Source organism: Mesorhizobium mediterraneum (genome assembly GCF_002284565.1).
GTDB lineage: Bacteria > Pseudomonadota > Alphaproteobacteria > Rhizobiales > Rhizobiaceae > Mesorhizobium > Mesorhizobium mediterraneum.
In genome coordinates, this window is sequence record NZ_NPKI01000012.1 from 1 (window position 1) to 115343 (window position 115343).

A 115343-nucleotide genomic window follows, 5' to 3' on the forward strand; every position below is an offset into this window, starting at 1 on the left:
TTGAAGCTTACCGGTACTAATAGTTCGATCGGCTTGATCGTTCTCATTCCTTATGCCCATCACCAGCGCAATCCTTTGGATCGCGCTGAGATGTGAGAGCACAACAAAGACCAGCGAACAGCTCAGAGAGAGCAGAAAATAGGATTCCCTATTCGCTACTCACTATTGGCTATTCGCTCAAAAAGCTTCTCGAGCAACGTGCGCTTTGCCGACCTGGTGGTTATGGCGGAGCGGCTGCACCCGATCCCATTCCGAACTCGGCCGTGAAACGCTCCAGCGCTGATGGTACTTCGTCTCAAGACGCGGGAGAGTAGGTCGCTGCCAGGTCTGCAAAACGCACGTTGAAAAAATCTTCTCCTTACAAAACAGGCCCGCCATACGGGAGCCCGGGCCGCGCAAGCGGCCCTTTCAGTTGGCGGAACCAACTAAGCGCTGACTTGTTTCAAAAGTTGACGCGGGGTGGAGCAGCCCGGTAGCTCGTCAGGCTCATAACCTGAAGGTCACAGGTTCAAATCCTGTCCCCGCAACCAAATCAAAAACGGCCCGCATCGCGCGGGCCGTTTTGCGTTTGGGTCCCGGCACGGGGTCGCCTTGTAACCGCGGTTCTCAGCCCAGGGCCTGCTTTCAGCCGATGGCGTAGGCTCACGGCAGGAGTTCGTCGATCTGGCCGTTGGCATGGCCGTTGACGATCCGGGTGAGAATGTCGGCGAGGTTCAGGCCGCGTCGCCCTACCGCAGGCTTTCCAGCTCGCGTATGCGTTTGGCGCCGTCGGCCTCGAGCTGCCGGGTGACGGCGCCGATCAGCGTTTCGGCCACGACGAAAAGGGCCGCCGAGGAGTCCCAGGCCGAGGGCACGGCGGTGCGCCCGGCGATGACATGGCGGGCGAAGCGGGCGATCGGCGACAGCCACTGGTCGGTGAACAGCACGATCTGCACGCCGCGCTGATGCGCGGTTTCGGCAAAGCGGATCAGGCTGTCCTGGTAGCGCCTGATGTCGAAGATCACCAGCACGTCGCGCTTGCCCATGTCGATCAGCCGATCGCGCCAGACGCTTTCCTGTCCGGCGAGATGAAAGACGTTGGGCTGGACGATGGCGAGGTGGGCAGCCATGTAGCGCGCCAGCGGATCGGTGAAGCGGCCGCCGATCAGGAACGTCTTGCCGCGCCGGTCGGCAAGCTTTGCGACGATGTCGGCAAGCTGTTTGTCGGACAGATGTCGGAACGTCTCGCGCATGTTGTCGAGCGTTGCCTCCAGCATCGGCGACACCGCGCCGCCGCCCAGCGCCGGCGGATTGAGCGTCCGCGATGCCGGCGATTGCAATTGCGCCGCCAGCTCGTCCTGCAGCGCCGACTGGAATTCCGGGTAGTTCTGGAAGCCGAGCCGGGCGACGAAACGCAGGATCGTCGGCGAGGAGACGCCGGCGACAGCTGAGAACTCGGCGACCGTCTTCAGGCCGATCAGCGGATAGTTGGCGATCAGCGTTTGCGCTGCGCGGCGCTCGCCCGCCGGCATCATGCCGATGCGGTCCGAGATCAGTTCGGCGATGCTCGAAATCATCTTTTCCCCACCCTGGCCGCTTCGCCGAAATCGCGTTTGACAAAGCCCGACAAACTGTATGAAATCATCCACAGGGACGCAATGAGGTAAAATACGTAACATACGATACAGCGCTCCCCGGGGACGACAGGACAATGGAGACAGCACGGCCCGCCAGCCTTGCATTGCCTGAAACCGTGAGGGTGACAAACCCCGGCGGTTCGAGCCCATTCGTGCTGACCTGCGACCACGCCTCCAACTTCCTGCCGCCGGAATTCGGAACGCTCGGCCTTGCTGCCGAGCAGCTTTCCCGCCACATCGCCTGGGACCCCGGCGCGCTGCCAGTCGCCCACCGCATGGCCGAGGCGCTCGACGCGACGCTGGTCGAGACCCGCATTTCGCGCCTTGTCATCGACTGCAACCGGCCACTGGATGCGCCCGACCTGGTGCCGCCGGTCAGCGAGACCACCGCCATTCCGGGCAATGCTGGCCTGTCGGAAAAGCAGCGCGCCGCGCGCATCGCTCTGTCCTGGCAACCCTTCCATGACACGCTCGCGAGCATCATCGACAAAAGGCTGGCGCGCGGGCTCGAGACGCGGCTGGTTTCAATCCATTCCTTCACCCCGGTCTACAAGGGTATGAACCGGCCTTGGCATATCGGCATCATCCACGACGAGGACCGCCGGCTCGCGGCGCCGCTTATCGCTGCGCTGCGGCGGCTCGCCGGCGTCACAGTCGGCGTCAACGAACCCTATTCGCCGGCCGACCGCGTTTATTTCACGCTGGAACGCCACGCGCGCCCGCGGGGGCTACCCTGCGCGATGATCGAAATCCGCAACGACGAGATCTCCGGCGAGGCCGGGCAGCGAAAATGGGCGGACCTGCTCACAGGCATTTTTCTAGATCTGGAGCCCGAGGCGGCCAGGGGCTCCCGAGCAAGCGCAGTGGGAAAGTCAGCACAATCGGCCAACTAAGAACCAGAAGGGGACAAAAATGTCAGCGCAAGACTATTCGGACGTCGACAAGAAGGAGGATCTGAAGGTCCTTCACGGAATGGGCTATGCCCAGGAACTCTCGAGAAGCATGAGCCGCTTCTCGAATTTCGCCATCTCGTTTTCGATCATCTGCATCCTGTCGGGTGGCATCAATTCCTTCGCGCAAGCCACGTCGTCGATCGGCGGCGCAGGCGCCGGCATCGGCTGGATCGTCGGCTGCGCCGTTTCCGGATTTTTTGCACTCGCCATGGCGCAGATCGCCTCGGCGTTTCCGACCGCCGGCGGCCTTTATCACTGGGCGTCAATCCTCGGCAACCGCTTCACCGGCTGGCTCACCGCCTGGCTCAACCTGCTTGGCCTGATCACCGTGCTCGGCGCGATCAATATCGGCACCGCCTTCTTCTTCGTCGGCACTTTCGGCGGAGGCTTCGGCATGACTGGCACGCCTAGCGAGATCGTCGGGTTTGTCGCCTTCATCACCGTGTTGCAGGCGCTGCTCAACCATTTCGGCATCAAGTTGACGGCTATGCTGACGGACGCCTCCGGCTTCCTGATCCTGGCAACGACAGCCGTGCTGATCGTCGCTTGCCTGATGTTTGCTCCAGCGATCGACATCACACGGTTGTGGACGTTCACGAACTATTCGGGTGATGCAGGCGGCGGTGTTTTCCCGCAGTCCGATTCCATGGGGTATCTCTTCCTGCTCTGCCTGCTACTGCCGGTTTACACCATCACTGGCTATGACGCGTCGGCGCATACTTCGGAAGAGACGTTGAAGGCAGCGCACTCGGTTCCGCGGGCGATCGTTTCGTCCGTGCTCTGGTCATCGCTGATCGGCTGGGTGATGCTATGCGCGATCGTATTGGCGATCCCCGATCTGGCGGCCGGCGCCAAGCAGGGCTGGGGCGTGTTCTTCGCGACGATGGACGCGATCTTGCCGTCGTGGCTTAAGACGCTGCTCTATCTGGCCATCCTGATCGCGCAGTTCCTCTGCGGTCTCGCAACGGTCACCTCTGCCTCGCGCATGCTTTTCGCCTTCTCGCGTGACGGTGGCATGCCGGTCGGCTCGGCCTCGCTAGCCAAGGTTAGCCCGGCCTGGCGCACGCCGGTCAATGCGATTTGGACGGCTGCGGTCCTCGAGATCATCTATGTCTTTCTTGCCCAGTTCATTTCGATCGGTGGCACGAACATCTATACCATCGTCGTCAATTCGACATTGGTGTTCCTGTTCCTGTCCTTCATCATTCCGATCGTGCTCGGCATGATGGCTTTCGGAACGGAGAAATGGCCGAATCCCGGCCCGTGGAATCTCGGCGCCGGCCTGTTCAAGTTGTTTTGCATCCTGTCGGTCATCGGCATGGTGATCATCTTCTACATCGCCATCCAGCCGCCAAACGACAAGGTGCTCTATATCACCCTGGGCTTCATCGTGCTGACCGCCGTGCTTTGGTTCGGCTTTGAGAACCGCCGCTTCAAGGGCCCGCCGATCGGCGACCAGATTGCCAAGCGTCAGGCAGCGATCAAGGCTGCCGAGGTAGCCATAGGCGAAGCCGGCGCCTGACACCTCTCCATCGCCATGGCCGGCGCCTGCCGGCCATGGCTTTCCACATATTCAAGGCGACAAGCCCTAAACGACAAGCACTGGAGTGCCAAAGGAATGGCCGGAAATTTCTCGTTCGATCAGTTGAAGAAGGCGGTCTCCAGCGGCGAGATCGACACGGTGCTGGCCTGCATTGTCGACATGCAGGGCCGGCTGGCGGGAAAGCGGTTCCTGGCACAGTATTTCGTCGAGTCCGCCCATGACGAGACGCATGGCTGCAACTATCTCTTGGCCGCCGACATCGATATGGAACCGGTGCCAGGCTACAAGGCGGCGAGCTGGTCGAAGGGTTACGGCGACTTCGTCATGAAGCCGGACCTGGCGACGCTGCGGCGCATTCCATGGCTGGAAAAGACGGCGCTGGTGATCTGCGACGTGCTCGACCACCACACCCATGACGACCTGCCGCATTCGCCGCGCGCCATCCTGAAGAAGCAGGTCAAGCGGCTGAGCGAGCGTGGCTATATCGGCTATTTCGCCTCCGAGCTCGAATTCTATCTGTTCAGCGAAACTTACGATTCCGCCCGCAAGAAGCACTGGCAGAGCCTCGACACCGCCTCCCCCTATATCGGCGACTACCAGATCGGCATCACCACCAAGGAAGAAGGCGTCATGCGCCGGCTGCGCAACGAGATGGAAGCAGCCGGCATTCCGATCGAGAACTCCAAGGGCGAGTGGGGTCCGGGCCAGGAAGAAATCAATGTGCGCTATGCCGAGGCGATCGACATGGCCGACCGCCACGTCATCCTGAAGAACGGCGCCAAGGAAATCGCAGAGTCCGAAGGCAAGGCGATTTCGTTCATGGCCAAGTATAATTATGGGCTGGCCGGCAATTCCAGCCACATCCACAATTCGCTGTGGAGCGCCGACGGCAAGACGCCGCTTTTCTACGACAGACAAGCCGAATGGACGCTGTCGACGCTCGGTCAGCGATGGGCGGCCGGCCAGCTCAAATACGCCAAGGAATTCACCTGGTTCCTGGCACCCTACATCAATTCCTACAAGCGTTTCCAGGCCGGCACCTTCGCGCCGACCAAGATCATGTGGAGCGAGGACAACCGCACCGCCGGTTTCCGCCTGTGCGGCGAGGGCACCAAGGGCATCCGCATGGAATGCCGTATCGGTGGCGCCGACCTCAACCCCTATCTCGCCTTCGCCGCGCTGATCGCGGCCGGCCTTGCCGGCATCGACGAAAAGCTCGAATTGCAAAAACCCTTCGTCGGCGATGCCTATCAGGCCTCGCAGCTGCCGGAAATTCCCAAAACCCTGCGCGATGCCACCGAGACGCTGGCGAATTCGGAGATGCTGAAGCAGGCGTTCGGTGACGGCGTGCTCGAACATTATGTCCATACGGCACGCTGGGAGCAGTTCGAATACGACCGCCGCATTACGGACTGGGAACTGCACAGGGGGTTTGAGCGGTACTAAACTACGCCAGCGCTGCCGTTCAGCCTTTGGTGCGGAGGCGGGTAGCTCAAAACCGAGATTGTCATAAGCTGCGAGGACTCAAGGAATGACCGAAACGGTCAAGATAAAATCCCCTGTCGATGGCTCGGTCTATGCCGAGCGACCGATCGCCACGGATCAGGCGATCAATGCCGCGGTCGAGCGTGCCAAGGCAGCGCAAGAGAAATGGGCTGAGACGCCGGTCGTCGAGCGCGGCAAATTTATGCTGGCCATGCTGGAAGCGCTGGTCGCCATGACCGATGAGATCGTGCCGGAAATCGCCTGGCAGATGGGCCGTCCGGTGCGTTATGGCGGCGAGTTCGGCGGCGTCAGGGAACGCACCAACTACATGGTCGAGATCGCCGAAGCGGCACTGAAGCCGGTGATGGCCTCCAATCCCAAGGACGGGTTTCGCCGCTATGTGAAGAAGGTGCCGCTCGGCGTGGTCATGGTGATCGCGCCGTGGAACTATCCCTATCTCACCGCCGTCAACACCATCGTGCCGGCGCTGATGGCCGGCAGCGCCGTCATCCTCAAGCACGCGGCGCAGACGCTGTTGGTCGGCGAACGCTTTCAGCAGGCTTTCGACAAGGCCGGCCTGCCAAAGGGCCTGTTCCAGAACCTCGTCATGAACCACGCCCAGACTGAAAGACTGCTCGGCTCGGGCAAGATCGACCATGTCAATTTCACCGGCTCGGTTGCTGGTGGCCGCGCCATCGAAAAGGCTGCGGCAGGCACCTTCATGACGCTCGGCCTTGAGCTCGGCGGCAAGGACCCGGCCTATGTCCTGGCCGATGCCAAGATGGATCATGCCGTCGCCAACCTGGTCGACGGCGCCTTCTACAATTCCGGCCAGTGCTGCTGCGGCATCGAGCGCGTCTATGTTCACGAGAAGGTCTATGACGAGTTCGTCGAAGGCTTCATCGCCGAAACCAAGAACTACGTCGTCGGCAACCCCCTAGACCAGGCGACGACGATGGGGCCGATGGCACAGGCGCGCTTTGCCGACCTGATCCGCGAGCAGAAGGCAGAGGCGCTGCGCAAGGGTGCCAAGGCGCTCATCAACATGAAGGTTGCCGACGACAAGGCTGGCTCGCCCTATCTGGCGCCGGAGGTGCTGACCGGGGTCGACCACCAGATGAGCGTCATGCGCGAGGAGAGCTTTGGGCCGATCGTCGGCATCATGAAGGTGCGCAACGATGAGGAGGCGATCGCGCTGATGAACGACAGCCCCTACGGGTTGACGGCCTCGATCTGGACGCGCGACACCGACCATGCGGCGGCCATCGGCGATCGGGTCGAGACCGGCACGGTGTTCATGAACCGCTGCGACTATCTCGATCCGGCGCTGGTCTGGACCGGCGTCAAGGACACCGGCAAGGGCGCGGCCCTGTCGGCCATCGGCTACGACAATCTGACCAGGCCGAAATCATATCACCTACGTGAAGCCATCTGATTTTCTGAAAGTCAAAAATGACAAAACTCATTTCCAAATGGAATTACCCGACAACCGTTCGGTTCGGTGCGGGGCGCATCAAGGAATTGCCTGATGTGCTTGATGCGACCGGCATCAGGCGGCCGCTTTTCGTCACCGATCCGGGGCTGGCCAAGCTTCCGGTCGTCGCTTCGACATTGAAGATCCTCGACGACGCCAAGGTTCCCTATGGCGTGTTTTCCGAGGTCAAGCCGAACCCGGTGGACTCCAACCTGACCGCCGGCATTGCCGTGTTCAAGAAAGGCAAGCATGACGGCGTCATCGCCTTCGGCGGCGGCTCGGCGCTCGATCTCGGCAAGCTGATCGCCTTTCAGGCCGGCCAGACGCGGCCGTTATGGGATTTCGAGGATATCGGCGACTGGTGGACGCGCGCTAATTCCGACGCGATCGCACCGATCATCGCCGTGCCAACGACGGCCGGCACCGGCTCGGAAGTCGGCCGCGCCGGCGTCATCACCAATGAGGCGACCCACACCAAGAAGGTCATCTTCCATCCGAAACTTTTGCCGGCGATCGTTATCGCCGATCCGGAACTGTCGGTCGGCATGCCGGGCTTCATCACCGCCGGCACCGGCATGGACGCGCTCGCCCACTGCCTCGAGGCCTATTGCGCGCCGGGCTATCATCCGATGGCCGACGGCATCGCTGTCGAAGGCGCGCGGCTGGTCTTCGAGAACCTGCCGAAGGCCTATGCCAACGGCAAGGATCTCGTCGCCCGCGCCCATATGATGAGCGCGGCCGCCATGGGTGCAGCCGCCTTCCAGAAGGGGCTGGGCGCCATACACTCGCTGTCGCATCCGATCGGCGCGCTCTACGACACCCATCACGGCATGACCAACGCCGTGTTCATGCCTTATGTGCTGGCCTTCAACCGCGACGCCATCGAGGTGCGCATCGCCCGGCTCGCCGCCTATTGCGGCATCAAGGGTGGCTTCGACGGTTTCGCCAAGGCGGTCATCAAGCTGCGCAAGGAGCTGAAGGTGCCGCACGCGCTGCCGGGCCTGATCAAGGGGCTCGACATGGACAAGAAGCGCAAGGGCCTGATCGCCGACATGGCAGTGGTCGATCCGACCGCCGGCGGCAACCCGGTCAAGCTGACCAGGAAGGCGGCGCTGACGCTGCTCGAAAACGCCATCGCCGGCACAGTGTGAGACGGCTTTCACGCCGAAAATTGATCTGGGAATTGAGGGCAAAGAAAAGGGGAGAAGGATGAAAGGAAAGACCAAAATTAATTAGCCGGAAAAATAATCGCGGGGCGATTGCTACAGCCGGTTAAAAAGAGTTTACTTTTTCGTACTGCGGGGCATCGCTTTCACAAAGCTTTCATCTGGCTGTCACACGAAAACGATACCGCATCGCAGGCGTCCAACGGCGTCAGTTCAACGGAGAGAACACATGTTCAAATTCACGGGAAAAGTGCTTTCCCTTACGGCCGTCGCCCTGATGGCGACCTCTGCCATTTCGTCGGCCCAGTCCATGGATGAACTGGTTGCCGCTGCCAAGGCGGAAGGCCAGCTCACCACAATCGCCCTGCCGCATGACTGGTGCGGCTATGGCGCCGTCATCGCCGGCTTCAAGGCGAAATATCCCGAAATCACCGTCAACGAGCTTAACCCCGATGCCGGCTCCGGCGACGAGATCGAGGCGATCAAGGCCAACAAGGACAATAAGGGCCCGCAGGCGCCCGACGTCATCGACGTCGGCCTGTCCTTCGGCCCCACCGCCAAAGCCGACGGCCTGCTGATGCCCTACAAGGTGTCGACCTGGGACTCGATCCCCGACAGCGCCAAGGATGCCGAAGGCTACTGGACCGGCGACTATTACGGCGTGCTGGCGATGATGGTGAACAAGGATCTGGTCAAGGAAGTGCCGGCCGATTGGGCCGATCTCCTGAAGCCGGAATATGCCAACGCCGTCGCGCTCGCCGGCGATCCACGCGCCTCGAACCAAGCCATCCAGGCGGTCTACGCCGCCGGCCTTTCGAGCGGCGCCGCGGCCGGTGAAGCCGCAGGTACTGCCGGCCTCGAGTTCTTCAAGAAGCTCAACGCCGCCGGCAATTTCGTGCCGGTCATCGGCAAGCCGGCGACGCTTGCACAGGGTCAGACACCGATCCTGATCAACTGGGACTACAATGCGCTTGCCGGCCGCGACACGCTGAAAGGCAATCCGCCGGTCGACGTCGTCGTGCCGAAGACCGGTGTCGTCGCCGGTGTCTACGTGCAGGCGATCAGCGCCTACGCGCCGCATCCGAACGCTGCCAAGCTCTGGCTGGAATATCTCTATTCCGACGAAGGCCAGATTGGCTGGCTGAAGGGCTACTGCCACCCGATCCGCTTCAACGATCTCGCTAAGAACGGCAAGATCCCGGAGGACGTGCTGGCCAAGCTGCCGCCGGCCGCATCTTATGAGGCCGCGGTGTTCCCGACGCTCGACGAGCAGGGCAAGGCCAAGGAAGCCATCACCAAGAACTGGGACGCCGTCGTCGGCGCCAACGTTCAGTAAGGTTGAAAACCGCCGGGCGGCTTCACTGCCGCCCGGCATTCCACTAGAGCGACGTGCGTCCACTTGGACGCACAAAGTACGCTCTAGAACTCAAATTTTCGCATCGTGCTTTCCGAAAATCGAGTTCGATTTTCGGGCCGATGCGATAAGACGGTAGCCGGCGCATGACCGATCTCTCGCTTTCCGATCACGCGATTGCCGGGAAGACGGCGCCGCCCAGCGAGGCGCGCGCGTTTCGGCTGCCGACGCAATGGCTGGGCGTGGCGCCGTTCTTCATCTTCGCCATCATGTTCCTGGTCCTGCCCACGCTCTATCTGGTGCTGGGCGCGTTCCAGAACGATGCCGGCGCATTCACCTTCGACAACATCGTCGGTATCTTCGACCCACCCAATTTGTCGAACTACATGCAGTGCCAATATGATTCCTGGATTTCCTGGGTCGACGGAAACTGCAAGCTGCCCAGCATCCTTGCCGCCTACTGGATCTCGATCAAGATCAGCCTTGCTTCGTCGCTCATCGGCGCATTTGCCGGTCTGGCCATTGCCATTGCCATCGTGCGCGGCGGCCTGCCGAACTGGATACGCTCGGCGACGCTGACCTTTTCCGGCGTGGCTTCGAATTTCGCCGGCGTGCCGCTGGCCTTTGCCTTCCTCGCCACGCTCGGCCGGCTCGGCCTCGCGACGGTGATCCTGAACACCGTGTTCGGCTTCAACATCTACGCCCACGGCTTCAACATCCTGTCGTTCTGGGGCCTGACGTTGACCTATGTCTATTTCCAGATCCCGCTGATGGTGGTCATCATCACACCGGCGATCGACGGACTGAAGAAGGAATGGGGCGAGGCGGCCGCGACGCTTGGCGCCACCACCGCGCAATACTGGCGCATGGTCGTCATCCCGGTGATCTGGCCGAGTTTTCTCGGCACCGTCATCCTGCTGTTTGCCAATGCCTTCGGCGCCATCGCCACCGCCTATGCGCTGACCGGCTCGTCGCTCAACATCATTCCCATCGTGCTCTACGCGCAGATCCGCGGCGACGTGCTGCACAACCCGCATCTCGGCTATGCCATTGCCTTTGGCATGATCGTCATCACCGGCCTCGCCAACGTCTTCTACATCTGGTTCCGGACGCGCAGCGAAAGGTGGCTCAAATGAAGAGCGGACGTTTCTGGGCCTGGGTCGTCTTCGCGCTGGGCGCGGCCTATTTCTTCATTCCGCTGATTGCAACCGTGGAATTCTCGATGCGCATGCGGCGCGGCGTCTATTCCTTCGATGCCTACGAGGTCGTGCTTGGCGACCCCCGCTTCCAGGCGACTTTCGGCTATTCGGTGCTTGCCGCCGTCTTCACCATCATCCTCGGCGTGCTGATCGTCGTGCCCACCGCCTACTGGATCCGGCTGCGGCTGCCGCAACTGAGGCCGGTCGTCGAGTTCATCACGCTGCTGCCGCTGGTCATCCCGGCGATCGTCATCGTCTTCGGCTACATCAGAATGTACGGATCGAACTCGCCGCTGCCGTTCCTGGCGAGCGATACGGGCACCAACGCCTTGCTGGTCATCGGCTATGCGACGCTGGCGCTGCCCTATATGTACCGCGCCGTCGACACCGGGCTTCGCACCATCGACGTGCGCACGCTGACGGAGGCGGCGCAGATCCTCGGCGCCGGCTGGGGCACGATCATCACCCGCGTCATTCTGCCCAATGTGCTGATCGCGGTATTGTCGGGCGCCTTCCTTACCTTCGCCATCGTCCTCGGCGAATTCACCATGGCCAGCCTGCTCAATCGGCCGGCCTTCGGTCCCTACCTGCAGAACATCGGCGCCAATCGCGCCTATGAGCCGGCGGCACTTGCCATCATTGCCTTCGCCATTACCTGGGCGTGCATGTCGCTGATCCAGATCCTGTCGCGTTTTGCGCCGCGATCGGCGAACCGGCCAAACTGATCGAAAAGTACTGACCGAAAGAAAAAAACCATGGCCGAGCCATTCCTCTCCATCCAGCATGTGCGAAAATCCTTCGGCCCCACCACCGTGGTCCAGGATTTTAACCTCGACGTCGAGCCGGGCGAATTCGTCTCCTTCCTCGGGCCATCGGGCTGCGGCAAGACGACGGTGCTGCGCATGGTCGCCGGCTTCGAGGAGCCGAGCGCCGGCAAGATCGTCGTGGCCGGCAAGGATATCACCCGGCTCAAGCCCAACCAGCGCAATGTCGGCATGGTGTTCCAGGCCTATGCGCTGTTTCCGAACCTGACGGTGGCGCAGAACATCGGCTTCGGACTGAAGGTCGCGGGCATGCCAAAGGCCGATGCTGACAGGCGCGTTGCCGAGATGCTCGACCTCATCAAGCTGCCGCAGATGGGCGATCGCTATCCCTATCAGCTCTCCGGTGGCCAGCAGCAGCGTATCGCGCTGGCGCGGGCGATCGCGCCGAAGCCGAAGCTCCTGCTGCTCGACGAGCCGTTGTCGGCGCTCGACGCCAAGGTGCGCGTGTCGCTGCGCGAGGAAATCCGCTCGATCCAGAAGAGGTTAGGCATCACCACGATCTTCGTCACGCACGACCAGGAAGAGGCGCTGTCGATCTCCGATCGCATCGCAGTCATGTATAGCGGCAAGGCCGAGCAGGTCGGCACGCCGTTCGAGATCTACAACCGGCCGGCGACCAAGTTCGTCGCCAATTTCGTCGGCACGCTGAACGTGCTCGAAGGCACCGTCACCGATGCCGCTTCGGGCAAGGTGCGCGTCAACACGCAGGAGGTCGCGCTCAAGGGCAAGCTCAACGGTTCGAAGACCGGCGACAAGCTATCCCTGGCGCTGAGGCCCGAGGCAATTTCGCTCGGCCGCCATCCCGGCCGCGATTCCAGCCTTTCGGGCGAGATCGCCGAAGTCCATTTCCTCGGCTCGGTCATCCGGGTTCGCGTCGGCATCGGCGGCAGCACGGTGTCGCTCGACACGTTCAACAGCCCGGCCGCCCCGCCGCCCGCCGTCGGTGAGAAGGCCGAGATTTCCTTCTCGTCGGGCGACATGCTGGTGCTGCACTAGAGCGCTTTGGTGGAACCAAAACCGCGCTCCAGGTCTTGTTTGACGCATTTTGTCGGACGCCAAACGAAGACGTTTGGCTGCAAATGCTCTAAAGCGCGTCGCGTTGAAACGGATTCAATCGACGCGCTTTAAGCCTTTGTTTTTATGCATGTCGTTATCCCAAAACCGCTGCGCACTTTTGGGCGACATGCACTAACAGCGGCAGTATCCCGGAAGTCGAAGCCAGGCCGGCGGGATGAACGGCTGGCTCACCGTCCTGAAGACCGGCAGCGCTTCCAGCCGCGCGGCATGGGCGGCGAGCGCCGGAAACGCGGTGAGCGAAGCCAGGCCGGGATGTGCCTCGCCAAGGAAGCGGAGCGCGGCGGCAACCGCGATGTCGGCATGGCCGATCCGATCGCCGAACCAGTAGGTTTCAGGCCTTGTGCTGCGATCGGCTTCCAGTACAGCCATCACGCCTTCTATCTGCTTGCGGCAGCGCTCAACCCAGAGGTCGGAGATCGGCTCGTGCAGCAGCCTCTCGTAGAACAGGCTAACCGCCTTGTCGCCCAGCCCGGTTGCCAAAGCGGCTATCTTCAGCGCTTGGCGGCGCGCCGGCTCCTCGGTCGGAAACATCCTGTGCTCGGCCCGCTACGAGACCATCCAGATGGTCCAGCATGGCGTGGCTCTCGATCAGCACCTCGCCATTGTCCAGCACCAGGGTTGGCACGCGCGTCAGCGGATTGTAGGGCCTGAACTTGTCCGCATCGCCGAAGGTCGACCAGGGACGATGTTCAAACGGCAGGTTGTACAGGGTCAGCGCAATGCCGACGCGACGGACGAAGGGCGAGTCATATTGGCCGATGAGGATCATGACCCAAGCTTATACGCAGACAACCGCCTCAACGCATACTGCCAAGTCAGAGCACAACGGCCAATCATAGCAGCTTATGGTTTTACTACTGCCAATAATTCCGCTTCGCCGCTACGATGAGGCATGGCGCTTTTCGAGTTGACCCTTGTTCTCCTGCTGATCGCCGTCGCGCTGACAGCGTTGTCGCGGCGTCTCCAGGTCCCCTATCCCTCTTTGCTGGCATTGGCAGGCGTAGGCATCGCCTTCCTGCCGTTTGCGCCGACCATCGAGATCGATCCCGAACTGGCGCTCGCCTTGTTCATCGCGCCGGTGCTCCTCGACGCTGCCTACGACACGTCGCTGCGCGATCTCAATCGCTACAGACTGCCGCTGGTCTTGCTGGCGCTTGGCGCCGTTGTTTTCACGACTGCGGCCGTGGCGCTCGCCGGATGGACAATGGCAGGCCTGCCGATCGCTGCGGCCATTGCCCTCGGCGCGATCGTGGCGCCGCCCGATGCCGTCGCGGCGTCGGCCGTGCTTGGACAGTTCAAGGTGCCGCACCGCGTCACCGCGATCCTGCAAGGCGAAAGCCTGCTCAACGACGCCACGGCACTTCTGATCTACCGCATGGCGGTTTCCGCAGCTGCCGGCTCTATCCTGCTGAGCAGCGCGGTTCCGATGATCTTGCTGTCGACGGTCGGCAGCCTTGCCGCTGGTTATGTGCTCGGCCGATTGTTTCTCGGCACCCTCAGTCGCATCAGCGATCCGGCAAGTGGCACGGTGGTGCAATTTGCCGGAACATTCGGCGTCTGGATCCTGGCCGATAGGGTCGGGCTCTCCGCTATCATTACGATCGTCGTCTATGCCATGACCATCGCGCGCACCGCGCCGCGCCGCATGCCGGCCAGGAATCGCGTCAGCTCCTACTCGGTCTGGGAGACGGCGGTCTTCGTGCTCAACGTGCTGGCCTTCGTCCTGATGGGACTTCAGGCGCGATCGATCGTCGGCCGGCTTGCCGAGCAGGGGCAGGTCGAAGCGTTCGTCTTCGCCGCGGCCGTGCTGGCAGTCGTCATCGTCTCGCGTCTCGTCTGGGTGCTGGGATGCGGCGCGATCATGAGGTGGCTTGCCAGCTTCGGTGACGCGGATCGGCAGGCCGAAGCCCCGTCGTTTCGCGGCGGCGTGCTGATCGGCTGGTGCGGCATGCGTGGTCTGGTCACCCTTGCGGCAGCGTTTGCCTTGCCGGCCGACTTTCCGGGCCGCGACCCGATCGTGCTCGCCGCCTTCTCGGTCGTTCTCGGCACATTGGTGCTGCAAGGCATGAGCCTGAAGCCGCTGCTGCGCTTGCTTCGTCTCGATCCGGACGAAACTGTCGACCGCGAGGTCGCGCAGGCACGCGTCGCCATCATGCAGGCTGCGCTGGACGTGTTGAGCGGCAAGACATCGAATGCCGCGGCCGCGGTCCGCGAGCAATTTACCGCGCAGCGCGTGATCGCCGAAAATCCTGACGATGCCCAGGCTGCAACCGAGTACGACAGGTTGCGCCTCTATGCCATCAAGAGCCAGCGTGACGCGTTGGAACAGCTGCGTATCGATGGGACGATCGGCGACGAAGCCTATCATCGCCTGGAGGAGGAAATCGACTGGTCGGAACTGGCCGCTTCTCCGCCAGGACGTTTCCAGCCGCTGACGACTTAGCCGTGCGCTATCTGGCCCAAGCTCTCTCCATCCGGCTGCACATTGCAACCAATCCGCCAAACCGCTACTGCCATCACGAAATTGAGCCGGTTAAGCAATGAAGCTGGTCAGCTATAACATCCAGTACGGTTTCGGCAGCGACGGCCGCTACGATCTCGCGCGCTGCGCCAAGGTTGTCGCTGGCGCCGACATCATCGCCTTGCAGGAAGTGGAACGGCACTGGCTGCGCAGCAACGGGGACGACCAGCCGGAAATCCTTTCTCGGCTGCTGCCCGAATACCATTGGGTCTATGGCCCGGGCTTCGACATGGACGCCAGCGAACGGCGTGAAGGCCGCATCGTCCACCGGCGGCGGCAATTCGGCACCATGGTGCTGTCGAGGCTGCCGATCGTCTGGTCGCGCCTGCACACGTTGCCGCTGCGCCGCACCGTGCGTCCGCTCAACACCCGCAACGCGGCGCTCGAATGCATGATCCGCACCCCTGCCGGACCGGTGCGGGTGCTGTCGCTGCATCTCGCGCATATCGCGACCGAGGAGCGGCTGGAGCAGATCGACTATCTGCTCGCCGAGCATCGCCGGGCGCCGTCCGACGGCGGCCCGTGGAGTGGCGCCGACGACGAACCCGTGCGCAACTGGAGCAATGGCGAGCCGCAGCCGGAAAACCCGCTGGCAGCGATCTGGATGGGCGATTTCAACATGGAGCCGGGCAGCGCCGAGTACCGGCGCATCGTCGGCAGCACGCCGTATCATCGCGGTGCCGCCTATCTCGACGGTTTTGTCGATGCCGCCGCCGTCGCCAGCGAACCTGCGGAGGACTTCCACACCCATGTGAAGACCATCGATGGCGGGCTGACAAAGCGACGGCTCGACCATTGTTTCGTCGGCGGCATGTTTGCCGGCCGCGTGCGCTCGGTCAGCGCCGATATCGGCGAAATCGCCTCCGACCATTTTCCGCTGCGGGTCGACATCGACCTGGAAACGCCTTTCGCGACAGCGACCGGAGGCGGATGAGCCGCCGATGACCTTGTTCGTCTTCTTCGCGGTGCTTGCTGCCGCCGCCATGCACGCGATATGGAACGCGCTGGTCAAGGTCCATCTCGACCGCTTTCTGTCGATCACGCTGATGACGCTCGGCATGGGCGCCGTGGCGCTTCTGGCGCTGCCTTTCGTCGAGGTGCCGAAATCGGAAGTGTGGCCGTACATCATCGCCTCGGTGATCTTCCACATGGGCTACAGGACGTTCCTGATTGGCGCCTACAAGGCCGGCGATTTCGCCCAGACCTATCCGCTGGCGCGTGGCACGGCGCCGCTGCTGGCCGCACTTGGCGGCATGGTGGTCGTCGCCGAGGTGCCGGCGCCGCTCGCCATTCTCGGGATCCTTCTTTTGTCGGCGGGCACGCTGGTGCTGTCGTTTCGCGGTGGCGCGCATCTAGAGAGGCTGAACCTGCGCGCGGTCGGCTTTGCGCTGGGCACCTCGATCTTCATCGCCAGCTACACGCTGTCCGACGGCAGCGGCGCGCGGCTCGCCGCCACCGCCTCGAGCTATGCGGCATGGCTGTTCGTCTGCGATGCGCTTTGGGCGCTGGTGCTGTGCCTGATCTTCCGCGGGCCAAAGGCGCTGCCGGTGCTGGCGCGCGACTGGAAGGCGGGCGTGTACACCGGCGTGCTCAGCGGCGCCGCCTACTGGATCGTGATGTGGGCGATGACCAAGGCGCCGATCGCCTCGGTCGCGGCGTTGCGCGAAACGTCGATCCTGTTCGCCATGATGATCTCGGTGTTCGCGCTCGGCGAGAAGATGACGGGCTGGCGGGGAGCCGCCGTGCTCAGCATTGTTGCCGGCGTCGTCGCGCTGAGGCTCGGGTAGCTAAGCGCTTATTTCCAGGTCGAACACCATCAGCCCGTCGGTTCCGCCTTCGAGTGCAGCAACCAGCCGGGCGCCGGCCCGCTGATGCGCTTCATGCACTAGATAGGCATCGCGCGCGGCGGCATCGCGAAAATCGATGGTGAAGCCGTGCGTGAAGCCGCGTGCGAACGGTTCTGGGCTGACATTGGCGCTGAATTCGACCTTGCCCATGCCTTCGATCACCCGCCGCAGCGCTTCGAGATCGGCATGGATTGCCGCGCGCTCGGTGGCGTCGGCGTTGTTGCGGAATCGAGCGAAAACACAGTGTCTGATCATTCCTGGGATCTCATGCCGCTTGGTTGGTCGAAAACACGGCCGGCGGCAGCGGCTCGCGGCCAAGGATCAGATCGGCGCCTTTTTCGCCGACCATGATGGTCGGGGCATTGGTGTTGGAGGAGGGGATGCGCGGCATCACCGAGGCATCGCAGACACGCAAGCCCTCAATGCCGCGCAGCTTGAGATCGGGCGTCACCACGCTCATCGCGTCGTGGCCCATGCGGCAGGTCCCCACGGGGTGGTGGTCGGTCTTGGAACTGCGGCAGGCATAGTCGAACAGCTCGTCGTCGCTGGTGAGCGTCGGTCCCGGCAGCACCTCGCGCAGCACGTAGGAAGCAAGCGCCTTCTGCCGCATGATCTCGCGCGCCAGCCTGAGTCCCTTGATTGACATGTCGCGGTCGTAAGGGTCGGACCAGTAATTCGGATCGATCAGCGGGTGGTCAGCCGGGTCGGCGCTGTTCAGTCGTACCGTGCCGCGCGAATGTGGGCGCAGGAAAGCCGAATTCAGCGTCACCCCTGGATTCCTGAGTTTCTCGACGCCGGCCTCGATGCCGGAGCCGAGGCCGAGATGGAGCTGGATGTCGGGCGAGGCGGCGGTCGGGTCGGCGTACCAGAAGCCACCGGTCTCGAACAGGCTGGAGGCAACCGGGCCCTTTTTGAGCAGCAGATATTGCAGGCCGGCCCACACCGTTCGGTGCAGCTTGGCGTAGTTATCATAGGTGTGGTCGCCGGTGCATTCGGCAATGACGAACAGGTCGAGATGGTCCTGCAGGTTGGAGCCGACGCCGGGCAGGTCATGCACCGGCGTCACGCCGACCGACTTCAGATGGTCTGCCGGGCCGATGCCCGACTGCATCAAAAGCTTCGGCGAGCCGATGGCGCCGGACGAGACGATCACTTCGCGCTCGGCATGCAGAATCTTCGGCTGGCCGCCCGGCCTGTCGACGATCTCGACGCCGACGGCGCGGCCTTTGTCGATGACGATGCGCGTCACCAGCACATCGGTCCTGACGGTCAGATTCTTGCGTTCGCGGATCGGCCGGAGATAGGCGACCGAGGCAGAGGAGCGTCTCGCGTTTTTCTGCGTCAATTGGTAATAGCCGACGCCCTCCTGGGTTATCCCGTTGAAGTCCGGATTGAAGGGAATGCCCATCTCCTGTCCGGCGCGGAAATAAGCCTCGCAGATCGGCAGCGGCGCAATCGGGTTCGAGACGCCGAGCGGGCCTTGGTCGCCGTGAAAATCGTTGGCGTAGCGCTGGTTGTTCTCGGCCCGCTTGAAATAGGGCAGCACGTCGCGGTAGCCCCAACCGGCAAGGCCCTCTTCGCTCTCCCAGGCGTCGTAATCGCGGGCGTTGCCGCGCGTGTAGATCTGGGCGTTGATGGAGGAGCCGCCGCCGATCACCTTGGCCTGCGTGTACCGGAAGATGCGGTCCTTCATGTGCTTTTGCGGCACGGTCGACCAGCCCCAGGCGGCGATGCCCTTGGTCATCTTGGCGAAACCTGCCGGCATGTGGATCAGCGGATGCCAGTCCTTGCCGCCGGCTTCGAGCAGCAGCACTGAATTCGATGGCTCTTCGCTCAGCCGGTTGGCGAGGACGCAGCCGGCCGGGCCGGCGCCGACGATGATGTAGTCGGTCATGGCGTCACCTGCTCACAGCCTCGGCACCGACAGCGCGCCGTCGACATTGACGATCGAGCCGGTCGAAAAGCCGAGCTTGCCGCCGGCGAGTGCCGCCACCGCGGCGCCGACATCGGCGGCTTCGCCCCAGCGCTTTGCCGGCACCAGCCCGCTATCGATCAGCGCGTCGTATTTGGCCGTCACGCCTGCGGTCATGTCGGTGCGGATGATGCCCGGCCGCACCTCGAACACGCCGACATTTTCGGCGGCGAGCCGCAGTGCCAGGGTCTTCACCCACATCGAAAGCCCAGCTTTGGAGATGCAGTAGTCGCCGCGCTCGGGCGAGCCCATTTCGGCGCTGACCGAGGTGATGGTGATGATCGATTTTGGGTGATCACCCGGCGCCGCAAGCATCGCCTTGGCAACGGCTTGGCTGAGGAAGACGGTGCCGCGCAGATTAATGCTGAGGATCCGGTCGAAATTCTCCGGTTTCAATTCCAGCAGGTCGCCGCGTTCGACCGCGCCGATGCCGGCATTGTTGACCAGGCAGTCGATGCGGCCGAAGGCGCTTATCGCGGCATCGACCAGCGCCGCATGGTTTTCGAGATCGGCGATGTCGCCACAATGGTAGGCGAATTTCGCACCGCGGGCAGCGATGTTGGCGGCAAGTCCGTCAGCGGCATTGTCGGCAAGGTCCACGACAAGGATGTCGAAGCCGGCATCGGCCAGCGCCTCGGCGCAGGCCAGCCCAATGCCGCGCGCGCCGCCGGTGACGATGGCCGCCGGGCGGGTCATGCGACAAGCTCCGTCTTGCGGATATGGTCGGCGACACGCAGCGCTTGTGCTGCGATCGACAGCGCCGGATTGACCGCGGCCGAGTTCGGCAGGAAGCTAGCGTCGACGACAAACAGGTTCCGGTGGTCGAACGAGCGGCAGAACGGGTCGAGCGGCGAGGTCGCCGGATCGTCGCCCATCTTGACCGTGCCGCACTGGTGCGACGGCGTGCGCTTGTCGAAAGGCCGCGACAGGACGATCGGATAGCCGCAGGCGCGGAAGTTCTCGCGCATCACCTTGGTCAGCCCGTCGAGCGACTGCATGTTGGAGCGCCGCCACTGCATGACGATGTCCTTGCCGTCGACCATGATGCGGCTTTCGGGATCGGGCAGGTCCTCGCACATCAGATACCAGTCGACGGCGTGGCCGGCCATGAAGTCCAGCGCGAATTTGGGTGCAAGCTTGACGTTGGCCCTCAGGATATTGCCGTCGATCTTGCCGAGAAGCTGGACATTGCCGAGCGGCTTGCCGCCCTTGCCATCGGACAGATAGTAGTCGTTGAGCATCAGCGTCTTCTGGTAGACGGCATCGTTCCTGCGGCGCGGATCGATCGCCAGCATGGCGCTCGAATTGTGGTTCATGAAATTGCGGCCGACTTGGTCGGAATGGTTGGCGAGGCCCTTGCCGCCTCCCTTGCCATTGTTGGGAGAGGGCGAGCGCAGCAGGATGACCGCTGAATTGACGGCGCCGGCCGAGAGGATGACCAGTTTCGGCGTCACTTTCTTCAGCGTGCCATTCTGGCGATAGTGAACGGCGGCGATCGTCCTGGCATCCGATGACGCTTCGAGATATTCGACGTGGGCACTGGTCTCTAGCCTGATGTTCCGGTCGGCCAGTGCTGCCGCCAGCGGCCCTGTTTGGGCGTCGACCTTGCCGGTCCCGGTGTTGGGAAAGGCATCCCAGCCTGTCTTGCCGTCCTTCAGCCAGGCATCGATGTCGACGCCGAGCGGCAGCGATGCGGGGTGCAGGCCGAGACCCTTGAGCTCGGCGCGGGCGCGGGCGATGGGCGGCTCGTCCGGCACCGGCCCGAAGGCATAGGGGATCGAGTGGAACGGTTCGGTCGGGTCTTCGCCGAGTGCGCCGCGCACGCGAAAAAGCTGCTCGGCCCTGGAGTACCATGGCTCGAACGCCTCGTAGGAGAACGGCCAGGCCGGCGAGACGCCGCCATAGTGCTCCATGGCGGAAAAGTCTTGCCTGCGGTAGCGGATCAGCACCGCGCCATAGAATTTCGAATTGCCGCCCACATAGTAGTAGTTGCCGGGGTTGAACGCAGCACCCCCGACCTCGCGCCACATCTCCTTCGGCCGGTAATGGCCGTCGACGAAGATAGCGCGTGTGTCGCGCGTGTGCGTCGTCGTCGGCAGCTTCTCGCCGCGCTCCAGCATCAGGATCGAGGCGCCACTGCCGGCAAGGCCGGAGGCGATCGTGGCGCCGCCGATGCCGGAGCCGATGATGACGATGTCCGGGTTTGTCATGGCTGTCAGAGGATACGGTTCTCGGTCGCCGGATCGAAGAACACCGCCTTGGTCAGGTTGAAGGCGAGCGGCGTGCTGGTACCCGGCTGGATGTTGGCGTCGGCGCGCAGACGCGCCACCACCGCCTTGCCGCCCAGATTGGTGACCGCGAAAGTGTCGGAGCCGGCCGGTTCCACGACTTCGATATGGCAGTCGGCGGTGGCGATGTTCGATGCGTTGCGTTCGGCCCCTTCCGGATCGGTCAGGGCTTCGGGGCGGACGCCGAAGATGATCGGCTTGTCGTGGAATGCCGACAGGCCCGACGGCGCATCGGCCAGCGGCAGCGAGATCGGCTCGCGCGCCTCTCGCTGCAGCACCACGGAAAGTGCATTGCCATTGCCGCCGATCGTCGCCGGGATCAGGTTCATGGCCGGTGAACCCATGAAGTCGGCAACGAACAAATTGGTCGGGTTGTTATAGATTTCGGCCGGCGTGCCGAACTGCTGCACCTCGCCGTCGCGCATCACCGCGATCTTGGTGGCCAGCGTCATCGCCTCGATCTGATCGTGGGTAACGTAGACTATCGTTGTGCCGGTGGTCGCGTGCAGGCGCTTGATCTCGATACGCATGTCGACACGCAGCTTGGCGTCGAGATTGGAGAGCGGCTCGTCGAAGAGAAAGAGCTTGGGGTCGCGCACCAGCGCGCGGCCCATGGCAACGCGCTGGCGCTGGCCGCCGGAAAGCTGGCTCGGCTTGCGCTGCAGGAGGTGGCCGATCTGCAGCACCTTCGCCACCTTGTCGATCGCCTTCTGGCGCTCCTGAGCCGGCACGCCGCGCATTTCCATGCCGAAGGCAATGTTTCCGGCGACAGTCATGTTCGGATAGAGCGCATAGCTCTGGAACACCATGGCGATGTCGCGCTTCGAGGGATGGAGATCGTTGATCGTCCGGCCGTCGACGCGGATTTCGCCTTCGGTGATGGTTTCCAGGCCGGCGATGGTGTTGAGCAATGTCGACTTGCCGCAGCCGGACGGGCCGACCAGCACGAGGAAGCCGCCCTTTTCGAGATCGACGTCGATGCCCTTCAGGATTTCGACCGATCCGAACCGCTTCCTCAGCCCATTGATTTCGAGAAAAGCCATTCGATTATCCTTTGACGGCGCCGGCCATCAGGCCGCGCACAAAATAGCGGCCAGCGACCACGTAGACGAGAAGGGTCGGCAGTGCGGCGATCATCGCCGCCGCCATGTTGACGTTGTATTCGACGACGCCGGTCGAGGTGTTGACGACGTTGTTCAGCGCCACGGTCATCGGCATCGCGTCACCGGTGCCGGCATAGGCGGAGGCGAACAGGAAGTCGTTCCAGATGTTGGTGAACTGGTAGATGACGGTGACGACGAAGATCGGCATCGAATTCGGCAGCATGATGCGCCGGAAAATCTGGAAGAAGCTGGCCCCGTCGACCTGCGCCGCCTTGACCAGTTCGGTCGGGAACGCCTCGTAATAGTTGCGGAAGAACAAAGTGGTGAAGCCAAGCCCGTAGACGACGTGGACAAAGACCAGGTTGACCGTCGGGTTGCCCAAGCCGAATGACAGCCCCGTTGCGTTCCGCAACGTCACGCCGAAACGGCCGAGGCTGCCGAGGATCGTCGCCATCGGCAACAGCACCGACTGGAACGGAATGAAGCAGGCAAACAGCATCAGCCCGAACACCAGCGTGTGGCCGCGGAAGCGCCATTTGGTCAGGACATAGCCGTTGAGCGCGCCGAGCAGCGTCGAGATCAGCACCGCCGGAACCACCATCTTGATGGAATTCCAGAAATAGCCCTTGATGCCGGCGCAGGTGAGGCCGACGCAGGTCTCGCCCCAGGCCTTCAGCCATGGCTCGAAGGTCGGCGCCTGCGGCAGCGCCAGCATGTTGCCGTTCTGGATCTCGTCCATGGTCTTGAACGAGGTCACCAGCATGACGAATAGCGGCATCAGGTAGAACAGCGCGAACAGCGCCAGCAGGCCGTAGATGACAACGCGGTTGACGGTCCTGGCGCTGATGCCGCCAGTGCTCTGGCGAGCGGGAGTGGCAATGACGCTCATCGCGGCTTCTCCCTGAGCTCGGAGTAGAGATAGGGCACGATGATCGCGGTGATGGTCATCAGCATGATCACAGCACTGGCTGAGCCGACAGCCATTTCGTTGCGCTTGAAGGTGTACTCATACATGAAGTTCGACGGCAGCCAGGCCGAGCCGCCCGGTCCGCCACTGGTCAGCGCGACGACCAAATCGTAGGACTTGATGGCGAGGTGGGCGAGCACGATGAAGGCCGACAGGAACACCGGCCGCAGCAGCGGGATGACGATCCGGCGATAGAGCTGGAACGTGGTGGCGCCGTCGATCTGCGCCGCCTTCATGATCTCGCCGTCGATGCCACGCAGGCCGGCGAGGAACATCGCCATGATGAACCCCGAGGCCTGCCAGACGCCGGCGATCACCACGGTGTAGATGACGAAATCCTTGTTCTTGATCCAGTCGAAATGGAAGCTCGTCCAGCCCCATTGATGCAGCGTCTGCTCGAGGCCGAGCCCGGGATCGAGGAACCATTTCCAGGCGACGCCGGTGACGATGAAGGACAGCGCCATCGGGTAGAGATAGATCGGGCGCAACATGCCTTCGCCGCGGATCTTTTGGTCCAGCAGGATCGCCAGGAACAAGCCGAGCGCCAGGCAGATGAAGATGTAGAGAAAACCGAAGATGCCCATATTGGTGATCGACGTGTACCAGCTCGATGGCGGGTCGCTCTCGAAGGTCCAGCGCCACAGCCGCTGATAGGCGCGTGACCCTGTAATGGCATAGGACGGGAAGGTCTTGGAGTTGGTGAAGGACAGATAGACCGTCCACAGGATGAAGCCGTAGACGAAGACAACAGTGATCGCAAAGCTTGGCGCCAGCACGAGCTTCGGCAGCGCGTCCTGCAGGCGCGAACGCATGGAGGCACCCGGGCGAGCGTTATGCTCCGGCGTCAGCTTGATCTGGGTCGCGACCGTAGTCATGGGCTCCTCCCGTTTCGGGTCCCTTCACCGCCAGGCGGAAAGGATGACCCCGTCCAGACGGGTGTGATTGGTGAATCGCCGGCGCCAATCGCTTGGCATATCCCGGCGAGATGCCGACCATTTTCGCATGTTGGAGTCTTCCCCGCCGGAGCGGGGAAGGCCTTCCATGCCTGGTTTTACTTGGCGTCTTCGATCGCGTTGACCAGCTGGGTCACGGCCTCGTCCGAGGTCTTGATCTGGCCGTGGACGAATTTCGAGACGACGTCCTTATAGGCATTGGCGACCGCCGGAGGCGCGCCATAGCCTTGCGCGAGCGAACCAAACAGCGTGCCGCCCTCATTGGCGGCCTTCAGGTCGGCCATGCCCTTCTTACCGCAAGCGTCGAAGTCGGTGTCAGGCACGTCGGTGCGGGCCGGGACCGAGCCCTTGACGACGTTGAAGGCCGACTGGAAGCTCTTCGACAAAGTGGCGGTGGCCAAGGCGGCCTGGGCGGCCTTGCGGTCGTCCGGAACATCGAACATGCCGAACATGTCGGAGTTGTAGACCACGCTGCCATCGGTGCCCGGGAAGCGGTAGCACAGGAAGTCGGTGCCCGGGGTCTTCTTGGCGGCGTTGAATTCGCCCTTGGCCCAATCGCCCATGACCTGCACCAAGGCATCGCCCTTGATGACCATGGCGGTGGCGAGGTTCCAATCGCGGCCCGAGAAGTTCGGGTCGACATAGGTGACAAGCTTGGCGAGGTTGTCGAACGACTTCTTCATCGTGTCGGACTTCAGCTGCTCTTCGTCGAGGTCGTTGAAGGCCTTTTTGTAGAACTCAGGTCCGCCGGTCGACAGCACGACCGAATCGAACATGGTGGCCTCCTGCCAGTTCTGGCCGCCGAGCGCAAGCGGGATGACGCCCGCCGCCTTGGCCTTGTCGAGCAGCGCGATGAAGTCGTCGAAGGTCTTGGGCTCGGTGCCGCCGATCTTGTCCATCACGGCCTTGTTGATCCACAGCCAGTTGACCGAGTGGACGTTGACCGGAGCCGCGACCCACTTGCCGTCATAGACCGAGAATTTCTGCAGGGCGGCCGGAACGGACTTGTCCCAGCCTTCCTTTACCGCCGTCTCGGTCAGGTCGCCCATCACGCCGGCTGCGGCATAATCGAGCACGGTATATCCGAGCATCTGCGAGGCGGTCGGGTAATTGCCGGCCGCCACCATCGCCTTCAGCGCGGTCATGGCGGCGTCGCCGCCGCCGCCAGCCACGGGCACGTCCTTCCAGGCAAAGCCTTGCTTGGACAGATCTTCCTTGAGCACGTTCAAAGCAGCCGCTTCGCCGCCCGACGTCCACCAATGCAGCATCTCAACTTCCTTGACGTCTTGGGCGTGGGCCGCGAACGCAAGGCCCGACCCGAGAGCCGTTCCGATAAGCAGTTTGCGCAACATGTACTTCCTCCCTTGTTACATCTACACGACCGGCGGTTGCCCGCCGGGTTCTTCCCAACTCAGCCGACCCACCATCCGGTGCGCTGGCCACGATGAAACTGGATTGTCTTTTCCTCGGTATAATCCTCGACGGCGCGCTTGCCGAGTTCGCGTCCGAGACCGGACTGCTTGTAGCCTCCGAAAGGCAGCTCGGGATAACCTTCCATGAACGTGTTCACCCAAACGGTTCCCGAACGCACATTCCGCGCCACCGACATGCAGGTGTCGATGCTGGCGCTCCACACGCCCGCCGATAAACCATAGGGCGTGTTGTTGGCGATGCGCAACGCCTTTTCAATCGATTCAAAGGTCAGCACTGAGAGCACCGGGCCGAACACTTCCTCGCGTGCAATGGCCATGTCTTCGGTTACGCCGCGAAGAATGGTCGGGTCGAGATATTGACCGGCACTGGAGGCGATCTGCTTGCCGCCGCTATAGACGCTGCTGCCGTCGTTTGCCGCCGCCGTCACGTATCCGGTGACCTTGGCCAGGTGCTCGGAAGAGATCATCGCGCCGACCTTGGTGCCGTCATCGAGTGGATCGCCGACGGTGACCCGGGCGGTGAGCGCCTTCACTGCGCCAAGGAAGTCGTCGGCGATCGCCTCGTGGACGATCAGCCGGCTGCCGGCGTTGCAGCATTCGCCGGCGTTGAAAAAGCCGCCGAACACCGCTGCGTCGGCGGCGGCTTCGAGGTCGGCGTCGGGAAAGACGATCTGGCCGTTCTTGCCGCCGAGCTCCATCGAAACCTTCTTCAGCGTGCTCGCAGCCGATCCCATGGTCATCTTGCCGACCCGAGTGGAGCCGGTGAACGACACCATCTCGACCAGCGGATGGCTGACCATCGCCGCGCCGACATCGGCGCCCAGGCCAGCGAGGATGTTGACGACGCCATCCGGCAAGCCGGCCTGCATCAGGATGTCGCCGAGCACGAAGGTCGAGGCCGAGGTCATCTCGCTCGGCTTGACCACCGCCGTGCAGCCGGCGGCGAGCGCAAACGGCAGTTTCTGGCTGACGATGAGGAACGGAAAATTCCATGGCGTGATGATCGAGACGACGCCGATCGGTTCGCGCAGCACGACGCCCAGCATGGCGTCGCCGAGATTGGCGTAGGTTTCGCCATGCAGCGTGCGGGCAAGGGATGCCGCATAACGCCAGATATCGACGGCGCCGCCGATCTCGCCGCGCGCCTGGGCGATCGGCTTGCCGGATTCCAGCGCGTCGAGCCGGGCGATCTCCTCAAGCCGCGCCTCGATCAGGTCTGCCGCCTTGAGCAGGATCGCGGCGCGCTCGCCGGCCTTCATGCGCGGCCAGGGGCCGGCCTCGAACGCCTTGTGCGCGGCGGTCACCGCCGCCTCGACTTCCGCCGCGCCGGCTTGCGCATAGCGTGAAACCGTGAAGCCATGGCCGGGGCTCTCGCGCTCCAGCGTACGGCCGTCGCGGGCATCGACAAACTTGCCATCGATCAGCAGCCGATAGGTCTTCGGTGCTGCGGATGCCTCGGCGGGCATGGCGATGTCGAGAGGCAAGTTCATGTGAGGTTCCACTTGCATTCTAGGATCTTGAAAACGCTGGTTTCTGCTTGGCCTTGAAAGCGTCGACACCGGCGTTGAGATCGCCGGTTAGAGCGATGAAGCCGCTGGCCAGCGCCTCTGTGGCGGCAGCACTTTCCTCGCCCTCGGCGACCGCGATCATCAGTTTGGCGGCTTCGGTTGCCAACGGGCCGCGCTCGGCGATCTTGCCGGCCCAGGCCTTGGCCTCAGTGAATGCCTTGCCCGTGTCGACCAGCCGATCGATGATGCCTAGAGCGAGTGCTTCGGCCGCCACGAACAGCTCGCCGCCGATTGCCATGCGCCGCACCGTTTGCGCGCCGAAGCGGCGCACCGCGCGCTGCGTGCCGGACCAGCCGGGCACCACGCCGATCGAGGTTTCCGGGAAGCCCAATTTCACCTGCGCCTCGGCGACGCGGAAGTCACAGGCGACCGCCAGTTCCAGCCCGCCGCCCAGCGCATGGCCTGACAGCACGGCGATAGTCGGCTGCCGCAACCGCGCCAGCCGGTCGAAGACGCGATGGCCGTAGCGCACCCATTGCACTTGGAAGTCGGCGGCACTCATTTGCGACCAGGCTTCGACATCTCCACCCGAGCAAAAACCCTTGCCTTCGCCACACAGCAGCACGGCGCGGACGCCATCCGCAGCTTCCGCCGTGTCAAGCGCGGCTTCCAGCGCGCGCAGCATCGGGATGTCGAGCGCGTTGAACTTCTCCGGCCGGCGCAGTGTGACGATGCCGAGGGTGCCATCGGTGTCAAAGGTGACGAGACGTTCAGCCATGTGCGCCTCCGAGCGATGCCCCGCCATTGAGCGACAGGCCGATCGGCCGCTCCCGGTAGAGTGCGTCCGGTGTCACTTTCAGATCGTTGGCGATACCGAGCGGAATCTCGGCCTGCGCCAGTATATCGCGCTGAAGGTCGATGCCCGGTGCCAACTCCGTCACCATCAGCCCAGCGGGCGTCAGCTTCATAACGCAGCGCTCGGTGACATAGGTGATGTCCTGTCCTTGCGCGACCGCGCGCTTGCCCGAAAACGAGATGTGCTCGACCTCGCCGACCACCTTCTTCACCTTGCCTTCGTGATCGATGCGGATGCCGCCATCGGCCAGCGACAGCTTGGCGCCGGCATTGAAGAACCCGGAAAAGACGATCTTCTTCGCCCGCGCGGTGATGTCGACAAAACCGCCCGCGCCGGCGGTGACATGTGGCCTCGCCGAAAGCTTCGACACGTTGACCGAGCCATGGCGGTCGATCTGCAGGAAGGACAGCAATGACGCATCGAAACCGCCGCCCTGGAAGTAGATGAACTGGTGTGGCGAAGGCATGAATGCGTCGGCGTTCGACGAGCAGCCGAACTTGAAGTCGAGCAGCGGCACGCCACCGACCGCGCCCTGTTCGATCACCCAGGTGACCTTGCCGTGCTGGCCTTCCTCGATAAGGATGCGCGGCACGTTGGCCGAGATGCCGAAGCCGATGTTGACGGCCATGCCGTCGGCAAGCTCCATGGCGACGCGCCGCGCGATGACCTTCTGGACACTCATCTCGGCGTTGCGGAACGTCGACAGCGGCCGGAAGATCTCGCCCGAGATCGCCGGGTCGTAGGGTGTCAGCGTCGTCTGCAACTGGTCGGGCGCCACCACGATGTGGTCGACCAGCACACCGGGCACGCGCACGTCATGCGGCTTCAGCGTGCCGTTCTCGACGACGCGCTTGACCTGCGCGATGACGATGCCGCCATTGTTGCGGGCGGCGAGCGCCTGTTCCAGCCCGCCGAGATAGGCGCCCTCATGCTCATAGGTGAGGTTGCCGCGCTCGTCGGCGGTCGTGGCGCGGATGATCGACACATTGGGCACGATCGAGCGGAAATAAAGCCATTCCTCACCGTCGAACTGCTGCACCGAAACGATCGGCTCGCTGGCCGCCGCATTCATGGCGCAGCCCTGATGGCGCGGGTCGGCGAACGTATCGAGGCCGACCTTTGTCAGCACGCCGGGGCGCTTGGCAGCAGCCTCCCGGTGCATGTCGAACAGGATGCCTGAAGGCACATTGTAGGCGGCGACCGAATTGTCGCCGATCATCTTCCAGATCTGCGGCGGCTCCGAGGATGACGGGCCCGAGGGATAGGAGCCGCACAGCGTGCGCTTCAACAGGCCGGGCTTTGCCAGATGGTCGATGCCCTTGATACCGTACATGTCGCCGGCGGCAATCGGGTGCAGCGTCGTGATACCCTTCGGATGGCCTTCCGCCTCGAAGCGCTCACCGATGGCGGCGAGCACCGCATCCGGGCAGCCGAGACCGCTCGACGACGACACGGAAACGACCATGCCGTCCCTGATCAGGCTGGCGGCTTGCGCTGCGGAGACGAGCTTGCTCACCCTGCGCCCCCGAGTTTTGGATCGATCGCGACTGATTTGCCGGACTTTGCGGATTGCAACGCCGCTTCGGCCGATGTCAGCGACCAGACGCCGTCCTCGCCGGTGGCCGACGGCTGGCCTTCGCCACCCATCGCCGCATGGAACTGGCGCAAAGACGTGACATAGAGATCTTCGCGGTCGAAGCCCAATTCCTCCTCGCCGTTTGCCGTGCGCAGCAGCACAGAGCCGATCGGCTTCTGCGTCATCACATCTTTCGCGATCAGGGAGCCTTCGCTGCCATGCACCTCGAAGCCGGTGCCGGCGAATTTGGTGGTGAAGCCTTCATGCGACTGGGCGATGATGCCCGATCTGAAGCGCCAGATGCACATGGCGCCATCTTCCAGGCCGCCGCTGGCCATGCCTGCGGCCTGCGTGAATGCCGAAACCTCGAGCGGATCGTCGCCGAGCACGAAGCGCAGCGTGTCGGCATCGTGCACGGTGATGTCGAGCACTGCGCCGCCACCCGCTTCCGGCCTGGTGATACGCCAGCCCTGCAGGTTTTCCGGCAGATAGACGGAGTGGAAGACGCGCGCGGCAATCGGCTTGCCGATGCGGCGGGCGGCGATGGCTTCACGCATCGCCCGGTGCGAGCCGGCATTGCGCAGATGATGGTTGGTGCCGAGCACGATGCCGGCTGCCTTGGCTGCGGCGACCATCTTTCGCGCATCGGCGCTGGTCAGCGCGAGCGGCTTTTCGCACAACACATGTTTTCCCGCCTTGATGGCGGCTAATGCCTGTTCGAGATGCAATTCGTTGGTGGTCGAGATGTAGACGGCGTCGATGTCGGGGCCGAGCAATTCATCGAGCGTCGAGACGGCAAGCGGAATGCCGTTCTCCTTGGCATAGGAAGTGGCGCGATCCGGGCTGGAGCTCATCACCGCCGCGATTTCCCCGTCGGCCTGAGCGCGGATGGCGTTGATCACGAATTGCCTGGCGATCGTGCTTGCGCCGATCAGCCCCCATTTCACGGTCATGCCGCGTCCCCCATTCCCGCACGGCGATCAGGACCGCAACTGTCCCTGACGACGAGGTTGACGGCGCCGATATGATCCTCGGCGCGCGTGGTGCGCGACTGGATCATCTTCAGCATGACATGGGCGGCGCGCTCGCCGAGGCCTGCCGAATCCACCGCGACGCTGGTCAGCGCCGGCATGTAATGCTGGGCTTCGATCACGTCGTCGAAGCCGACGACGGCGAAATCCGCACCGGGCTCGAGCCCGCGCTTGCGCAGCGCCAGCATGACGCCGAAGGCGACCGCATCGTTGAAGCACAGTGCCGCGGTCGGCGGCTCGGCCATCGCGAGGGCCGTCTCCAGACAGGCAATGCCGCCCTTGCGGCTGGTTTCGCCTTCGACGACGAGTGTATCGCGTTTGGCGATGCCGAGCGCCTCGCAGGCCTCGCGAAAACCGCCCAGCCGCTCGTGATAGACCACCAGGTCCGATGAGCCGCCGAAGAAGACCAGCCGGCGATGCCCTTTGCCGATCAGATGGGCGGTGGCGAGCCAGGCGCCGCGATGATTGTCGGGCGCGATCACTGGGATGCGGCTTTCGGGAAGGCGGCGCATGGTGAAGACGATCGGAAGGCCCGCCATCTCGATGCGGCGGAAAGCACCTGAGGTCGTGCCGCGCGCCGGCGACACGATCAGCCCGGCGACACCTTGTTCCATCAGCGATTTCAGCACTTCTTCCTGGCGCACCGGGTTCTCCGCCGTGTTGGCGATGAAAGGCACGATGCCCGCCGACTGGAAGACCCGCTCCATGCCGACCGCCATTTCGGCGAAAAAGGGGTTGGTGAGATCGTTGATGACCATGCCGATGACGTTGGAATGAGCCTTGCGCAGATTGGCGGCGCCGCGGTTGTAGACATAGCCGACATCCTCGATCGCCTTGCGAACCCTCAGCGCGGTCTCAGGCCGGATCAGTCCGCTGCCTTGCAGCACGAGCGACACCGTCGACTTGGACACGCCCGCCTCGCGGGCAATGTCGAGTATCGTCGCCTTGGGCCTGCTGGCCATCCAGATCCGTCCTCCCGGTATTTTCTGGTCGAATTATTGGAACGTTCTAATCCCTGTGTTGGATTTGAGTCAATCGGGATTTTTTCCGAGCTAGAAAAACGGGAGCTTAGCGGGTGCAGCCGGTGCTCTTCAAGGGTTTGTCGCTGCGATGCAGCATTCGGCGAGACCGAGATCGGGGACATAAAGGTTCTTGATTTATTGGAACGTTCCATTTATAGGCGCGAGCAAGGGAGAGATCTATGGACATTGCCTTGCCCGAAGAGGGCGGTCGCAGCACTCGCTACCGCCTTGTCGGCCAGCCGGCACAGCCGGTGATCGGCGCACGGTTTTCGCGCATCGCCTATGCCGCCGCCCATGTCGTTGCCGATCCCCTCGCGATGACCGATCCGTGGTCCCATCCCGCGGTCGACTGGGAGTGCACGATGGCATTCCGCCATCATCTGTGGCGTCTAGGCTTCCGCATCGCCGAGGCGATGGACACCTCGCAGCGCGGCATGGGTTTCGACTGGGCAAACGCTAGGGAATTGATCCGCCGCTCGATCGCCGAGGCGCGAACCGTCGAGGGCGCCGATCTCGCCTCAGGTGCCGGAACAGACCATCTGGCGCCAGGCGCCGCCAGGACGCTCGACGATGTCATCGCGGCCTATGAGGAGCAGTTCGGTTTCATCGAAGGCCTGGGCGGCAAGGCGATCATGACGGCCAGCCGCGCGCTGGCGACTGTCGCCAAGGGTCCCGACGATTATATCAGCATCTATGACCGCATTCTGTCTCAGGCATCCGGCAAGGTCATCCTGCACTGGCTGGGCGACATGTTCGATCCGGCTCTGAAGGGTTATTGGGGCAGCCATGATTTCGAGACCGCGCTCGACACGGTGGTCGCCATCATCGAACGCCACGCCGGCAAGGTCGAGGGGATCAAGATATCACTGCTCGATGCCGACAAGGAAATCGCGCTCAGGAACCGGCTGCCGGAAGGGGTGATCATGTTCACCGGCGACGATTTCAATTATCCCGAATTGATCGCGGGCGATGGCGAAAGGCACTCGCACGCGCTGCTCGGCATTTTCGACGCCATCGCGCCGGTCGCCAATGCCGCGCTGGCGAAACTGGCCGACGGCGACCGCGCCGGCTATGACGCGATGATGGCGCCGACGGTACCTCTGTCGCGGAAAATCTTCGAGGCGCCGACCGAGTATTACAAGGCCGGTATCGTCCTCATGGCATGGCTGAACGGCCACCAGGAGCATTTTTCGATGGTCGGCGGCATGCAATCGGCGCGCGGCATTTGCCACTATGCCGATGTGTTCCGTCTTGCCGACCAGGCCGGATTGCTGGCCGACCCGGAGCTTGCCATCGCAAGAATGAAGAGCCTGTGTGCCGTGGCGGGCGTCTGATCGCCATCCCACTAGAAGAGTTCGCCCAAATCTCCGATTTGCCTTGTCTGGGCAAATCTGTATGCGGTATGCGTCCGACGCAGGCCCATCCGGCGCGCCGCCGCCAGATGGTCATAGCGGCCGTTTTCTGCATAGGGATACGCCAATGAGTTTCGACCTTCAGGGCAAGCGCGTTTTCGTGGCCGGGCATCGCGGCATGGTCGGCTCCGCCATATTGCGCAGGCTGGCGGGCGAGGACTGCGAGGTCCTGACCGCATCCCGCGATGAACTCGATCTTATGGACCAGGCCGGCGTGCGACGCTGGATGGCTGACCACAGGCCGGATGCGGTGGTGATGGCGGCGGCCAAGGTCGGCGGTATCCTGGCAAACGACAGGTTGCCGGTCGATTTTCTGCAGGACAATCTCATCATGCAGACCAATGTCATCGAGAGCGCCTTTCGCAACGAGGTGCAGAAACTGCTATTTCTCGGTTCGTCCTGCATCTACCCGAAGTTTGCGGCACAGCCGATCTCCGAGGATGCTTTGCTCACCGGTCCGCTCGAGCCCACCAACGAATGGTATGCGATCGCCAAGATCGCTGGACTGAAACTTTGCCAAGCCTATCGGCGCCAATATGGTGTCGAGTACATCTCGGCGATGCCGACCAACCTCTATGGCCCCGGCGACAATTTCGACCTCTCCACCAGCCATGTCGTACCGGCCCTTATGCGGAAGGCGCACCAGGCCAAGCGCGCCGGCGACAAAACCCTCGAGGTCTGGGGATCGGGCACGCCGATGCGCGAATTCCTGCATGTCGACGACGCCGCCGACGCTCTGGTCTGGCTGCTGACAAACTATTCCGGCGACAGCCATGTCAATGTTGGCTCGGGCGAAGACATCACCATTGCCGAGCTGGCCCGCACCATGCTCTCCGTTGTCGGCGCCGATGCCGTGCTCACATTCGATGCGACCAAGCCGGACGGCACGCCGCGCAAGCTGATGGACGTGTCGCGTCTGTTTGCGACGGGCTGGCGCCCACAGTACTCGCTTCAGAGTGGATTGGAGCAGACCTATGCTTGGTTTCTCCGGCATATCGAGAAGGGCGATCTCCGCCTCGGCGCGGCCTGACCCTCAATCGACGCTGATTGCCACCGCAGACGAGGGCCCTGGGCGGCCCTGAAGCGCGTCGCGAGGCTCATGCGGCGGCCTGAAAGCGAACGACGTTCGCGGACGTTCCGGCATGTCCTCCAATTTTTCTTGTGAAGAAATACGGCCTGAGAAGCGACCAAGCACTGCGTTTGCAAAGCGCGGTCAATCATGGAGACTTCTCATGTCTATTGCGATACAAAATATCTTTCTTGCTGCCGTTTCAGCTTCGGTGCTGGCAGGTTGTCAAACAACGGTGACGAGAGAGTGCGACAAGTTAAATTCGAAAACGGTCTACAGCGGCAAATGCTGCGGTGCAGGCGACGTGCCGTGCCGGGAAGGCAAGGGGGGAGGCAGGCCGGGAAATACGCCGGATCCAACACCATAATGATCCGATCCGATATCGCCCGTCCTGGTTCGAGCCGGGGCGGCGTCCCAAGCTTCGGGGGCGCGCTCTCGGACCCGTTCATGGCTTCTCGCCGGCACTAAAGCGCGTCGCGTTTGAACGGATTCATGCGACGCGCTTTAAGTTCTTGTTTTTATGCATGTCGTTATCGCAAAACCGCTGCGCACTTTTGCGCGACATGCATTAGCCGGACGCGACGATCGGATTTGAGCCCGAGGCGAAAGCGAAGCAGCTATGAGAGATGGACTGTAGTTCGGATGGTGGGCGTGACAGGGATTGAACCTGTGACCCCTGCAATGTCAATGCAGTGCTCTCCCGCTGAGCTACACGCCCATCCGAAGCCGCGCATACACCATTTTTGCTCCGGCGCGTCAATAGGAGGAGAAGGGAAAGAAAGGCACGCCTTGTCGCGCCGTTGAAGACACGCCGAAGCCTTGCCAAAATTGGCTCAGGCCGCCTGCAGCATCTTTTCGACCTCGTTGACGAGGTCGCGTAGATGGAACGGCTTCGAAAGCACCTTGGCGTCTTTCGGCGCCTTGGAATCCGGATTGAGCGCAACGGCGGCGAAGCCGGTGATGAACATGACCTTGAGGTCGGGATCGATCTCGGTGGCGCGGCGGGCGAGTTCTATGCCGTCCATCTCCGGCATGACGATATCGGTCAGGAGCAGTGAGAAGGGCTCTTCGCGCAGCCGCTCATAGGCGCTGGCGCCATTGTCGAAATCGCTGACTTGGTAGCCGGCACGCTCCAGCGCCTTGACGAGGAACCGGCGCATGTCGTCGTCGTCTTCCGCCAGTAGAATGCGTGCCATCTTATCCCGTCCGAATCACCCGCCCGAGACTGCCGTGGGGCAGCCCGTTAACCATCCTGTATATGAGGAGGTGACGGTAAACATCAAGTGAACGATGAAGAGCCCAATCCGCATTTAACAAAGCGGTTCAGCCGCCGAAATGCTGGACATGCGGCCGGCGAGGTGGCACTTTCCAATCATGATGCATTGGTTTTTTTGGGTTCGTTCAAATTGAAAACGGCAGCCGAAGATTTTTCGGTCGTTCCAGCCTTCGAAATCCGGTCGGGCGCCGAACAGCGCGTCCCCTTCCTCTTCAACTCGCCGCATAGCGGCCGCCACTATCCGGACCGGTTCCTGGCCATGGCAAGGCTGGACCGAAACGCCATCCGCCGGTCCGAGGATTGCTACGTCGACGAATTGTTCGGTGGCGCCGTTGCGCTCGGCGCGCCGATGCTGGCGGCAAACTTCCCGCGCGCCTATCTCGACGTCAACCGGGAGCCTTGGGAACTCGACCCGCGCATGTTCGCCGAGCCCGTGCCGTCCTTCTGCAACATCCGCTCGGCGCGCGTGGCCGGCGGGCTTGGCACCGTGCCCAAGTTGGTGGGAGAGGGGCTCGACATCTATGCCGGCCGCTTGCCGCTGGCGGAAGCCGTCGCGCGTATCGAGGCTGTCTACAAGCCTTATCACGAGACGCTGAAACGGCTTCTGACCAGGACCCATGCACGGTTCGGCTTTGCCGTGCTGATCGATTGCCACTCGATGCCGGCGAGCATCAGGGTCGGTGACAGCGGTCTCAGGCCGGATTTTATCGTTGGCGATCGTTTCGGCATGTCCGCCTCGGCAGCGTTGACCGAGACGGCGATCGGCCTGCTCATCGGCATGGGCTATACCGTGGCCCATAACAAGCCTTACGCCGGAGGCTTCATCACCGAGCATTACGGCCGCCCCGTGCGCCATCTCCATGCACTGCAAATCGAGGTCAATCGCGGACTCTACATGAACGAGCGGACGTTCCAGAAATCCGCCGGCTTCGATGCGCTCGCCGACGATCTGGCGCAATTCTCGGCCGACCTGATGGCGATGCCCGATCACGATTTTATCGATCTGCCGCTTGCCGCCGAATGATGCCAAAAATCGGAATCGATTTTTGCAAAGGATTCTGCGCCAAATAAAGAGATCTTGTGCCAGATAAAGGCGTCAGCGTGCGGGTCGGGAAAGGCGCGTGTGCGCTGGATGCCGCGCTGAAAAAAAGACCGCATCGTTTGCACGACACGGTCGAAGTCTAGGGAGGAAACGCCCAAGGAGGGCATGGACAGGAAAACCTGTCCGAGAACAAATCTATTGTGCGCTGCACAAATGTCAAGCCGCCGAAAGGCGTTTTTAATTCACTGTGATGTGGAAATCGTATTTCGAGGGCGCCAGCGTTGCATTCGAGCAACAGTCGTCGATGCGCAAAAATCTTCGCACGCCCTTGTTTTGGCGGAAAACCACAGGCAAACGACGGTTCCAGCACGCTGCAACGCGGGAGAATCAGTTGGACATCAGCATCGATTTCATGCGGCGCATTGCGCTTGCCGCCGCAGCCGAAACCTTGCCGCGCTTCCGCAGCCAGGGCGCGGTCGCCAACAAGGAGCAAGGCAGCTTCGACCCGGTCACCGAGGCCGACCGCGAGGCTGAGCGAGTCATCCGGGCGCTGATATCAGCGGAATATCCCGATCATGGCATCCTCGGCGAGGAGCATGGCAGCGAGAACATTTCCAGCAGGCATATCTGGGTGATCGATCCGATCGACGGGACGCGCGCCTTCATTTCCGGCCTGCCGGTGTGGGGAACGCTGGTCGGGCTGACGGTCGATGGCGATGCCGTCGCCGGCATGATGTCGCAACCATTCACCGGCGAGCTTTTCTACGCCAACGCTTCCGGTGCTCATTATGAAGGTCCGGGCGGGCCGCGGAGGCTGACGACACGCAAGACGACAAGCCTTGCCGAGGCGACGCTGTTCACCACCACGCCGGCACTATTCAAGGGAGACGCGCGCCTGCGCTACGACCTGTTCGAAAAACAGGTCCAGCTCGCCCGCTACGGCACCGACTGCTATGCTTTCGCCATGGTCGCGGCGGGAAGCGTCGACATCGTCGCCGACCCCGGATTGAAACCCTACGATATCGTCGCGCTGATCCCGATCATCGAGAAGGCTGGTGGCGTCGTCACCACCTTCGAAGGCGGACCGGCGGAAGGTGGCGGCGACATCCTGGCTGCGGCAACGCCGGAGCTTCACACCGCCGCGATGGCCGCGCTGCGTGGCTGAACCGGCTGGGCAGCTGGCCATTGCGGCCCAAAGCGCCCAGGGCGATGATAGTCCACGCTCCTGACAGGAGGATGTCAGTAGCCCTCTGCTATGGAGATAATGTCACGGGAGGGGTTCACATGCCGACGCTATCAACAACCAGCCGTTCCGAAGATGCTCCGGCAGACGGCTGGGCCGACTTCGATTTCTTCTTCGGACGCTGGAACGTCAGCCATCGAAGGTTGCAGAAGCGCCTGCAAAGTGACACGAACTGGGACGTGTTTGGCGGGACATGTGAAGTGCACTCGATCCTTGGCGGCCTCGGCAATTTCGACGACAATGTCATTGAATTGCCCGGCGGCGCCTATCGCGCCGCCACGCTGCGGACGTTCGATCCTGCGGCGAGACAATGGTCGATCTGGTGGATCGACGGCCGCAATCCGGCGACCATCGATATCCCGATGCGCGGCACCTTCGAGGCAGGCGTCGGCACATTCCTGTGCGAAGACGTATTCGACGGCCGCCCGATCCAGGTTCGCTTCCTCTGGTCGCGGATCACTGAAAACTCGGCGCGCTGGGAGCAGGCTTTTTCACCGGATGGCGGTAAGAGCTGGGAGATCAACTGGATCATGGATTTCGCTCGCCAGGCGTAAAGCCAAGAGACGCGGCGTTCCAATCAGGCCGCGTCGTCGCTTCCCGGGATGAAGGCATCGAAGGCGGCAAGGAACTGCTCGCGATAGAAGTCGGCTTCCTGCAATATTTCATGGCGCGCGCCATCGATCACCAGCAGCGAACCGAGGCGCAGACGTCGGGTGTAGGTTTCCACCGCCTTGGTCGAGACGACTTGGTCGGCGCCAGCGGCGATCACCAGCAAGGGAACCTGGATCCTGGCGATGAAGTCGGGATCGCTGATGGCCTCGGACGCCTCCGCCGCCGCTTTCAGCCAGCGGATCGTCGGGCCGCCGAGCGCCAGTTGCGGGTAGGTCTCGTAGATAAGCGTGTTGCGCCGATACCGCTCCGGATCTGATGTCACCATGTTGGCGGCAAAGGGTATGGTTTTCCTGGGCCGCGGACCCCAGGCGGCATAAAGCTTGCCAAGGCCCAGCAGACAGAACAGCGAGCAGACGCGGCGAACGGTGGTTATCGAAACCGGCAGGTCGGGCACGGTTAGGAATGGGGCGATCAGCACCATGCGCCGTACGCGATTCACCATTGACGGCGCAGCAAGCAGCGTGATCACCGCCCCAGCTGAATGGGCCAATATGTAGTACGGCCCCCGGCAGTCGGGCAGCACGATCTCCTCGAAGAACTGTTCCAGGTCGCTGGTATAGTCGAAGAAGCTGCGGACATAGCCGCGCTCGCGGTCGCCGATCAGCCGGTCGGACCCGCCCTGGCCGCGCCAGTCGAGGGTGGCAACGCCGAAGCCGCGGTCGGCAAGATTGCGGATGGTCTCGAAATATTTTTCGATGCACTCGTTGCGGCCGGTCAGGACGACCACGGTGCCCTTCATGGGGCGCGCAACGGCGGGAAAGAGGCCGTAGCGGATATTCTTGCCGTCGCGCGTTGTGAAGAAACCACCTACCGCATTTTCCGGCAGCGGATTGCCCGGAATTTCGTGGAAGAGGGGAATTTCGTTGAAGAGGTCCATTCGGCGCTGCGTTTGTGTGTCGCTGCCTGCATGCCGCAAGCTTTGGTAGGCATAGACGCCCATACACCAAAAGCAAAGGAATTCTGGACGCGTTGGAAGGGCTGAACGGGGCAGCCAGCGAGTGAGGCCGGAAGCAGCTTGCGGCGTGCTTCCGGCCTCTGTCGATCCGGGAGGAAGGGACGTTACACCCGGTCGGCCTCGTTGCGGCACCTCGCGCACCACCCCGAAAATCGGACCCGATTTTCGCTGGGGATCATGCGCAATCAAAGTGTTACAGCGTGCTTTGCGTGTCCGAGAGGACGCGCGGCGCCGTAACCGCCGCCTGTTCCTTGATCCTGGAAGCAGTCTAGCGCCGCCTAGCTGAACGTCCGCCGAAGCCCCGGTTCATCTGCCGTTCATCGAGAAATCTTGAAATGCTTTCACGTGTTCCCCAAATGTCTGTTGCGGCCGCCAATGTCGGGGCCGCTGGCCTATCCGGAACGCCGTTACGGGTTTCGCACCGGCCATACGCAAACCTTGTTGCTCAACAGGAGAACACACTATGCGTCACGTTGATTTTTCCCCGCTCTATCGCTCGACCGTCGGTTTCGACCGGCTGTTCACGATGCTCGATTCGCTTGCGCAGCCTGAAAGCGCGCAGACCTACCCGCCCTACAATATCGAGCGCACGGCTGAGGATTCCTACCGCATCTCGATGGCCGTCGCCGGGTTCTCGGACGACGAGCTCTCGATCGAAGCTCACCGCAATGTGCTGACCGTCAAGGGTGAGCGCAAGGAAGAGGGCAATGGCGAAGGCTCCGAACTGCTCTATCGCGGTATCGCCAGCCGGGCCTTTGAGCGCCGCTTCCAGCTTGCCGACCATGTTGAAGTCGTCGGCGCCTCGCTGAAGAACGGCCTGCTTTTCGTCGACCTCAAGCGAAACATTCCCGAGGAGCTGAAGCCCCGCAAGATCGCGATCACCGCGTCTTCGGCCAAGGCCAAGCAGATCGAAGCCAAGACCGCCGCGTAAGCTGCGTCACACAGACGATCCCAGGGACGGAGGGCGGCGCTTGGCGCCGCCCTTTTTCGTTGGTGAATGAGGTCCCCGTTATCCAGCAATTAGCCGGCCAAAGCGGTCGACCTCTTCGGCCGTGGTCGCAAAGCTGGTGACGAAACGGTAGAGCGCCTCGTCCTCGCCGATATGACCGTCGAAGTCATGCGGCTTGTGCCAATCGTAGAAAGCGGCGCCGGCCATTTGCACCCTTTCAGCCTCGGCCTTTTTCATCACCGCGAAGACCTCGTTCGCTTGCGGCAGCCAGGCCAGACGCGCCGACGGGGAGTCCCCGATCGCTGCCGCCAGGCGCGCTGCCTTGGCGTTGGCGTGCCGGGCCGTGTCGAGCCACAGGCCGTCCTTGAAATAAGCTTCGAACTGCGCAGCGACGAAGCGCGATTTCGAGAACAATTGCGCCGCGCGCTTGCGCAGGAAGGCCAGTTCCCTGGCGCGGTCCAGATCGAACAGCACGACAGCCTCGGCGCACCAGCAGCCGTTCTTGGTGCCGCCGAAGGAGAGGATGTCGACGCCGCGCTTCCAGGTCATTTCCGCAGGCGTCGTCTCGAGTGCGACCAGCGCATTGGCGAAGCGGGCGCCATCCATGTGCAGCGGCAATTTGTGATGCTTGGCGATCGCTGAAATCCTGGCAATCTCGTTGAGCGAATAGATGGTGCCGACCTCGGTCGACTGGGTGATCGACACCGCCATCGGACGCCCGGAATGGACGATTTCAGGCGCGAACCGGTCCACCGCCGCTTCCAGCTTGTTCGGATCGATCTTGCCCAGCGCGCCGTCGACGGCATAGAGCCGCGAGCCGCCGGTAAAGTATTCCGGTGCGCCGCATTCATCCTCGATGACATGCGATTCGCGATGGCAGAAGGAAATGCCGCCTGATTTGTTGTAGGTGGTCAGCGACAGCGAATTGGCGGCGGTGCCGGTCGCCACGAAAAACACCGCGACCTCGCGCTCGAAAATTTCGTTGAAGCGCTGGTAGACGGCCTGGTCGAGGGCGCCGTCGCCATAGGCGGTGGAAAAGCCGCCGGCATGGGCCGATAGCCCCGCAGCGATGCTGGGATGGGCGCCTGCCCAATTGTCGGAAGCGAAATTCATGCGTTTGCCTGTGCTGGGAAAATCCATGCAACCTTGGCCGCTTTCGCATCCTGCTCGCAAGTGCCAAGTGCCGGAAAACCGGTAAAGCCAGGGAGAGACGACGATGGAGATAAACGACCGAACGTTACGTGCTGATGTGGCTATGCGTAATTTTCTGTCGTGGAATGTCCAAGATTTTCATGAATCGGTCTTGTGCGCGTCCGGGATTTCTGTCATAAAAAATTTAGGACAGTAGTGCTGTCTTATTTTGTCGCACACATCTGGCTGGATTGGCGTATCATTGGGCCTCTCCGGCCGTTGCCGTGAGCGACAGGTAGACAGCCTGGCTCTGGCCTGTACGATTACCGGATGCGAACCAGGTCGCCTGGTTCGCAAGGATTTCGCAAGACGTGCCGCAAGGATGAAGGGGGAGCCAAGCGCTTCCCGACGCAAACCAGCGCCCTAAGGGCTGGGAATGGAGGACAGGATGATGACGGAAATGACGCCATCTGCGACGAACGGCCCGGCCGCGCAGACGAAAGCGCCAGCCGTCAAAAATCCGTCTCTGACCAATATCGGGCGAACCCATACCGGCTTTGCCGCGCAAGGCCTTTACGATCCGCGCAATGAGCACGATGCCTGCGGCGTCGGCTTCATCGTCAACATGAAGGGCGTGAAGTCGCATCAGATCGTCAAGGACGGGCTCGCTGTGCTCGAGAACCTGACGCATCGCGGCGCCGTCGGCGCCGATCCGCTGATGGGCGACGGCGCCGGCGTGCTGGTGCAGCTTCCCGACCGCTTCTTCCGCGAGGAGATGGCCAGCCAAGGCGTCGAATTGCCCAAGCCCGGCCACTACGCCGTCGGCCATGTGTTCATGCCGCGCGATCCTGAGCTTCAGGCGCACATCGAAGGCATTATCGCCGAGGTGGCGCAGCTCGAAGGCCAGCCACTGCTCGGCTTTCGCGATGTGCCGGTCGACAATTCATCGCTGTCCAAGGCGCCGGATATCGCTGCTTCCGAACCGATCCAGCGGCAGGTGTTCCTGGGTCGCGGCGCCGAGATCGAGAGCGACGACGATTACGAGCGGCGGCTCTACATCCTGCGCAAGGTCATTTCCGGTCGGATCCATGAGGAGACCAAGGGCGTCGACAATGGCTTCTACGTCGTGTCGATGTCATCGCGGACCATCGTCTACAAGGGCATGTTCCTGGCCTATCAGGTCGGCGCCTATTACAAGGACCTGACCGATCCGCGCTTCGAGACAGCGCTGATCCTGGTCCACCAACGTTTCTCGACCAACACCTTCCCGTCGTGGAAACTGGCGCATCCCTATCGCATGGTTGCCCACAATGGCGAGATCAACACGCTGCGCGGCAACGTCAACTGGATGGCCGCGCGCCAGGCCTCGGTCGATTCCGAACTGTTCGGCAACGACATCTCCAAGCTTTGGCCGATCTCCTATGAGGGGCAGTCTGACACCGCCTGTTTCGACAATGCGCTCGAATTCCTGACTCAGGGCGGCTACTCGCTCGCCCATGCGATGATGATGCTGATCCCGGAAGCCTGGGCGGGCAACAAGTTGATGGATCAAGATCGCAAGGCTTTTTACGAATATCACGCCGCCCTGATGGAGCCGTGGGACGGGCCGGCGGCGGTAGCCTTCACCGACGGACGCCAGATCGGCGCCACACTCGATCGCAACGGGCTGCGCCCGGCGCGCTACATCGTCACCGACGACGATCGCGTCATCATGGCCTCGGAAGCCGGCGTCCTGCCGGTGCCGGAGGAAAGGATCGTCAAGAAGTGGCGGTTGCAGCCAGGCCGCATGCTTTTGATCGACCTGGAGAAGGGCCGCATCGTTTCCGACGAGGAGATCAAGTCGGAGATCGCAACCAGGCATCCCTACAAAAGCTGGCTCGCCAACACCCAGCTCATCCTCGAAGATCTGAAGCCGGTCGAGCCGCGCGCGCTGCGCAGGGACGTTTCGCTGCTCGACCGCCAGCAGGCGTTCGGCTACAGCCAGGAAGACACCAAGCTGTTGATGTCGCCGATGGCGACAACGGGCCAAGAAGCGGTCGGGTCGATGGGCACCGACACGCCGATTTCGGCGATGTCGGACAGATCGAAGCTGCTCTACACTTATTTCAAGCAGAACTTTGCCCAGGTCACCAATCCGCCGATCGACCCGATCCGCGAGGAGCTGGTGATGAGCCTGGTGTCCTTCATCGGGCCGAGGCCGAACATCTTCGACCTCGTCGGCAATTCGCGCCGCAAGCGGCTCGAAGTGCGCCAGCCGATCCTGACCAATGGCGATCTCGAGAAGATCCGCTCCATCGGCCACACCGAGGATCGCTTCGACACCAAGACGATCGACATCACCTATGCTTCGAACGAAGGCGCGGCCGGCATGCAGGGCGCCATCGACCGGCTGTGCGAGCGCGCCGAGGCGGCGGTCGCCGGCGGCTATAACATCATCATCCTGTCCGACCGTCAGCTCGGGCCGGACCGTATCGCCATTCCGGCACTTCTGGCGACGGCGGCCGTTCACCATCATCTGATCCGCAAGGGGTTGCGCACGTCCGTCGGGCTCGTCGTCGAGTCCGGCGAGCCGCGCGAGGTGCATCATTTCTGCTGCCTTGCCGGCTACGGCGCTGAGGCGATCAATCCTTACCTCGCCTTCGACACACTGCTCGACATGCACAAGCGCGGCGAGCTGCCGGCGGAGGTCGACGCCTATGAAGTCGTCACCCGCTACATCAAGTCGATCGGCAAGGGCATCCTCAAGGTGATGTCCAAGATGGGCATTTCGACCTATCAGTCCTATTGCGGCGCACAGATCTTCGACGCGATCGGACTGAAGTCGGATTTCGTGCAGAAGTATTTCACCGGCACCGCGACGCTGATCGAAGGCGTCGGGCTGGACGAGATCGCGGCCGAGACGGTCAGCCGCCATACCGACGGCTTCGGCAACGACCCGGTGCTGCGCAATAGCCTCGAAGTCGGCGGCGAATACATGTTCCGCATGCGCGGCGAAGCTCATATCTGGTCGCCCGATGCGGTCGCCACCTTGCAGCACGCCGTGCGCCAGGGCTCATGGGAGACGTTCAAGGACTATTCCGCTCAGATCGACAGCGAGACGGCGCGGGCGCAGAGCATTCGCGGCCTGTTCAAGATCAGGCTCGCCGAAGAAAGCGGGCGTAAGAAGGTCGCGCTCGACGAAGTCATGCCGGCGGCCGATATCGTCAAGCGGTTCTCGACCGGAGCGATGTCCTTCGGCTCGATCTCCAGGGAAGCGCACACTACGCTGGCGCGCGCCATGAACACGATCGGCGGCAAGTCGAATACCGGCGAGGGCGGCGAAGAAGCCGACCGCTACCTGCCGCTGCCGGGCGGTGGCAAGAACCCGGAACGTTCGGCGATCAAGCAGGTCGCTTCCGGGCGGTTCGGCGTGACGGCGGAATATCTGGTCAACTCCGACATGATGCAGATCAAGGTCGCGCAAGGCGCAAAGCCGGGCGAGGGCGGTCAGCTGCCCGGCCACAAGGTCGACGCCACCATCGCCAAGGTCAGGCATTCGACGCCGGGCGTCGGCCTGATCTCGCCGCCGCCGCATCACGACATCTACTCGATCGAGGATCTGGCGCAGCTCATCTACGACCTGAAGAACGTCAATCCGGCGGCGGATGTGTCGGTCAAGCTGGTGTCCGAAGTCGGCGTCGGCACGGTTGCGGCCGGCGTCGCCAAGGCGCGTGCCGATCATATCACCATATCGGGCTATGACGGCGGCACGGGTGCATCGCCGCTGACCTCGCTCAAGCATGCCGGCAGTCCGTGGGAAATGGGCCTTGCCGAGACGCACCAGACGCTGGTGCTCAACGGCCTCAGGTCGCGCGTCGCGCTGCAGGTCGATGGCGGCCTGCGCACCGGCCGCGACGTCGTCATCGGCGCGTTGCTCGGCGCCGACGAATTCGGCTTCTCGACCGCGCCGCTGATCGCGGCCGGCTGCATCATGATGCGCAAGTGCCATCTCAACACCTGCCCGGTCGGCGTCGCGACGCAGGACCCGGTGTTGCGCAAGCGCTTCAAGGGCACGCCGGAACATGTGATCAACTTCTTCTTCTATGTGGCGGAAGAGGTGCGGGCGCTGCTCGCCGAGATGGGCCACACCCATCTCGACCAGATCATCGGCGACACCGACCTTCTGGAAAAGCGCGCACTGATCCAGCACTGGAAGGCGCGCGGACTCGATTTCAGCAAGATGTTCTTCAAGCCCGATGCCCCGCACGAGGCGGTGCATTGGACCGAACGGCAGAAGCACCCAATCGACGATGTGCTCGACCGTAAGCTGATCGAACTCGCCAAGCCGGCACTGGACGCCAGGCAGCCGGTCAGCATCGAGCTGCCGATCCGCAATGTCGACCGTTCGACGGGTGCCATGCTGTCGGGCGAGGTGGCAAAGCGCTTCAAGCACAAGGGCCTGCGCGAGGACACGATCTCGGTGAAGCTCACTGGCACGGCCGGTCAGTCCTTCGGCGCCTTCCTGGCGCGCGGCGTCTCGTTCGAGCTGGTCGGTGCCGCCAACGACTATGTCGGCAAGGGTCTGTCGGGTGGACGCATCGTCATCCGCCCGCCAGAGAACACGAAGATCGTTGCCGCCGAGTCCATCATCGTCGGCAACACGGTGCTCTACGGCGCGACCGAGGGTGAGGCCTATTTCAGCGGCGTCGCCGGCGAGCGTTTTGCCGTGCGCAACTCGGGCGTCGCCGCCGTCGTCGAAGGCGTCGGCGATCATGGCTGCGAGTACATGACCGGCGGCATCGTCGTCGTCATCGGCCAGACCGGCCGCAACTTCGCAGCTGGCATGTCGGGCGGCGTCGCCTATGTGCTCGACGAGGCAGGCGACTTCGCCGCGCGCTGCAACATGGCGATGGTCGAACTGGAGCCGGTTCCGGAGGAAGACGATCTGATGGAGAAACTGCTCCATCATGGCGGTGACCTCGACCACAAAGGTCGTGTCGACGTGTCGGGCGATATGACCAGCCATGACGAGGAGCGGCTCTATCAGTTGATCTCGAACCACGTCCATTACACGGGTTCGGCGCGAGGCCGCGAGATCCTCGACAATTGGGCGACTTTCCGGCCGAAGTTCCGGAAGATCATGCCGGTCGAATATCGCCGCGCGCTGATCGAGATGGAACGCATGCGCATGGGCGTAGCGGCAGAATAGGCTTTGGGAGTTGCCGGGAAGCCTGGCTTCCCGGCACGGGTCTCATCAACAATCCTGACCTCGTGCTGAAGGTTGCTATGGCTGCCTCAAGAGGTTAACGGGTGCGGCGAAAACCGCACCATCTGGACAGCAGGAACTGGACTATGGGCAAGGTAACAGGGTTTCTCGAGATCGACCGGCAGGTGCACAAGTACCAGCCGGCTTCCGACCGCATCCGGCATTTTCGCGAGTTCACGCTGCCGATGTCGGACAAGGAGGTCGAGAAACAGGCCGCGCGCTGCATGGATTGCGGCATTCCGTACTGCCATGGGCCAACCGGCTGCCCGATCCACAACCAGATCCCGGACTGGAACGACCTCGTCTACAATGGCGACTGGGACAATGCGATCCGCAACTTGCATTCGACCAACAATTTCCCGGAGTTCACCGGCCGCATCTGTCCGGCACCTTGCGAGGAAGCCTGCACGCTGAACCTCGAGGACATTCCGGTCGCCATCAAGACGATCGAACAGGCGATCGCCGACAAGGCCTATGAAACCGGTCATATCCGGCCATATCCGCCGGAAAAGAAGACCGGCAAGCGCGTCGCAATCATCGGCTCGGGGCCGGCCGGCATGGCCGCCGCCCAGCAGCTTGGCCGTGCCGGCCACGACGTCCACGTCTATGAGCGCGAGAGCCGGCCGGGCGGGCTGATGCGCTATGGCATCCCCGACTTCAAGATCGAGAAGCACTATATCGATCGGCGCATCGAGCAGATGCAGGGCGAGGGCGTGAGCTTCCATTGTGGGATCAATGTCGGCGTCGACAAGCCGGTGGCGGAGCTGCTCGCCGAATATGATGCTGTGCTCTATTGCGGCGGATCGGAAACACCGCGTCCGGCCAACATTCCCGGCGACGATCTCGACGGCGTCCATGACGCGATGCCCTATCTGGTGCAGCAGAACAAGCGCGTCGGCGGCGAGCCGATCCAATCGGTGGCGTGGCCCTCCCAACCGATCGTCGCCGGCGGCCAGCATGTCGTCGTCGTCGGCGGCGGCGATACCGCATCCGACTGCGTCGGCACCGCGTTCCGCCAGGGCGCCGTCCGCGTCACCCAACTCGACATCCGGCCGCAGCCGCCGGAAAAGGAAGACAAGCTTTCGGTCTGGCCCTACTGGGCAACGAAGATGCGCACCTCGTCCTCGCAGGCCGAAGGCGCCGAGCGCGAGTTTCAGGTGGCGACGCTCGAATTCATCGGCGAGGACGGCGCGTTGACTGGCGTCAAATGCTGCGAGGTCGATGAAAAGCGCAAGCCGGTCGCCGGCACGGAATTCGTCATCCGCGCGGATCTCGCCTTCATCGCCATCGGCTTTGCCGGGCCGGCCGCCGTCGGACCGGTGTCGGAGCTGGGCGGCCAGATGAAGATCGCCATCGACAGCCGCCGCTCGAACAACGTCGAGGCCAATGACCGCGACTATAAGACCAGCGTCGAAAAGCTCTATGCGGCGGGTGATGTGCGCCGTGGCCAGTCGCTGGTCGTCTGGGCGATCCGCGAGGGCCGGCAGGCGGCGCGCTCGATCGACGAGGCACTGATGGGATCGAGCGTGCTACCGCGCTGAGACCGTTTGGAAACTCTACTCCTGCGGCCATCTGAGAGCGTTTTCTGCGCTTCCGGCCTTTGCCGTCCGAAGCACTCATGAGCGGTCGTGGCAGTTAAGGCTACGGCCGGCGTAGGCCGGTGCTCACATACTCGAATGTACGCTCCGCTCCGGTTCTCGAAAACACCCTTATATGACTCACAGCAGCGAGTTTCGAAACGGTCTCCGAGCCTCGTATCAAGGATTGATCGCCGTTGTCGTTTCGTTTGCGGCCGCCGCCGCAGGCTGCGCCCTGGGCGGCCAATGGAAGTCGTCGGCGCGGCCGGGCGAAGCATCTGATGCCTTGCCCTCGACGACGAGTTTTTCGCCGAGCCCGTCCGCCTTTGCCGGCGGCGCTGCGCCGAGAAGCTCCGAACCGCCATCGAGCGCCGGATCGTTGAGCAGCATCGGCACGGTGCGATCGACGGCCATGGGTGCCGGTGCCGGCGCCTCGACGGGAGCGCCCGCCGGCGCATAAGTCGCCGGTGTGCCCGCGGGCGCGGTCATTCCAAGCATCTTCATCAAGGGTTTTTCGGCATAGAAGGCGAGCTTGCGTTTGCCGGCTTTCGACACATAGATGCCGTCGTCGGTGCGTAGGCGCACCGGTTGGCCGTTGATATCAGGCCCACTGGTGACGAAGGCGCCGTCCTCGTCGACGAAACCGTCCCAGATGTCGACGAATTCGCCGCCATGACTTTCGGCCGTCGAGCGGTAGATGTCGTTGAAAGCCAGCATGTCGGAGGTCATCTTCGGCGCCTTGAATGCCGGCATGCCGACCCACAGATACGGTACCTTGGCCGATGCAATGGCCTTGCCGAATGCTTCGGTCCGGCGTTCGTATTCCTTGTCCCAGCCTTCGGACCGCGGCTGTTCGCGCTCATCGTTCACGCGCATTTGCTGCCGATCGTTGGAGCCCAGCATGACGATTACGGCCGCGGGCTTTTCGGTCTCGATCAGCGACTTGATCTGTTCGGGCCAGTTGTAGAAATCGTCACGCACGAAACCGGACGAACCGTTGCTGCGAACGACGATCCTGATTTTGTTGTTTTCGGCAAAGGCGGTATCCAGACCTTCGGCAAGGCCACTCGCCATGAAATCACCGACCACCAGAACGGTGCGGGCATCCGGCGCCTTCTCGACAATGGGGGTTGTCGGCTCAGCCGGCCGGCGCGGCGCGGCGCGGGGCTTTTTTGCCCTGGCCTTCGGCGGCCTGGCTCTCTGAATTTGTCGCGGCGGCGGTTCCACCCGCTCGCTTCGGCGCAGAAACAACAGGTCGCGCAGCGACCAGCCACGCCTTTGTTCTTCCTGCGCTACGGCCGGCGTATGAAAGGCGGCGGCAGTACTGACGGCCAGAACGGCAACAGCCAGAATCAGGATCGGCACGCGACGAAGGATCACCTGGATACGCGCAGCCGAAATCAATCACCCTCTCCATCCCTTAAGAGCGCCGGACCCAAGTCCAACCGTGCCGCCGCTCGAGCATCGGATTGCCAACGGTTTTGGGTCCGATGCTCCAGGTTGTTGTCTCCCTATGCGAGGCTAGTTCTGCCTGAGCCATTTGAGCACTTCCATGCTCGGATGTCCGTCCTGGGTCAAGCCAGCCTTCGCCTGGAAGGCCATGATGGCGGCCTTCGATCCCTCGCCGATCTTGCCGTCGAACTTGCCGTCATAGTAGCCGTACTGGGAAAGCCGCTGCTGAAGCTCTTGCCTCTCCTCGAAGGAGAGCTTCGTGAAAGGCCGCTTCCAGTCCTGCACAAGCCCACCATAGCCGGCGATTTCGTCGGCAAGAAGGCCAACGGCAACCGCGTATTTGTCGGCATTGTTGTAGCGCTTGATGACCGAAAAATTCTTGATCATCAGGAAGGCCGGGCCGCCGCGGCCGCCCGGTACTTTCAGCGTGGCCTTCTCCGCACCACTCTTGAAGGGCTTTCCGTTGACACGCGTGACACCCAGCGCTTGCCATTGCGACAGCGACTTCGATCCGGCCGGGAACTTCTTCCCATCGGGAAGGCTGACTTCATAGCCCCAGGTCTTGCCGGCCTGCCAGCCGTTCTTCCTGAGCAGATTGGCGGCCGTGGCCAATGCATCGGGAATCGAATTCCAGATGTCGCGCCTGCCGTCGCCATCCATATCGACCGCATAGGCCTGATAGCTGGTGGGAATGAATTGGGTATGGCCCATGGCGCCAGCCCATGAGCCGCTGAGGTGGCTTTTGTCGATGTCGCCCCTTTGCAGGATCTTCAGCGCCGCGATCAACTGGGTGCGGGCAAATTTCGATCGCCTGCGGTCGGCATAGCCAAGCGTTGCCAGCGAACGCACGACATTTCGCATGACCTCATCGCGCTTGAGGATTTCGCCGTAGTTCGATTCCATCGACCAGATGGCCAGCAGGATGTAGCGGTCGACGCCGTATTTTGCCTCGATCCTGTCCAGCCAAGGCTTCCACTTCCTGGCCATCTGCTGGCCGACAGCGACCGACTGGTCATGGACGCGGTTGTCGAAATAATCCCAGGCGGGCGCGGTAAATTCGGGTTGATAACGCGCTTTTTCCAGCACGACCGGATCGGCATCGCTGATCCCCTGGAACGCCTGGTCATAAACGGCGCCGGAAACGCCGCTCTGCACTGTGGTGGCGCGGAAGCTCGCCACCCATTGCCGGAAGCCGGCGTCGGCAAAAGCAGATCCGGCGGGCATCAGTAAGGCGAGCGAAAGGCTGGCGGCCGCAACGACGCTGGTGAAGCGCTTTGCGGCGTTGCGAACGGACATCTTTTCCTCCTTCATCATCACAGGAAGATCATTCATCGCCGAAGCCGGTTAGCAATTGGTTTACCATAGGTGCCGTTGGGAACGAAAAGCCGCGTCGGTGCTTTACGAACTACAAATTTTTTTCTGACCAGCCGTTCCATAATCCTCGATTCCGGCACGAAAATGTCTCGAAGCGGGATTGCCGAACAGGCTTACAAACGGATAATTGACAGCATGAAGAGAGTTCGCAAGGCAGTTTTCCCGGTCGCCGGTCTCGGAACCCGGTTTCTCCCGGCCACCAAGGCCATACCCAAGGAAATGCTGACTGTCGTCGACAGGCCAGTTATCCAGTATGTGGTCGACGAGGCACGCGAAGCCGGCATCGAACATTTCATCTTCGTGACCGGCCGTAACAAGGCGGTCATCGAGGACCATTTCGACGTCCAGTTCGAACTCTATGACACGCTCGCCCAGCGCGGCAAGAACGACGAGCTCGCCCGCCTGCAGCGGCTGCAACCCTCGCCGGGGCAGACCAGCTTCACGCGCCAGCAGGTCCCGCTTGGCCTTGGCCATGCCGTTTGGTGCGCCCGCGAGCTCGTCGGGGACGAGCCCTTCGCGCTGCTTTTGCCTGATATGATCATGCAGTCGGAAAAAAGCTGCATGAAGGAGATGGTCGAGCTTTATGCCGAGACCGGCAACAACATCGTCGCGGTTCAGGAATGCGACCCCGCCGAGGCCCATAAATACGGCATCGTCGGTCGCGGCGAGGATACGCATCACGGTTTCCGCATCACCGGCATGGTGGAGAAGCCGAAGACCGGCACGGCACCCTCCAATCTATACATCAACGGGCGCTACATCCTGCAGCCGGAGATATTCGGGATTCTCGAGGGCCAGGAAAAGGGCGCCGGCAACGAGATCCAGCTCACCGATGCGATGCTGAAGCTGGAGAAGCAGCAGCCCTTCTATGGCTGCCATTACCAGGGGCGCACCTTCGATTGCGGATCGCCGGAAGGCTTTGTTGAGGCCAACGTCGCCTTCGCACTGTGGCGCAGCGACGTGAACGGGAACATGGCGGGCGCCATCCGCAAGCTTCTCGACGAGTTGAAACCGTCAGAGCAGCGGGGTGCGGCATTCTAGCGAGCTGACATTCAGCCGGCCTGCGAATGGCGATTTCTGCGCTTCCGGTACTTGCATAACCCAATGTAGGCCGCGTTCAGGTTCTCGAAACCGCCGTTCCCGCCACTGCCTGACCCGAATCTCGACGTACCCAAACCTTCAACGGCTTGCTTTACGGCTGCAGCGTCACCCCGACGAAGATGCTGTGGGCCGTGTAGTCGCGGCCCTCCAGGTTGCTGGTCTGTTTTTCGGTTCTGGCGCGGGTGGTCAGTCCGGCATACCGGTTCAGCCACCATGTCAGTCCGGCCTCGGCGCTCAGCGTCAGGTCATGGCCGTCGGACCCGATATAGTCGCGCCAGTCCACGCCGAGAGCTGCGTTCCCGATCAGGTTGGCACGGATTTCCCGCTCGCCGGTGAGGCGGCCGGAGTAAAGGATGTCGCCGCTTTCGTCGGGAGTTGTCGTGCCCTCGACGGTGGTTTGGCCGGTGAGGCCGATCGTGGTGCCGCGTTCCGGCGACCATCTGAGGTCGGCGTTCACCGTGGCGCCCGAAATCGCCTCCAGGCGGTCATCGTCGATCGCTTCCCGCAGCCAGCCGGCCGAGAATTCGCCGGCAAGCTTCTCGCCGAGGTCGAGTTCGGCACCGGCCCGTACGCCAAGCCGTGTCGAGGATCGTTCGAAACCATTGGGGTCGACGCGCAAATCATAGACGCGGCGGCCGATTTCGACCTCGGTGAAAGGCGTGATGGCGGGAGAAATCTCATAGCCGGTACGCAAGGTGGCGGTATAGAGCGTCGAGTCGCGGGCTTTCTGCGACACCGTTCCGCCCGTCGAAAGCTTGGCGTCGCCATAGATGTCGCGTTCGACCGCGCCGGTCAGTGCAAAGCGCATCTTGCCGGCATCCTTCTCGACCGCGAGACTGCCGTCAATGGTCTGGCGCACTGGCTGCTCGATGGTGCCTTCGACAACGACCGGCGACGAAGCCGATTCCGGCGCCGCCTCGTAACCGAGCTTGGCGATGGCGCGCAGATCGTTGTCGAGGTCGACATTGAACGTGCCGTCGACTCGGCCCCGCAACTCCTGAATCTCGTCGCCCGATATGGTCTTGAGAAAAGTGCCGTAGCCGTCGATGACAGCCGAATTCTCTCGCCAGTCGGAGACGGCATTGAAGCGCAGCGTCGTTTCCGACAGCAGTGCCGGCTTGCCGTCGGCGCTTGAATCGGCATTCGACGAGGCCGTCAGGCCTTGTTCGAGCGTCGGCCTGATCACGAACGAGCCGAGTTTGATGCCGGTGGCGGCGAACGGGTCGTCCTCGACCTTCCTGTCCCGACCTTCGATGGCTTCGGCGCGCTCGGCGCCCGGATCGAGCTCCTGCCTGTCGGCGGAATCAATTGTCACGGCCCGGCGGTTGGTGGCGTCCTGGTCTGTCCCGGCGGTGTCCGTGTCGTCCGTCGTGGCTGCAGTCGCGGCGGTGGCTTCTGCCTCGGCGGCCTCTGCCTCGTCTTGATCGGCCGCCCGTTGCGTTGCGCTCGATGGTCGGCGTGGCGGGACGGGAGCGGGCGTTTCCGCAAACGGATCGTCGGTGGCTTCCGGCGGATCGAAAATGCTGCCGGTCGCGGGCGCCGTGTCATCGTCCTGTACGGCGCCCGGGCTGGCCGGCTGATAGGTGGGCGCCGGCGCATCGCTTTGGGTGGTTGCGCCGGCCTGTGCCGTCTGATCCTGGGCGCCGGCCAGAATCGCCGATTCCGAAACCTCGCCGCGCAGCTCGGTTACCTGGGCATAGGGCTGCGCTGGTCGCAGCAAGGCGAAGACGCTGGTCGCCAGCAGCAAGGCGCAGACCGCCTTGCCGTTTCGTCTTCTTTTCATTTCAGGCTGGGCCCCGGACATCGCCACCACTGCTTGCGCGGCGCGCGCGCGCCATACTTACCGAACCGTAAACGGGGATGGTTAACGGAGGGTTGAGGCGGCGGTTCATCAGCCCGCACTGAATGGCAATTCCGTTGGACAGGCGCATGGCAAAGCGCTAATCGCATCAGCCATGCATGCGGGATCCCCAGACAAGAAGCGGCTCGACGGGCAAGCTTCGATAGCCTCGGCGCTCAGAACGGTGGCAACCGAGCAGGCCGGTGTCGCGGCGCTGGCGGCTGCGCTCGAAAACGGATTGGCCGAACCGTTCGCGCGCGCCGTCGACATGGTGTCGCAGATCGAAGGCCGCGTCATCGTCACCGGCGTCGGCAAGAGCGGTCATATCGGCTCGAAGCTGGCCGCGACACTCGCCTCGACCGGCACACCGGCGTTCTTCGTCCACCCTGCCGAAGCCAATCACGGCGACCTCGGCATGATCGCCAGGGACGATGCCATCATCGCCATGTCGTGGTCGGGCGAGAGCCTGGAGCTCAAGGGCATCATCGCCTATTCCAGGCGCTTCTCGATCCCGCTGATCGCGGTCACCGCCGGAGAGAGATCGGCGCTGGCGCGCGAGGCCGATGTTGTGCTTCTGCTGCCGCGCGCGTCGGAGGCCTGTCCGCATGGCCTGGCGCCGACGACATCGACGCTGCTGCAACTGGTGATCGGCGATGCGCTGGCCATTGCGCTGCTCGAAGCGCGCGGCTTCACGCCGGATCATTTCCGCACCTTCCATCCCGGCGGGCAACTTGGCGCCAATCTGACGCAGATCCGCGACATCATGCATGTCGGCGACAGGCTGCCGCTGGTGCCTTCCGGCACCGGAATGCGCGAAGCGATCCTCGAATTGTCGCGCAAGGGGTTTGGCTGCGTGGCGATAACCGCCGAGGACGGTGCGCTGATCGGCATCATCACCGACGGCGACATCAGGCGCCACATCGGCAGCAATCTTTTGGCGATGAGCGTCGATCAGGTCATGACCAAGGAGCCGAAGACGGCCGGGCCGGACACGCTGGTGGCGACGGCGCTGCAGACGATCAACAATTCGGCCATCACCAGCCTGATGGTGGTCGAGGGCAAACGGCCGGTCGGACTTGTCCATCTGCACGACCTGCTGCGCATCGGCGCGGCCTGACAGACATCAGAGTCTGCTTGAAAGTCACTCCGCGGAGATGGGTGGGATCAGCCTTGAACCGCCTCGACCGTCAGCTCCAGATCGGTATCGGCCGCGCCCGTCACGCGCACCTGCGTGCCGGCCGGCAGATCGGGGCCGGAGACGCGCCATAGCGTGTCGCCAAGCTTTATGCGCCCGCGCCCGTCCTTGATCGGCTCGGCAAGCGTCGCCATCCTGCCGATCATTTGTGCGCCGCGGCGGTTGAGCAGTGGCTGGTCGGTCGGGTCATGGCGCCCACCCACCAGTCTCTTGCCGACATAGGTTGAAACCAGCGACATCGCGAGGAAAGCGAGGACCTGGACCTGCCAGGTCCAGAAACCCGCGTCCCAGATGAGCAGGGAGACTGCACCGATCAGCAGCGCGGCGATGCCGATCCATAGCATGAAGATGCCCGGCGCGATGACCTCCATTACGAGGAGGACGAAACCGAGAACCATCCAATTCCAGGGGCCGAGTTCGGAAATGATGCGGTTGAACATGGGATCGGCCTCAGGTCTGGCTGGGGCGAACCACGGGCGGGCGTGAAGCTTGCCGCGCGCCGCCGGCAGTGCCTTCGCTCCCGAAGATTTCCTTGGCGATTGCGCCGATGCCGCCGAGCGTGCCGATCAGTGATGACGCTTCGATCGGCATCAGCACGACCTTGCTGTTTGTGGCAGAGCCGATCTTGGTCAGCGCTTCGGTGTATTTCAGCGCGACGAAATAGTTGAGCGCCTGCACGTCGCCCTTGGAGATCGCTTCCGACACCACCTGTGTGGCGCGGGCCTCGGCCTCGGCGGAGCGTTCGCGCGCCTCGGCGTCGCGGAAGGCGGCTTCCTTGCGGCCCTCGGCTTCCAGGATCTGCGACTGCTTGAGGCCTTCGGCGTCGAGGATCTGCGCGCGCTTGTTGCGTTCGGCCATCATCTGGCGACCCATCGATTCAACAAGGTTGGCCGGCGGATTGATGTCCTTGATCTCGACGCGGGTGATCTTGATGCCCCAGGGATGTGCCGCCTCGTCGACGACGCGCAGCAAGCGTTCATTGATGGCATCGCGGTTTGACAAAAGCTCGTCGAGGTCCATCGAGCCCATCACGGTACGGATGTTGGTCATCGTCAAATTGAGGATGGCGTTCTGCAGCCCGGCGACCTGGTAGGCGGCCTGTGCGGCGTTGAGCACCTGATAGAACGCGACGCCGTCGACGGCGACGGTGGCGTTGTCGCGGGTGATGATCTCCTGGGTCGGGACGTCGAGCACCTGCTCCATCATGTTCAACTTGGCGCCGATGCGGTCGACGAACGGCACGATGAGGTTGAGGCCGGGACTCAATGTCTTGGTATAGCGGCCGAAGCGTTCGACGGTATAATTGTAGCCTTGCGGGATTGTCCGAATGCCTTTGAAAAGCACGAGCACGACAAGAGCGACAAGAACAAGAAGCGCGATATCGAAACCACTGAAATCCATTTGGCTCTCCCTCAGATGCCGAGCACGTTAGAGCGACGCGCGTTCACCGGACGCACAAAGTACGCTCTAATTTTTATACCTGCACATCATGCTTCCCAAAAATCGATTCCGATTTTCGTGCCGATGCGATAGTCGTTTCCATACAACCGACTTCACCAAACACTTAAGTGTGTTTCAGAAATGTTACAATCAGGTGATCGCGGATTGCCGGTGTATAGACAGCCGCGCTAGCTGCGCGATTAAACCCGCTTCAGATCCAGCCTGACAGTTCGCGCCGCACCATCGCCTCGATCACCGCCATGCCCTCGGCACTGTCGTTGAGGCAAGGGATGTGCGCGAACGTCTCGCCGCCGGCGTGATGGAAAGTCTCGGCCGCCTCCCTGGCGATCTCGTCCAGCGTCTCGATGCAATCGACAGAAAAGCCCGGATTGACGATGGCGATCGATCTCACGCCTTCTCCGGCTAATTTCTCGACCGTCTTGTCGGTGTAGGGCTGCAGCCATTCCTGCGCACCGAAGCGTGACTGGAAGGTGGTAATCAGCCTCTTCTCATCCCAGCCGAGCTTTTCGCGCAGCAGCCGGGTCGTCTCCAGGCAATGGGCCTGATAGGGATCGCCCTTATCGGAATAGGGTTTCGGAATGCCGTGATAGGAGGCGATGACCACCTCAGGCTCGAAATCGAGGGTCGCCAGATGGCGCTCGATCGAACGGGCAAGCGCCTCGATATAGACCGGTTCGGCATAGTAGGGCGGCACGCTGCGGATCGCCGGTGCGCGGCGCATCTTCATCAGCGCGCGAAACAACTGGTCGTTGGCGGTCGCGGTCGTGGTCGCGGAATATTGCGGATAGAGCGGAAAAGAGAGAATGCGGTCGCAGCCTTGCGCGACCAGCCCTTTGGCGACGCTCTCTGTCGAAGGATTGCCGTAACGCATCGCCCAGTCGACGACGACATCGGGCAGGTCGCGCAGCGCTTCGGTCAGCTTTTCGCTCTGGGCGCGGGTGTAGGTGCGCAGCGGCGACTCGTTGCGCTGCCGGTTCCAGATCCTGGCATAGTTGGCGCCTGACTTCTTCGGCCGCGTGGTGAGAACCAGCCCATAGAGGATCGGGTACCAGATCGCCTTGTTGAGTTCGATGACGCGCGGATCGGACAGGAATTCCCTGAGATAACGCCACATCGGCTTGAATTCGGTGCCGTCGGGCGTGCCGAGATTGACCAGTATGACACCGATCCTGCCCGCTCCGACCGGCGGCAGCGGGCCGAGGGCCTTCGCAGCCTTGGGATCGACAGGGTTGGAAAGCGTCATAAAGGGATCTCCGGACACCGCGCGAAACTAGCGATGCCACGCCGGTTTTCAATGCAGCGTCTGGCCGCACCTTATCTTAACCTCAGGCGGAAAGCAGAAAACCCGCCCGGTTACCCGGACGGGTTTTCCGACAATGACGGAAGAACTTAGTTTGCGGCCGGCATAGTCAAGGTTGCGCCGACGGGAAGGCGGCGCGGTTCGTAGTTCTTGTTGGCGTCGGAGATCGTTTTCCACTTGGCGCCATCGCCATAGGCCTTCTCCGCCAGATCCCAATAGGTATCGCCGGCAACGATCACATGGCTGCTTTCGGCCGGTGCGGCCTCGGCTGGCTTGGCCGGTTCCGCTGCAGGAGCCGGTGCCGCAGGCGCTGCCTCGGCTGGTTTTGCGGACTCGGCAGGTGCCGGCGTTGGCGGGGCGGGTTCCGCCGGGACCCCCGGTGGCGTCGTGGCGATGTCGCTTGAACCCGCCGGGGGTTCGGGCATCGCCGGCTCCGCAGTTGCGGCTGGAGCCGTTTCTGACGGTTTTGCGGGCTCGGCCGGTGCGGGCGCAGCCTCGGCCGGCTTGGCCGGTTCCGCAGCGGCGGCCACCGCGGCCTCGGTGATGCGGCCATCGAGCTTCGGCGTATAGGGCCGATGCGCGCTGAGATAATCGGCGACCACCTGTTCGAGGCCCGGACCGTAATCATAGGCGTTCTTGGCCTTGTCGGCGAACACCTTGTAGCCGTCGCCGCCCTGGCGCACATAGTTGTTGGTGGCGACTAGGTAATCCTTGTCTGGATTGATCGGGGTCCACGCGCCGCCTTCCATGACCTCGACCGACTTGACGCGCCCGGCATTCGGGGCGGCCGATTTGTCGAATGAATACTTCAGGCCGGCAACCTGCGGGAAGCGTCCGGCACCGTCCTCGATCTGGCTGAGACCGTTCTCGAGCCCGGCAACCAGATCCTTGCCGGAAATCTGGAAGGTCGCCAATGTGTTCTGGAATGGCAGCACGTTCAGCACTTCGCCCATGGTGACGGTGCCCTGATCGATCGAGGCGCGCAGACCGCCGCCATTCGAGATGACGATCTCGACGCCCTGGTCCTTGACGCGGTCGAGGACGGCATCGGAGACGAGGTTGCCCATCTCGCACTCGCGGGTGCGGCAATTCTCACGGCTGCCGTCGATCGCCTTGGTGGTTTCGGCGACCTCCTGGTTCTTCAACGCCTCGATCGGCGCGCCGAGTTCTTTAATGCGGGCAAGCACGGCGGGATCAGGCGTGATCAACTTGTCGAGGTAGATCGGGTCACCACTGGCTTGCTTGACGATGCCGTTGTCGTCGAACACGACCTTGAATTCGCCGAGATATTTCGAATAGGACGCCGCCTGGACGACCGGCACTTGGTAGCCGTCCGGATTGTCGACCATCGTCGGGTAGGGGCCTTCAGCCTTGGGGTCGGTGTTGGACAGCAGCGAGTGACTGTGGCCGCCGACCACCACGTCGACACCCGGGATCTTGGCGATGACGTCGCGCTCGCGCTTGTAACCGATATGGGTGACCGCGATGATCTTGTTGACGCCTTCTCCCTTCAGTTTTTCGACCTCTGATGTGATCGACTTGACGTCGTCTTCGATCTTGACGTTAGGGCCTGGCGAAGCGAGCTCCGGCGTGTCGTTGGTGACCGCGCCGACGATGCCGATCTTCTGACCGCCGACCTCGATGACGATCGACGGCTTTACGCGGTCACCGAGTTTGGATTGCGCGTTGGCCTTCACATTGGCGCCGAGCACCGGAATCTGGATCATATCGAGGAACGGCGCAAGCGCCGCCTCGCCGTCGTCGAACTCGTGATTGCCGACCCCCATGGCGTCGAATTTCATCTGGTTGAGGAATTCGCCTTCGGTCTTGCCCTTGTAGGTTATGTAGAAGAGCGAGCCCTGGAAATTATCGCCGGCGCTGAGCAGCAGCACGTTCTGGCCTTCCAGCTTCTTGCGCTCCTGGGCGATCGCCGTGATCAGCCGCGCCGCGCCGCCGATGCAGTCGCCCTTGGTCTCCTCTTCGGCCGAGCAGGTCGATTCATATTTATTGTTGCTTTCGATGCGGCTGTGCCAGTCGTTGATGTGCAGGATGTTCAGTGTGTAGTCGGCAAAGGACACGCCGGCCGACAGACCAAGCGCGGAGGCCGAAAGGGCGGCAATGGCGGCGATCTTCTTCATTTTCGTCTCCCCGATGACCTGTTTAACGCCCTTGCTTGACTGCAACATAACAGCCAGCTTTTTTGCCATGTTCACATCGCGTTTCGGCCGATGCAAGCAGAATCGGGGTCAGCTTTGCCGGCGCAAAAAAGACGGCGGCCTGAGGCCGCCGTCCTTTGCAAAAGCAGTTCAGTGTGGGCTCAGGTGCGCCGCGTCAGCACAAAATTCTGCCCGCTCGCGCTGGTGCAATTGAGCTGCGAGGTGGAGATCAACAAGCAGTTGAAGCTGATGGGCGTCTGGCGGATCAGCGAAGTGCCTTTGATCTCGACCGAAGTGCCGCCGGTCATCGTGTAGCTACCGTCGGCAAGTTTCTGGCCGGTGTCGGTCGCGACGGTGTTGAAGCCACCGCCGGCGAAGGTCGACAGGCCCGTGCCTTGCGCATCGATCCATGAGCCTTCGACCGGGCTCCGTGCGGCCAATGGCGGCCCGCCCGGGCCGGCGGTGGTGCATGCCGCCAAGGCGGCAGCGGCCGCGACAATGCCGGCCGAAAGCAGTTTGCGCGCAATCGTCATCATCAAGATCCTCTCCTCTCGCATCGGCCCGAAAATCGATCCGGTTTTCGGAACGCACGATGCGCACATTCAAAGCACTAGAGCATACTTTTTGCGCCCAAATGGACGCACGTCGCGCTAGGTCGCCTTCCTTCAATCGCCCGATTTCCAGGCGATTGCAAGGTAGTGAGGCATCGCTATCGAATGAGGATGTTGCACTATCGAACGAGGATGTTGCGGAATTGCCATGGGTCGTTTTTGTCGAGGTCTTCCGGAAACAGACCAGGGCGGTTATCGAGCGGCGTCCAGTCGGTGTAGTAGCCCTTGATCGGCCCGAGATAGGGGGACTGCACTTCCAGGCAGCGCCTGTAGTCCATCTCGTCGGCCTCGACGATGCCAGCCTCGGGATTTTCCAGCGCCCAGACCATGCCCGCCAGCACCGCAGACGTGACCTGCATGCCCGTGGCGTTCTGATAAGGCGCCAGCTTGCGCGCTTCCGCCAGCGACAGTTGCGAGCCGTACCAATAGGCGTTCTTATCGTGGCCGTAGAGTAGCACGCCGAGCTCGTCGACACCGTCGACCAGTTCATTTTCGTCGAGCACGTGATGCACGGCTTGCGCCTTGCCGGCGGCGCCGAACATCTCGTGCAGCGACAGCACGGCGTCGTTGCAGGGGTGGTAGGCGTAGTGGCAGGTCGGGCGATATTGAACCTTGCCCTTCTTACCGCGCAGGGTGAAGAAGTCGGCGATCGAAATCGACTCGTTGTGCGTCACCAGGAAGCCGTATTGCGGTCCAGGCGTCGGGCACCAACTGCGCACGCGTGTGTTGGCGCCCGGCTGCTCCAGAAAGATCGCGGCCTTCGAGCCGTGCTTGTGCTTCTTGGCGTTCTTCGGCATCCACGTCTCATGCGTGCCCCAGCCGAGCTCTGCCGGTTGCAACCCTTCCGAGATGAAACCTTCGACCGACCAGGTGTTCCAGAACACATCCATCGGCTTCGGCTTCTTGGTGCGCTGGGTGTCGCGCTCGGCGATGTGGATGCCCTTGACGCCGGCCTTCTTCATCAGCCTCGCCCAGCCTTCGCGATCATGCTGCGCGGGCTCCGAGAACTCGAGGCCAAGATCGGTGGCGAGGTTGACCAGCGCCTGCTTGACGAACCACGAGACCATGCCGGGATTGGCGCCGCAGGTGGAGATTGCGGTCGCACCGCCGGGGTGCGCGTGCTTTTCTTCGATCATGGATTCACGCAGCGCGTAATTGCTGCGGCTGGCATTGTCGGCCTTGGCGTCGAAATAGAAGCCGAGCCATGGCTCGACGACGGTATCGATGTAAAGCACACCCAGCTTGCGACAGAGCCGCATCAAATCCACTGAGCCGGTGTCGACCGACAGGTTGACGCAAAAGCCCTGGCCGCCATCTTTGGTCAGCAGCGGCGTCAGCAGCTTCTTGTAGTTTTTCCTTGTCACCGCATCCTGCATGAATGTGATGCCGCGCTCGTCGAGCAGCTTGCGGTCGGTATCGCGTGGGTCGATGACCGTCATGCGCGACTTGTCGAACTTGAAATGGCGCTCGATCAGCGGCAGCGTTCCCCGTCCGATCGAGCCGAAGCCGATCATCACGACAGGGCCGGTGATCTCGCCGTAAACGGGCCAGTTTTCATTCGCCATTTATTGATTACTCCCTCAGATAGGCTGAAAAGCCGGGCAAACAGACGCAAAGCGGAGCATTTTTTTGCCCGACCGCCACGCGCTACAACCACAGATCATTGTCATAAACCAGTGAAAAGCGCCAACCGCGGCTACGCTGCGTTGGCGACGTGGTTAAGGCCGAAACCGTGGATGGGCGAAGCTCAAGATCGGCTTTTCTCGCTTCCGCAGCAACCGACGTCCGTTAGGCCGCAATGGCGGGGAGCCTATCCGGGCAACCGTGATGAGGTCGAACGGATGTTCGCGGAGTCCGGAGCTTCATCTTCGCACGCCGGACTGCATTAGGGTGGCATTTCGCCCGCTCCTGCAAACGCCCCGCCCACGGGAAGCTCAATCCCTTGGCGCTTGTCCTTCGATCAAAGTCTTGCGCCGAGCAAGCTGGTTGGCCAGGAAGTCGAGAACCGTACGAATCCGGGTCACTCGCCTGAGGTCCGGGTGGGTGAGCAGCCACAAGGCCGCCTCCATGTCCGCCAGAGGTCCAAGCACCCGCCTAAGGTCGGGATCCTGATCTGCCAGGTAGCAAGGTAGCGCGGCGACCCCCATGCCAGCATGTGCGGCGGCCTGCAGGGCCAGGAGCGAATTTGCGCGGTGGACGATCCGATCCTCGGCGACGTTCTGCTTAAGCCATCTCGCCGACTGGAGATGGGCAAGGCTCTCCTCAAAACCTATCCAATCGAAGTCCGGCAGGGGTGCGTCAAGGGGGCGCCGCGCCAGATAGGCTGGCGAAGCGTATGGCGCAGTCGCCAGTTTGGCGAGTTTCCTTCCGACCAAGTTGTCGGGCGGTGCGCTAACCGGCCTGATTGCGATGTCGGCGTCTCTTTTCGACAGCGTGAAGAACGAGTTGTCGACAATGAGTTCGATCATGATCTCCGGTCGTTCCTGGGCCAATACGGTAAAGATCGGACCGAGCAGCTCGACTAAAGTGTCCGCGGTGGTCACCCTTACTGTTCCAGACGGCCGCAAATCCTGGCCAGCCAGGCGGCGCTCAAGATCGGTCAGATCGTCCAAGACGCGGGTGGCGGTAATGAGGGCGATTTCGCCGGCCAGGGTGAGCGTGTATCCATCACGAGCACGCTCGAACAGATGTGCTCCCGAACGCCCTTCCATCGCGCCCAATCGTCGAAAAGCAGTTGAGTGGTCAACGCCCAAATGGCGGGCCGCCGCACTCAGGCTGCCGGCCTCTCCGATGGCGCGTATCAGGCGCAGGTCCGACAGTTCAAAGAGTCTTTGAGTCAGCACAGCCAGACCTCCAAGTCCGGAATCCAACGGGATGCCTCATCAAGCCGATTGCCTCTGTCCGCTCGTTCTTGCGGAAACTGCAAGCTCTGCTTTCATTTTTGCCGGGTATTTTTGCAAAGCATGAAGACAAATATAGCTTGTAGCACATAACCACGGAAGGAGATCGACATGGGCGCTCCCTCGCCAGAACTCTGCAATCTGTGGCTGGCACGCGCCTTCAATGCGCACGACGTGAGTGCAGCAATAGCGATGTATCATCCTGCCGCATCAATCGTTCAGGTGGATCAGGTCCACGGTGGCACAACGATCGCGCGCGGCGCCGACGCCATTCGCGAAACCATGGCCACCTACGTCGGCATGAACCCGCATATGGATGTCGTCACACACCACACCACGATTGCCGGCGACTTCGCGATGACGCGATCGCAATGGCTGATCAAAGGCGTGGATCAAAATGGCAAGCCGATCGAAGTGCATCATCACGGTATGGAGGTGCACCGGAAGCTGCCGGATGGCACCTGGGCCTTTTTTATCGACCATCCCTTCGGCGCAGACCCCGATTGGGCGGTCGAAGCGCCACCAAAAACGGACTAGGCTTGCCGCACTTTAAGGCCTCACGCTTGGCACGGACGCGTCCCTTCGGGATCGGGCTCCATTCGCGGCGTGCACAAATGCGGTAACTTCCGCCCATATGTTCAAAGCCGCTTGCACAGCACGGCAAAAATACAGATCGTCACGCTTGGATGACCAAAAGCGAATGTCGCCAAGGATAGGCTTCAGTCTCGCCAGTGGCTGCGTAACCGCGGCGTGCGCACCACGCCAGCAACGCGCGCGCCCGTTCAGCGGATTTTTGCCCTCGGCGCGGCTGTGGACGCCCGAACCACCAGTTCCACAGCCAGAACGACTTGGCGGGGTGGTTCATTGTCAAGAACCATGCGAGCGGCCAGCCTGCCTTTTCCGATCACGTCGTGCGCAATAGTCGTCAGCGGCGGCGTGGTGCGTGCGGATTCAGCAGTGCCATCGAAGCCAATGACCGATACATGGCCCGGCACTTCTATGCCGCGCCGAACCGCCTCGTCGAGTATTGTGATCGCTTGCCAGTCCGACATGGTCAGGATTGCGGTGGCTTCCGGCACATTGTCGAACACCACTGCTCCAACAGACGGATCGCCCGGCGTCGTCTCGATGATCGGGACATCGTCGATCGACAAATTCGCCTCCGCCAAACCCTGCTTGAAACCGTCGAGCCTTTCGTCGTCGAGCGGGAAGCCGGCCAGAAGCGGGCGCTTTGCCTGTCCGGGCATGTGGACGATCGGAGGGCCCGGAGTCCTCCGTATGGATAAGATGCCAAAATGCCGGTGCCCCAGCTCAGTCAGATGCCGGACGGCAGCAACCGCGCCACTTCTGCCGTCGATCTTTATCGAATTGATGTCGGGACCTGCATCGCTTTCGAGAATGACGAAGGGCAGGCGCCGTCGTTGTGCCGATGTTATGAGACCGATATCCGCGCTGTGACCAAGGATGAAGCCGTCAACGAGGGCCTCGCGGATGCTGGCGAAGCGCGTGTTGTCGGTGCCGTTCACAAGGCTTAGCGTCGTTCCGGCCTCGTCGCAGGCAAGCGAAGCGCCCAGCACCAGCTCGCGGCCATAGGGGCTTCTCATCACCTCGGCGATGGCGTAGGCGCCAGGCGGCATGAAGCCGATGGCATTGAACTTGCCGTCCCGCAGCAAACGTCCTTTCGGGTCGGGGCCGCCAAACCCGAGCGCCCGCGCGGCCGCTTCGACGCGCTCGCGCAATTCAGGCCTGACCAGCTCCGGCCGGTTGAAGACGTTGGAAACGGTCCCCCGGGAAACTCCGGCAGCCTTGCCGACATCGGCTAGGGTTGGCATTGGCGGTTCACTCGTTTCCTTTCAGTTAGACCATAATTTGGAGCGCTCCAAGAATTTTGTTGACTCGAAAGTTGAAAAGGCAGATCTCTCTTGGAGCGCTCCAAATTGGTATATATGGCATTTTTTTGCAACTGAAGCACCGGTAGATTGCAAATAGCCTTGGTCACAAAGGCCAAGCCAGTGGAGGGAGTCATGGCAGAAACCAATATTTTTCCAGCCTCGCTTATCGGTAAGACTTTCGACTGCGTTTTCGGCGCATTCGTGCCTCGGCTGACGTTTTTCTCGCCTGAGGAATTGCATGTGCAGGCGTCGATCGGAGCGGCCGAAATTGACGAGGTGGTCAAGATCGACATGACCAGCGTACGCCCGAACCTCGTGCTCATGAGCTGGACGGAGCGAAGCGGCAACTTCATTGTGCAGTTGCAGGATCACGAGAATGGGATCGTCCATAATTATGCGCGTCTGGCCGATGGGCAGCTCTTCTGTGCCCAAGGCGCCATTCAATCCGTTCCGGCATGACGCTACCCGCGCCGCTGCCCGGCAAGGTGGACGTCGGCCTGCGGCCCGACGTGCCGTCGGTTCCCGTTGAGGGCAGTCCGGACGCCAAACTGCTGAAGTGCCGTCATCGATTTCGCCAATGAAGGAGGAAAGTGCGATGGAACTTGCCTACGACAGTCATCTGCTTGCCCGAATTCTTCTGAGCGTTGCGACGGTGGGTTACGGTGTGGTGACAATCAAAGCCGACTTGAACGCAACACACGCCACTAATCCGCTGTGGACTCCGCACGCCCGGTTTCACGTCGTCTGGCAAGTGCTGAGCTACACCGGGGTCGCGCTGATTGCGCTGGGACTTATCTGGATTGCAGGGCCACTCGAAGCCGAGCGGCTCTATCTCGCCGGCGGATTGGGCGCCGTCATGTATGGAGCGTTCTTCGTGGCCATGCTCTCACGACCGATCTATGGCGGCGTGCTCTATGACGAGAACGGCTACCTGCCATTCCGACCGCCGTTCGGACCAGCAGGCTGGCAGTGGGATGTCAATGTCACGGTCTTTACCGCGATGTCGGCGATCCTGCTGCTAGGCCTGGCCGCAATTTAGGACAGCGCCAGCGCCTTGAGCCGAGCGACCAGCCGGTGACGCTCGTCGGTCATGCCCTTCTAGTCGGGTGGGCAAGGGTCGAGCGCCAGCAGTTGCGCGGCGAAAGATGCGGCGAGCATTGCCGGCGCCGAGAAAACCGGTGAGCACGAAGACGGGCATCTCATCCATGTGCGCAAGACTCGCATAGACCCGAGAGCTCCACCGTGGCCGACTTGGTTCGGAAGCCCTGCCGTCGGGCAATCCGGCGCAGCACCCGCTCCAATGCCGGATCGTGAACTTCACTTGCTCGCCCGCAATTCGCGCAGATAGCAAAGGCGGCGCGCCCGTGGGTGCATTCGCCATGGACGCAAAGCGCGAACGCGCTCAGGCTCTCGATCCGGTGGATCAGGCCCTCCTCGATGAGCCGATCCAGGGCGCGATAGATCTGTAGCGGTGAGCGGAGTCCTTCCTGGCGAAGGAGCCCAAGCAATTCGTAGGCCCCCATCGGTCTGTCGGAGCGCGTCAGCGCGTCGAGAACCAACTGCTGATTACGTCCAGGCATCCGTTGTTCCTTCGTGTTCCACGCAGTTTCGAGCACAATGGCGACCAATTGTTATTGTATAACGTTTTCGGTTGACGAACGTGATAACATAACATAACGGATCGTCAAGAGCGGGATCGAATGGTGGCTGTGTGACCTTTCAAGACCTGACGCTGAGCTACAACGGTCCCCCGCCATGCGTCACCTCGACGGGATCGTCCGGCCTGCCATGTGCGTCCGGCATGTCTCCCACAGAACCGCTTGAACAGAAGGAGTTGATCGAATGTCCAGGACGCTGAAGCTTGCCGCCTTGGTGGGCGTCATAACATCGTTGCCAATCACCCTGTCGGTGGCTGCGGCCGAGAACCTCAAAGTTGTCGCGAGTTTCTCGATCATCGCCGATTTCGCCAGGAATGTCGGCGGCGACCGTGTCGACATCATCGCGCTGGTCGGTCCGAATGGTGACGCCCATGTCTACGAGCCGAAGCCGGCGGACGCGGCCGCCGTTGGTTCGGCCGACGTGGTGCTGGTCAACGGCCTCCAGTTCGAGGGCTTCCTCCAGCGTCTCGTCGAGGCGAGCGCCACGAAGGCGCCGATCGTGGAATTGACCAAAGGCGGCGAGGTGTTGCGCAACACCGAGGAAGAGCATCACCATGATCACGATAACGCCGCCAAGGGCGAGGAAGGGCACGCTGCGGAGGCGGAAGAGGGCCATGAGGAACCGCACCACCATCACGGCGAGTCCGATCCCCATGCATGGCAATCCGTGCATAACGCTGAGGTCTATGTGAAGAACATCGCCAACGCCTTCTGTGCCGCCGATGCAGCCGGCTGTGACACCTATCGGGCCAATGCTGAATCATATGGCGAGCAGATTGAGGCGCTGGAAGAGGAGATCAAGGCTGCTGTAGCCGAAATCCCCGAGGGCAAGCGCACGATCATCACCTCCCACGACGCCTTTGGTTATTTCGAGCACGAATACGGCATAAAATTCCTCGCGCCGGAGGGCATCTCCACCGAATCTGAAGCCTCAGCCGCCGACGTCGCGGCCCTCATCAAACAGATCAGGCAAGACAAGGCTTCGGCAATCTTCGTGGAAAACGTCACCAATCCCCGCCTGATCGAGCAGATCGCCAGCGAGACAGGCCTGAAAGTCGGCGGTGAACTCTACTCCGACGCCCTGTCGGGCGAGAACGGCCCGGCCGCGACCTATATCGAGATGATGCGGCACAACATCACGACGATCAAAGGCGCGATCCTCGCAAGCTGATCGCCACGATGGAAAGGCGGAGCAATCCGCCTTTTCGTTGACCACAATCGGTTATGTAATAACATCAAGGAGAATATCGTGAGCACAAATTGGGCGTCAGCCACGGCCATCGCGCTGCTTCTGTCTCTATCAACAAGTGCTGCCCATGCCGAGGAGGTAACCGCCTGGCGCCTCTTTATCTCGGACCACGCGGATCCGAAGGTGACCGTAATCGATGCGGTCAATGGCGGAAAGCTCGACACGTTCCAGATTAAAGGGCCGGCGTCGCTCCATCGCAGCGAAAGCGGCCGGACCGTGTTCGCCGTGCAGGGCTCGGCCGGCGTCGTTACCGGGATCGCGAGCGGCATTTCCTTCGAGGATCACGGCGAACACGGCGACATCGACGTCGAAGCGCCGAAGCTTGCCGACGTCGAGATCGCAGGCGAGAAGCCGTCGCATTTCGTCGAGCATGACGGAGATTTCGCCGTTTTTTTCGACGGCGAAGGTGTCGCCCGTATCATCTCCGAGAAGGCCGTCCTGGAAGGCAAATCGGATTTCAGGGAAGTGAAGACGGATGCGCCGCAGCACGGCGTCGCAGTCGCCTATGGCTCCCATGTCCTCCTGTCGGAGCCGCACAGGGAAAAGCCCGACGAACTCCCGGTCGGCATCAGGGTCGCTGACAAAGCCGGCATGCAGGTTGGCGGTATCCACGCCTGCCCTGACCTCCACGGGGAGGCGTCTTCCGGCAATATCCTGGCTTTCGCCTGTGCGATCGGCCTGCTTGTCGTCACCCAAGGCGACGGCACCCCGGCGATCCGCCATCTGCCTTATGCCGACAGCCTGTCCGACGGCAAAACGACGACGCTGATTGGCGGCAGAGGCCTGCAATATCTCCTCGGCAACTACGGCGCCGACAAGGTGGTGCTGATCGATCCGACACTCGAGAGCGACGCATTCCGGCTGATCAGCCTTCCAACACGCCGCGTGCATTTCGCGGTCGATCCCGTTCGTGCGAAGTTCGCCTACGTCTTCACCGAGGACGGCCAGCTTCACCAACTCGACGTGGTGAAGGGGGAGATCGCAAACTCACTCAAGCTGACCGATCCCTATTCGATGGATGGCCACTGGAGCGACCCGAGGCCGCGTGTCGCGGTCGCCGGCGACAGGATCGTGGTCACGGATCCTTTGCAAGGTGTGCTGCATCTCGTTGACGCGACGTCGTTCGAGAAGACCGGTGACATTGCTGTCGAAGGCAAACCCTTCAACATCGTTTCCGTCGGCGGCTCCGGTCAGACCCACGAAGGCGAATAGTCGCCCCTCCCAAGCGGCTGCCGCGCGTCCGGCCCATTCTTTCCCGGGCCGGACGCATCTTCCCGACGCGCAAGGGAAACCATGATCGAGACACAGCCATCGGCGTCGTCCGGTGCCTTATCGGTTGCGTTTCAGCCCAGCCGCGCCGGAATCAATCCGCGCAGCGAATTGCCGACAAACAGCGCCTTGGCCGATTTCTTCAAGTCATCCAAGGTGTAGATTGCTTCGCGGGCACGACCTTCATCCAGCAATTCGCCACGCAACACGCCAGGCAGCAGGCCGCAATCGAGCCGCGGCGTTGCCAGCACTCCGTCGCCGAAATCGGCAAAGAGATTGGTGATCGTGCCCTCACAGATTTCGCCACGCTCGTTGGCCAGCAGCACCTCGTCGGCGCGGCTAATCAGATATTCGGCTCGCGCCCGCTGATAGGTATCCCGGCGGCTCGTCTTGTGGCGCAGCAGCGTGTCGCTCGAATCGAGCCGCACCCGCGCCAGTTGCAGTCTCCACACCTTGTCGGCTGCATGCGGCTCATAAGGCAGCGCCGAGACCGTCACCTTGCCGCTGCGCGACAGGACAAGCCGTGTGCGCAAGGCTATGTCCGGCCGGTCGACGGCGTTCCTGAGCACCTCGCCGACCTTCTGCGGATCGCAGGCAAAACCCAGTTCGGCTGCCGAGCTGTAAAGGCGTGCCAAATGGCGGTCGAAACGGAGGAAGCCCTGGCCCGGCTGCCAGCGCATGGTTTCGATCAGGTCGAAATCGGCGGTGTTCCCGTCGCGTAGCGCGCTTTCAGCAGGCACTCCTGATACTCCTCCTCGGCCGTAGAATCGAAGACGACGCCGCCACCGATATTGTAGACGGCCTCGCCACTGGAAAAGAGCGATATCGTGCGGATCGCTACCGAAAAGCGCATCGTGCCGCTGGGCGCGATCCAGCCGATGGCGCCGCAATAGACGTCGCGCGGCGTGCCTTCCAGATCGTGCAGGATTTCCATGGCACGGATTTTTGGGGCGCCGGTGATCGATCCGCATGGAAACAGCGCAGCGAAGATCTGGCGGATGGTGAGGTCGGGCAAGAGCTTGGCCCGCACGCGGCTCACCATCTGGTGGACGGTCGGGTAGCTCTCAATGCGGAAAAGCTCCGGCACCTCCAGCGTGCCGACCTCGCTGATCAGCGAGATGTCGTTGCGCAACAGATCGACGATCATCCGGTTCTCAGCCTGGTTCTTCTCGTCATTGAGCAAGAACGCCTTCAGCCGCTTGTCTTCCGCCTTGGTCGCGCCGCGCGGGGCGGTGCCCTTCATCGGATGGGTCTCGATCATGCCTTCGGCATCGATCTCGAAGAACAGTTCCGGCGACCGCGACAAAACGACCGGATCGCCGAGCGCGATCAGCGCGCCGTATTTCACCGGCTGGCGGTCCGTCAGCGCATCGAAGGCAGCCAGCGGGTCGCCCGACCACTGCGCATGAACCGGAAAGGTCAGATTGCCCTGATAGCAATCACCTTTGCGAATGTGATTGTGGAGCCGCGCAAAGCGTTTTGCGTAATCTTCTGAAGACCAGGCAGCCTTTGCGTCGAAGATCGGACCGTTGGTCGCCGGCGCGTGGCTGCGCACGACCGTCTGTTCGACAGGCGCGTCGAAGATCCCCAGGCAGACAAGCGGGGCGCGGCGTCCACCAGGCAGCAGTGGAACGAGCTTCGGCTCGAGCAGGTAGCCGGCCTCGTAGGAGAAATATCCGGCCAGCCATTTGCCGGCGTCATGCGCGGCCTGCGCAATTTCCAGCGCCGGCAGGAAATCCTCCGCCTCATGCGCCACGATGATGCCGGACGGACGGTCGAAAACGAGCTGATGCGCGCGCTCGTCATTCCGGAAAATTGCAGAGGGCAGGGACATGGGGCTCGGATGCTGCGATCGATAACGCAAGCTATCGCTCTATATGGGGGCTCGATCGCGCGCAATCGAGAGAGCGGCGTCTCAAGACGCAAAGGCAGCCTTGGTGCAAAAGCAAACCGGCGGCACCTCGAGGCGCCGCCAGTCTGTGCTCGATGCCGGCAGGCAATTCAGGTGTTGCTCGCAGTCCCCGCGGTCGGGAAGCGGCGCGCAAATTCCTTCTCATCGCCGGCGGCAAGCAGTTTCGCCTGCTCGATCCAGCGCTCTCGCTCGATGCGGCCGTCGAACTGGAGAACGTCTTCGATCCGCTTGATATCCGCCGCCGTCCAGGCGGCGATCTGAGCGTAGGTCCTGACCCCAAGGCCGTGCAGCTTCCGCTCGTTGACCGGGCCGATGCCGATCAAACGACGCAGACTGTCGGGCTTGCCCGCTGGCGCTGTTGCCTTGCCTGCGGGGACTTTCTTTGCCGCCGGCGCAGCCTTGTTGGCTGTGGCGCTCGTTTTCGACGCGGCCGCTTTCGACGCACTTGCCGTTGGCGCGGCTGCCGCCTTGGCGGCCGCCGGTTTCTTGGGCGCGGTCTTTGCCGGCGTCGACTTGGCCGGCGCGGTCTTGGCCGTCGAAGTCTTGGCCGGCGCGGATGTCGACATCAATGCCGACGGTGCCGGGATTGCTGCCTTTGTCGCGCCGGTCTTGGCGCCTTGTGCCTCGGCCAACTGGCGCTCCAGGTCGGCGCGGGCGCCACGGCATACATCCAGCTCACCGGTCAGGCGGTCGGCATCGGCGCGCAGCCTGTCGCGCTCGCTGCGCGTGCGGTCCATGTCACCGCGCAGGCTGTCGAGCTCGCCACGCAGGCGTCCCCAGATGAACCAGCCAACCAACACACCTACCAAGAACGCCAGGAGCATGTAGAAAAAAGTGCCCATTGTCTCTCTCTCCAGTCCGATCCGTCTGCCGTGGCCTGGAGTGGTGACCTTGGCACAAGGACCATTCGATGGTGGCTCCGCTGTTCGCGGAACAGCCGGCTTAAATCGAGCTGTCGGCGACCGGCTTTTCCTGCCATGGCCAACGGCCGCTGTCGCATTCGCCGAAGCGCCGTGACCGGCCGGAGATTTTTTCCTGGCCTGAGCCCCGCGCCCGACTGAGCTTGAGGCGGGACGCTATCATACAGATTCCGGAAAGCTAACGGAAAATTTCACGGAGAGTTATTTAAGAACATATATTTAGGGCAAGAATAGAACGGCCCGAATATGCATTGCGGCTAAACTGTTCTGTCGGCCCCGGATGTTCAGCGCTGTGTGTCAATTGTCCAAAGCTTCGAGCTCGTCGATCAGGCCGCCGATCACGCCAAGTCCGATCTGCCAGAAGGCAGGGTCGGTGGCGTCAAGGCCGAAGGGCGCAAGGAGCTCGGAATGATGCTTGGTGCCGCCGGCGCGCAGCATGGTAAAATATTTCTCCTGAAAGCCACGCTCTGCATTCTGGTAGACCGCATAGAGGGAATTCACCAGACAGTCGCCGAAAGCATAGGCGTAGACGTAGAAGGGCGAATGGATGAAGTGCGGGATGTAGGTCCAGAACACCTCATAGCCGTCGCGCAGCTTGATCGCCGGCCCGAGGCTTTCCGCCTGCACTTCCAACCAGAACTGGCCGAGCCTGTCGGATGTCAATTCGCCGTTCTTGCGTTCGGCATGCACCTTGCGCTCGAATTCGTAGAAGGCGATCTGGCGCACGACTGTGTTGATCATGTCCTCGACCTTCTGCGCGAGCATGGCCTTGCGCTCGCGCTTGTCCGTGGTCTGGTCGAGCAGCGAGCGGAAGGTCAGCATCTCGCCGAAGACGGATGCCGTCTCGGCCAGCGTCAGCGGCGTCGAAGCCATCAGCGCGCCCTGGCCTGCGGCCAGCACCTGATGCACGCCATGGCCAAGCTCATGCGCCAGCGTCATCACGTCGCGCGGCTTGCCCATGTAGTTGAGCAGAACATAGGGATGCGCCGACGGCACGGTCGGATGCGCGAAGGCGCCCGGCGACTTGCCCGGCCTGACCGGCGCGTCGATCCAGTTGCGGTCGAAGAAAACCCGGGCGATCTCCGCCATGTCAGGTGAAAAGCGCTGATAGGCGGAAAGCACCGTGTTCTTGGCCTCGTCCCAACCGATGATCGCCTGCGGGGTCTCTGGCAATGGCGCATTGCGGTCCCAGTGGTTCATCACGTCCATGCCAAGCCAACGCGCCTTCATCGCGTAGTAGCGGTGCGACAGGCGAGGATAGGCATCGCGAACGGCTGAGGCGAGCGCATCCACCACGCTGCGCTCGACGCGGTTGGCGAGATGGCGCGAATCGGCGATGTCCTCAAAGCCACGCCAGCGGTCGGAAATCTCCTTGTCCTTGGCCAGCGTGTTGGTGACCAGCGTGAACGTGCGCAAATTCTTGCGGAAGGTTGCGGCCAGCGCTTCAGAGGCCCGGCGGCGCACCTCGCCATCGGCGTGCTGGAGGCGGTTCAGCGCCGGCTCCAGGGTGAGCTCCTCGCCATCGATGTCGAAGCGCAGATCGGTCATGGTCTCGTCGAACAGGCGGTTCCAGGCGCCGCGTCCGGTAATCGACTTCTCGTGGAAAAGCTGCTCGACCCGATCCTCGAGCTGGTAGGGTTTGTCCATGCGCAGGTCGAGCAACCACGGCCGGTAGTGAGCGAAGGCGGGATCGGCAGCAAGCGCCGTCTCGATCGCGGCATCGTCGATGAGGTTCAGCTCGAGCGCGAAAAACAGGAGATGCGCGCTAGCGTCGGTCATCTTCTCCTGAATGTCGCCATAGAGCTTGGCGCGCTGCGGATCCGCGGTGTTGCCGGCATAGACCAGCCCGGCATAGGAGACGATCCGGCCGATCAGTTCCTCCAGCGCTTCATAGGCGGCAAGCGCCTCGCCCAGCCTGCCGCTGTCGCCGCGCTCCGCCTCGGCGGCGAGCGTGCCTTTCCAGCGGCTCTCGAAGCTAACGGCATCGGTCGCCGCCTTGGCGATATCGCGCGTCAGCTCGGGGGCGTCCATGCCCGGATAGAGATCGGTGAGATTCCATTCCGGCAGATCGCCGAGCTCCGCCGCGCCCTGACCGGACGATACCGCCGCAAGCTGCCGACCAAAAACTTTGCGCATTGCCATATCTTCCAGAACCAAGATTCAAGGGGCCAAAATTCGAGGGGAACAGGAAGCCGGTCAAATCCTAAGGAATTCGTTCACCGGGTTTTTTGAAACCTTGTTTAGAACCCTGTGCCAAGATGGTCCACAGGGCGGAGTCTCCCCTTGGGTGGGCAAATTGGGCGGGTAGAGTTGAACCAGTCATGACAGGTTCCATACTCATAGTCGATGACGATCCCGTGCAGCGCAGGCTGCTCGAGGCGGCCGTGACGAAATTCGGCCACAGCGCGATCATCACGGATGGCGGCGAGGCGGGTCTCGACGCGCTCGACGGGCCGAATGCGCGCGACGTGTCGGTGGTCATCCTCGACCTTGTCATGCCGGGCCTCGATGGCATTGGCGTGCTGAAGGCGATGCGCGAGCGCGGCATCCATGTTCCGGTCATCGTGCAGACCGCCCAGGGTGGCATCGAGACCGTCGTTTCGGCCATGCGTCATGGCGCCTTCGATTTCGTCGTCAAGCCGGCCTCTCCCGACAGGCTGCAGGCCTCGATCGGCAATGCGCTCAAAGTCGAGGCGGTCGAGGGCGAAATGAAGCGCACGTCGCGGCGGCGCGGTGGCCATCTGACCTTCAAGGATATGATCACACACAGCCCGGCGATGGACCGGGTGATCCGCCTCGGCCAGAAGGCGGCCGCGTCCAACATCCCGATCCTTATCGAGGGCGAATCCGGCGTCGGCAAGGAGCTGGTGGCGCGCGCCATCCAAGGCAGCGGCGACCGCCGCTCAAAACCCTTCGTCACCGTCAATTGCGGTGCCATTCCCGACAATCTGGTCGAATCGATCCTGTTCGGCCACGAGAAAGGCTCGTTCACCGGCGCCACCGAAAAACACACCGGCAAGTTCGTCGAGGCGCATTCGGGCACGCTCTTCCTCGACGAGATCGGCGACCTGCCGCTCGACGTGCAGGTCAAGCTGTTGCGCGCCGTGCAGGACGGTGAGGTTGATCCGGTCGGCGGGCGTTCGACCGTCAGGGTCGACATCAGGCTGATCTCGGCGACGCACCGCAATCTTCTGCAGCAGGTCAAGGACGGCAAGTTCCGCGAGGATCTGTTCTACCGGCTGAACGTCTATCCGATTTTCGTGCCGCCGCTGCGCGATCGTCGCGACGACATCCCGTATTTGGTCGAGCACTTCCTGGAGAAGGTTGCGCCCACCGATCCACGTCGCCGTCTGCACGGCATTTCGGCCGCGGCGCTCGCCATGCTGCAGGCCTATGACTGGCCGGGAAACATCCGGCAGCTGGAAAACGCCGTCTTCCGGGCCTCGGTGCTTTGTGAAGGCGACGTGCTGACCGAGGAGGAGTTTCCGCAGATCCGGGCGCAGGTCGTGGGCACCGTCAACCTCGATGCGCATGACGCGTTGCCTCCCGCATCGCCTTTGATCATCGGGCCGCTTGGCGAGGACGCGCCGGCCAATAACGGCATCGCTGCGACCGAGCTCGATCCGCCGGCCAGTCCGCAGCCCCGCTTCGGCACGCTGCGGGCGCTCGACGAACGCGGCAATGTACGCGCGCTGGCCGATGTCGAACTCGAAATGATCAAGCTCGCCATCGACCATTACAGCGGCCAGATGAGCGAAGTTGCCCGCCGCCTCGGCATCGGCCGCTCGACGCTCTACAGGAAGCTCAAGGAATACGGCATCGATCCGGAAACAGGCCGTGTCGACCGGCTTGCTTCCTGACAAAGTAAGTTCGAACCAGCTTGCCAGCCCGGCATCAGGACGTTTGACATCATCGATGAGGGCGTGACGCGCGTCAGACGGCATGCTTGCGGCAGTGTTCACGCATTAAGGCGGCCGGTAACAGATCGTGTTCATGGCAAAGCCCGAAACATGATCTAAACCAGCAGTTTACCAAGAAACCCTGCGCAATATTTTTGACGGGATATCGCCACGGTGTTACCGCATTTCGGCTTCAATAAGCGATGATTAACCATTAGGATCGATATTCGGATGCGAACATCATCGCATCCGTTGGTCAAATCCGGGGACAAACGGCAGCCTGCAAGGCCTTTTGATTTGAACAAAGTCGAACGACACACAAACGGGCGGCACTATCACATGAGCGTCTGGCCGAGATGGCTGGCAGCGGTGATTCTCGCCTTTGGCTTCCTTGCAGCGGCTGCGACCGGGGCCAGCGCCCAGACACGTTCGCTGAAACTCTATAACCTCCACACCAAAGAGAAGGCGGAGATCGTCTTCAAGCGCGGCGGCCGCTACGACCAGGCGGGTCTGAAAAAGATCAACGTCATCCTGCGCGACTGGCGCCGCAACGAGCCGACCAAGATGGATCCGCGCCTGCTGGACCTGGTCTGGGAGGCTTACCGGCAGAGCGGCGCCCGCGACTATATCCAGGTCGTGTGCGGTTATCGCTCGTCGTCCACGAACTCGATGCTGCGCAGTCGCAGCAGGGGCGTCGCCAAGAAAAGCCAGCATATGCTCGGCAAGGCGATGGACTTTTACATTCCCGGTGTGCCGCTGAAGAAACTGCGCGACATCGGTCTGCGGATGCAGGGCGGCGGCGTCGGCTACTATCCGTCGTCCGGCTCGCCCTTTGTCCACATGGATGTCGGCAATGTGCGCCACTGGCCGGGCATCAGCCGCCAGGAGCTGGCGCGCGTGTTCCCCAATGGCAAGACGCTGCACGTGCCGAGCGACGGCAAGCCGCTGCCCGGCTATTCACAGGCGCTCGCCTCCTACAAGTCGCGCAAGGGCGCCGGCAGCCCCGCTATTGAACTGGCCAGCGCAGGTGGCGGTTCCAAAAGATCCGGCGGTCTGCTGGCGGCTTTCTTCGGCGGCGGTGAAGACGAGGCGGATGACAGCGCCGATGTGGCAGCCGCGCCGGCGCCGAAGCCAAAGACCGTGAAACTGGCGAACGCGAAGCCGGCGCCGGTCGCCAAGGACAGCAAGCTTGCGGGCATTGCCATCGTGTCGCCTGAGGATGCCAAGCGCGCCGAAATCCCGCAAATCGCCGATGCGCCTGCTCCGGAACCGGAGGAGGACACGCCGGAAACGATCATCGCAGCGCTGCCGGCGCGCAGCATTCCGCTGCCTGATTTCGCCCCGCGTCCGAAGACAGATGTCGGCGCCCAGCCGCCCGAAAACGTTCCGTTCGGCGTGGCGGATGCCACCGCTACCACCGAACAGGCGGTGGCGACCGCGCAAGCGCCGGCAAGCGCTCCCTTTGGCATGGCCGACCCGTCTGCTGTCGCCGATCCGGCGCAGGTTGCGGCCAACAACATTCCGTTGCCGACCTGGCGTCCCGATCACTCGCTGCCGACCGACCTTGCAGCGGCCGACCTTGCGCCGCAGGACAAGGATGTGCTTTTGGCGCTGGCGGACACGGCCGGGCACGGCAAGACCGCTACCGATGCGTTCTCGGTGCTGCCGTCGGCGCGGCCCGACTTGGCTCAACCTGACTTGGCCCAGCCCGACCAGATCCAACCCGACGCGGTCAAGGCCGTCCTCGAGCGGGTCAGTGCAACCGACGAATACCAGGTCGCCTCGCTCTCCCAGCCGAGCTCGGTCCTCAGCGACGCGGCGAACGTCAATGCTGCTTCGCCGCGCGAGGCTGTCGTTGCCCGCCCGGCCGGCTCCGATCCGGCTGCGGCGATCGGTGCGGGTGTGAAAACCACCCGCAAGGCAGCCAGAGCAACCGCCCGGGACCTGAAGCCTGGTCCCAAGTCCGTGGTGGTCGCCGCCGAGCCGAAGGCCGCGCGTTGGGCGTTGAACAGCGGCGAGAATGTCGCCACTGTCTCCAGCGCAACGACGGCGCCGCGCTATGCCTACAATATCGTGCACACGCCGCCGAGCGAGGTCTACACCGCGGGCTTCCAGCCGAACGATCAGATGGCCGACGCCAACCGGTTCACCGGCAATGCCGTCAAGTTCCTGTCGGTCGCCCGCTTTCAGACCAAATAGCGGATCGACCAAGTATTACAAAAGCCGCGCCGGGCAATCCGCGCGGCATTTTGCTGTCCGCAAAACAGGAATGCCGCCGGCAATGCAGCCAATCCACTTGGGTTGAAAGTGTCTCTACCGCCCGAGCTTGCTCGCGGCTCGCGCCAGGGCTTCGATTTCATCCCACTTGCCGGCCTTGACCAAATCGTCCGGCGCCACCCAGGAGCCGCCGACGCAGATGACGTTGGGCAGGCTCAGATAGTCGGCGGCGTTCTTGCCGGTGATGCCGCCGGTCGGGCAGAATTTGACATCGGCGAGCGGCGAGGCGAATGCCTTGAGCGAGGCGATGCCGCCCGACTGTTCCGCCGGGAAGAACTTCAGGAAACGCAAGCCCGCCTCGCGGGCGGCCATGATCTCGCCGGGCGTGATGGCGCCGGGCAGCAATGGCACGTCGCTGTCCTTCGCCGCCGCCAGAAGCTCGCGGGTGATGCCGGGGCTGACGATGAACTTCGAGCCGGCTGCCGCCGCCTCGCCGAACTGGCGGGCGTCCAGAATGGTGCCGGCGCCGACGATGGCGTCCTCGACTTCGCCTGCCACGAGCCGGATCGCCTCCAGCGCGTCAGCGGTTCGCAGCGTGATCTCGATCGCCGGCAGGCCGCCGCGCGCCAGGGCGCGCGCCAGCGGCACGGCGTCGGTGACATTGGCGATCTTCAGCACCGGGATGACTGGCTGGCCGTTGAGGAGCGACAGGAGCTTTTCGGTCTTGTTGGGCATTTGTCGTCTCTCCGGTATTGATCCGTTCAACCGGTTAGCAGAAGGCCGTTTTTCTGTCCACGAAACGAAGCGTGTCGCGATGTCACGCACTACCGGCAATGCCGTCAGCCCGACTGTCAAAGCCACCAAGGAGAGGCTGGTCCACGCGTCAGCCTTGAATCGGCTTTCATGAGCGTTTAGTGGCTTCGGCGATGACACTGCCCAATCAAACTTTCCGCGTCGCCGCGCTCTACAGGTTTGCCCGGCTCGGCGACTTCGAAGCGTTGCGTGCGCCGCTCGCCGTCTTCTGCTGCGGACGCGGTATCAAAGGCACGCTGCTTCTGGCGCATGAGGGCATCAATGGCACGGTCGCCGGCAGCGAAGCTGATATCGCCGCGCTCATCGAGCATCTCGAATCCATCAAAGGTCTCGCCGGTCTCGAGGTCAAGTACAGCAGCGCCGCGCAGATGCCGTTCCACCGTATGAAGGTGCGGCTGAAGCGCGAGATCGTCACCATGGGTGTTGGGGATATCGATCCGGCGGCAAGCGCCGGCACTTATGTCGCGCCAGCCGACTGGAACGCGCTGATCTCGGATGCGGACACGATCGTCATCGACACGCGCAATGCCTATGAGGTGTCGATCGGCACCTTCAAAGGCGCGGTCGATCCTGCCACGACGAGCTTTCGCGAATTCCCGGCCTGGGTCGATCAGCATAGGGCCGAGCTCGTCGGCCGGAAGGTGGCGATGTTCTGCACCGGCGGCATACGCTGCGAGAAGGCGACAGCCTATGTGAAGTCGCTCGGCTTCGAGGACGTGTTCCATCTCAAGGGCGGTATCCTGAAATATCTCGAGGAGGTGCCCGCCGAACAGAGCCTCTGGCAGGGCGAATGCTTCGTCTTCGACGAGCGCGTCTCGGTGTCACACCGCCTGGTCGAGGGTGAGGCTGAACTGTGCCGCGCCTGCCGGCATCCGCTGACCGGGCAGGACCTGTTATCGCCGAAATATGCCGCTGGCACCTCATGCCCGCATTGCTTCGATGCCCGTTCAGACGAGGATCGTGCGCGCTACGCCGAGCGCCAGCGCCAGGTCGAATTGGCGCAAGTGCAGGGCAGGGCCCCGCATATCGGACGTTAGAGCGCTTCATCGTTTCACGGAAACGCCGAACCGCTCTATCTCTTTGTTTTTGCGCAATTCCGGACGGAAAACCGTTTCACACTTTTCCTGGAATTGCTCTAGAGCGACGTGCGTCAGCTTGGAGGCACAAAGTACGCTCTAACACTTTGAATCTACGCATTGTGTTTTCCGAAAATCGATTCGGATTTTCGGGCCGATGCGTTAGGAACACGCATATCCTGACACCACCTGCTCGTTTGCGTCATCACTGGCAAGGCGCTCACCCGTCATTGTAATGTCAATATGCGGGGCCTACCTCTTCAACGTCCGAAAACCTGCCCGTGCACGTTCGGCCGGGCCAATTCTGGAGGCATTGATGTTCGATCCCAAGAAGCTCCTCGACGATCTGCTCGGCTCGCAAATTCCCGGGACGGGGTCGACCGTCCGCGAAAAAGGGGGGCAGGCTGTGCAGATGGCCAAGGACAATCCCCTGGCGGCCGGCGCGCTGGCCGCGGTGCTGCTCGGAACCGGCGCTGGCCGTCAGATCACCGGCACTGCGGTGAAGCTCGGTGGCCTGGCCGCGATCGGTGGCCTCGCCTACAAGGCCTACCAGAACTACAAGAGCGGCAGTGCGCCGGCTGAGACGCAGGTTGCCGGTGAGCCGGAATTGCTGCCGCCGCCCGCTGACACCGCCTTCCATCCCTCGCAGGCGCCGCAAGGCGAGGACGAATTCACGCTGACGCTGGTGCGGGCGATGATTTCGGCGGCGAAGGCCGACGGCCATATAGACGACGGCGAGCGGCAGAAGATCGCCGGCAAGCTCAGCCTCGCGGGCATCGGCTCCGACGCTGAGAAATTCCTGATGTCGGAGCTGGAAACGCCGCTCGATCTGGATACGCTGGTCGCTGGCGCCCAAACCGACGCGCAGAAGCTCGAACTCTACACCGCCTCGCGGCTCACCATCGATCCGGATACGCGTGCCGAACGCGGCTATCTCGATCTGCTCGCCGGCCGCCTCGGCCTGCCGGACGCGCTGGTCGACCATGTCGAGGCGACGGTGTCGGCGGCAAAGGTGCCAGCGGAGGGCGCCAGCGAGGCAGCAAAGGCGGCTAGCAAGACCGCTCCCAATTCGCGCTGGTAGGCTGCAACCGTAGGGAGCTGACTGGCCAGATTTCGCGCTAACGTCTCGTTAACCCGGCGAGCGCATGATTTTAGGCAGTCGGATCGGCTTCCTCCTCCCAAGCCCGGTTCAGATCAGGGCGGCCGCCAATGGCCGCCCTTTTTGTCGGCTCAGCTAGCGCATAACCCGAAATCGGAATCGATTTTTGGACGCGATCATGCGCAAAATCAAATTGCTCAAAATCAAGGTGCTATAGCGTCCTTTGCGGGCACCCGGCGCTGTAGGAGAACAGTTATGACAGACTACAAAACCGCCATCGTCACCGGCGCCGGCACGGGCATCGGCAAAAGCGTTGCCACGGCGCTGCTCAAGGCCGGCTGGAACACGGTGTTCTGCGGACGCCGCAAACCGGTGCTGAAAGAGGCGATCACCGAGGCCGGATCGACACAAGCCAAGGCGCTGGCGGTTGCCTGCGACATCAGCAAGGCCGATCAGGTCGACGAGATGTTCGAGACGGTGGCGGCGGCTTTCGGTCGTGTCGATCTGCTCTTCAACAATGCCGGCACGAGCTACAAGTCGACGTTGATCGACGAGATCCCCGTCGAGGTGTGGAACGACATCGTCGGGGTCAATCTCACCGGCTCGTTCCTGTGCGCCCGCGCCGCCTTTGGCGCCATGCGCAGGCAGCGGCCGATGGGTGGCCGCATCATCAACAACGGCTCGGTCTCGGCCTACGCGCCGCGGCCGGGCTCGGTGCCTTATACCGCGACCAAGCACGCCATTACCGGGCTGACCAAGACGCTGGCGCTGGACGGCCGGCCTTATGACATCGCCTGCGGCCAGATCGACATCGGCAACGCCTTGACCGACATGGCGCAGGCTATGACGGTCGGGGTGCCGCAGGCCAATGGCTCCATCGCCGCCGAAGCGGTGATGGACGTCGAGCGCGTCGCCGATGCCGTCGTTCATATGGCCAGCCTGCCGCTCGACGCCAATGTGCTGTTCATGACCGTTATGGCGACGAAAATGCCGTACGTCGGGCGAGGGTGAGCAGCCGCTCTAGGACTGCGTGACCGAAAGCGGCACGCCGGGAAGATATAGCGAGATGGGGCGGATTTCGTAGACGGCGGTCGGATTGACGCGACGAAGGTCGCGTGCAATCGCGATCGCGGCATCAGGCGTGGCGCAGTCGACGACGTAGAGTCCCAACAATTGCTCCTTGGTCTCGGCGAAGGGTCCGTCAATGACCATTCCGGCGCCCGGCCCGCGCAAGGTACACGCGTCTTGTGTCGCCCCGAGCCGCGCCGCCGGGCCAAGGGTGCCTTCCCGGTATAGCCGCTCGTTGATCTGGAGCAGATCGGTCATCAACGCCGCATCCTCCTGCGGCGTCAGCGCCGTGATCGCTTCTTCCACGTGATAGGCGAGGATGGCATAAAACATCTGACGTCACCTTTCTTCGGTCGTGAATTCTATCGCCGAACGCGCAAAGAGCGCTGTGGCACTTTGATTTGCGCATGATCCCCAGGGAAAATCGATTCCGATTTTCCCTGGGGATGCGCTTGTCCTCATTTGCCCAGAAACGTCTCGATCCGCTCCAGCGCGCGCTGGATGTTCTCTTCGGAGTTGGCGTAGGACAGCCTGATATAGCCCTCGCCGAGAATGCCGAAATCAGGTCCGCCGATCAGCGCCACGCCGGCATCCTCGAGCAGGGCGGACGCCAGCTTCTTGGCCTTCCAGCCGGTCTTCGAAACGTTGGGGAAGGCATAGAACGCGCCCTTCGGCGTGATGCAGGAAACGCCAGGCAAAGCGTTCAGCCCCTCGACCACGACCTTCCTGCGGCGGTCGAAGGCACGCATCATCTCGTCGACGTCGTCCTGCGGGCCGTCGATGGCCGCGATGCCGGCATATTGGCTCGGCGCATTGACGCAGGACCAGCAATTGACTGCCAGCTTGCGCACCTTGTCGTAGAGGTGGGCGCCCTTGTCACCATTCGGCCAGATAGACCAGCCCATGCGCCAGCCGGTCATCGCCCAGGTCTTCGACCAGCCGTTGAGCACGATCAGCCGGTCGCGGATTTCGGGAAAATTGAGCAGCGAGCAGTGCGTCTCGCCGTCATAGGTCATCACGTCGTAGATTTCGTCGGAGAGGATAGCGACGTCGGGGTGCGCTTCCAGTCCCTTGACCAGCTTCTCGATCTCGGCGCGGGGGGTGACCCCGCCGGTCGGGTTGGCCGGTGAATTGAGGATGAGCAGCCTGGTCTTCGGCGTGATCAGTGCCAGCGTCTCCTGCGCCGAGAAGGCAAAGCCGTTCTCCTCGCGCATTGGCACCGGTACCGGGGTGGCGCCGGTGAACTCGATCATCGAGCGATAGATGGGAAAGCCGGGATCGGGATAGAGAATTTCAGCGCCCGGTTCGCCGAACATCAGGATCGCGGCGAACATGGTCGGCTTGCCGCCGGGCAGGATCATCACCGACTCAGGCGACACCTCGACGCCGGTGGTGGTCAGCGTGCGGCGCACGACCGCTTCGCGTGTCCCCAGTAGGCCGTTGGCCGGCGTGTAGCCGTGATGGCCGTCGCGCAGCGCCTTGATCGCTGCCTCGACGATGTGCTGCGGCGTCTTGAAGTCGGGCTGGCCGATGCCGAGATTGACGATATCGCGGCCCTGATGGGCAAGCGCGGTGGCACGCGCCAGCACCGCGAAGGCATTTTCCTCGCCAAGACGGTCGAAGGCCGAAATCGTGTGGAGCATTTTTCCCGTCCGTGTGGTTCTTTCACCGAGCGAGCGTTTTTGTGAGCGTCCTTTCGCAAAAGTCAAACGGATTGGAGCTTTGGGTGTCGGAAAATCTCAAGAATTGGCAACCGCGCCCGCGGCCCGAACGCAAAGTCCTGGAGGGGCGCTACGTCAGGCTTGAACCGCTCAACGCGGAAAAGCACGGCGACGGCTTGTTTGAAGCATCCTCGGTGCCCGACGTGGATGGCCGCTTCGCCTGGCTGCCTGACTACCCACCGCAGACCCGTGCCGCCTTCCAGCCTTGGCTGGACAAGGCCGAAGCCAGCGAAGATCCGCTGTTCTTCACCGTCATCGACAAGGCCAGCGGAAAAATTGCCGGGCGCCAGACGCTGATGCGCATCGATCCGGCCTATGGCGTGATCGAGATCGGCAACATCTATTGGGGTCCGCTGATCTCGCGCAAGCCGGCGGCGACGGAAGCGCAGTTCCTGTTCATGAAATACATCTTCGACGAGCTTGGCTATCGCCGCTACGAATGGAAATGCAACAACCGTAACGAGCCGTCGAAGCGCGCGGCGGAACGTTTCGGCTTCAAGTTCGAGGGCATTTTTCGCCAGCATCTTGTGGTCAAGGGCGAAAACCGCGATACCGCGTGGTACTCGATCATCGACAAGGAGTGGCCGGCATTGCACAGAGCCTATGAGGCATGGCTCGATCCGGCCAATTTCGAGGGCGACGGCCGGCAGAAGCGACGGCTCGAGGATTTCCGTGCCGAGTTCGGTGCGTAGCGGGAGTTCGTGAATGGCGCATACCCATGATCACGGTTCGCAGGGGCACGACCACAGCCACGGCGCCGGTCATGTGCACGGCTCTACCGACAAGAAACGGGTGCTGATCGCGGCCTGCCTGACCGCCGGCTTCATGGTCGTGGAAGCGCTTGGCGGTCTCCTCACGGGATCGCTGGCGCTGCTGGCGGATGCCGGCCACATGCTCGCCGACTGTATCGCGCTCGGCCTTGCCTGGTATGCTTTTCATCTGGCCGGCCGCCCGGCCACGGTTCGCCTCACCTACGGTTTTGGCCGGGTCAAGACGCTGGTCGCCTATACCAACGGCATCGCAATCTTCGCCATTGCACTGTGGATCATCTATGAGGCTTGGGAACGCCTGCTGACGCCTGCGCCCGTGCTCGGCGGGCCGATGCTGGTCGTTGCGATCGCCGGTCTGCTGGTTAATATCGGCTCCTTCTTCGTGCTGCATGGCGGCGACCGCGACAGCCTGAACATGCGCGGCGCCATCCTGCACGTGCTCGGCGATCTGCTCGGCTCGGCGGCGGCGATCATAGCTGCCCTGATCATCCTGGCGACGGGCTGGACGCCTATCGATCCAATCCTGTCAGTCCTTGTCTCGCTGCTGATCCTGTCTACGGCCTGGTCGCTGATGCGCGAAGCAGCCCATGTCCTGCTCGAAGGCGTGCCGGCGAGCCTCGATCGCGACCTGATCGCCAGGGACATAGAGGGGACAATCAAGGGCGTGCGCGAGGTCCATCACATGCATGTCTGGTCGCTTGACGGGTCAAGCAACATGGCGACCTTGCATGCCTGCCTCAACGATGGCGTCGATGCCCACAAAGCGGTCAGCGCCATCAAGAAGCGGCTTGCCGCCGAGCATGGAATTGCCCACGCCACCGTAGAACCGGAATTCGGCCAATGCGCCGACAGCCATGATGAGCACCACGGCGAGCACGACCATGCGCACAATGTGGCTCCGCATCATGGCCACTATCACTGACACCGGGAGTTCCATGGCATTGGTAACCAAATTGATGAATTTCCGCAGCGTCGGGACCACTTGATGGACCGCGACACGCGCAATGCGGCAATAGGCGCCCTCTGGGTGCTGATCCTGTTCGGCATCGCCGCCTACTATTTGCCAACCGTGATGCTGGCGGTCGGCCGCGTCTCGACCATTCTTGCCGCTGCTATTGCCGCTGTCTTCATGGTGGCCATCTTCGTCGTGTTTTGGCTGCGCGGTCGCAGCCAGCGCAAAAGAGGAAAATGATATGCGTATCCTGATAACCGGTGCGGCAGGCATGGTCGGCCGCAAGCTCATCGCCCGGCTGGCGAAGGACGGAACGCTCAGCGGCCGGAAGATCGCCGCGCTCGACCTTCACGATATCGTGCCGCCACAGGCGCCGGTCCTGGAAGACGTCGATGTTGCTATCCATACCGGCGATCTTGCTGCGCCGAGCGCGACGGAAAGGCTGGTCGCGTTGCGGCCGGACGTGATCTTCCATCTCGCGGGCGTCGTGTCGGGCGAGGCGGAGGCCAATTTCGATCTCGGCTATCGCGTCAATCTCGACGGCACAAGGGCGCTGTTCGATGCCGTAAGGCTGGCGGGGTTTGCGCCGCGCGTCGTCTTCACCTCGTCGATCGCCGTGTTCGGCGCGCCGTTCCCGGATGTCATCCCCGACGAATTCCACCCGACGCCATTGACCTCCTACGGCACGCAGAAGCTGATGGGCGAAGCCCTCTTGGCCGATTACACACGGCGCGGTTTCTTCGACGGCATCGGGATCAGGCTGCCGACCATTTGCGTCAGGCCGGGAAAGCCGAACAAGGCAGCCTCCGGCTTTTTTTCCGGTATCATCCGCGAGCCGTTAAGCGGCCAGGAAGCGATATTGCCGGTGCCGCGCTCTGTCGTGCACACCCACGCCAGCCCGCGTTCGGCGGTGAATTTTTTGATCCACGCAGCAGGGATCGACGGCAGCGCCGTCGGGCCGCGCCGCAATCTGACGATGCCCGGCGTCGCCGTCACGGTCGGCGAGCAGATCGAGGCATTGGAGCGCATTGCCGGCGCCAAGGCGATGAACCTGATCCGCGAGGAGCCCGACGACACGATCTGGGCGATCGTGAAGGGCTGGCCGACACGGTTCGAGGCGCGGCGGTCGAGGGAGCTTGGCTTTGCCGCCGAAAAGAGCTTCGATGAAATCATCCGCGCCCATATTGAGGACGAGCTGGACGGCAAGATCGCAAGCTAGAGCGCTGCGCGTCCAATCGGACACGCAAAGCCGTCATCCGCCAGTTGTCAGGCTCGCCGAAAGCAGCAGCAGCCCGAACAGGAAGACGAAGGCTGCGCCGCCGATCTCGACGATCGAATGGATGCGGTTGCCCATGCGGCCGTCGCCGGCGAAATAGACCGCCCAGTTCTTGGCCGTCACCGCCAGCGTCGCCAGGACCGAGACCGTGATCGCCGTGCCGAGTGCCATGGCCAGCACCGACAGGATGCCGCCGAACCACAGCCCGTTGAGCATGGCGAAGCTCAGCACGATCAGTGCGCCAGAGCAGGGCCGGATACCGACGGCCGCCACCGCCGTCCAGGCGGTGCGCCAGTCGAAGCGGTCGCCGGAAAGCAGCGCCGGGTCGGGCGCGTGTGAATGTCCGCACGTCTCGCAGACTTCGCCCGCCGCATTGTGATGATGATCGTGCCCGCCATGGCCATGGCCATGGTGATGGTTGTGCGTGCCGTGATCATGGTCATGCGCATCATCGTCGCGGCCGGCATGTGCGCGAAGCGCATGGGAATGTTGCGAATGAGCATGCACGGAATGTGCGTGGCCTGCGTGCGAATGGCCGGCATGGGCCGCCGAGAGGCTGTAGGGAGGGCTCGCGCCGAACAGGCGAAGGACGGCAGGGCCGGCCTTGCGCCACAAAAGCCAGGCGCCGAACAGGGTGACGAAGACATAGCTCATGATTTCGAGGAACCATGCCGCATCGGTCATCGATATAGCGGTGCCGCGCAAGACGAAGTAGGCGAGCATCATCACGAGGATCGCCGTCAGCGCCTGCAGCAGGGCCGAGACGAAGGACAGCATGATGCCGCGCTTGAGCGCGACTTCGTTCGCCACCATGTAGGACGAGATCACCGCCTTCCCGTGACCGGGGCCGGCGGCGTGGAAAATGCCATAGGCGAAGGACAGGCCGATCAGCAGCCACAACTTGCTGCCGTCCTCGCGCATCGCCTTCATCGCGCCGGCAAGCGCGCGGTAGAATTCCTGCTGGCGCAGATTGATCCACATCAGGACATGGGCGAACGGGCCGGTGGTGGGAGCTATCCCGTCATTGGTGCCGATGCCGAGCGAGCTCTGGGCGTGGGCGGCGCCGAGGAAATGCGTCATCGCAAGGGCGACGGCCAAAAGGCCGAAAGCCAAACGCAGGGACGGTTTCGTCACCGGATTATCCTTCTGGCTGACAGTTCATTTCAAGCTTGGTCGCAAAGATCTTGCTCATATCGGTGCCTGTCGGATCGTTGAAGAAGGCGTCCGTCAGGGTCTTCTGGTTCTCGGCGATCGCCTCGTCGGGGTTCGGACGAACGACTTTGCTCGTGCATTTCGACGGCATGCCATCGACCTGCAGATTGGCATCCTCGGTGAAATCGATCGCCGTGTAGAAGGTCGGGTCGTAGACGCCGATATCGATCTTGCCGGCCAGCTTCATCGGCGCCTTCGGTTCGGATTCGAACAGGATGATGAGTTGGTCGTTCTCGAAATTGGCCATCAGCTGCGGCGGTGGGCTCATCGGCTCGTCCTTGCCGTCGACGGTGACGAGTTGGAAATAATTGAACTCCGCCAGCGAAGCATGGACGGTGTCGGCGACTTCCTTCAGCTCCTTGTCGTCGAGCTTCAGGTCAGAATTCTTGTCGAATTCCATCATCACCGTGCTCGAAAACAAATCGTCGAAGCGCCAGAGATGGCGCAACGCCTTCACACTTTGGTGATCCGGGCTGAGAACCACTTCGAGGCGGGCCTCGGCGAAGACGTGGGGATGCACTTCGGCCGGCACGACCATGGCAAATGTCGCCGCCATGGCCGAAGCCATCATGATTGCTTGCCGTTTCAGATGCATTCTCGGTCGCGATCCCATCGACTTCGGTAAATATCGAGAGTTACCAGAAAGGGGGCGAAAATGGGACCGCCAGGCGGCTGAAAGCTCATGCGCTGTCATTCGTCTTGAACCACTGCACCAGGAAATCGACAAAAACGCGAACCTTGGCAGGCAAATAGCGCCGGTGCGGATAGACTGCGAAAATGCCGCTACCCGAAAGGATGCGGTCATCCAGCACAGTCACCAGCCGGCCGCTTTCGATGTCGGGAGCGGCGATGAAATCGGGCAGGATGGAAAATCCCAATCCAGCCACCGCGGCGGCTCTTGCGGCCATCGGACTGTTGACCTCGATCGGACCGGAGACCGAGACGGTTACCGTATCGCCACTGTCGCCCTTGAACGGCCAGTTGGTCAGCCAGCGGCCATTGGTGTCTATGATGCAGGGCACGCGGCCAAGGTCCTGCGGCCGCACCGGCATGCCATGCTTGGCGATCAGCTCGGGAGATGCGCAGAGGCGCACCGAAAACGGCGCCAGACGCCTCGCGATCAGCGAGGAGTTTTCCAGCCGCGAAATGCGCACGGCGAGATCGAAACCTTCCTCGACCAGATCGACGAAGCGGTCGTCGAGATGGATGTCGAGCACGATGTCGGGATGCTGCTTGGCGAAGTCGATCAGCGATTGGCCGATCGGTGCGTCAGCAAAGGTGCGCGGCGCTGAAAGCTTGATCCTGCCGCGAACGTCGCCGGAGGATTCGCGCACCGCATCGGCCAGGCTGTCGACCTCACGCACAATTTCCGAGGCGCGCCGGTAATAGGTATGGCCGGCCTCCGTCATCGAGAACTGCCGCGTGGTGCGGTTAAGCAGCAGCGCACCGAGCTCGTCCTCCAGCTCGCGCACATATTTGGACAGCAGCGCCTTGGAGCGCCCGATCTTGCGCGCCGCTGCCGAAAAACCTTCGGCCTCGACCACGTCGATGAAGGCGCGCATGCGGGTCAGCGTGTCCATGTCATGCGCTCCTTTGGCGGGCTGAGAGGATGCGCGCGGCGAGCGCCATCAGCCGCCGGTCGCTGTTCTTCGGTCCAAGCAGCGACAGGCCGAATGGAGCGCCGTCGAGCTGGCCTAGCGGTAGGGTGATTTGCGGAAAGCCCGACAGGCCGGAAAGACACAACAGTCTCAGCGCGCGTTCACGGTACGCCTGTAAATCGTCGAAGGAAGCAGCCTTGAGCGGGGCGGCGTCAGGAACGGTCGGCAGCACAAGAACGCCGTCATCGCCAAGACGCTCGGCAAGTTCGAGACGGAAGGCGTCGCGGCGCTGCGTTTCATGTCGCGCCGTTGCGGCGTCGATGGTTGCGCCATGCTCGAAGCGTTCCTTGACGCCGGGGCCTAGCATCCGGTTTTTCTGCGAGATCCAGGCACCATGATTTTGCCAGGCCTCGTATCCTTGCAGCTTGCGGAAGCACCAGTAGAGATCGTCGGTCGAATGCGAGAGCGGCGCGATGATCCGCGGCGCGCCCGTCACCGAAGTGACATGCTGGACCATGCCGCGATATTCATCGGCTCCCTGCGGGCCGAGAACGAGCCCGTCCAGCGCATCAAGGGCGAGGGGGCGCTGCAATTCGTGGCGATGCGGATCGTCGCCGAGCAGCACCGCGCCGACCTTGTCATAGGTGGTCATGTCCTTGGCAAACCACCCGAACGTATCGAGGGAGGGGGCCAGCGGCATGGTGCCATCGAGCGAAATGCGGCCATGCGTGACCCTGAGGCCGATCAAGCCACAGAAACTTGCCGGGGCGCGGATCGAGCCGCCGGTGTCGGATCCGGCGGCGATGTCGGCCAGCCCGCCGGCGACCGCAGCAGCGGAACCGGAGGACGAGCCACCGGTGATGCGGTCGGGTGCGGCCGGATTGACCGGCGCCGGAAAATGCGCGTTCAGCCCCATCAGGGAGAAGGCCAGTTCATCCGTTTGCGTCTTGCCGACGAAGCGCGCGCCCGAATCAAGCAGCGCCCGAACGGCCGGCGCTGTCGCGGGGGCGGGTGAAACCTCCTGGTATTTCTGCGGATTGCCGCAGCCGGTGCGGTAGCCGGCCACGTCGTAAATATCCTTGACGGCCAGCCGCAGGCCGGCAAGCGGGCCGGATTGCGCATTGGATACAGGGATATCGTCTAGGTCGAGAAAAGCGTTCAGGGGGCCACGAGTGCCTGTCATTCGTTCGATATCCGGATACAGCTGTTGCAACATTGTTCGATGCTAGGAATTTTACAACCTGACGTACGATTTTTATTGATTGTGAAATCCTTCGACCTTATATCGCGCTTGCCCAAAGTCGCACGTGCCTGTGGGTGTCCGCCGATCCTCAAAATGGTGAGGGATATCGGTAAGGTAACTGGAGCCAACCCCTCCAGTCGGTTTAGCGGCCAACCGCCAGACCGAGGACACCTTGAAGCAACGACGGTGCGGGCCTTTCTGGTGTTCTGCCGGTCGTCCAAAGACCGGGGTTACTGAAGAGGCACACCTTCATTGCCGGCAGTGCGGACGGGTCTCCCATCCAAGCCAAGGCAGACAAAGCGAACCGAGGCCGGGCAAGGCCAAGGTTCACCGCCGCGAGACGGCGTTTCATGGTTCCGGGGTCTCCACCGGCTGGTTCCATGGATTTGACGTCCCGCCTTTGTCCACCGCGTGTTCGCGAGGTCGATGACCCGCGTCCCGCAGCCTTTGTGCGCGCCGAAAGGCGCTGATGGAGAGACCCCGATGGCTACCCAGCGCATCCTTGATTTCCTCGCCACCCGACGTCCGAACGGCCCATGCCTCGTCGTCGATCTCGATGTCGTGCGCGACAATTTTCGCGCCTTCGAGAAGGCGCTTCCCGATTCGAAAATCTACTATGCGGTGAAAGCAAACCCGGCGCCGGAAATCCTGCGCCTGCTTGCTGCGATGGGCTCGTCCTTCGACACCGCTTCCGTTGCCGAAGTCGAGATGGCGATGGACGCCGGTGCGCCGGCGGACCGCATCTCCTTCGGCAACACCATCAAGAAGGAGCGCGACATCCAGCGCGCCTATCAGCTCGGTATCCGGCTGTTCGCAGTGGACTGCGTCGAGGAGGTCGACAAGATCGCCCGCGTTGCGCCCGGCGCCCGTGTGTTCTGCCGCGTGCTGACCGACGGCGAAGGCGCCGAATGGCCGCTGTCGCGCAAGTTCGGCTGCGTGCCGGCGATGGCGGTCGATGTGCTGCGTCGTGCCAGGACGCTCGGCCTCGACGCCTATGGCGTGTCGTTTCATGTCGGCTCGCAGCAGACCGACCTGACTGCCTGGGACCGTGCGCTCGGCGATGCCAAGAAGGTGTTCGCGGCGCTCGCCGAGGAAGGCATCGTGCTCAAGATGGTCAATATGGGCGGCGGGTTCCCGACCCGTTATCTCAGGGATGTGCCGGTGGCACAGGCCTATGGCCAGGCGATCTTCTCGGCGCTGCGCAAGCACTTCGGCAACGCCATCCCGGAAACCATCATCGAACCGGGCCGTGGCATGGTCGGCAATGCCGGCGTCATCAAGTCGGAAGTCGTGCTGATCTCGAAGAAGGCCGACAACGACAATGTGCGCTGGGTGTTCCTCGACATCGGCAAGTTCGGCGGTCTCGCCGAGACGATGGACGAGGCGATCCGCTACCCGATCGTCACCGCGCATGACGGCACCGAGACCGCACCGTGCGTGCTCGCCGGCCCGACCTGCGATTCGGCCGACGTGATGTACGAGAAGACGCCGTATCCGCTGCCCTTGTCGCTGACCATCGGCGACGAGGTGCTGATCGAGGGCACCGGCGCGTACACCACGACCTACGCCTCGGTCGCCTTCAACGGCTTCGAGCCTCTCCGATCCTACGTGATCTGACGGTTCGAAAGAACCGCTCAGATCATCCCAGGTGGGCGCCTGTCGCCCGCCCGGGCTCGCCTGTGGAACAATCCGCTCGTGAAGGATCGCGGAAATGGAAATTGTAGATTTCATTGTTGAAGACGCTGCGCGCGGAATCTCCCCCCTCGAGGGGGAGATGGCCGGCAGGCCAGAGGGGGTCGGTCCGGCTGACGCGACCTCTCTTGGACCGCACGGCGTCGGCGCTTCACGCGCGGCGACCCCCTCTGTCGCCTTTGGCGACATCTCCCCCTCGAGGGGGGAGATTGCTGGTGCTTTTGCCATCACCGCCGAGACCGCTGCCGACGTTCCGGCGCGCGAGGCTTTGCTCGATCGCGCCATGGGGCCGAAGCGCAGGAAAAAATCGTCGGAAAAGCTGCGGCGCGGCCGTCGGCCTTCGGAAGGCCTGGCCTTTGTCGCGCACGATGCTTCGGGCGCTGTGAGTGGCACGGTGCGGCTATGGGATGTCGTGCTGGGCGAGGGCGGTCGGCCAGCGCTTCTGCTTGGCCCGCTCGCCGTCGATCCCACTATCAAGAATGCCGGCATCGGCTCGGCGCTGATGCGCCATGCAATCACTGAAGCCGCGCGTCTCGGCCATGCGGCGATCCTGCTGGTCGGCGATGCGCCCTATTACGATCGCTTCGGGTTCTCGGCCGAGAAGACCGGCTCGCTGGCCATGCCGGGACCTTACGAACGGCACCGCTTGCTGGCGCTGGAACTGGTGGAAGGCGCGCTCGCCGACGCGCAGGGCACGCTGAAGGCGGCAGGGCGCAAGCTGAAGGCACAGCGGCTGCCGCTCGCGGCCTGACGGATCGGAAACAAGCCGCCGCCCATCGGGCGGCGTCTTCTTTTCATCCCGGATTGGAGTGGATCAGCCGATCAACTGGCTCAGCGCCATGGCGACGCTCATGTCGCCTTCGACCTTTATCTTGCCGGACATGAACGCCATGGTCGGGTTGAGATCGCCTGCGATCAGCGACTCCAGATCGTCGAGCGAAAGCTTTATGGTGCAGTCGGCCGGCGCGTCGGTGGTCGAGACATTAGCGCCGTCGATGACGATGACACCGTCGCCGCCGGTATCGAATTTCACGGAACGATCGAACCCGGCACTCGCCACGCGCGCGCTGATCTTGTCGGCAATTTCCTGAACGCCCATGGCCGTTCTCCTCGTCTCGTTGCGTTTGTCGCACATTGGCACTTCGGTCCGGCCGAAGTCGCCGTCTTGCGCATTTCGCGATCACGGTCGCTGGCGCATATAGCTTTGGGTTGACGTTTACGTCAACGCGGTTCCCCGAGATGAAGATGGGTTTTATCGCCGCAGTGAAGCCGGGCTGTCCGCGAGGCCAGCCCAGAGGGGGATGGCGGTCCCATTGCATTTAGCTGGACACTGCCGGCAAATGACCGCTACCATCGCCATGTTGCTTGAATCAGGTTTCTACCTGGAGATCGAGTGCTCGAAGAACCGAACAGAAATCCCGGATCCCATCGCTATGGGAAGCCGAGCTTGTGGTGGCCACCACCGTTGGGTTGATGGCCTGCGGGCCTGATCCGAGCTGAAAATCAAATTCTGTGTTCAGAGAGACACCGTCATGAATACCATGCTTTCCGTGGAAGCCCGGGAGACCGCGCTTGCCGTAACTTTCTCGTCAGGCGAAACAGTCTGCTATCCTTGGCTCTGGCTAAAGGACAATGCGCCATCGGCGTTTCACCCGCAGACCGAAGAGCGGATATTCGACCTGACCAGGGTGGAGCCCTCACTCAGACCGATCAGCGTGCAAGACAGAGGCGGCACTGTGAGCATTGTCTGGTTGAACGACCAGGCTGAGGAGGAATTCCCGGGCCAGTTCTTTGAATCCTATCGTCCGGGCAGAAAGAGAAACGATCCGGCTGACATCGCTCCAAAACTCTGGGACGGCTCGATCGATCTTGAAACCATACCGCGTCACTCCGCCGGAGACATCTTGCAAAGCGATGCCGATCTGCTCGCCTGGCTGAAGGCAACGGCTGCATACGGGCTCTCCATCGTCGATGGGCTTGACGATGATCCCGACGCCGGGCGGCGCGCGGCCGAGCGGATAGGGTTCCTGCGCCAGACAAATTTCGGCACCATGTTCGAGGTCGTGTCGATGCCGAAACCGAACAACCTGGCCTATACGCCGGTCGCCCTGCCGTTACACACCGATCTTGCGAACCAGGAGGTGCCGCCCGGCTATCAATTCCTTCATTGTATCGCGAACGAAGCTGAAGGCGGTGGATCGGTCTTTGCCGATGGGTTTGCGATCGTGGCCGCGTTACAGGCGGAAGATCCTGAAGCCTACCGTCTCTTGTGCGAGGTCGAGATACCCTATCGTTTTCACGACGAAAACTACGATCTGCGCGGTAGGTTTCCTGTGATCGTAACGCGACGCGATGGAGAAGTGACAGAGTTACGGTTCAACGCCCATCTTGTCGATGTCATCGACCTTCCCTCCGACATTTGCGCGCCCTTTTACGCGGCCTATCGCAAGCTGATGATGATGATCCGCGGCTCGCGTTTCCAAATAGCCTACCGCCTCAAGGCCGGCGAAATGGCGGTGTTCGACAATCGCCGGGTGCTGCACGGCCGCCGCCAATCGTTCAATCCGAACACGGGGCGGCGACATTTGCGCGGATGTTATGTCGATCGTGGGGAGTTTCAGAGTCGTATTCGCGTCCTCTCGCGATAGCGGACGACGACCGCGTCGTCGTCGGGCTGCTGACCGAAGGCCATCTGATGCGGCGCTATGCCGAGGAGCTCGACAAGGCGAGGCGGGACCTGTCGGGCGAGGGCTAGGCTTACCGAGCAGCTCGGCCGGCATGTCACGTCGTGAACAACAAGGGAGCACGACGATGGTCGCGGCGGTCAATCTGGAACTCTGGCGGACGTTCCTCCGGTGGGTTGTTTCCAAAGCCGGCTACAATCAGGGCACTTACACGGTTTGCGTCATTCAAACAGACGAGGACAGTGGCCGAGCCTGTCCCTAGCGTGGACTCGGCCCCTGCGCTCAGAGTGGGTAAACGGGCCATGACAGCAGATTCTAGAGCGGTCATCTCACGCGTCGACCGCGTCAGGGGAGATAGGATGAACCCGTATCCGGGAGGCGAGGATCAAGACCCCATGATGGCGCTACACGAGGGGGAGGTTCAGTCATGAGAATCAAAAGTCTGATGAAGCGCGCCGAGAAGGTGGACAGAGCATTCAAGGAGCTTGAAGCCGATTTGGCGGACGCGTTCGATGAGTGCCTCAACCTAGACGACCAGTCGCCGTTGGAGGCCGTCCCGGATGAGAATCTCGCGGCAAAGAATGACAACTCTCAGCCCGAGGACGACGCTGGCACCGCTCGACGCCTGACCTCCCACACACAAACCCGACTGGCTGCGTTAAATGCCGTCGATGGGCTCTTTGACGATGCGCGGGAGTATCTGGAGGAGATCAATACGAAACTGTCGGAGATCGCGACCTCGCATCATCTGACAGGCGAATTCCTGAAGCTGCTTCACGGGGACATTCTTCGCGCCAACGAACTGGAACTGGCAAATGTCGGCCTGACCACCCAGCAAAGAGTGCTGTCGGAGCAACTCCACGATGCCACCAGAAAGCAGCGCGAGCGTGAAAGCGCTGTCGAGGCCCTGCAGCAGCGCGAGACAGGCCTGATCGAGGACAAGGAGGCACTTCGCCGTGCGCTGGCTGCAGCAAGGCTGGAACTCGTCGTGGCAGGCAATGCGAGCGCAGAGCGCGAAGCCGAGTTCGGTGACCTCGTCACAACGCTTTCGGCCAGAACGGCCGAGGCCAACAGATGCTCGCGCGAGAACGAGATACTGCGGGAAAAACATGTCAGCCTGTCGATCGACCTCGACAAGGGGCTGAAACGGGAAGTTGAGGCGCGGCACAGGCTGGATGAACTCTCGACGATTCATGCCAATGAGACGGCGCGACTTTCGGAAGTGCTGGCTGCGCTTGGCAAGAGCGAGAAAGAGGAAATGCGGCTGCAGAAATCGCTCGATGTCGCGCAAGCGAAGCTGTCGGAAATGACGGAAGCGGCCCGTATCATGGAAGGTGACAGGGAAGCCGAGCGAGCGCGTGGTTTCACGGAGATCGGCGGCCTGCGTTCCGAAATTCGGAACCTCCAATCGCGATTGGAGGTTGCCTTGAACGAGAACAGTGAAGCCGCCAGCGAGATCGCCAAGCTTAAGGCTCAATGGAGCGACGCTGTGGCCGAAAAGCAAATCGCGGAGGAAAGGTTGTCTGCTCTCAGAAAGGAGAACGAAAACGACAAGATGAACCTTTCGACCGTGAACGCGAATTTTTCGCAGCTTTCCCTGCAGCAGGCATCCGAGCAGATACAGTTCGATGTCCAGAGGCAGGAATGCGAGGACCTGCGAGCCGAAGTCGCGTTGCTCGATGCTCGGGTCAAGGAACTGTTGCCCTATGAGCGTCTCCACAAGGTCACAAACGCCAGACCGCGTGAGGACGGCGTGGTCGAGATCACCGGTGTCGTGGCGGAGAAGGCCCGCGCTACAAGCAGGCGGCGTGTCCGTACGAGCCTGCGCGCTGCATCCTAACGCGCAGGGTGGGCTGCCGCTTAGTGCTCGATCGGGCCTTTCGGCATGACGATCGCCGTGCCGGCGGTTGTCGGACGCTCGATCATGCGGCGGACGCGCGGCGGCTCGTCGCCGCTGTGTAGCGCACGCACGCGCTCGCCGATAACGGCGTCGGCATGGGTGGCCCGCTTATTGTGGCGGATGTATTCGAGCCATGTCGGCGTGTGATAGTGCTCGATCCATATTGCGGGATTTTCGAGATCGCGCGCCAGCGTCCAGTTGCGGGCGCCGTCACGGCGTCGGATGCGGCCGCGTTCGGCCATGGTGGCTAGGAATTCCGGCACGTCCTCCTCGCGGATGATGTACTCGATCATGATAGCGATGGGGCCGCTGCGCAGCTTGAGGTCGAGCGCAAGATGCGGCTCCTTGAAACGGTTGGTCGGATCGAGATTGAGCACCGCCTGCTGCGGCAAGGGCAGCAAGAGGCCGATCGCGCCGCCCGCCAGCATCGCGACAGCAGCCGCGATCAGCGCGAATTCGGCGCCATGCGCATCGGCGACGACACCCCAAATCCAGCTGCCGAGCGCGATGCCGCCGAAGGTCGCCGTCTGATAGACCGACAGCACCCGGCCGACCACCCAGCGCGGCGTAGACATCTGCACCGTGACGTTGAAATGCGACAGCGCGATCACCCAGCAGGCGCCGCCGATGAGCAGCCCGAGCGACGTCTGCCAGGCGTGGTCGCTGACGGCGGCATTGAAGGCGCAGAGCGCGAAGCCGGCGAATGCCATGCGCACCATCGTCTCGCTGGACAGGATCTGCCTCAGCCGGACGCTGATCAGCGCGCCGCCGACCGCGCCGATGCCGAACGCGCCGAGCATGATGCCGTAGGTCAAGGCATCGCCCTTGACGACGTCGCGCGCCACCAGCGGTAGCAACGCCAGAACCGCGCCGGCGCTGAAGCCGAAAGCCGCACCCCTGACCAGCACCTTGCCGATATTGGGCGACATGGCGACGTAGCGCAGGCCGGCGCCCATCGCCGCGCCCAGCGTCTCGCGCGGCAGTGTAGAGGCCGGCAGGTCCGGCTTCCAGCGGGCGAGCACTATGATAAGGCCGACATAGCTCAATGCATTGGCGGCAAAGGCGGCGGCGGCACCTGCGGCGGCAACGATGATGCCGCCGATCGCCGGGCCGACGCTGCGCGTCAGGTTGAAGCCTAACGAGTTGAGCGCGACGGCCGCAGGCAGCTTGGCGCGTGGCACCATATCACCGACCGACGCCTGCCATGACGGGTTGTTGAGCGCCGTGCCGCTGTCGATCAGGAAGGTGAAGGCGAGCAGCGTCCACGGCGTTATCAGGCCAAGATAGGTGAACACGGTCAGCAGAACCGAGACGACCAGCATGAAGGTCTGGGCAATCAGCATGACCTTGCGCCGGTTGAAGCTGTCGGCGATCGCACCGGCAACGAGCGCAAACAGCATGATCGGCAAGGTGGTCGACGCCTGGACCAGCGCGACCTGATAGGACGAGGTGGCGATCGTCGTCATCATCCAGGCGGCGCCGACGCCCTGGATCAAACCACCGAAATTCGAAACCAGACTGGCGGACCATACGGCGCGGAAAATGCCGTGCCGGAACGGCGAAAGCGCCGAGACGCGTTCGCTGTTCGGCTCGTCGTCGATCATGGATGCTTCCCCGACTTCAATGCTGTCTTCTTCCGGTGAATCGGTCCCTCATACCGTCCCTTCAAAGTAGAGCATCACTTTGCAAAGGGCGAACGCCTTTTCGAAGAAGATCATGGTCCAACAACAGGATAGCGGACGCCGGAACAGGTCAGCGGGCGTCCTTGCAGGCGGCGTGGAGCGCTTCGGTGAGGTGGCCGACTTTGTGCCCGATGCCTACTAAATTGCCACGAATGTCGTTGCCCAAAACCGCTGCGCTCTCTCTGATCAAACGCCCGAGGGCAGACTCTGGTCGACATGCGTTACCGATCCTCGAATCCGGTCAGCACGCCGACGGCGTTGATGCCGATTTCCTCGACGGCATAGCCGCCTTCCATAACGAACAGCGTCGGCAGGCCGAGCCTGGCGATGCGGCGGCCAATCTTGGGATAGTCGCCGCTTTTCAGCTTGAACTTGCTGATCGGGTCCTTCTCGAACGTGTCGACGCCAAGCGAAACGACGACGACATCGGGAGCGTACGCCGCAAGTTTCGCGCAGGCGTCTTCCAGCGAAGCATTCCAAGCGTCCCATGAGGTGCCGAACGGCATCGGATAATTGAGATTGAAGCCTTCGCCGGGGCCGGCACCGCGCTCGTCGGCATGGCCAAGGAAGAACGGATATTCGGTCATCGGGTCGCCATGCAGGTTCAGCACCTGCACGTCGTCGCGGCTGTAGAAGATCTCCTGCGTGCCGTTGCCATGATGGTAGTCGACATCGAGAATCGAGACGCGCTTGGCGCCCTGGTCGCGGAACCATTGCGCGGCAACGGCGGCGTTGTTGATGTAGCAATAGCCGCCCATGAAAGCAGCGCCGGCATGATGGCCGGGCGGACGGCAGAGCGCGAAGGCGGACGTCTCGCCGCCCTTGACCAGGGCGGCCGCGGTCAGCGCCACGTCATAGGACGACTTGATCGCCTCCCAGGTGCCTTCGACGAAGGTGGCGCCGCCGTCGAAGGAGTAAAATCCAAGCAGCGCATCGATCGTTCTGGGGCGCACATCGCCGCGCAGGCCGCGCGTCGGCCAGGTGAAGGGGATGGCCGAGCCCGTCCGGCCGGACGCTTCCCAGAGCGGCCACACGGTCGGCAGGAAATCGATGTAGTCGCTGGTGTGCACCTTCCTGGCGGCAGCGAGATCGTGGGTGTCGGGTGGCAGGATCGGGCCGAGCTTTTCGCTCTCCACCCTCGCCTGGATGAACTCAGCGCGCGAGGGCTTCTCGAAGGCCGGCACGATGGCGCCCGAAATGAGTTCGAAGTTGCCGGCATGACCGACGTGGAGAGGGGAGAAAACAGTCTTCATCTTGCGGGCCCGGCTCGCTCTTCGAGTTGCGTATCTGTCATTGACGGACTGCTTTGTGGCAGAGAGTTTCAGCGCCGCCAAGAGGCGTTCCAGATCGTTGTTGCAAGTAGCAGCGGACGGCTTGCCAGACGCCAATACTCTGCTAGCCTAAGCTCAAACGGGAGAAAATTATGCCGCCATCGGCCGATCTGATCGTCGAGAATGCCAGCATATTGACGATGGATCCCGATAACCCCCGTGCCGAAGCCATAGCCATCAAGGGCGGCGAAATCATTGCGATCGCAGATCGCGCGACCGTGCTGGAGCACAAAGGCCCCGGCACGCGCGTCATCGATGCCGGCCGCGGCTCCGTCGTCCCCGGCTTCATCGAAGCGCATATGCATCTTTTCGGCGGCGCGGCCGAGCTCGATCATCTCCAGCTGATGGGCGTCCACGGTTTCGAGGCGCTTTCCGACGCTGTGCGCCATTATGCCGCAAGGCGACCGGACCTGCCCATCCTGCAGGCGCAAGGCGCCGACTACACCATCCTGTCGGCGGCCGAACGGGTCAGCCGCCGTCATCTCGACCGCATCCTGCCGGACCGGCCCTTCGTCATGGCGGCGCCCGATCACCACACAATGTGGGCCAACACCAAAGCGCTGGAACTGGCCGGCCTGCTTAGAGGCAAGCAGCTTGGCCCGGGCAATGAGATCGTCATGGGCGACGACGGGCTGGCCAGCGGCGAATTGCGCGAGGGCGAGGCTTTTGGGCCGCTGATCGTGCTGGCCGGCGAGGATCGCGTGCGGCTCGGCCTAGCCACCGGCGGCGAGCCGGACCCGAGGCCGACGCCGGCGGAGCAGGCCTCCGACCGGGCGATCATGCGCCGCGGGCTGGAATGGTGTGCCAGGCATGGCATCACCTCGATCCAAAACATGGACGGCAATTTGCATCAGCTCGAACTCTTGTCCGAGATCGAGGCCGAAGGCGGCTTGCTGTGCCGCGTGCAGGTGCCGTTCCACTACAAGAACTTCATGACGCTCGACATGCTCGACAAGGCGTCGGCGATGGCCGAGCGCTACAAGGGTGAATGGTTGTCGTCGGGCATGGTCAAAGTGTTCTATGACGGCGTGCTCGATTCATGGACGGCGGTGATGGTCGAGCCCTATGCAGACCGTCCGGATTGGCTGGGCGAGCCGCTGTTCACGCCGCAGCAATTCATCGACCTTGCCGTGGCCGTCGACAGGCGCGGGCTGCAGATTGCGGTGCACTCGATCGGCGACGGCGCCGTGCGCGCCGTGCTCGACGGCTACGAGGCGGCACAGAAACAAAACGGCAAGCGCGACAGTCGGCATCGGGTCGAGCACATCGAGGTGATCACCGCCGCCGACGTGCCGCGCTTCGCAAAGCTTGGCGTCATTGCCTCGATGCAGCCGCCGCATCCGCCGGGCAGCATGGGCTTGCCGCTGGAGCCGACGGTGTCGCGCATCGGGCCCGCCCGCTGGCCGCTGAGCTATGCGTGGCGGACGCTGAAGAACGCCGGCGCGCGTGTCGTCTTCGCCTCGGATTGGCCGGTGTCGCCGATCGATCCGATCCTGGGCATTCAGGCGGCAGTGCTGCGCAAACCATGGGCAGACGATGATCCCGATCAGAGCTTCTCGCTGCATGAATCACTCGGTGGCTACACGGTGGAAGGCGCCTATGCCGAGTTCATGGAGCATCGCAAAGGCCGTCTGAAGCTAGGCTTCATGGCCGATCTCGTGGTGCTCTCTGCCGATATCGAGGCGACCGCGCCGGAAGCGCTGCATATGGTGCGGCCAGTGACGACGATCTGCGGCGGCAAGATCACTTACCAGGCATGACGATGGCACGGGAATTGCGTTCTGAATCGACATTCAGATGCATGCTTGCCAAGCCACACGCCGTGTGCTGACAATCGAGTGGGAACTGGATCCGCCCTGAAGAGCGGACGCAAGAATGGGGTAATCGTGCCGGAACAACCGGGTAAAAGTGCAATTGAGGTTCGTGGCGTCCGCAAGGTATTCGGTACCGGGGAGTCACAGGTCGCCGCCCTCGACACGGTTTCGGTGTCGATCCGCGAAAATGAGTTCTTCACGCTGCTTGGTCCGTCCGGCTGCGGGAAGACGACGCTTTTAAGGCTGATTGCCGGCTTCGATTTCCCTAGCGCCGGCGAGATACTGCTGCATGGTCAGGACATCGCGCCGCTGCCGCCATTCAAGCGGCCGGTCAACACCGTGTTCCAGAACTATGCGCTGTTCCCCCATATGACGGTGGCCGAGAACATCGGCTTCGGCCTCGAAATGCTCGGCAAGCCCAAAGCCGAAGTGAAGGCGCGGGTCGCCGAGATGCTGAAGCTGGTCAAGATGGAAGCGCTCAGCGGCCGCCGCACCAGCCAGATATCGGGCGGCCAGCAGCAGCGCGTGGCGCTGGCCCGGGCGCTGGCGCCGCAGCCGAAGGTGCTGCTGCTCGACGAGCCGCTGTCGGCGCTCGACTTCAAGCTGCGCAAGGAGATGCAGATCGAGCTGAAGCGGCTGCAGCACGAGACCGGCATCACCTTCATCTTCGTCACCCACGACCAGGAAGAAGCGCTGACCATGTCGGACCGCATCGCGGTGATGTCGTCGGGCAGGATCCTGCAGGTCGGCACGCCTTGGGACATCTATGACAAGCCGGCGGAGCGCTTCGTCGCCGACTTCATCGGCGAGACCAATTTCCTGACCGCGGCCATAACAGGCATGGCCAACGGCAAGGCACGCGCAACGCTCAAATCCGGCGCGACGATCGACGCGACCGTGGCTGAGGGCTTTCAACCGAAGGACAATGCCACCGTGGTGGTCAGGCCGGAACATGCCAAGCTGACCAGCGGCAAGGGCGACCTGTCGGGCACGGTCGAAAACATCGTCTATTTCGGCACCGACACGCACATCCATGTTCGTCTGGACAGCAGCGAGGCGTTCACCGTGCGCCAGCAGAACACGCGCAGCGCCGGCTGCGGTTTCGAGCGGGGGGACAAGGTCGGCATTTCGATCGGCAACGACGCCGCACAAGTGCTGAGGGACTGATGGCGAGCGCGGAAGAAGTCGCCAAGGAAGCCGAACGCAGAGATATCCGCGATCGCTGGCTTCTGTCAGCGCCGGCACTGATCATCATCTTTCTGGCGGCGACCGGCCCCCTACTGATCGTCGTGATCTATTCGTTCCTGACGCCGGGGCCCTATGGCGACGTGGTGTGGAAATTCTCCACCGACGGCTGGCTGTCGGTGCTGATGCAGCGTGACATCTTCGACGACACGCTGGCCTTCGCCGACGCGCATCTGTCGATCTTCTGGCGTTCGGCCAAGCTGTCGTTCATGACAACGATCTTCACGCTGTTCTTTGGCTTCCCGACCGCCTATTTCATCGCCACCCGGCCCGCGCGGCAGCGCGAGATCTGGCTGTTCCTGATCACCATCCCGTTCTGGACCAATCTGCTGATCCGCACCTTCGCCATCCAGGAGGTGATCCGCAACGAGGGCATCGTCAACACGGTGCTCATCAAGCTCGGCATCATCAGCCAGCCGATCCAGATGATGTTCACCGATTTCGCGCTGATGGTCGGCATGACCTATGTCTATCTGCCGCTGATGGTGCTGCCGCTCTATGCCAGCATGGAAAAGATCGACTTCCGGCTGGTCGAGGCGGGTTACGACCTCTACGCCAACCGCTTCCAGGTGCTGAGGCGGGTCATCATCCCGCTGGTCAAGCCTGGCATCATCGCCGGCTCGATCCTCGTCTTCATCCCGGCGCTGGGCGCCTATGTCACCCCGCGCGTGCTCGGCGGTTCGAAGAATATGATGCTCGGCAATCTGATCGAGCTGCAGTTCGGGCAAGGCCGTAACTGGCCGCTCGGCTCGGCGCTGTCGATCTCGTTGATGGCGATCGTGATGGTCGCGCTGCTCTTCTATGTCCGCTCCGCCGGGCGTCAGGGCGGCACGCATGGGTAGCCGCTTCGACATCCGCCGGCAGACCGGCTTCACGGCCATCGCGATGATCTGCTTCTTCGCGCTTTACCTGCCGATCATCACGGTTGTCGTCTATGCCTTCAACGCCGGCAGTTCGATCGCGATCTGGGAAGGCGTGTCGCTGCGCTGGTTCTACCAGGCCTGGAACAACAACCAGGTTGTCGACGCCTCGATCCGGTCGCTGCAGATTGCTTCAGTCGCGGCGACTATTGCCACGATCGTCGCCACCATGGCCGCGCTTGCCACGACCCGGACGAAGCCATATCCCGGCCTCGGCTTCAAATACGCCTTCATCAACCAGCCGCTGATGGTGCCGGAAATCGTCACCGCGGTGGCGCTGCTGATCTTCTTTTCGCGCATCAAGATCTGGACCGGCTATTCGGGGCTGGGCTACCTGATGGCCGCGCATACGGCCTTTTGCATCCCCTTTGCCTATCTGCCGATCCGGGCGCGGCTTGAGAACATGGATCTGACGTTGGAGGTCGCTGCGGCCGACCTCTACGCGACACCCTGGAAGGCTTTTCGCCGCGTCACCTTTCCGCTGCTCTGGCCAGGCATCCTTGCTGGATTGATGCTGGCCTTCGTCATCTCGCTGGATGATGTCGTCATCACGGAGTTCGTCAAGTCCGGCGGCCAGGACACGTTGCCGACTTACATGCTCGGCCAGTTCCGGCGCGTTATCACGCCGGAAATAAACGCGATTTCGACGGTGTTCCTGCTGATCTCGATATTGATCGTCACCGTCTTCTTTTTCATCAGCAGGAAAAAGGATCAGGAATGATATCAGCTGTAACAGGAGAAAAACGATGAAGTGGAAACTGGCTGCGACGGCGCTCGGCGCCGCGCTCCTCGCCTCGGCGGGTATTGCCCGCGCCGATGGCGAGCTCAACATCTACAACTGGGGCAATTACACCAGCCCCGACCTCATCAAGAAATTTGAGGAAAAATACAAGGTCAAGGTGACAGTCACCGACTACGATTCCAACGACACCGCGCTCGCCAAAATCCGCCAGGGCGGCAGCGGCTTCGACATCGTGGTGCCCTCTGCGAGCTTCGTGCCGATCTGGATCGAGGAAGGGCTGCTGTTGGAGACAGAGCCTAGCAAGATGGAGAACTTCAAGAACATGGACCCGAAATGGGTCGATGTTCCCTTCGATCCAGGCCGCAAATACACCGTGCCGTGGCAATGGGGAACGACCGGCGTGACGGTCAACACCTCCGTCTACAAGGGTGACGTCAACACTTCGGCCATCTTCCTGGATCCGCCGCCGGAACTGGTCGGCAAGGTCAACGTCGTTCCCGAAATGGCCGATGTCATGCATCTCGCCATCAGATATGTCGGCGGCGAGCCCTGCACCGGCGACAAGGAGGTGCTGAAGAAGGTGCGCGATGCGCTGGTGGCGGCAAAGCCGAAATGGATCTCCATGGACTACGGCACGGTCGAGAAGTTCGCCAAGGGCGACTTCGCAGCTAGCGTCGACTGGAACGGCGCGTCCTTCCGCGCCCGCCTGCAGAACAAGGACATGGTCTATGGCTATCCGAAGGAGGGCTATCCGATCTGGATGGACAATCTTGCGGTGCTGAAGGACGCCAAGAACGTCGAAAACGCCAAATTGTTCCAGAACTTCATCATGGATCCCGAAAACGCGGCGCTGATCTCGTCTTTCGCGCGCTACGCCAACGGCATCAAGGGGTCGGAAGCCTTCATGCCTGAGGACATGAAGACGGCGCCGGAGGTCAACATCCCCGCCGAGTTCGCCGACAAGGGCAAATTCATGCTGAGCTGCGCGCCCGACGTCCAGGCGCTCTACACCAGGATATGGACCGAGCTGCAGAAGTAATCGCAGCATCGTGGGACCCGGCGGCAAGCGCCGGGTCCTCAAAGCAAAACCTTCGACAAGACCCGACGTCCGGCCTGTGGCTGGACGCAGCCGGAGTTCGCTTGGAATGACCGATCTCGATCTTTGCTACATGCCGGCAAGCGAGGCGCTCAAGCGCTTCAAGGCGAAGAAGCTCTCACCGGTCGAGCTGATGGAAGCGGTCATCGGGCGCGCCGAGGCGACGAAGGACAAGGTCAACGCTTTCACCAACACGCATTTTGACGAGGCGATGGCGCTGGCCAAGAAGGCCGAGGCGAAATACGCCAAGGGCAAGAAGACAGGCCCGCTGGAGGGCCTGCCCGTCGGCATCAAGGACGAAAGCTATATCAAGGGCAAGCCGACCACCGGCGGCTCGCTGATTATGAAGAATTTCGTTGCCGACATCAGTTCGACCATGAATGAGCGCATCATTCGAGCTGGCGGCATCGTCCATGCACGCACGGCGACGCCGGAATTCTCCTGCGCGGCCTATACATGGTCCAGGTTGTGGGGTGTCACCCGCAATCCCTGGAATCCCAAGCTCACGCCCGGAGGCTCGTCGGGCGGCTCGGCCGCATCGCTCGCATCCGGCACATCGTCGATCGCCACCGGCTCAGATATCGGCGGCTCGATCCGCATCCCGGCGTCGGCCTGCGGTATCGTCGGCTACAAGCCGCCCTATGGCCGCAACCCGGACGACCCACCGTTCAACCTCGACTTCTACTGCCACACCGGACCGCTGGCACGCACGGTCGAGGACGCGATCCTGCTGCAGAACGTCATGACCGGTCCCAGTGCTCTGGATATCGCTTCGCTCCGGCCGAAGCTAAGCCTGCCGACCAGGTTCAAGCCGATCAAGGGCTGGAAGATCGGCTATTCGATGGATCTCGGCGGCTTCGAGGTCGATCCGGAAGTGGTGAAGAACACGAAGAAAGCGCTCGACGTGTTCCGCTCACTGGGTGCGGAGGTCGAGGAGGTCGATTTAGGTTGGGGACCGGAGGTCCTGGAGGCCGGGCTCGCCTATTTGAATCATTTATTCGGTGCGTTCCTGTCGAAGCTGCTGCCCCACCACGCCGACGAGATGACGACCTACGCCCGCAAGTTCGCCGAGGAGGGAGCGGGTTCCAAGGCGACCGATTTTGTCGCCAGCCTGGAGGTGGCTGGCCGCATGTATACGACGCTTGGGCCGCTCCTCGAAAAATACAATGTGCTGATCTGCCCGACCACGGCGCTGCCGTCAGTGCCGGCCGACCATGACCAGTCGAAGGACGAAATCAGGATCAACGGCAAGCTGGTCAATCCCTCGCTTGGCTGGGTGATGACGACGCCGTTCAACATGATGAGCCGCTGTCCGGTGCTGTCGGTTCCATCCGGCCACGCGAAAAACGGCGTGCCGACCGGCATCCAGATCGTCGGCCGCACCTACAGCGACGAAGATGTGTTCCGCGCCGGCATGGCCTATGAAAAAGCAGTTGGTGGCTGGTACGGAGAAAAGGCGCGCCGGCCGAAACTATGAAGGACGGCGCGACCGCACTGAAAGCAAAAACCGTCGGGACACCGCGGGACGACATTTCCCGGAGCATAAAATGACTTCCTATCGTAACAGCGAACCGGTGCCGCCGATCATGCGGGGCTCGCCGCCCAAGATGGTGCCTCCAAAGCTCGACTGGGACAGGGGACCCTGGAACCGGTGGGCATTCCAGCACATCCGCGAAATTCTGCCGACCGTCGAAGTCTGGCGCGGCAATGGCCATCGCCGCCGGCTCGAGCGAGCCGAGGTCGATCTCGATGCGCTGCCGGTGAGCGACAGCACGGGTCAGCCTGCGACGCTGGCCGGGCTGCTCGACGAGACCTATACGGACGGGTTCCTCGTGCTCAAGGACGGCAAGATCGCCTATGAGCGCTATTTCAACGGCATGACCGACCGCACGCTGCATTTGTCGCAGTCGATGGCGAAGTCCGTCACCGCTTCGGTGTTCGGCATATTGGTCGGGCGCAGCCTGATCGACCCGGCCTTGCCGGTGACGACCTATCTGCCGGAGCTTGGCGTCACTGGCTGGGCCGGCGCCAGCGTGCAGCATGTGCTCGATATGACGAGCGGGGTGCGTTTTTCCGAGGAATATACCGACCGCTATTCCGATATCGGCCAGGTTGATGTCGCCAGCGGCTGGAAACCGGTGCCGCCGGGCAGCGATCCGGCCTTCGAGTGGCCGTCGCATATGTTCGAATTGATCCTGCGGCTCAAGGAGACAAGCCGGCCGCATGGCGCTGCCTTCGAATACCGTTCGATCGAGACCGACGTGCTCGCCTTCATCATGGAGCGGGTGACCGGCCAGCGGCTGGCGCAACTGGTTTCGGAGGAACTCTGGCAAAAGCTCGGGGCGGATGAAAGCGCCTGCTTCACCGTCGACAGCGCCGGCTATGCTATCGCCGACGGCGGCTTCAACGCCACGCTGCGCGACTACGGCCGTTTCGGCCAGCTGATCCTCGACAATGGCGGCGGTGTGGTGCCGGCCGACTGGATCGAGGCGACGCGCAGCGGCAGGCATGGACCGGACTTCAATCCCAGCCTGCCGGAAGGCGGCTATCGCAACCAGTTCTGGATCGAGGATCCGCGCTCACGCGCGCTGATGTGCCGCGGCGTGTTCGGGCAGCTGATCCATGTCGACTGGAACACGAGAATGGTCGTGGTGAAGCTTTCGAGCTATCCGGATTTCACTGACATCGCTTATTCGGTGGCGACGATGAAAGCCGTGCACGCCATCGCCGCCGCGCTGGCCTAAGTTCCAAAAAATCGGAAGAAAACGCCATGACCGGCAAGACCGCGTCCGAGACCAGATACGGGTTTGCCCGAACGGTCTGACACGGTCCAGGCAACCGCGGCATCACAGCTTTCCTGTGGACCTGTCAGGGTGATCGAAAACGCCGCGGTTGGCGGAGCGACGCTCTGCGCCTATGGTCGCCGCTCTTTTCGATAAGGACAGCAGGAACGACATGGCATCCGACATCAAGCGCATCGCAGCAATCATCGCGGCCGAGATCACTGCCCGGCCCGAACAGGCTGCGGCGGCGATCGGGCTGCTGGACGAAGGCGCGACAGTGCCGTTCGTCGCGCGCTACCGCAAGGAGGTCACCGGCGGCCTGGACGACACTCAGTTGCGCCTGCTTGCCGAGCGGCTCGCCTATCTGCGCGAGCTCAATGCGCGCCGCGACACCATCCTCGGTTCGATCCGCGAGCAAGGCAAGCTGACCGAGGAACTCGAAACCAAGATCGCTGCGGCTGCCACCAAGGCGGAACTCGAAGACATCTATTTGCCCTACAAGCCGAAGCGCCGGACCAAGGCGGAGATCGCGCGAGAGCGTGGCTTGGGACCTCTGGCCGAGGCCATCCTTGCCGACCGCGCGGCGGTGCCCGGCGAACTGGCGCTGGCTTATGTCGGCGAAGAGGTGGCCGATACCAAGGCGGCACTCGACGGCGCGCGCGACATCCTGTCCGAACAGTTCGCCGAAAATGCCGACCTGGTCGGCAGACTGCGGACCTACATGAAGGAACGGGCCTTCATGCGGTCACGCGTCCTCGACGGCAAGCAGGAGGCCGGCGCGAAATTCTCCGACTATTTCGACCATGTCGAGCGCTGGGCCAACGTGCCGAGCCATCGCGCGCTGGCGATGCTGCGCGGCCGCAATGAAGAGGTGCTGTCGCTCGACATCGAAGTCGATGCCGACGACGCGTCGCCGGTGAAGCCGGTCGAACGGATGATTGCCGATGCCTATGCCATCGGCCGCCAGTTGCCGGGCGACCGCTGGTTGATGGAGGTTGCCGGCTGGACCTGGCGCATAAAGCTGTCGCTGCATCTGACGCTCGATTTGATGCGCGATCTGCGCGAGCGGGCCGAGGAAGAGGCGATCCATGTCTTCGCCCGCAACCTGAAGGACTTGCTGCTCGCGGCACCCGCCGGCTCGCGCGCCACGATGGGGCTCGATCCCGGCATCCGCACCGGGGTCAAGGTGGCGGTGGTGGACGGCACCGGCAAGCTGCTGGCGACGACGACGGTCTATCCGTTCCCGCCGAAGAACGACGTGCGAGGCACGCAGGCCGAACTGGCGAAGCTCATCCGCTTGCACAAGCTCGAGTTGATTTCCATCGGCAACGGCACCGGCAGCCGTGAGACCGAAAGGCTGGTCGCCGACATGCTGGCCGACATGCCTGCTGATTCCGGGCCGAAGCCGCTGAAGGTGATCGTCAGCGAGGCGGGTGCTTCGGTCTATTCCGCCTCGGCGACGGCGGCGGCGGAATTTCCCGGCCTCGACGTGTCGCTGCGCGGCGCGGTGTCGATCGCGCGGCGACTGCAGGATCCGCTCGCCGAACTGGTCAAGATCGAGCCAAAGTCGATCGGCGTCGGCCAGTATCAGCACGATGTCGACCAGTACCGGCTCGGCCGCTCGCTGGAAGCGGTGGTCGAGGACGCGGTCAATGCCGTCGGCGTCGATCTCAACACCGCCTCGGCGCCGCTTCTGGCGCGGGTTTCGGGTCTTGGCACATCGCTGGCCGAAGCCATCATCGCGCATCGCGATGCGACCGGCCCTTTCGCCAGCCGTCGTGACCTGCTGAAGGTCTCTCGCCTTGGACCCCGCGCGTTCGAGCAATGCGCCGGCTTCCTGCGAATTTCCAACGGCACCGAACCGCTCGATGCCTCGGCCGTGCATCCGGAAGCCTATGGCGTGGCGAAAAAGATCGTCGCCGCCTGTGGGCGCGACCTCCGCTCGCTGATGGGCGACAGTGCCGCCCTCAAGGCGCTTGATCCGCGGGTTTTCGTCGATGAACGCTTCGGCCTGCCGACGGTCCGCGATATACTGGCAGAACTGGAAAAACCCGGCCGCGATCCGCGACCAGGTTTCAAGACCGCGACCTTCGCCGACGGCGTCGACGACATCAAGGATTTGAAGCCTGGAATGCTGCTGGAAGGAACCGTCACCAATGTCGCGGCGTTCGGCGCTTTCATCGATATCGGTGTGCACCAGGACGGGTTGGTGCACGTCTCGCAACTGGCCGACCGTTTCGTCAAGGACGCGCATGAGGTGGTAAAAGCCGGCGACGTGGTCAAGGTGCGTGTTGTCGACATCGACATCAAGCGTAAGCGCATCGGCCTGTCGATGCGTAGGGATGGCGAGGGCGGTCCACCGAAGCCGCGCGACAACGGCAACAGACCGGTGCCGCGAGCGCCGACGCCGCAGCGTCAGCCAGAGCGGCCGGCGCAACAGGGCGCATTCGGTGCCGCATTGGCCGATGCGCTGAAGCGGAAGTAGCTACTTCTCCGGCGGTACATGGCCCAGCAGCCAGTCGCGAAAACTGGCGACCGGCGGATGGCCGCGTTTGTCGTGCGGCACGACGAGGTAATAGGCGCTGCGGCTTTGCATCGGCCGGCCCGGCGCCGGCACCAACTGGCCGCGCTGCAACTCGCCTGAGATGAGGACCTGCGGCAGCAGCGCGACGCCAAGCCCGGCCATGCAGGCCTGGGCGGCGGTGCCGAACTGCTCGAACTGCATGCCCGGTCCAGTCGGTGCGCTCAAACCCTGATGCTCGAACCACTCGGTCCATGCGCCGGGCCGCGTCGCCATATGCAGCAGCGGCAGGCGGCCGATATCGGCAGGCGTGGCAATAGCGCGGCCGGTGAGAAAGTCAGGCGAAACCACGGGCATCACCGTCTCGCGCACCAGCAGCGTCGAGTCGGCATCCGGCCAGTCGGGCAGGCCGAAATGGATGGCGGCGTCGAGCCTCTCGCGGGCGAAGTCGAAGCGGCCGATACGAGTGACGAAATTGATGGTGATGTCGGGATTGTTTTCGACGAAATCCGGGATGAGCGGCATCAGCCAGCGTGTGCCGAAGGTCGGCAGGATGGCGAGGTTCAAGATGCCACTATGCCGATTGCTCATCAATCCAAGGGCCGCGTCGCGCAATTGACCTAGGGCGGCGCGCACCGCTTCGGCATAAATCTCGCCTGCCGTCGACAGCCGGACATTGCGGCTGTCGCGTTCGAACAGCCGACGGCCGAACTGGTCCTCCAACAACGCGATCTGCCGGCTTACAGCACCCTGAGTCAGATCGAGCTCGCGGGCGGCGGCGGTGAAAGAGCCGAGGCGCGCCACAGCCTCGAAGGCGGTAAGGGCGCCGATGTTAGGCAAAAGGCGGCGCTGGACGTTCATGATCCATTACTAACGCTCATTGATTGGTGATGCAATTTCGTTTGATTTTTTTTAAGCGGGGGTCGATAAGCCGGGCACTTCAAGATTTTGTTCTGGGAACCGAGAGCCATGGCCGCCGATAAGAACGCATTCGTCTGGGACGATCCTTTCCTGATCGAGGACCAGCTTTCGGAAGACGAGCGGATGGTGCGCGATGGCGCGGCGGCATTCGCTGCCGACAAGCTCGCTCCCAGGATCGAGGAAGCCTATCTCGAGGAAAAGACCGACGCCGGCATCTTTCGCGAGATGGGCGAGGCGGGTCTGCTCGGCATCACCATCCCCGAGGAATATGGCGGGCTCGGCGCCAACTATGTCACCTATGGGCTGGTGGCGCGGGAAGTCGAGCGCATCGACTCGGGCTATCGCTCGATGATGAGCGTGCAGTCGTCGCTGGTGATGTATCCGATCCATGCCTATGGCTCGGAGGCCCAACGCAAGAAATACCTGCCGAAGCTCGCCAGCGGCGAATGGATCGGCTGCTTCGGCCTGACCGAGCCGGATGCCGGTTCCGACCCGGGCGGCATGAAGACGCGCGCCGAAAAGACCGCGAACGGCTACAAGATCTCCGGCTCGAAAATGTGGATTTCCAACGCGCCGATCGCCGACGTCTTTGTCGTTTGGGCGAAATCGGCTGCGCATGACAACGAGATTCGCGGCTTCGTGCTGGAGAAGGGCATGAAGGGGCTGTCGGCGCCGAAGATCGGCGGCAAGCTGTCGCTGCGAGCCTCGATCACCGGCGAAGTGGTGATGGAAGGCGTCGAGGTCGGCGAAGACGCGCTGCTGCCCAATGTGTCGGGCCTGAAGGGGCCATTCGGCTGTCTCAACCGGGCGCGCTACGGCATCTCCTGGGGCGCGATGGGTGCAGCGGAAGATTGCTGGCACCGGGCCCGCCAATACGGCCTCGACCGCAAGCAGTTCGGCAAGCCGCTGGCCGGGACGCAGCTTTTCCAGAAAAAACTCGCCGACATGCAGACCGAGATCGCTCTGGGGCTGCAGGGCAGCTTGCGGGTCGGGCGGTTGATGGACGAAGGCAAGATGGCGCCGGAGATGATCTCGATCGTCAAGCGCAACAATTGCGGCAAGGCGCTCGACATTGCCCGCCAGGCCCGCGACATGCATGGCGGCAACGGCATCCAGATCGGTTACCACGTCATGCGCCACGCGCAGAACCTTGAAACGGTCAACACCTATGAGGGCACGCATGACGTGCATGCGCTGATCCTCGGGCGGGCGCAGACCGGGTTGCAGGCGTTTTTCTGAGCCGGCAACTGTCGCTTAAATTAGGTGCACCGCAACATCTGCTTGGAGAATGCCCGCCTGATGTGTCAGGGTTCGGCGAATTCGTTTGAAACGCCGACTTTCGGGGCACCATGGCAATTCTGGCAGCCGTCTACCACCTGACCCATTACAAATATGACCGGCCGGTCGTCCTTGGCCCCCAGGTCATCAGGCTGCAGCCGGCGCCGCATTCCCGCACCAAGGTGCTCAGTCATTCGCTGAAGGTCGAGCCCGCAAACCATTTCGTCAATCTGCAGCAAGACCCCTACGGCAATTTCCTCGCCCGCTTCGTGTTTCCTGAGCCGGTGACGGAGCTGAAGATCGAGGTCGACCTCGTCGCCGACATGACGGTCTATAATCCGTTCGATTTCTTCGTCGAGCCGTCGGCCGAAATCTTTCCGTTCGAGTACCCAGAAGAGATCCGCGACGATCTCGCCATCTACCGGACGCCGGAGCCGGCTGGACCGCTGCTGTCGGCGTTCCTGCAGACCATCGTGCGACACCCAACCAACACCGTCAATTTCGTCGTCGACCTCAATGCGCGGCTGCAGCGCGAGATCGCCTATATCGTGCGCATGGAAACCGGTGTCTTCTCACCCGAGGAAACGCTGGCCGCCGCCAAGGGATCCTGCCGCGATACGAGCTGGCTGCTGGTGCAGATCCTAAGAAACCTCGGCCTCGCGGCGCGCTTCGTTTCCGGCTACCTGATCCAGCTGAAGCCCGACCTCGTCGCGCTTGACGGGCCGCCCGGCACTGCCGTTGATTTCACCGATCTCCATGCCTGGTGCGAGGTCTATCTGCCGGGGGCCGGCTGGATCGGCTTCGACCCGACCTCCGGCCTGCTCACCGGCGAAAGCCATGTGCCGCTCGCCGCAACGCCGCATTTCCGCAACGCCGCGCCCATTTCCGGCATGGCGAGCTTCGCCAATGTCGAATTCGGCTTCGACATGCGGGTCGATCGCATCGCCGAGCACCCGCGCATCACCAAGCCATTCTCCGACGAAAGCTGGCTGGCGCTCGATGCCCTGGGCGTCCAGGTCGACGCCGCGCTCGAGGCCGGGGACGTGCGGCTGACCATGGGCGGCGAGCCGACCTTCGTGTCGATCGACGATTTCGAGGCGGAGGAGTGGAACACCGCCGCCGTCGGCCCGACAAAACGTGAGAAGGCCGATGCGCTGATCC

Annotated in this window: 95 protein-coding genes, 2 tRNA genes, 1 rRNA gene and 1 pseudogene (1 of these 99 running past the window's edge); 53 read left to right on the top strand and 46 right to left on the bottom strand. The window is 62.5% G+C overall.

Translation table 11 applies throughout. The features are described from left to right. Window positions 1-212 precede the first annotated feature (212 nt). Window positions 213-327: ribosomal RNA gene (gene rrf, locus CIT25_RS07975) — 5S ribosomal RNA — on the top strand. 126 nt (window positions 328-453) lie between these two features. After that, window positions 454-530, top strand: a tRNA-Met gene (locus CIT25_RS07980). 198 nt (window positions 531-728) lie between these two features. Here the strand turns inward: CIT25_RS07980 and CIT25_RS07985 are convergent. After that, window positions 729-1556, bottom strand: coding sequence for a MurR/RpiR family transcriptional regulator (locus CIT25_RS07985; protein WP_095484032.1), 828 nt, complete (start codon window positions 1554-1556; stop codon window positions 729-731). Between the two features lie 134 nt (window positions 1557-1690). Between CIT25_RS07985 and CIT25_RS07990 the strand changes: the two genes are divergently transcribed. The 9 genes from CIT25_RS07990 (at window position 1691) to CIT25_RS08030 (ending at window position 12610) form a co-directional block, all read left to right on the top strand. Next, the gene (locus tag CIT25_RS07990) at window positions 1691-2509 is read left to right on the top strand and encodes an N-formylglutamate amidohydrolase (protein WP_095484033.1); all 819 of its coding nucleotides are present in this window, start codon (window positions 1691-1693) and stop codon (window positions 2507-2509) included. Window positions 2510-2528: 19 nt separating this feature from the next. Then, window positions 2529-4091, top strand: coding sequence for an amino acid permease (locus CIT25_RS07995; RefSeq protein ID WP_095484034.1), 1563 nt, complete (start codon window positions 2529-2531; stop codon window positions 4089-4091). Between the two features lie 96 nt (window positions 4092-4187). After that, window positions 4188-5558 (top strand): glutamine synthetase family protein, encoded by a 1371-nt coding sequence (locus CIT25_RS08000; RefSeq protein WP_095484035.1) that lies wholly within the window; start codon window positions 4188-4190, stop codon window positions 5556-5558. Between the two features lie 85 nt (window positions 5559-5643). Further along, entirely contained in the window at window positions 5644-7032 is a 1389-nt protein-coding gene (locus CIT25_RS08005) for an aldehyde dehydrogenase family protein (protein WP_095484036.1), read from the top strand. A 17-nt stretch (window positions 7033-7049) separates the two neighbouring features. Continuing rightward, window positions 7050-8222 carry an iron-containing alcohol dehydrogenase gene (locus tag CIT25_RS08010; protein ID WP_095484037.1) on the top strand — a complete coding sequence of 391 codons (1173 nt, stop codon included), beginning with the start codon at window positions 7050-7052 and terminating at the stop codon, window positions 8220-8222. A gap of 244 nt (window positions 8223-8466) precedes the next feature. Next, window positions 8467-9573 (top strand): ABC transporter substrate-binding protein, encoded by a 1107-nt coding sequence (locus CIT25_RS08015; RefSeq protein ID WP_095484038.1) that lies wholly within the window; start codon window positions 8467-8469, stop codon window positions 9571-9573. Between the two features lie 164 nt (window positions 9574-9737). After that, complete coding sequence (locus tag CIT25_RS08020) at window positions 9738-10727, top strand: ABC transporter permease (RefSeq protein ID WP_095484039.1); 990 nt, start codon at window positions 9738-9740, stop codon at window positions 10725-10727. Beyond that, window positions 10724-11515 (top strand): ABC transporter permease, encoded by a 792-nt coding sequence (locus tag CIT25_RS08025; protein WP_095484040.1) that lies wholly within the window; start codon window positions 10724-10726, stop codon window positions 11513-11515. The genes CIT25_RS08020 and CIT25_RS08025 overlap by 4 nt, the downstream gene beginning before the upstream one ends. A 30-nt stretch (window positions 11516-11545) precedes the next feature. Continuing rightward, entirely contained in the window at window positions 11546-12610 is a 1065-nt protein-coding gene (locus CIT25_RS08030) for an ABC transporter ATP-binding protein (protein ID WP_095484041.1), read from the top strand. Between the two features lie 192 nt (window positions 12611-12802). Here the strand turns inward: CIT25_RS08030 and CIT25_RS08035 are convergent. After that, a pseudogene (locus CIT25_RS08035) lies at window positions 12803-13460 on the bottom strand (glutathione S-transferase family protein). A 123-nt stretch (window positions 13461-13583) separates the two neighbouring features. Here CIT25_RS08035 and CIT25_RS08040 point away from each other — a divergent pair. From CIT25_RS08040 to CIT25_RS08050, 3 genes are all read left to right on the top strand, one after another. After that, a complete protein-coding gene (locus tag CIT25_RS08040; RefSeq protein WP_095484042.1) occupies window positions 13584-15134 on the top strand; it encodes a cation:proton antiporter in 1551 nt (516 codons plus the stop codon). Window positions 15135-15231: 97 nt separating this feature from the next. Continuing rightward, window positions 15232-16146, top strand: a complete 915-nt coding sequence (locus tag CIT25_RS08045) for an endonuclease/exonuclease/phosphatase family protein (protein ID WP_095484043.1) — start codon at window positions 15232-15234, stop codon at window positions 16144-16146. Window positions 16147-16153: 7 nt separating this feature from the next. Then, complete coding sequence (locus CIT25_RS08050; RefSeq protein WP_095484044.1) at window positions 16154-16999, top strand: EamA family transporter; 846 nt, start codon at window positions 16154-16156, stop codon at window positions 16997-16999. Here CIT25_RS08050 and CIT25_RS08055 read toward each other — a convergent pair whose 3' ends face one another. From CIT25_RS08055 to CIT25_RS08115, 13 genes are all read right to left on the bottom strand, one after another. Further along, the gene (locus CIT25_RS08055; RefSeq protein ID WP_095484045.1) at window positions 17000-17314 is read right to left on the bottom strand and encodes a Dabb family protein; all 315 of its coding nucleotides are present in this window, start codon (window positions 17312-17314) and stop codon (window positions 17000-17002) included. A gap of 10 nt (window positions 17315-17324) precedes the next feature. Further along, on the bottom strand, window positions 17325-18953 hold the full coding sequence (locus tag CIT25_RS08060) for a GMC family oxidoreductase (RefSeq protein WP_095484046.1): 1629 nt from the start codon (window positions 18951-18953) through the stop codon (window positions 17325-17327). Between the two features lie 12 nt (window positions 18954-18965). Continuing rightward, window positions 18966-19727 carry a 3-ketoacyl-ACP reductase gene (locus CIT25_RS08065; RefSeq protein ID WP_095484047.1) on the bottom strand — a complete coding sequence of 254 codons (762 nt, stop codon included), beginning with the start codon at window positions 19725-19727 and terminating at the stop codon, window positions 18966-18968. After that, window positions 19724-21241 (bottom strand): FAD-dependent oxidoreductase, encoded by a 1518-nt coding sequence (locus tag CIT25_RS08070; protein ID WP_095484048.1) that lies wholly within the window; start codon window positions 21239-21241, stop codon window positions 19724-19726. The genes CIT25_RS08065 and CIT25_RS08070 overlap by 4 nt, the downstream gene beginning before the upstream one ends. A gap of 5 nt (window positions 21242-21246) precedes the next feature. Continuing rightward, entirely contained in the window at window positions 21247-22362 is a 1116-nt protein-coding gene (locus tag CIT25_RS08075; RefSeq protein WP_095484049.1) for an ABC transporter ATP-binding protein, read from the bottom strand. A 4-nt stretch (window positions 22363-22366) separates the two neighbouring features. Beyond that, entirely contained in the window at window positions 22367-23311 is a 945-nt protein-coding gene (locus CIT25_RS08080) for a carbohydrate ABC transporter permease (RefSeq protein WP_095484050.1), read from the bottom strand. Continuing rightward, window positions 23308-24264 (bottom strand): carbohydrate ABC transporter permease, encoded by a 957-nt coding sequence (locus CIT25_RS08085; protein WP_095484051.1) that lies wholly within the window; start codon window positions 24262-24264, stop codon window positions 23308-23310. The genes CIT25_RS08080 and CIT25_RS08085 overlap by 4 nt, the downstream gene beginning before the upstream one ends. A gap of 176 nt (window positions 24265-24440) precedes the next feature. Next, window positions 24441-25694 carry an ABC transporter substrate-binding protein gene (locus CIT25_RS08090; RefSeq protein WP_095484052.1) on the bottom strand — a complete coding sequence of 418 codons (1254 nt, stop codon included), beginning with the start codon at window positions 25692-25694 and terminating at the stop codon, window positions 24441-24443. Window positions 25695-25753: 59 nt separating this feature from the next. After that, window positions 25754-27265 carry an aldehyde dehydrogenase family protein gene (locus tag CIT25_RS08095; protein ID WP_095484053.1) on the bottom strand — a complete coding sequence of 504 codons (1512 nt, stop codon included), beginning with the start codon at window positions 27263-27265 and terminating at the stop codon, window positions 25754-25756. Window positions 27266-27284: 19 nt separating this feature from the next. Further along, entirely contained in the window at window positions 27285-28061 is a 777-nt protein-coding gene (locus CIT25_RS08100; RefSeq protein WP_095484054.1) for an enoyl-CoA hydratase/isomerase family protein, read from the bottom strand. After that, a complete protein-coding gene (locus CIT25_RS08105) occupies window positions 28054-29655 on the bottom strand; it encodes an acyl CoA:acetate/3-ketoacid CoA transferase (RefSeq protein WP_095484055.1) in 1602 nt (533 codons plus the stop codon). Before CIT25_RS08105 ends, CIT25_RS08100 begins: the two co-directional genes overlap by 8 nt. Further along, window positions 29652-30668: a Gfo/Idh/MocA family protein gene (locus CIT25_RS08110; protein ID WP_095484056.1), complete on the bottom strand. Its 1017-nt coding sequence runs from the start codon at window positions 30666-30668 to the stop codon at window positions 29652-29654. The genes CIT25_RS08105 and CIT25_RS08110 overlap by 4 nt, the downstream gene beginning before the upstream one ends. Next, entirely contained in the window at window positions 30665-31708 is a 1044-nt protein-coding gene (locus CIT25_RS08115; RefSeq protein ID WP_095484057.1) for a LacI family DNA-binding transcriptional regulator, read from the bottom strand. The genes CIT25_RS08110 and CIT25_RS08115 overlap by 4 nt, the downstream gene beginning before the upstream one ends. A 239-nt stretch (window positions 31709-31947) precedes the next feature. Here CIT25_RS08115 and CIT25_RS08120 point away from each other — a divergent pair, with 239 nt between their 5' ends. From CIT25_RS08120 to CIT25_RS08130, 3 genes are all read left to right on the top strand, one after another. Then, window positions 31948-33102: a dihydrodipicolinate synthase family protein gene (locus tag CIT25_RS08120; RefSeq protein WP_095484058.1), complete on the top strand. Its 1155-nt coding sequence runs from the start codon at window positions 31948-31950 to the stop codon at window positions 33100-33102. Window positions 33103-33247: 145 nt separating this feature from the next. Continuing rightward, window positions 33248-34210, top strand: coding sequence for a GDP-L-fucose synthase (gene fcl / locus CIT25_RS08125; RefSeq protein WP_095484059.1), 963 nt, complete (start codon window positions 33248-33250; stop codon window positions 34208-34210). Window positions 34211-34412: 202 nt separating this feature from the next. Further along, the gene (locus CIT25_RS08130) at window positions 34413-34616 is read left to right on the top strand and encodes a hypothetical protein (protein WP_095484060.1); all 204 of its coding nucleotides are present in this window, start codon (window positions 34413-34415) and stop codon (window positions 34614-34616) included. A 276-nt stretch (window positions 34617-34892) separates the two neighbouring features. Here CIT25_RS08130 and CIT25_RS08135 read toward each other — a convergent pair. Next, a tRNA-Val gene (locus CIT25_RS08135) sits at window positions 34893-34967 on the bottom strand. A 115-nt stretch (window positions 34968-35082) separates the two neighbouring features. After that, the gene (gene cpdR / locus CIT25_RS08140) at window positions 35083-35445 is read right to left on the bottom strand and encodes a cell cycle two-component system response regulator CpdR (RefSeq protein ID WP_006199474.1); all 363 of its coding nucleotides are present in this window, start codon (window positions 35443-35445) and stop codon (window positions 35083-35085) included. Between the two features lie 162 nt (window positions 35446-35607). Between cpdR and CIT25_RS08145 the strand changes: the two genes are divergently transcribed. The 3 genes from CIT25_RS08145 to CIT25_RS08155 all read left to right on the top strand — a co-directional run bounded on the left by CIT25_RS08145 (window position 35608) and on the right by CIT25_RS08155 (window position 38364). Continuing rightward, complete coding sequence (locus tag CIT25_RS08145; protein ID WP_095484227.1) at window positions 35608-36549, top strand: N-formylglutamate amidohydrolase; 942 nt, start codon at window positions 35608-35610, stop codon at window positions 36547-36549. 409 nt (window positions 36550-36958) lie between these two features. Next, on the top strand, window positions 36959-37732 hold the full coding sequence (gene hisN / locus CIT25_RS08150; protein WP_095484228.1) for a histidinol-phosphatase: 774 nt from the start codon (window positions 36959-36961) through the stop codon (window positions 37730-37732). A 119-nt stretch (window positions 37733-37851) separates the two neighbouring features. Further along, window positions 37852-38364 carry a DUF1579 domain-containing protein gene (locus CIT25_RS08155; protein ID WP_095484061.1) on the top strand — a complete coding sequence of 171 codons (513 nt, stop codon included), beginning with the start codon at window positions 37852-37854 and terminating at the stop codon, window positions 38362-38364. 23 nt (window positions 38365-38387) lie between these two features. Here the strand turns inward: CIT25_RS08155 and CIT25_RS08160 are convergent, their stop codons facing one another. Further along, window positions 38388-39359, bottom strand: coding sequence for an alpha/beta fold hydrolase (locus CIT25_RS08160; RefSeq protein ID WP_095484229.1), 972 nt, complete (start codon window positions 39357-39359; stop codon window positions 38388-38390). Window positions 39360-39900: 541 nt separating this feature from the next. On the opposite strand from CIT25_RS08160, the gene CIT25_RS08165 reads away from it, so the two are divergent. Continuing rightward, window positions 39901-40368 carry an Hsp20 family protein gene (locus tag CIT25_RS08165; RefSeq protein ID WP_095484062.1) on the top strand — a complete coding sequence of 156 codons (468 nt, stop codon included), beginning with the start codon at window positions 39901-39903 and terminating at the stop codon, window positions 40366-40368. 78 nt (window positions 40369-40446) lie between these two features. Here CIT25_RS08165 and CIT25_RS08170 read toward each other — a convergent pair whose 3' ends face one another. Then, the gene (locus CIT25_RS08170) at window positions 40447-41499 is read right to left on the bottom strand and encodes a threonine aldolase family protein (RefSeq protein ID WP_095484230.1); all 1053 of its coding nucleotides are present in this window, start codon (window positions 41497-41499) and stop codon (window positions 40447-40449) included. Between the two features lie 469 nt (window positions 41500-41968). Here CIT25_RS08170 and gltB point away from each other — a divergent pair, with 469 nt between their 5' ends. Further along, complete coding sequence (gltB, locus tag CIT25_RS08175) at window positions 41969-46705, top strand: glutamate synthase large subunit (protein WP_095484231.1); 4737 nt, start codon at window positions 41969-41971, stop codon at window positions 46703-46705. Window positions 46706-46848: 143 nt separating this feature from the next. Further along, the gene (locus CIT25_RS08180; protein WP_095484063.1) at window positions 46849-48303 is read left to right on the top strand and encodes a glutamate synthase subunit beta; all 1455 of its coding nucleotides are present in this window, start codon (window positions 46849-46851) and stop codon (window positions 48301-48303) included. A gap of 216 nt (window positions 48304-48519) precedes the next feature. On the opposite strand, the gene CIT25_RS08185 is transcribed toward CIT25_RS08180, so the two are convergent. After that, complete coding sequence (locus tag CIT25_RS08185) at window positions 48520-49743, bottom strand: SGNH/GDSL hydrolase family protein (protein WP_095484064.1); 1224 nt, start codon at window positions 49741-49743, stop codon at window positions 48520-48522. 117 nt (window positions 49744-49860) lie between these two features. Next, window positions 49861-51087, bottom strand: coding sequence for a lytic murein transglycosylase (locus CIT25_RS08190; protein WP_095484232.1), 1227 nt, complete (start codon window positions 51085-51087; stop codon window positions 49861-49863). 213 nt (window positions 51088-51300) lie between these two features. Between CIT25_RS08190 and galU the strand changes: the two genes are divergently transcribed. Continuing rightward, entirely contained in the window at window positions 51301-52206 is a 906-nt protein-coding gene (gene galU, locus CIT25_RS08195; protein WP_095484065.1) for a UTP--glucose-1-phosphate uridylyltransferase GalU, read from the top strand. Between the two features lie 151 nt (window positions 52207-52357). Here galU and CIT25_RS08200 read toward each other — a convergent pair whose 3' ends face one another. Next, window positions 52358-54070, bottom strand: a complete 1713-nt coding sequence (locus CIT25_RS08200; RefSeq protein ID WP_095484066.1) for an outer membrane beta-barrel protein — start codon at window positions 54068-54070, stop codon at window positions 52358-52360. Window positions 54071-54221: 151 nt separating this feature from the next. Between CIT25_RS08200 and CIT25_RS08205 the strand changes: the two genes are divergently transcribed. Next, on the top strand, window positions 54222-55223 hold the full coding sequence (locus CIT25_RS08205; RefSeq protein ID WP_095484067.1) for a KpsF/GutQ family sugar-phosphate isomerase: 1002 nt from the start codon (window positions 54222-54224) through the stop codon (window positions 55221-55223). Between the two features lie 47 nt (window positions 55224-55270). Here CIT25_RS08205 and CIT25_RS08210 read toward each other — a convergent pair whose 3' ends face one another. From CIT25_RS08210 to CIT25_RS08240, 7 genes are all read right to left on the bottom strand, one after another. Continuing rightward, window positions 55271-55741, bottom strand: coding sequence for an NfeD family protein (locus tag CIT25_RS08210; protein ID WP_095484068.1), 471 nt, complete (start codon window positions 55739-55741; stop codon window positions 55271-55273). Between the two features lie 10 nt (window positions 55742-55751). Then, complete coding sequence (locus tag CIT25_RS08215) at window positions 55752-56702, bottom strand: SPFH domain-containing protein (protein ID WP_095484069.1); 951 nt, start codon at window positions 56700-56702, stop codon at window positions 55752-55754. A 250-nt stretch (window positions 56703-56952) separates the two neighbouring features. Further along, window positions 56953-58005 carry a ferrochelatase gene (hemH, locus tag CIT25_RS08220; RefSeq protein WP_095484070.1) on the bottom strand — a complete coding sequence of 351 codons (1053 nt, stop codon included), beginning with the start codon at window positions 58003-58005 and terminating at the stop codon, window positions 56953-56955. Between the two features lie 146 nt (window positions 58006-58151). Then, entirely contained in the window at window positions 58152-60200 is a 2049-nt protein-coding gene (locus CIT25_RS08225; RefSeq protein WP_095484233.1) for a bifunctional metallophosphatase/5'-nucleotidase, read from the bottom strand. A gap of 179 nt (window positions 60201-60379) precedes the next feature. Further along, entirely contained in the window at window positions 60380-60751 is a 372-nt protein-coding gene (gene omp10, locus CIT25_RS08230) for an outer membrane lipoprotein Omp10 (protein WP_095484234.1), read from the bottom strand. A 197-nt stretch (window positions 60752-60948) separates the two neighbouring features. Further along, window positions 60949-62394 carry a homospermidine synthase gene (locus CIT25_RS08235; RefSeq protein ID WP_095484071.1) on the bottom strand — a complete coding sequence of 482 codons (1446 nt, stop codon included), beginning with the start codon at window positions 62392-62394 and terminating at the stop codon, window positions 60949-60951. Between the two features lie 369 nt (window positions 62395-62763). After that, window positions 62764-63699: a LysR family transcriptional regulator gene (locus CIT25_RS08240; protein ID WP_095484072.1), complete on the bottom strand. Its 936-nt coding sequence runs from the start codon at window positions 63697-63699 to the stop codon at window positions 62764-62766. Between the two features lie 141 nt (window positions 63700-63840). Here CIT25_RS08240 and CIT25_RS08245 point away from each other — a divergent pair, with 141 nt between their 5' ends. Beyond that, on the top strand, window positions 63841-64266 hold the full coding sequence (locus CIT25_RS08245) for a YybH family protein (RefSeq protein WP_095484073.1): 426 nt from the start codon (window positions 63841-63843) through the stop codon (window positions 64264-64266). A gap of 245 nt (window positions 64267-64511) precedes the next feature. On the opposite strand, the gene CIT25_RS08250 is transcribed toward CIT25_RS08245, so the two are convergent. Further along, the gene (locus tag CIT25_RS08250) at window positions 64512-65561 is read right to left on the bottom strand and encodes a LacI family DNA-binding transcriptional regulator (RefSeq protein WP_095484074.1); all 1050 of its coding nucleotides are present in this window, start codon (window positions 65559-65561) and stop codon (window positions 64512-64514) included. A 192-nt stretch (window positions 65562-65753) separates the two neighbouring features. Here CIT25_RS08250 and CIT25_RS08255 point away from each other — a divergent pair, with 192 nt between their 5' ends. Beyond that, complete coding sequence (locus CIT25_RS08255; protein ID WP_095484075.1) at window positions 65754-66080, top strand: MoaF-related domain-containing protein; 327 nt, start codon at window positions 65754-65756, stop codon at window positions 66078-66080. Between the two features lie 136 nt (window positions 66081-66216). Further along, a complete protein-coding gene (locus tag CIT25_RS08260; RefSeq protein WP_095484235.1) occupies window positions 66217-66660 on the top strand; it encodes a DUF6640 family protein in 444 nt (147 codons plus the stop codon). Window positions 66661-66820: 160 nt separating this feature from the next. On the opposite strand, the gene CIT25_RS08265 is transcribed toward CIT25_RS08260, so the two are convergent. Continuing rightward, a complete protein-coding gene (locus CIT25_RS08265; protein WP_095484236.1) occupies window positions 66821-67201 on the bottom strand; it encodes a Fur family transcriptional regulator in 381 nt (126 codons plus the stop codon). Between the two features lie 262 nt (window positions 67202-67463). Here CIT25_RS08265 and aztC point away from each other — a divergent pair, with 262 nt between their 5' ends. Both aztC and aztD read left to right on the top strand, forming a co-directional pair. After that, window positions 67464-68450, top strand: coding sequence for a zinc ABC transporter substrate-binding protein AztC (gene aztC, locus CIT25_RS08270; protein WP_095484076.1), 987 nt, complete (start codon window positions 67464-67466; stop codon window positions 68448-68450). Between the two features lie 78 nt (window positions 68451-68528). Next, a complete protein-coding gene (gene aztD / locus CIT25_RS08275) occupies window positions 68529-69740 on the top strand; it encodes a zinc metallochaperone AztD (RefSeq protein WP_245329790.1) in 1212 nt (403 codons plus the stop codon). Between the two features lie 131 nt (window positions 69741-69871). Here aztD and CIT25_RS08280 read toward each other — a convergent pair whose 3' ends face one another. The 4 genes from CIT25_RS08280 to CIT25_RS08295 all read right to left on the bottom strand — a co-directional run bounded on the left by CIT25_RS08280 (window position 69872) and on the right by CIT25_RS08295 (window position 74765). Next, the gene (locus CIT25_RS08280; RefSeq protein WP_095484078.1) at window positions 69872-70537 is read right to left on the bottom strand and encodes an aminotransferase class IV family protein; all 666 of its coding nucleotides are present in this window, start codon (window positions 70535-70537) and stop codon (window positions 69872-69874) included. Then, on the bottom strand, window positions 70486-71631 hold the full coding sequence (locus tag CIT25_RS08285) for an aminodeoxychorismate synthase component I (protein WP_095484079.1): 1146 nt from the start codon (window positions 71629-71631) through the stop codon (window positions 70486-70488). The genes CIT25_RS08280 and CIT25_RS08285 overlap by 52 nt, the downstream gene beginning before the upstream one ends. A 167-nt stretch (window positions 71632-71798) precedes the next feature. Next, a complete protein-coding gene (locus tag CIT25_RS08290; protein ID WP_095484080.1) occupies window positions 71799-72551 on the bottom strand; it encodes a proton-conducting membrane transporter in 753 nt (250 codons plus the stop codon). Between the two features lie 375 nt (window positions 72552-72926). Beyond that, window positions 72927-74765 (bottom strand): M3 family oligoendopeptidase, encoded by a 1839-nt coding sequence (locus CIT25_RS08295; RefSeq protein WP_095484237.1) that lies wholly within the window; start codon window positions 74763-74765, stop codon window positions 72927-72929. A gap of 185 nt (window positions 74766-74950) precedes the next feature. Here CIT25_RS08295 and CIT25_RS08300 point away from each other — a divergent pair, with 185 nt between their 5' ends. Next, window positions 74951-76489, top strand: coding sequence for a sigma-54-dependent transcriptional regulator (locus CIT25_RS08300; RefSeq protein WP_095484081.1), 1539 nt, complete (start codon window positions 74951-74953; stop codon window positions 76487-76489). A gap of 378 nt (window positions 76490-76867) precedes the next feature. Continuing rightward, on the top strand, window positions 76868-78727 hold the full coding sequence (mepK, locus tag CIT25_RS08305; RefSeq protein WP_095484082.1) for a peptidoglycan L,D-endopeptidase MepK: 1860 nt from the start codon (window positions 76868-76870) through the stop codon (window positions 78725-78727). A 114-nt stretch (window positions 78728-78841) separates the two neighbouring features. Here mepK and CIT25_RS08310 read toward each other — a convergent pair whose 3' ends face one another. Beyond that, window positions 78842-79480 carry a 2-dehydro-3-deoxy-phosphogluconate aldolase gene (locus tag CIT25_RS08310; RefSeq protein ID WP_095484083.1) on the bottom strand — a complete coding sequence of 213 codons (639 nt, stop codon included), beginning with the start codon at window positions 79478-79480 and terminating at the stop codon, window positions 78842-78844. A 191-nt stretch (window positions 79481-79671) separates the two neighbouring features. Here CIT25_RS08310 and trhO point away from each other — a divergent pair, with 191 nt between their 5' ends. The 3 genes from trhO (at window position 79672) to CIT25_RS08325 (ending at window position 82744) form a co-directional block, all read left to right on the top strand. Next, window positions 79672-80595, top strand: a complete 924-nt coding sequence (gene trhO / locus CIT25_RS08315; protein ID WP_095484084.1) for an oxygen-dependent tRNA uridine(34) hydroxylase TrhO — start codon at window positions 79672-79674, stop codon at window positions 80593-80595. Window positions 80596-80950: 355 nt separating this feature from the next. Next, entirely contained in the window at window positions 80951-81715 is a 765-nt protein-coding gene (locus CIT25_RS08320; RefSeq protein WP_095484085.1) for a tellurite resistance TerB family protein, read from the top strand. A gap of 273 nt (window positions 81716-81988) precedes the next feature. Then, window positions 81989-82744, top strand: coding sequence for an SDR family oxidoreductase (locus CIT25_RS08325; protein WP_095484086.1), 756 nt, complete (start codon window positions 81989-81991; stop codon window positions 82742-82744). A 9-nt stretch (window positions 82745-82753) separates the two neighbouring features. Here CIT25_RS08325 and CIT25_RS08330 read toward each other — a convergent pair whose 3' ends face one another. Together CIT25_RS08330 and CIT25_RS08335 are read right to left on the bottom strand one after the other, a co-directional pair. Continuing rightward, window positions 82754-83134 (bottom strand): YciI family protein, encoded by a 381-nt coding sequence (locus CIT25_RS08330; protein WP_095484087.1) that lies wholly within the window; start codon window positions 83132-83134, stop codon window positions 82754-82756. A gap of 125 nt (window positions 83135-83259) precedes the next feature. Continuing rightward, entirely contained in the window at window positions 83260-84444 is a 1185-nt protein-coding gene (locus CIT25_RS08335) for a pyridoxal phosphate-dependent aminotransferase (protein ID WP_095484088.1), read from the bottom strand. Between the two features lie 83 nt (window positions 84445-84527). Between CIT25_RS08335 and CIT25_RS08340 the strand changes: the two genes are divergently transcribed. The 4 genes from CIT25_RS08340 (at window position 84528) to denD (ending at window position 87463) form a co-directional block, all read left to right on the top strand. Next, a complete protein-coding gene (locus CIT25_RS08340) occupies window positions 84528-85214 on the top strand; it encodes a GNAT family N-acetyltransferase (protein WP_095484238.1) in 687 nt (228 codons plus the stop codon). A gap of 13 nt (window positions 85215-85227) precedes the next feature. Next, window positions 85228-86214, top strand: coding sequence for a cation diffusion facilitator family transporter (locus CIT25_RS08345; RefSeq protein WP_095484089.1), 987 nt, complete (start codon window positions 85228-85230; stop codon window positions 86212-86214). A 63-nt stretch (window positions 86215-86277) separates the two neighbouring features. After that, window positions 86278-86484: a hypothetical protein gene (locus tag CIT25_RS08350; RefSeq protein WP_095484090.1), complete on the top strand. Its 207-nt coding sequence runs from the start codon at window positions 86278-86280 to the stop codon at window positions 86482-86484. A 1-nt stretch (window position 86485) separates the two neighbouring features. Further along, window positions 86486-87463 (top strand): D-erythronate dehydrogenase, encoded by a 978-nt coding sequence (gene denD, locus CIT25_RS08355; protein WP_095484091.1) that lies wholly within the window; start codon window positions 86486-86488, stop codon window positions 87461-87463. Between the two features lie 33 nt (window positions 87464-87496). On the opposite strand, the gene CIT25_RS08360 is transcribed toward denD, so the two are convergent. The 4 genes from CIT25_RS08360 to CIT25_RS08375 form a co-directional block, all read right to left on the bottom strand. Then, window positions 87497-88654 (bottom strand): nickel/cobalt transporter, encoded by a 1158-nt coding sequence (locus CIT25_RS08360; RefSeq protein ID WP_483423518.1) that lies wholly within the window; start codon window positions 88652-88654, stop codon window positions 87497-87499. Between the two features lie 4 nt (window positions 88655-88658). Further along, window positions 88659-89327, bottom strand: a complete 669-nt coding sequence (locus CIT25_RS08365; RefSeq protein WP_095484092.1) for a DUF1007 family protein — start codon at window positions 89325-89327, stop codon at window positions 88659-88661. Between the two features lie 85 nt (window positions 89328-89412). Next, a complete protein-coding gene (locus CIT25_RS08370; protein WP_095484093.1) occupies window positions 89413-90312 on the bottom strand; it encodes a LysR family transcriptional regulator in 900 nt (299 codons plus the stop codon). A 1-nt stretch (window position 90313) separates the two neighbouring features. After that, complete coding sequence (locus tag CIT25_RS08375; RefSeq protein WP_095484240.1) at window positions 90314-91513, bottom strand: amidase; 1200 nt, start codon at window positions 91511-91513, stop codon at window positions 90314-90316. Between the two features lie 543 nt (window positions 91514-92056). Here CIT25_RS08375 and odc2 point away from each other — a divergent pair. Next, window positions 92057-93190 carry an ornithine/lysine decarboxylase gene (gene odc2, locus CIT25_RS08380; RefSeq protein ID WP_095484094.1) on the top strand — a complete coding sequence of 378 codons (1134 nt, stop codon included), beginning with the start codon at window positions 92057-92059 and terminating at the stop codon, window positions 93188-93190. 262 nt (window positions 93191-93452) lie between these two features. Next, window positions 93453-94016 carry a GNAT family N-acetyltransferase gene (locus tag CIT25_RS08385; protein WP_245329800.1) on the top strand — a complete coding sequence of 188 codons (564 nt, stop codon included), beginning with the start codon at window positions 93453-93455 and terminating at the stop codon, window positions 94014-94016. A gap of 63 nt (window positions 94017-94079) precedes the next feature. On the opposite strand, the gene CIT25_RS08390 is transcribed toward CIT25_RS08385, so the two are convergent. After that, window positions 94080-94364: an SCP2 sterol-binding domain-containing protein gene (locus tag CIT25_RS08390; protein WP_095484241.1), complete on the bottom strand. Its 285-nt coding sequence runs from the start codon at window positions 94362-94364 to the stop codon at window positions 94080-94082. Between the two features lie 433 nt (window positions 94365-94797). On the opposite strand from CIT25_RS08390, the gene CIT25_RS08395 reads away from it, so the two are divergent. Continuing rightward, complete coding sequence (locus tag CIT25_RS08395) at window positions 94798-95913, top strand: TauD/TfdA family dioxygenase (RefSeq protein ID WP_095484096.1); 1116 nt, start codon at window positions 94798-94800, stop codon at window positions 95911-95913. Between the two features lie 463 nt (window positions 95914-96376). Continuing rightward, entirely contained in the window at window positions 96377-97789 is a 1413-nt protein-coding gene (locus CIT25_RS08400; protein WP_095484097.1) for a coiled-coil domain-containing protein, read from the top strand. A gap of 20 nt (window positions 97790-97809) precedes the next feature. On the opposite strand, the gene CIT25_RS08405 is transcribed toward CIT25_RS08400, so the two are convergent. Beyond that, window positions 97810-99453 carry an MFS transporter gene (locus CIT25_RS08405; RefSeq protein ID WP_095484098.1) on the bottom strand — a complete coding sequence of 548 codons (1644 nt, stop codon included), beginning with the start codon at window positions 99451-99453 and terminating at the stop codon, window positions 97810-97812. 299 nt (window positions 99454-99752) lie between these two features. After that, on the bottom strand, window positions 99753-100784 hold the full coding sequence (locus tag CIT25_RS08410) for a histone deacetylase family protein (RefSeq protein ID WP_095484099.1): 1032 nt from the start codon (window positions 100782-100784) through the stop codon (window positions 99753-99755). A 170-nt stretch (window positions 100785-100954) separates the two neighbouring features. Between CIT25_RS08410 and CIT25_RS08415 the strand changes: the two genes are divergently transcribed. The 8 genes from CIT25_RS08415 (at window position 100955) to CIT25_RS08450 (ending at window position 111947) form a co-directional block, all read left to right on the top strand. Beyond that, complete coding sequence (locus CIT25_RS08415; protein WP_095484100.1) at window positions 100955-102622, top strand: amidohydrolase; 1668 nt, start codon at window positions 100955-100957, stop codon at window positions 102620-102622. A 126-nt stretch (window positions 102623-102748) separates the two neighbouring features. Continuing rightward, window positions 102749-103843 (top strand): ABC transporter ATP-binding protein, encoded by a 1095-nt coding sequence (locus CIT25_RS08420; protein ID WP_095484101.1) that lies wholly within the window; start codon window positions 102749-102751, stop codon window positions 103841-103843. After that, entirely contained in the window at window positions 103843-104763 is a 921-nt protein-coding gene (locus CIT25_RS08425; RefSeq protein ID WP_095484102.1) for an ABC transporter permease, read from the top strand. The genes CIT25_RS08420 and CIT25_RS08425 overlap by 1 nt, the downstream gene beginning before the upstream one ends. Beyond that, window positions 104756-105562, top strand: a complete 807-nt coding sequence (locus tag CIT25_RS08430) for an ABC transporter permease (RefSeq protein WP_095484242.1) — start codon at window positions 104756-104758, stop codon at window positions 105560-105562. The genes CIT25_RS08425 and CIT25_RS08430 overlap by 8 nt, the downstream gene beginning before the upstream one ends. Before the next feature lie 25 nt (window positions 105563-105587). Beyond that, window positions 105588-106622, top strand: a complete 1035-nt coding sequence (locus CIT25_RS08435) for an ABC transporter substrate-binding protein (protein WP_095484103.1) — start codon at window positions 105588-105590, stop codon at window positions 106620-106622. A gap of 106 nt (window positions 106623-106728) precedes the next feature. Then, window positions 106729-108156, top strand: a complete 1428-nt coding sequence (locus CIT25_RS08440; RefSeq protein WP_095484104.1) for an amidase — start codon at window positions 106729-106731, stop codon at window positions 108154-108156. 70 nt (window positions 108157-108226) lie between these two features. Further along, window positions 108227-109423 (top strand): serine hydrolase domain-containing protein, encoded by a 1197-nt coding sequence (locus CIT25_RS08445; protein ID WP_095484105.1) that lies wholly within the window; start codon window positions 108227-108229, stop codon window positions 109421-109423. A 211-nt stretch (window positions 109424-109634) separates the two neighbouring features. Beyond that, a complete protein-coding gene (locus tag CIT25_RS08450) occupies window positions 109635-111947 on the top strand; it encodes a Tex family protein (RefSeq protein WP_095484243.1) in 2313 nt (770 codons plus the stop codon). Here the strand turns inward: CIT25_RS08450 and CIT25_RS08455 are convergent, their stop codons facing one another. After that, on the bottom strand, window positions 111948-112844 hold the full coding sequence (locus CIT25_RS08455; RefSeq protein ID WP_095484106.1) for a LysR family transcriptional regulator: 897 nt from the start codon (window positions 112842-112844) through the stop codon (window positions 111948-111950). A 108-nt stretch (window positions 112845-112952) separates the two neighbouring features. Here CIT25_RS08455 and CIT25_RS08460 point away from each other — a divergent pair, with 108 nt between their 5' ends. Further along, window positions 112953-114143, top strand: coding sequence for an acyl-CoA dehydrogenase (locus tag CIT25_RS08460; protein WP_095484107.1), 1191 nt, complete (start codon window positions 112953-112955; stop codon window positions 114141-114143). A 110-nt stretch (window positions 114144-114253) separates the two neighbouring features. Next, a protein-coding gene (locus CIT25_RS08465) for a transglutaminase family protein (protein WP_095484108.1) crosses the window boundary here: on the top strand, window positions 114254-115343 show its 5' portion. 2288 nt of this gene lie beyond the right edge of the window; 1090 of the gene's 3378 nt are visible here — the first part of the coding sequence; its start codon is at window positions 114254-114256; its stop codon lies off the right edge, out of view.

Bases quoted from the DNA above. Each gene is read 5' to 3' on its own strand.
- CIT25_RS07985 (WP_095484032.1), bottom strand. From the start codon at position 1,556: ATGATTTCGAGCATCGCCGAACTGATCTCGGACCGCATCGGCATGATG.
- CIT25_RS07990 (WP_095484033.1), top strand. From the start codon at position 1,691: ATGGAGACAGCACGGCCCGCCAGCCTTGCATTGCCTGAAACCGTGAGG.
- CIT25_RS07995 (WP_095484034.1), top strand. From the start codon at position 2,529: ATGTCAGCGCAAGACTATTCGGACGTCGACAAGAAGGAGGATCTGAAG.
- CIT25_RS08000 (WP_095484035.1), top strand. From the start codon at position 4,188: ATGGCCGGAAATTTCTCGTTCGATCAGTTGAAGAAGGCGGTCTCCAGC.
- CIT25_RS08005 (WP_095484036.1), top strand. From the start codon at position 5,644: ATGACCGAAACGGTCAAGATAAAATCCCCTGTCGATGGCTCGGTCTAT.
- CIT25_RS08010 (WP_095484037.1), top strand. From the start codon at position 7,050: ATGACAAAACTCATTTCCAAATGGAATTACCCGACAACCGTTCGGTTC.
- CIT25_RS08015 (WP_095484038.1), top strand. From the start codon at position 8,467: ATGTTCAAATTCACGGGAAAAGTGCTTTCCCTTACGGCCGTCGCCCTG.
- CIT25_RS08020 (WP_095484039.1), top strand. From the start codon at position 9,738: ATGACCGATCTCTCGCTTTCCGATCACGCGATTGCCGGGAAGACGGCG.
- CIT25_RS08025 (WP_095484040.1), top strand. From the start codon at position 10,724: ATGAAGAGCGGACGTTTCTGGGCCTGGGTCGTCTTCGCGCTGGGCGCG.
- CIT25_RS08030 (WP_095484041.1), top strand. From the start codon at position 11,546: ATGGCCGAGCCATTCCTCTCCATCCAGCATGTGCGAAAATCCTTCGGC.
- CIT25_RS08040 (WP_095484042.1), top strand. From the start codon at position 13,584: ATGGCGCTTTTCGAGTTGACCCTTGTTCTCCTGCTGATCGCCGTCGCG.
- CIT25_RS08045 (WP_095484043.1), top strand. From the start codon at position 15,232: ATGAAGCTGGTCAGCTATAACATCCAGTACGGTTTCGGCAGCGACGGC.
- CIT25_RS08050 (WP_095484044.1), top strand. From the start codon at position 16,154: ATGACCTTGTTCGTCTTCTTCGCGGTGCTTGCTGCCGCCGCCATGCAC.
- CIT25_RS08055 (WP_095484045.1), bottom strand. From the start codon at position 17,314: ATGATCAGACACTGTGTTTTCGCTCGATTCCGCAACAACGCCGACGCC.
- CIT25_RS08060 (WP_095484046.1), bottom strand. From the start codon at position 18,953: ATGACCGACTACATCATCGTCGGCGCCGGCCCGGCCGGCTGCGTCCTC.
- CIT25_RS08065 (WP_095484047.1), bottom strand. From the start codon at position 19,727: ATGACCCGCCCGGCGGCCATCGTCACCGGCGGCGCGCGCGGCATTGGG.
- CIT25_RS08070 (WP_095484048.1), bottom strand. From the start codon at position 21,241: ATGACAAACCCGGACATCGTCATCATCGGCTCCGGCATCGGCGGCGCC.
- CIT25_RS08075 (WP_095484049.1), bottom strand. From the start codon at position 22,362: ATGGCTTTTCTCGAAATCAATGGGCTGAGGAAGCGGTTCGGATCGGTC.
- CIT25_RS08080 (WP_095484050.1), bottom strand. From the start codon at position 23,311: ATGAGCGTCATTGCCACTCCCGCTCGCCAGAGCACTGGCGGCATCAGC.
- CIT25_RS08085 (WP_095484051.1), bottom strand. From the start codon at position 24,264: ATGACTACGGTCGCGACCCAGATCAAGCTGACGCCGGAGCATAACGCT.
- CIT25_RS08090 (WP_095484052.1), bottom strand. From the start codon at position 25,694: ATGTTGCGCAAACTGCTTATCGGAACGGCTCTCGGGTCGGGCCTTGCG.
- CIT25_RS08095 (WP_095484053.1), bottom strand. From the start codon at position 27,265: ATGAACTTGCCTCTCGACATCGCCATGCCCGCCGAGGCATCCGCAGCA.
- CIT25_RS08100 (WP_095484054.1), bottom strand. From the start codon at position 28,061: ATGGCTGAACGTCTCGTCACCTTTGACACCGATGGCACCCTCGGCATC.
- CIT25_RS08110 (WP_095484056.1), bottom strand. From the start codon at position 30,668: ATGACCGTGAAATGGGGGCTGATCGGCGCAAGCACGATCGCCAGGCAA.
- CIT25_RS08115 (WP_095484057.1), bottom strand. From the start codon at position 31,708: ATGGCCAGCAGGCCCAAGGCGACGATACTCGACATTGCCCGCGAGGCG.
- CIT25_RS08120 (WP_095484058.1), top strand. From the start codon at position 31,948: ATGGACATTGCCTTGCCCGAAGAGGGCGGTCGCAGCACTCGCTACCGC.
- fcl (WP_095484059.1), top strand. From the start codon at position 33,248: ATGAGTTTCGACCTTCAGGGCAAGCGCGTTTTCGTGGCCGGGCATCGC.
- CIT25_RS08130 (WP_095484060.1), top strand. From the start codon at position 34,413: ATGTCTATTGCGATACAAAATATCTTTCTTGCTGCCGTTTCAGCTTCG.
- cpdR (WP_006199474.1), bottom strand. From the start codon at position 35,445: ATGGCACGCATTCTACTGGCGGAAGACGACGACGACATGCGCCGGTTC.
- CIT25_RS08155 (WP_095484061.1), top strand. From the start codon at position 37,852: ATGCCGACGCTATCAACAACCAGCCGTTCCGAAGATGCTCCGGCAGAC.
- CIT25_RS08160 (WP_095484229.1), bottom strand. From the start codon at position 39,359: ATGGACCTCTTCAACGAAATTCCCCTCTTCCACGAAATTCCGGGCAAT.
- CIT25_RS08165 (WP_095484062.1), top strand. From the start codon at position 39,901: ATGCGTCACGTTGATTTTTCCCCGCTCTATCGCTCGACCGTCGGTTTC.
- CIT25_RS08170 (WP_095484230.1), bottom strand. From the start codon at position 41,499: ATGAATTTCGCTTCCGACAATTGGGCAGGCGCCCATCCCAGCATCGCT.
- gltB (WP_095484231.1), top strand. From the start codon at position 41,969: ATGACGGAAATGACGCCATCTGCGACGAACGGCCCGGCCGCGCAGACG.
- CIT25_RS08180 (WP_095484063.1), top strand. From the start codon at position 46,849: ATGGGCAAGGTAACAGGGTTTCTCGAGATCGACCGGCAGGTGCACAAG.
- CIT25_RS08190 (WP_095484232.1), bottom strand. From the start codon at position 51,087: ATGTCCGTTCGCAACGCCGCAAAGCGCTTCACCAGCGTCGTTGCGGCC.
- galU (WP_095484065.1), top strand. From the start codon at position 51,301: ATGAAGAGAGTTCGCAAGGCAGTTTTCCCGGTCGCCGGTCTCGGAACC.
- CIT25_RS08200 (WP_095484066.1), bottom strand. From the start codon at position 54,070: ATGTCCGGGGCCCAGCCTGAAATGAAAAGAAGACGAAACGGCAAGGCG.
- CIT25_RS08205 (WP_095484067.1), top strand. From the start codon at position 54,222: ATGCATGCGGGATCCCCAGACAAGAAGCGGCTCGACGGGCAAGCTTCG.
- CIT25_RS08210 (WP_095484068.1), bottom strand. From the start codon at position 55,741: ATGTTCAACCGCATCATTTCCGAACTCGGCCCCTGGAATTGGATGGTT.
- CIT25_RS08215 (WP_095484069.1), bottom strand. From the start codon at position 56,702: ATGGATTTCAGTGGTTTCGATATCGCGCTTCTTGTTCTTGTCGCTCTT.
- hemH (WP_095484070.1), bottom strand. From the start codon at position 58,005: ATGACGCTTTCCAACCCTGTCGATCCCAAGGCTGCGAAGGCCCTCGGC.
- CIT25_RS08225 (WP_095484233.1), bottom strand. From the start codon at position 60,200: ATGAAGAAGATCGCCGCCATTGCCGCCCTTTCGGCCTCCGCGCTTGGT.
- omp10 (WP_095484234.1), bottom strand. From the start codon at position 60,751: ATGACGATTGCGCGCAAACTGCTTTCGGCCGGCATTGTCGCGGCCGCT.
- CIT25_RS08235 (WP_095484071.1), bottom strand. From the start codon at position 62,394: ATGGCGAATGAAAACTGGCCCGTTTACGGCGAGATCACCGGCCCTGTC.
- CIT25_RS08245 (WP_095484073.1), top strand. From the start codon at position 63,841: ATGGGCGCTCCCTCGCCAGAACTCTGCAATCTGTGGCTGGCACGCGCC.
- CIT25_RS08250 (WP_095484074.1), bottom strand. From the start codon at position 65,561: ATGCCAACCCTAGCCGATGTCGGCAAGGCTGCCGGAGTTTCCCGGGGG.
- CIT25_RS08255 (WP_095484075.1), top strand. From the start codon at position 65,754: ATGGCAGAAACCAATATTTTTCCAGCCTCGCTTATCGGTAAGACTTTC.
- CIT25_RS08260 (WP_095484235.1), top strand. From the start codon at position 66,217: ATGGAACTTGCCTACGACAGTCATCTGCTTGCCCGAATTCTTCTGAGC.
- CIT25_RS08265 (WP_095484236.1), bottom strand. From the start codon at position 67,201: ATGCCTGGACGTAATCAGCAGTTGGTTCTCGACGCGCTGACGCGCTCC.
- aztC (WP_095484076.1), top strand. From the start codon at position 67,464: ATGTCCAGGACGCTGAAGCTTGCCGCCTTGGTGGGCGTCATAACATCG.
- CIT25_RS08285 (WP_095484079.1), bottom strand. From the start codon at position 71,631: ATGTCCCTGCCCTCTGCAATTTTCCGGAATGACGAGCGCGCGCATCAG.
- CIT25_RS08290 (WP_095484080.1), bottom strand. From the start codon at position 72,551: ATGGGCACTTTTTTCTACATGCTCCTGGCGTTCTTGGTAGGTGTGTTG.
- CIT25_RS08295 (WP_095484237.1), bottom strand. From the start codon at position 74,765: ATGCGCAAAGTTTTTGGTCGGCAGCTTGCGGCGGTATCGTCCGGTCAG.
- CIT25_RS08300 (WP_095484081.1), top strand. From the start codon at position 74,951: ATGACAGGTTCCATACTCATAGTCGATGACGATCCCGTGCAGCGCAGG.
- mepK (WP_095484082.1), top strand. From the start codon at position 76,868: ATGAGCGTCTGGCCGAGATGGCTGGCAGCGGTGATTCTCGCCTTTGGC.
- CIT25_RS08310 (WP_095484083.1), bottom strand. From the start codon at position 79,480: ATGCCCAACAAGACCGAAAAGCTCCTGTCGCTCCTCAACGGCCAGCCA.
- trhO (WP_095484084.1), top strand. From the start codon at position 79,672: ATGACACTGCCCAATCAAACTTTCCGCGTCGCCGCGCTCTACAGGTTT.
- CIT25_RS08320 (WP_095484085.1), top strand. From the start codon at position 80,951: ATGTTCGATCCCAAGAAGCTCCTCGACGATCTGCTCGGCTCGCAAATT.
- CIT25_RS08325 (WP_095484086.1), top strand. From the start codon at position 81,989: ATGACAGACTACAAAACCGCCATCGTCACCGGCGCCGGCACGGGCATC.
- CIT25_RS08330 (WP_095484087.1), bottom strand. From the start codon at position 83,134: ATGTTTTATGCCATCCTCGCCTATCACGTGGAAGAAGCGATCACGGCG.
- CIT25_RS08335 (WP_095484088.1), bottom strand. From the start codon at position 84,444: ATGCTCCACACGATTTCGGCCTTCGACCGTCTTGGCGAGGAAAATGCC.
- CIT25_RS08345 (WP_095484089.1), top strand. From the start codon at position 85,228: ATGGCGCATACCCATGATCACGGTTCGCAGGGGCACGACCACAGCCAC.
- CIT25_RS08350 (WP_095484090.1), top strand. From the start codon at position 86,278: ATGGACCGCGACACGCGCAATGCGGCAATAGGCGCCCTCTGGGTGCTG.
- denD (WP_095484091.1), top strand. From the start codon at position 86,486: ATGCGTATCCTGATAACCGGTGCGGCAGGCATGGTCGGCCGCAAGCTC.
- CIT25_RS08365 (WP_095484092.1), bottom strand. From the start codon at position 89,327: ATGCATCTGAAACGGCAAGCAATCATGATGGCTTCGGCCATGGCGGCG.
- CIT25_RS08370 (WP_095484093.1), bottom strand. From the start codon at position 90,312: ATGGACACGCTGACCCGCATGCGCGCCTTCATCGACGTGGTCGAGGCC.
- CIT25_RS08375 (WP_095484240.1), bottom strand. From the start codon at position 91,513: ATGACAGGCACTCGTGGCCCCCTGAACGCTTTTCTCGACCTAGACGAT.
- odc2 (WP_095484094.1), top strand. From the start codon at position 92,057: ATGGCTACCCAGCGCATCCTTGATTTCCTCGCCACCCGACGTCCGAAC.
- CIT25_RS08390 (WP_095484241.1), bottom strand. From the start codon at position 94,364: ATGGGCGTTCAGGAAATTGCCGACAAGATCAGCGCGCGCGTGGCGAGT.
- CIT25_RS08395 (WP_095484096.1), top strand. From the start codon at position 94,798: ATGAATACCATGCTTTCCGTGGAAGCCCGGGAGACCGCGCTTGCCGTA.
- CIT25_RS08400 (WP_095484097.1), top strand. From the start codon at position 96,377: ATGAGAATCAAAAGTCTGATGAAGCGCGCCGAGAAGGTGGACAGAGCA.
- CIT25_RS08405 (WP_095484098.1), bottom strand. From the start codon at position 99,453: ATGATCGACGACGAGCCGAACAGCGAACGCGTCTCGGCGCTTTCGCCG.
- CIT25_RS08410 (WP_095484099.1), bottom strand. From the start codon at position 100,784: ATGAAGACTGTTTTCTCCCCTCTCCACGTCGGTCATGCCGGCAACTTC.
- CIT25_RS08415 (WP_095484100.1), top strand. From the start codon at position 100,955: ATGCCGCCATCGGCCGATCTGATCGTCGAGAATGCCAGCATATTGACG.
- CIT25_RS08425 (WP_095484102.1), top strand. From the start codon at position 103,843: ATGGCGAGCGCGGAAGAAGTCGCCAAGGAAGCCGAACGCAGAGATATC.
- CIT25_RS08430 (WP_095484242.1), top strand. From the start codon at position 104,756: ATGGGTAGCCGCTTCGACATCCGCCGGCAGACCGGCTTCACGGCCATC.
- CIT25_RS08435 (WP_095484103.1), top strand. From the start codon at position 105,588: ATGAAGTGGAAACTGGCTGCGACGGCGCTCGGCGCCGCGCTCCTCGCC.
- CIT25_RS08440 (WP_095484104.1), top strand. From the start codon at position 106,729: ATGACCGATCTCGATCTTTGCTACATGCCGGCAAGCGAGGCGCTCAAG.
- CIT25_RS08445 (WP_095484105.1), top strand. From the start codon at position 108,227: ATGACTTCCTATCGTAACAGCGAACCGGTGCCGCCGATCATGCGGGGC.
- CIT25_RS08450 (WP_095484243.1), top strand. From the start codon at position 109,635: ATGGCATCCGACATCAAGCGCATCGCAGCAATCATCGCGGCCGAGATC.
- CIT25_RS08455 (WP_095484106.1), bottom strand. From the start codon at position 112,844: ATGAACGTCCAGCGCCGCCTTTTGCCTAACATCGGCGCCCTTACCGCC.
- CIT25_RS08460 (WP_095484107.1), top strand. From the start codon at position 112,953: ATGGCCGCCGATAAGAACGCATTCGTCTGGGACGATCCTTTCCTGATC.